We start from the raw sequence: 113,792 nt of genomic DNA, 5'->3' as shown, positions 1-113,792 counted from the left end.
TGTTGCTGGCCCTGCTCTTTATTGGTTCCCTTCTTTCGTGGACCACCGCAGGGGTCTTCATCGGCTCGGTGGTTCCAACCGCGCTTGCAGAAACACCTCAGACTGCCGTCATCGGCATCTGGATGCTCCCCATGGCGGCCTGCACGTTGGTGTCCCTTGTTCCCCTATGGATTTGCGGCGTGTACCAGTCCTATTCGAAGCAAGTGCAAGAAGAGCGACAGGCGCGAATCAACCGGGGCCAAGGACTCGCGGCGCCCGCGCCTCCAGGCACCCAGGGTGCGGACGGCACTGAATTCAGTGAAACCATGAAGGCCCCTTGGTGGCTGTGGGTGCTCGGGATTGTCGTTGCAGGAGCAGGAGTTTTCATGCTCCTCGAAATCTCGATGCGTCCAGGGGCGAAGGAATGGACCGCAGCCATGATCGGCCTGGCAACTTGCCTGGTGATTACCCCGCTGACCTTTGGACTGTGCTTGATCCGGGTGACCATCACTGAACAGCGCATTCGGGTGGCTTCGGCCATCTTTGGCTTTCCTTTGCGCACCATCAGGCCCGGGGAAATCCAATCGGTGACCAGCACCGAAATCGACCCCATGGCGTGGGGCGGATGGGGCTGGCGCTTCTTTCCTGGCGGATCGGCCGTGGTGCTGCGGCGTCATGAGGGCTTGGCCTTCGAGCTGAAGAATTCATCGAGATTTGCCGTGACCGTTCCGAATTCCCAGCGTGGCGCAGAGCAGCTGAACGCGCTCATGCAGAAGAACGGATCCTGCTAGTTCCTTTGCCGGCGGCCTCAGAGGCGTTTACTTCTGGAAGGTTCGCATCGGCCCGATCACCACGGAGCGCAAGGCCAGCGACGAGATCAGCGAGGCCGCAATGACGTGGAAGATTCCAAGGCACGCGTAAACCAGTTGCAAATCATCGGGAATCTTCTGGATATGCGGGTGCGGCAGGAAAAATGACAGGCCAATGATGATGGCCCAGACGATGATGCTGGCTGCTCCGACGCTCCTGGACCAGCTGGTCTTGCGCACCTCGTGGCTCAGCGGCTGGATGCGTTGCAAGACCGCGCTGGCCAGCACCATCCAGAAGGCCGACACCAGGAAGCCGGCAGCGATGTCGCTGGGCCGATGCCAACCGCACACCAAAGTGGCCACACCGGTGATCGTGGCAAAGAGCCACGCGATTGGCTGGACCACAGGTCGCAGCCTGGGCGGAGAAATGACATACATCAAGCCCATCGCCGCTGCCGCCGCGGTGGTGTGCCCGGAGGGAAATGAATTGCCCGTCGTGCCAAAATTGAAATCCGGCCTGACCAGGACCTCATGCTTGAGCAACTGTGTAGTGGCCAATGCCGCGGCGCAGGCCAGAATCGCCACCGTCGCACGAAGGAACCGGCGATCCCTGATCACCCGGTAGAGCAGGAAAATCGCGGCAATCGCGCCGCAAATTACCGGAAGCAGATCAAGGAATTCACGGACCGGATCCAATAATTCGGTCCGCGGCCACCATTGGGACCAAGCCATGAACCCAGCCTGATCGGCCCACTGTCCTGCGCGAAGGTGGACAAAGAAAAAATACTCGATGCAGAAGAAGGAGACCAGCAGCAGCAAGGCCAGCCACCACCGAATGTGGTGTGGGCGCGTGGCTGCTGAATGTCGAGGCATATCTCTAGCCTTGCACAATTTCTGCGTCAAACGTCAGCCTATGACACTGTAACCATGGCCACGCTCGCTAGGCTTGGAACATGAGCTTTGAACTTCCACCGCTGGCTGACTTGCTGGCACATAGCTACGTGGTCCGCCTCCCGATGCGCGTTAAATTCAGGGGAATCACCCAGCGGGAAGCACTGCTCATCGAAGGCCCCGAAGGGTGGGGCGAATTCTCGGCCTTTGTCGAATACGCCCCAGCCGAGGCGTCGCGCTGGCTGTCCGCTGGCATTGAAGCTGCGTACCAGCCTTTCCCCGAACCGCTGCGCACCACCATTCCGGTCAACGCAACCTTGCCCGCGGTAGCGGCGAGCGAGGTAGGGGCCGTGCTGGAAAAGTACGATGCTCCGCACACCATCAAGATCAAGGTCGCCGAACAAGGCCAGGGCCTCGAGCAGGACTTGGCCCGGGTCGCAGAAGCCCGTCGCCTCTATCCGCAGGCGGCGCTGCGGGTGGACGCCAATATGGGCTGGGATATCGGCCAGGCGGTCCATGCGCTCAAGGCCCTGAGCGAATTCGATCTGCAATACGCTGAACAGCCGGTGCCCGGCATCACCGGTTTGGCCGAGGTGCGAGAGCAATTGCGCACGGCAGGCATCGACCTGAAAATTGCTGCCGACGAAGCGGTGCGCAAGCATACCGACCCGCTGGAAGTCTCCCGGCTGGGTGCCGCAGACCTCATGGTGATCAAAGCCCAGCCACTGGGCGGAATCCGAGCCGTCCTGGACATTGCCCAACAGGCGGAGCTCGACGTCGTAGTGTCCAGCGCCTTGGACACCTCCGTGGGCCTATCCCAGGCCGCTGCGCTGGCTAGCGCACTGCCCGAGCTGCCTTATGCCTGCGGGCTCTCCACCGGAACCCTTTTTGCCGATGATGTCTGCGCCGAACCGCTGCTGGCCACCGCAGGTTATCTTCCGGTGCGGCGCATCGACGCCGATCCCCGAAAACTGAAGCAGCTGCGCCCCGAGCAGCAGCGGGTTGACTGGTGGTTACGAAGAGTCGAGCAGTGCTACGAACAACTAGTCAAAGCCTAGTTTCCAACAACCATCTATTTCCCCGCAGTTAACTTGAGCGTTGCATTTTGCACACTTCAGGGTGAAAACCTCATATCGCGTCGTTCCCCTGACAGCGAGCCCCAACCGAGGAAGTGATGGATCATGAATCCAACCCGTACCCTTTTGCCAATGCTAGGCCATACCCGCGGCGGACGGTCCGCAGCAACCTGCCACTTCAAATGTGGAGATGCCTGCGTAAAGCCGGATTGCAATACCTCGACCAACAGCTACTTCAAAGACATCGCCGACAAGTCGCTCTCCCGCCGCAGCATGCTGGGCCTTGGCGCAATCGGTGCGTCGGCCTTGGTTGTCGGGCCACAGCTCTTTGGCGCGCAAGAAGCCAGCGCGGCGCCTTTGGTGCCGCTGAAGAACGGCAACAACGCCGGCGGCCACTTGTCCTTCGACGCCATTGAGCCGGTGTCCCGATCGGTAGACAACGTCAGCGTTCCTGAAGGATATGACTGGAATGCCATCATCCGCTGGGGCGATCCGCTATTCAAAAACACCGCGCAATTCGACGCCACCAAGCAGAGCGCCCGCAAGCAGGCCGAACAATTCGGCTACAACTGCGATTACCTCGACATCATCGTTGACAAGTACTCGGGCCGCACCGGCGTGCTGGTAGCCAACCACGAATACACCAACGAAGACATGATGTTTGACGCTGCCTGGTTCGAAGCGAACAAGGATGAAGCCCGCCGCATCGCCATGAACGCACACGGCTTCAGCGTCGTCGAGGTCAAGCGCAAGAAGAAGGACAAGAAGTGGAGCTACGTCCAGGGCGGCGAGCGCAACCGCCGCATTACCGCGCAGACTGAATTCACGCTGGACGGTCCGGCATCCGGAAGCGACCTGCTCAAGACCGTTGCCGACCCGACCGGAACCAAGGTCCTGGGCACCTTGAACAATTGCTCCGGCGGCACCACCCCATGGGGCACCATTCTCTCCGGCGAAGAAAACGTTGACCAGTACTTCAGCGGCAAGGGCACCGCCGAGGAAGCGCGCTACGGCATCGGCACCGGCGCCACCGAGCGCGGCTGGGAAGACACCGATCCGCGCTTTGGCCTGGGCAACGAAGGCTACGAAAACGAGGCAAACCGCTTCGGCTGGGTCATCGAGATCGATCCGCAGGATCCCAAGTCCACCCCGGTCAAGCACACCAGCCTGGGACGCTTCAAGCACGAGGGCGCCAATGTGCGCATCGCCAAGAACGGCAAGGCCGTGGCCTACTCGGGTGATGACTCGCGCTTCGAGTACCTGTACAAGTTTGTCTCCAAGGGCACCTATTCCAAGCACGACCGCCAGCAGAACATGAAGCTGCTCTCCGAGGGCGACCTGTACGTCGCGCAGTTCAACGGCAACTCGCCAGCAAGCGAAATCGACGGCAGCGGCCAAGTTCCATCCGACGGCGCTTTCGACGGCGCCGGCACCTGGCTGCCGCTGGTCAAGGGCGGTGCCTCCATGGTCGACGGCATGAGCGTGGAAGAGGTTCTGGTCTACACCCGACTGGCCGCTGACAAGGTGGGCGCAACCAAGATGGACCGCCCGGAAGACGTCGAGCCAAGCCCGATCTCCGGCAAGCTCTACGTGGCCCTGACCAACAACTCGGACCGCGGCAAGGCTGGCAAGGAAGGCGCCACCGAGCCGAACCCGCGCATCTCCAACCGCGATGGCCACATCGTTGAACTGACCGAAGCCGGCAACGACGCAACCAGTACCAAGTTCACCTGGAACATCCTGCTGGTCGCCGGTGATCCCAAGGTCAACGGTTCCACCTACTTCTCCGGTTACCCCACCGACAAGGTCTCGCCAATTTCCTGCCCGGATAACCTGGCGTTCGACTCGAAGGGCAACCTGTGGATCTCCACTGACGGCGCTCCAAGCACCATCGGATATTCGGATGCCCTGCACAAGGTCACCCTGACCGGCAAGGACCGTGGCCGAGTCGAGCAGTTCCTCGCCGTGCCAACCGGCGCGGAGACCTGTGGCCCGCTGATCCACGACAGGGACAACTCGGTATTCGTCTCGGTCCAGCACCCGGGTGAAGGCGGAACCTACGCTGCACCAACGTCGCTGTTCCCGGACTACCTCGCCAACTCGGCTGCTGCTTCGGCGGGCCAGTTCTATGGTCCGCGTCCAAGCGTGGTGCAGGTCTTCAAGGAAGACTCGCACCCGGGCAAGGGGCATGGCAAGGGCAAGGGCAAGAACAAGTAGCCTGCAGCTTCTTTGGCCCTGAGGCGCCAGGACGATCGGAACACCGATCGCCCTGGCGCCTTTGCGCATCGTCGTACCACGTGAACCGGTGCCAAGGCATAGACTGGGAGAACTGCCGCAGCATAGGAATCGAAGGAGCCACACCGCGTGGGATTGCAGCAACCAGATCAGCAATTGGCCATCACCACGGCTCGTGCGGTGCTCGGCACTCTGATTCAAGCGGGTATCCGGGACCTGGTCATTTCTCCCGGCTCGCGCAGTGCGCCACTGGCCTATGCCGCGGCGGAAGCTGAATTTGCTGGGCTGCTCAGGGTCCATGTGCGAATCGATGAACGTTCGGCGGCTTTTATGGCCCTGGGCCTGGCGCAAAGCACCGCAACGCCGGTAGCCCTTGCAGCCACCAGCGGCACGGCCATCGGCCAGATGCTTCCGGCGGTGATGGAAGCCAACCACACTTCCACGCCACTGCTCGTTCTTTCGGCAGACCGCCCGGATGAATTGCATGGGACCGGGGCCAGCCAGAGCACAAAGCAAAAGGCGCTTTTCGGCGACCACGTGCGCGTCGCGCTCAACGTGCCTGCCGGTCACCAGGCCGGCACCTGCGTTGAACAAGCGCTGGAAGCATTGCAGGGCACCGGGCTGTTCCCCGCTGGCCCGGTCCAACTGAATCTGCAATTCCGGGATCCGCTCATTCCGGCAGAAAATGAGAGCATTGGGCACCAGTACTGGGCCCGGATCCAGCCAGGCCTCTGGCCTGCCGCCGGCGATGCGCTATCCGCGGCTGCGCCAGCGCTGGCCGCAGGCCTGCCCCTCCGGCGAACCGTCGTGGTGGCTGGACACGGGGCGGGGGCGCAGGCGCAGGCGTTCGCCCAGGAATTGGGCCTGCCGCTGTTCGCCGAGCCGTCCTCCAATGCCCGGTTCTCGGCTCATGCCATCACCCACTACCGCCCGCTGATCGCTGTCGGCGCGCAACGCATTGAACGGGTTGTGCTCTTCGGCCGCCCAACCCTCAGCCGCCCTGTTGCAAAGCTCTTGGCCGATCCGAAAATCCAATCCGCCATCTGGCAGCCTGCGCCTGTGGCGTGGTACGAGGCTGGCCGCCGCCGCGAAACCCCGATCAGCCAGTGGAATGAGCTTCAGGAATTCGCAGGAACCGCACCAAGCGGCTGGCTGGCGGCTTGGCAAGAACTTGATGCCCGGGCCCAGGGCCTTCGCGGCGATTTGAAGCGAGACGGCGCTATCAACGGACTTGACGTTGCCGAAGCGATCTGGGAGCGCCAACCCGACGTGCTCCTGCTGGGCTCCTCAAATATCGTTCGCGATTTCGACCTGGCTGCCCGCCCGGGTGCCGCTGATCAGGCCACAGTGTACGCCAATCGCGGTTTGGCCGGCATCGACGGAACAATCTCCACCGCGCTGGGACTGGCCGTTGGAAGCGGGCGGCGGACCGTGGCAGTGATGGGCGACATTACCTTCGCCCATGACGCCAGCGCGCTGTCGTGGACTCCGGGAGAGCCGCAGCCGCAACTGGACGTGGTGGTGTACAACGACGCCGGCGGCGCCATCTTCTCCACATTGGAGCACGGAGCAGTTGATGGTTCCGGGCGTTATGCCGACGCCGTGGAGCGCCTATTCGCCACACCGCAGCAATTTGATATTCAGTGCCTGGCCAAGGCCTATGGGTGGCAGTATGAACGCGCCACGACAAAAGCTGAGCTGAAAAACCTGCTGGAGCAAACCGGGGGAGCCAGGCTGCGCTTGATCGAGGTACCCGCGTCGAGGGATCACCTGCGGGCAGATGGCCAGGAGCTCAATCACAGGATCGGGCAGCTGTCCTGGCCCGGATTGTGACTCTTTGATTGACTGCAGAAACAATTCATCCCTTGCAGCGAGGACCTGGCGGAACCCGGTGCAAGGGATGAATTGTATTAACTTTGCCTAGATATCGACGTGGGTCGGATCCAAGACGCGGCGCAGGAAGTCCTGGGTCCTTGGCTGCTGCGGATTGCCAATGACATCCGCTGCCTTGCCTTCTTCCACCACGACGCCGCCGTCCATGAAGAACACCCTGTCCGCCACTTCCTTGGCGAATGCCATCTCGTGCGTCACCACCAGCATGGTCATACCGGCCTTGGCCAGATTCTTCATGATGGCCAGTACCTCGCCGACGGTTTCAGGATCCAACGCGCTGGTGGGCTCGTCGAAGAGCATCAGGGTTGGTTCCATCGACAGGGCGCGGGCGATGGCCACGCGCTGCTGCTGGCCGCCGGAAAGCTGATCAGGGTAGCGATCTCCGAAATCGCCTAGTCCGACTCGCGCCAGGTGTCCCAGCGCGACTTTCTCCGCGTCGGCCTTCTTGCGCTTGAGCACCTTGATCGGGGAAACCGTGCAGTTCTCCAGCACCGTCAGGTGCGGGAAGAGGTTGAACTGCTGGAAGACCATGCCCACTTGCTGGCGCATCTTATCCAGATTCACCTCCGGGTCGGTGACCGCAAAGCCGCCGACCGTGATGGTTCCGCCATTGGGCTTTTCCAGCAGATTTACGCAGCGCAGCAGGGTGGACTTGCCTGAGCCCGAGGGGCCGATGAGGCAAACTACCTCGCCGGGCTTGACGTTCAGGTCGATGCCCTTGAGCACCTCGTTATCGCCGTAGGATTTGCGCAGTCCGGTGATTTCCACGCCAGCGGCATGAACCGAAAGTTGATTAGTGTCAGTCGACATTCTCAAGTCCTAACTATCGCTTGGTCTTCGCCGCGCGGGATTCGAATTTGCGGGCTACCAGGCTCAGCGGGATGGTGATCACCAGGTAGAACAGGCCAGCCACGACCAGCGGGGTGATGCCTGCATCCAGCTGGGAAATGCCATCGCGGCCGAATTTGGTCATCTCGTACTGGGCGGCGGCCGCGCCGAGGATGAAGGCCAAGGAAGTGTCCTTGGTCAGCAAGATGATTTCATTGGTCATCGGAGGCAGGACGATCTTGAAAGCCTGCGGGATGACAATGGTGACCATGGCGCGCCATGCTGGCATGCCCAGGGAGCGAGCCGCTTCCGTTTGGCCCTTGGGAACGGCCTGCAAACCGGCGCGCAGGGTTTCAGCGATGTAGGCCGCGGAAACCAGTCCCAAGGCGAACATCACGTTCACCGGCTGAGGCCACGTTGTTCCGAAAGCTTGAGGCAAGCCAAATCCGAATGCCAACAGCACCAGGATTGCGGGGATGCCTCGGAAGAATTCGATGAATGCGGTGGCAAACCACCGGTACGGCGCGAATGACGCCATTTTCATCAGGGCCAGGAGAAGACCCAGCACCAAACCGAAAGCAAAGGAAATGACGGTGTAGAAGATCGTATTCTTCAGGCCGACCAGAATCATGCCGGGAAACATCGGGCCGAGCTTGTCGAAGGAGAAGAAAGCGTAGGACGCTTTTTCCCAGTCAACGATTGCCACCAGGGCGATGATGATGGCAAAGAAGAGCACAATCTGAATGATTTTGCTTGTGCGGGCGCGCTGACTAGTAGTCATTGCCATTGGTTTTGTACCTCTCGTAAAGGTAGCGGGGGTTCGGGCGGCAACTATGCCCAGCGGCATTCATTGCGCCGCGAACCCCCGCCCGGTAGATCAATCCGTGTTCAGCGGAGACTTACTTCTCGCCGAACCACTTCACGGTCAGTTCTTCCATGGTGCCTGCATCGGTCAAGCGCTTGAGCGTTCCATTGACCAATTCCAGGGTGTCTGCCTTGTCCTTCGGAACGGCAACACCGAGCTGCTCGCCGGTCTTGAAGTTGGCGACAGCCTTGTAATCAGGCTTGTCCTTTACCGCGTAGCCAAGAACCGACTGGTTGCCCAATACGGCATCAACCTGGTTTGCCAGCAGCGCCTGGGTCTGCAATCCGGCATCCTCGTAGCCGACGATGTTATTCAGCCCTTGTTCCTTGCCGTACTTTTCACCGGTGGTAGCCTGCTGGACGCCAACCTTCTTGTCCTTGGCGGTTTCCAGGTCGGTGATGCCCGAGCCGTTCTTGGCGATCAGGACCAGGTCGTCATCCATGTAAGGGGTGGAGAAGTCCATCTTCTCCTTGCGAGCGTCGGTGATGGAGATCGAGGAAATGGCGATGTCGCACTGGGTGCTGAACAGGCCGGATTCGATGGAGTCGAAGCTGGCGTCGATGACATTGAGTTCCAGCTTGGCGTCCTTGGCAATTTCCGCCGCGACATCCATGTCGAAGCCGACGTTTTTGCCGTCCTTGACGAATTCAAATGGCTCGTAGGGGATATCCGAGCAAATGGTCAGCTTGCCCTCGTTGATCGGGAAGGATGCGCCTTCGGATTCCGAGCTGGAGCCGCTATCGGAACCGCAGGCGGTCATGGCTAGAAGTGCTACGGAGCTGAGCGCGACGGCGGCTGCGAATTTTTTCTTGGGGCTACGCATAGGATCAAAACCTACTTTCGGGTCATTGCGAGTGGATCACTGCGATGCCCCAATCATAACCGCGACAGCACCAGCACGAGACGCACTTCACACAACTGCTATCGAGAGTAAGGAGAACTTACGCTTTGGAAAATCAGGCAGATCATCCACTCTGGCCACGTTGGCAGGTGGGCTATTCGGCGCCCAGAGCCTGGCGCATAGGGCGCATTTTTGCCCACGACTCGGCCAACTCATCTTCCGGAACCGAGCCGGGAACGATGCCGCAGCCGGCGTACAAGCGCATGAGCTTCTCGTCCTCCAGGATTCCACCGCGCAAGGCGATGCCGAATTCCCCATCGCCACGGCTGTCAACCCAGCCCACGGGACCGGCGTAGGGTCCGCGGTCCATGCCTTCCAATTCACGCAGGAGCACCCCGGCCTTTTTCGTCGGGGTTCCGCACACCGCCGCAGTTGGATGGAAGATTTCGGCAACATCCAGGGCCGACGGCAACGCGCCGGTCGTATCCGCGCGCAATTGCGCCCGCACATCACTGGCCAAATGCCACACATTGGGCAACTGCAAAATGAATGGCTCTTCCGGTGCGCTCATGCCGTGCGAAATAGGATTCAGCGAATGGGTCAACGAGTCAATAGCCAGCTGGTGCTCATTGCGCTGCTTCGGGTCCTCGAAAAGGCGGTGCTGTGCAAAGCCCGGATCATCGGCCCCGGCCGCTGCGCGGTCCAGGGTTCCGGCCAATACGCGCGCCTCGGCCAAGCCATCGGTGACCCGCACCAGCATCTCTGGAGTTGCGCCGACCAAGCCGTCAACGCTGTAGGTCCAGCAATTGCCGTAGCGCTCGGTCAAGGCATGGACGACCTTGGACAGATCGATTGGCGTGCTGCTGTGGGCCAACACGTCCCGGGCCAGCACCAGCTTCGAAATGCCGCGCTCGTCAAAATGCCGCAGGGCCTTTTTAACGGCCTCGACATAGGAGCCGGCGGTCAACTGCCCGCTGGTCAGCTTGATGCTGCCGGCAGCTGCCTCGGGAATGGCGGCATCGGCCATCAAGGCCGACGCGCGAGCCAAGGCCTGTTCGTAGGTGACGCCATCGAGTTCCTCGGCGGTGCCGGTGAGCGTGATCCATGCGGTCTGCTCATCGCGGCCAATGACCAGCTGGGGAATGATCATGCGGGATTCGAAAACGCTGGTGAAGGAGAACGCGAAGGAGCCGAAGCTGACCAGGCCGGTGCCCGGGCGATTCAGCGGGTCGATGATCCGGGCGTTCTCGATGATCTGCGCAAACCATGCCCGGGCCCGTGCGAAGCGTTCCTCGCCATGGGTGTGCAAGCGGGCAGCGGTGCCAAAACCGACCAGGCCATGCCCATTTCGGGTCCAAACCAGGCTTCGGTGACGCAATGAGTCGCCAAGCAGCGTTTGCGGAGCATCGACATATTCAAAGGTGATGCTGGTGAGACTAGGGGCCGACAGCTGATGGGCGCTGGCGCTGAGAACGGGCGAATCTGCAGACATGATAAGGCTAAGCCTACCGCGCGATGCCGGGGAAAATGCCGAGCAGGTGTCCCCAGTCACGACTGTGAGTTATGGCGGGTCTGGTGATAACTGCTGGCCTGAGCCGGTAAACTCTAGAACGAACTGCTAGGTCGCTGGCCAGCCTGCACGTGCGCGTTGCACCGTGCCAGCATCTAGTGGTGGACAGCATCGGCTAGAGTGAAGAGATGTTTGTCTGCATATTGCAGGCGCCAAAGTCTTCGCATACCGCGATGGCCACCCCGATGAAAGATAAGTAAGCCGTAGAACAGTGACTGATTCGAAGAGCAACTGGACCGCAGCCGGACATGAAGTGTCGGACTCGATTGAGCTGAATCCTGAAACCGCTGCATTAGCTGCGGCTATTAATCTTCCCTCGGGCTTTGCGATGCTTGCCGAGGACCCGGACTTCGGGCCGGCGATTTCCATCGGCATGGCCAAGGTCGAGAAGCTGCTGCGCGATGCGCTGGCCAATTCCGACCCGTTGATCGATGCCTCTAGCCGGCACCTGGTCGAAGCCGGCGGCAAGCGGGTGCGCCCGCTCTTGGTGCTGCTCACCTCCCTGCTCGGCCACGGCGTGACCGATGAAGTGATCAAGGCCGCAGCCGTCGTGGAACTGACCCACCTGGCAACCCTGTACCACGACGACGTGATGGACTCCGCTCCGCTGCGCCGCGGTGCTCCCACTGCCCACGAGGTCTGGGGCAACTCCGTTGCCATTCTGGCAGGGGACCTCATCTTCGCCCGGGCCTCGGTCTTCGGCGCCGACCTTGGCCCTGAAGCGGTGATGTGGCAGTCGCGCACCTTCGAGCGCCTGTGCCTGGGCCAGCTGCACGAATCAATCGGGCCGCGTGAAGGCGACGATGAAATCGAGCACCACCTGCAGGTCATCAGCGACAAGACCGCCTCCCTGCTTTCCACCTCCGGAGCCTTTGGCGCGCGCTTTGGCGGAGCGCCGGAGTTCATCGAGATACTGCGCGAGTACGGTGAAAAGGTGGGCGTTGCCTTCCAGGTAGCTGACGACGTCATTGACCTGGCCTCCGCGAAGGCCGACTCGGGCAAGACGCCGGGCACTGATTTGCGTGAAGGCGTCCCGACCTTGCCGATCCTGCTGCTGCGCCAGGCCGCGGCAGCCGGTGATGAGCAAGCCGCGCAGGCCGTGGCCCTGGTGGATGCCGACCTTTCCACGGATGAGGCACTGGCCAAGGCCGTTGAAGCCGTTCGCGCGCACTCGGTACTGCACGATGCGTGGAAGGCCGCACGACAGTGGGCCGATGACGCGATCCAATCGCTGGCGCCGTTGCCGGAAGGCACCGTGAAGCAGGCGTTGATCTCCTTCGCCGACGCCGTGGTGACCCGCGACGCCTGAGCAGGATTCGAAAGACTGAAAAAACCGCAGCGCATGAAGATCACGGTCTTCATGCGCTGCGGTGTTTAACCAGCCGAATCATCTCGTCAACGGATTACTTCCGAAGCTTGCAGCGGTTCAGGGTGCTCCGGGGAAAAGAGCGCCCGGCGCAGCTGCTGCGCCTTCAATGCCCGTTCCTCTATCGAGACCCGATGGCGCAGCTGCTGATACAGCTGGTCATCGTGATAGCGGGGAAATACGTGCTGGTGGTAATGCCAGACATGCTGGTTTCCCGCGGGCTCATTGTGCTGCCGGGTGCTGGTGCCTTCCGGATCCCACGCCAGCTTCATAGCCAATGCCACGCGCTTGGTTTCCTTCATGATGGCCGCGCCGGTGGCATCATCCAGGTCGTAGAGCGCTTCCAGATGCCGGGTGGGAATGATCATGGCATGCCCGCCATAGTTTCCGAACCCATCACAGGCCATGATCGCCGCCACCAAGCCGGTCTGATAGATCAGATCGGTAGGCGCGCAAAGATTGTCCTGGCTGAACGGCAGATCCTGCACCAGTTCGCAGAAAGGGCACTGGTACTCGGCCGGCTGATGGGAACGGTGGAGCACTAGTCCTCCAGTTCGGCTGCCAATTCGTCAAAGACCCATGCGAACATGTCCAGCGTGAATTCGCTGAACGTGCCTTCTTCGCTGGTCCATGTGCCCTTGGCGTTGTTGCGGCGGTAAACGATGGGATCGGGAACATCCAGCTGCGAGGCCTTGAAGGCCCAGACGAACTTTTCTTCTTCGTCCTCCAGGAACAACAGGTGGCCGTCTTCGATTTCCAATTCCTCGGGGTCGAAGAAGTAGTGGTAGGCCTCCATGAAATCTTCATTGTTGCCCAGCGCCAGGTAGAACTCCTCGAGCACAAAGGGAATGGAAACCTTGGACTGGGCTAGGGCATCACGCAGTTCTTCGCCGTTGAGCCCGTCGGCTTCATTCCACTGGTCATCCAAATATTTGGGGACCAAGGAACGGAACTTCTCTAGAAACATGTCAGCCATGTGTTAATCCTATTCGAGATTAGCCAAGCTCAAGTGCGCTCAACGCGATCCACAGCTGGACTCGGTCGCTTGTCACATTCGGGTCGTAGCCCGAGAGCTCCGATATCTGCTGCATGCGGTAGCGCACGGTATTGCGGTGCAGGCCCAGCGCTTCGGCTACGGCGCCTACCGAGCCATCGCGGTTCAGGTACTCGCGCAGCGTCAGCAGGAGATCTGAATCATGGGTGGAATCAAAGTCCTGCAGCGGACCGAGTGCTTCTGCGGCAAGGTCCTGCAGCGGCACATCCCTGGCGGCCAAGAGCAGGGAAGTGAGCGAGAGCTTGGTGGGGACGTTGATGCGCTCGCCGTGGCGCAGGGATTCGAGCGCCTCGAAATAGCTCCAGCGGATACCGGTGGTATTCGAGTAGCGGCCGCCATATCCAACCCGGGCCGAGATCCCGGCGGCCTGAAGATACTCATCGAGATGCTTGATGGACAGCTGGACCTTGCTGTGCGCAACGATCACCGCCAAGCGGCCTTCCATCATCGCTGAAACCTGGGAGGAAAGATCCGCGGGAAGGGGCAAGGTCTGCAAGCGCTCGGCCTGGGTGGAGGCCTGCACCAGGATGACCGAGTGCTCGCGCTGCGGATTCAGGCCCAAGGCGCCAAGGCGCCCTGCGGCGTCGGCCCCGACCAAGGTGCCGGCAGCCAAGTCGGCGAGCACCTGGCCATTGGCCTGGCGCTGCGAGGCGCGCAACCGCGATTTGTTGGCCATCTCCAGGCCGATCAGGGACTGGGCATAATCCACGACAGGATCATGCACATAGGGTTCTGCCAGGTGCAGGATGCATTTATCACGCAAGCCTGTGGCCACCGGCAGTTCGTGCCAGCTGCGTTCGGGGTCATGGTCCCCGCTGATCACCTCGCCGTGAAGACTTAACGCCACGTCCGTCCCGAGCATGCGGGCCAGTTCATCGAGCATGCTATCGAGGTCGGAGGAGAGCAGGGAACGAGCCAGCTTCTGGTGCGATTTGAGCAAGTTCTCCACGCGCTTGAGATGCTCGGCATTCATGGCTTCAGCGATGAGCCGGGTAATGGCGGCGAAGGGAACCTGGTAGGGGACTTCGAAGACAGGCAGCCCGACTTCGCGGGCCGCGACGATGGTGGCTTCAGGCACGGAGGCATGTTCCAGGCCGGTGCCGAATCCCAGGGCCACCGCATCATTGGCGGCAAGCACGCGCACAAATTCCCGTTGCGCGGCCTTGGTTTTCTGGCGCACCCCGGTGGTCAAGACGATTTCGCGGCCGGTGAGGAACTTGGACGGGTCCAGCAGCTCGGTGATGGCTGACCAGGTGATGACCATGTCGTCGCGATGGGTATGTTCGGTCATCGGGCGGAGATCGAGCTCGTCATGCTCCAGCAGTCCGCGTAAACTAATTGCCATGGAGCCATTCTAGTTGGCCTGCGGATGGTTCCAATTTCAGCAAATTGCTCAAATAATGGACACGCGTTACCGAAAATTGACCAGAATGTGAACTTTTTGCAGTAGCTTAGACACATGAGCTCTCCATCTTCAAAACAGGGCGCTCCACTCGCATCCGAAAAGCGTGAGACTTTCAGTTCACGAAAGCTCTTCATTCTTTCTGCGGTTGGTTCGGCCGTTGGACTGGGAAATATTTGGCGTTTCCCGTACGTCGCCTACGAGAACGGCGGCGGTGCATTCCTGATCCCATACCTCGTAGCTATCCTCTGCGCAGGTATTCCACTGCTGTTCCTCGACTACTCGATCGGCCACCGCTACCGCGGCTCGGCTCCGCTGGCCTACCGGCGGGCCAACCGGAAAACCGAAATGCTCGGCTGGTGGCAGGTGCTGATCTGCTTCATTATCGCCATCTACTACGCAGCCATCATCGCCTGGGCCGCCATGTATTGCTGGTTCTCCATCACCAAGGCCTGGGAGAAAAATGCAGAGGGAGCTTCCGGCTTCTTCATGCAGGACTTCCTGAAAGTCTCGGACGACGTCAATGTCTCCTTTGACTTCGTCGGCAATATTTTCACCCCAATGCTGATCGTGTGGCTCGTAGCCATCGTGATCATGGTGGCCGGCGTGAATAAGGGCATTTCCCGGGCCAACGCAATCTTCATGCCACTGCTCATCGTCATGTTCGCAATCCTCGTAGTGCAGTCCGTGTTCCTGCCTGGCGCAATTGACGGCCTGAACGCCTTCTTCACCCCTGACTTCGAAGCGCTGCAGAATCCGGCAGTCTGGGCTGCGGCCTTTGGCCATATCTTCTTCTCGCTGTCCGTGGCCTTCGGCATCATGGTGACCTATTCGTCCTACATGAAGCGCAAGAGCGATTTGACCGGTTCGGGCTACGTCGTAGCGTTCGCCAACTCCAGTTTTGAACTGCTAGCCGGTATCGGCGTCTTCGCTGCCCTGGGCTTCATGGCGCACAACGCCGGCTCGAGCGTTGACGAGGTGGCCACCAGCGGCATCGGCCTGGCCTTCATTGCCTTCCCGACCATCGTCTCGCAGGCGCCGCTGGGCGGGCTGATTGGCGTGCTGTTCTTTGGCTCGCTGGTCTTCGCTGGCCTGACCTCCCTGATCTCGATTCTCGAAGTGATCGTGGCGGCCTTCCAGGACAAGCTGGGTTGGAAGCGCACTCCGGCCACCTTAGTCGTTGTTGTCCCGGTGGCGATCATTTCGCTGATCTTGTTCCCAACCACCACGGGCCTGTACCTGCTGGATACCATGGACGCCTTCGTGAACCAGTTCGGCATCCTGGCCTGCGCACTGGTGCTGGTCATCGTCTTCGGGGCAGGCCTTGGCATGCTGCCAAAGCTGGCCAAGCACATGAACCGCCACAGCTCCATCAAGCTGGGCACCGGTTGGAAGGTCCTGGTTGGCGGCATCGGCCCAGCGGCCCTGGGGTACATGCTGATCAATGAAGTGCAATCCAAGATCAATGAGTCGTATTCCGGATACCCGCTATGGTTCAACGGAATCTTCGGCTGGGGCATGGCCGGGCTGCTGATTGTTGGCGCCGTAGTGCTCTCCTTGATTCCATGGAGCAAGAACTCGAAGGCCAACGACCCGGAGTTCAAGGAGCATCAGCAGAACGTTGAAGCAGAAGAACTTCCCGAACCAGCCGGAAAGGAATACTAGCCATGACCGGCATAGCCATTGTCTTCATGATCATTTCCATGCTGACCATCTGGGGCGGCCTCGCCGTCGCATTGATCAACCTCTCGCGTCATCCTGAAAAGGACAACGACGACGTCATTGAAACTGCTGGAACTGCGGGCAATAACAGCCTGTAGGGACATCAAGCAGCAACCGATACCTCCTTGCGCCGAGCCCCGCTTGGCGCAAGGAGGTATTTTTCTGTGCAGATGCACTACTGATCCCAGAGGCATTTGTGCCAAGTCTGGTAGTGGCAACGGGCCGCGAAGAATATTCTTCTTGTAAGAACACGTCGAGCCACGCGCTCGTAAAACCATAGTGAAAGGACAAGCAGGTGGACGTTAGCTACCGCATTGAACAGAAGCGCAAGATCAACTGGCCATTCCCCGGCCCCAAGTCGGAAGAACTCGCCGCACGCCGCGCCAAGGCAGTTGCTGCCGGTGTAGCTTCCAGCCTGCCAGTCTACGCAGCAGATGTTGACGGCGGCATCATCGTCGATGTCGACGGCAACCAGCTGATCGACCTTGGCTCGGGCATTGCTGTGACCACCGTGGGCGCTTCCAACCCAGCCGTGGCCAAGGCTGTCGCCGAGCAGGCGCAGCACTTCACCCACACCTGCTTCATGGTTGCCCCGTACGAGAACTACGTCGCCCTGGCTGAGAAGCTGGCCGCGATCACCCCCGGTGATTTCGAGAAGCGCGCGGTCTTCTTCAACTCCGGCTCCGAAGCGGTGGAGAACGCCATCAAGGTAGCTCGCATCGCCACCGGCCGCCAGGCGGTTGTCGCCTTCGACCACGCTTACCACGGCCGCACCAACCTCACCATGGGCCTGACTGCCAAGGCAGCACCATACAAGCGCGGCTTCGGCCCACTGGCACCGGAGATCTACCGCATGCCAATGAGCTACCCATTCCGCGAGGAGAACCCGAACATCTCCGGCAAGGAAGCTGCTGAGCGCGCCATCCTGGCCATGGAGAAGCAGATCGGCGGCGACCAGATCGCTGCGATCATCATCGAGCCAATCCAGGGCGAGGGCGGCTTCATTGTCCCTGCCACCGGCTTCCTGCCACGCGTTGCCGAGTGGGCCAAGGAAAACGGCATCGTCTTCATCGCCGATGAAGTCCAGGCCGGCTTCGCCCGTTCGGGTGCATGGTTCGCTTCGGACATCGAGCAGATCGAACCGGATATCATCACCGTTGCCAAGGGCATTGCCGGCGGCATGCCGCTGTCGGGCATCGTTGGCCGTGCCGACCTGCTGGACTCGGTCCACGGCGGAGGACTGGGCGGCACCTACGGTGGCAACCCGGTTGCCGTAGCCGCAGCTCTTGAGACCATCAAGTTCATGGAAGAGCAGGACCTGCCAGCTCGTGCCCGCGAAATCGAAGAGAAGTTCTTCGCCCGCTTCACCGCGTTGCAGTCCGCGTTCCCAGCCATCGGTGAAGTTCGTGGCCGCGGTGCCATGATCGCCCTTGAATTCGTCAAGGCTGGCGGCAAGGAGCCAGACGCCGATCTGACCAAGGCAATTGCTGCCGAGTGCCTGGCACAGGGTGTTGTCATCCTGACCTGCGGCACCTACGGCAACGTCGTTCGCCTGCTGCCACCGCTGGTCATCGGCGATGAGCTGCTCAACGATGCCCTTGACGTGCTGGAGTCGGCAATCCGCAAGCTGGCTTCCTAGTCCCTAGGTTCAGGGCACAATAAATAATGCTCCGGTTTCTCCCGCACCTGCAGGAGAAACCGGAGCATTATTTGTTAACCGCCCCAGTGCTTGCGGCAGCTAGCCGATCTTCTTGGGTTCTGGCAGGCGCCCTGCCTTGGGGGCACGAAGCATATCGACCAGGACGAAGATCACCGCAATCCACACCAGGACGAAGCCCATCCAGCGTTCGAAGGGCATGTGTTCTCCGAAGACCAGGACACCAAGAATGAACTGGAGCAGGGGAGCGATGAACTGCAGGGAACCCACCGTGCTCAACGGCAGGCGGCGGGCAGCACCGCCAAACAGCAAGAGCGGGACAGCAGTGATGATTCCGCTCGAGGCCAGCAGCAGGATTCCGGCCCAGTTGCTGTTCAGCAGGGTCGAGCCGGAAGTCTGGGACAGCCAGATCACGAAGATGATGGCCAACGGGGTCAGCCACAGGGTTTCGATGGTCAGCGCGCCAAGGGCGCTGCCCTTGGATCCCACCTTGTTTTTGACCAGTCCATAGAAGCCGAAGGAGAACGCCAGACCCAGGGAAATCCATGGTACCCGTCCCAAGCCCACGGTCAGGACAATCACGGCGACGGTGGCCAGGGCAACCGCGGCCCACTGCAGCGGGCGCAGCTTCTCCTTGAGCACCAGCACGCCAAGCAGGATCGCGACAATCGGGTTGATGAAGTAGCCCAGTGATGCTTCTAGGACGTGTCCTGTCAATACCGCGAACGCGTAGAGCACCCAGTTGGCGGCGATCAAGATGCTGGCCAAGGCCAGCTGGCCCATGGTTTTGGTATCGCGGAACATCGCTGCAAACTGGCGGATCTGCGACGTGGCCGCGAGCAGTATGATGCAGAAGATCAATGAAAAGAGAACTCGTACTGCGACGAACTCAACGGCAGAGATTTGCGGAAGCAACAGGAAGTAGACCGGCAGCAAGCCCCAAATGAGATAGGCAGATGTGCCTTGGATCAGACCATAGCTGTGTTCAGAGCGGACGGGAGCGGTGGTGCTTGATGACATTCAGGATGTACGCTTTCGAGCTAATGTGATTCAGGAGCAGTCGGAGTGCGGCGACAAAAAATTGCACCTTGCAACTAATAATCTACAACGCCGCAGGCACAGCAATATTCCCCGCTGAGCGAAACCCGGGTTTCGAAGCTGGTGCGGTGCCTCACACTCCTGGGCGGAAGCTGCAATTGCTGGAACTGACCGTGCCATCCATCCGTTGACTAGACTAGGAAGTACCATCTTGGTCTTTGTCATTTAGGGGAGTGCGTCAAGTTGCATGGACATAACAACGGACTGAAAACAGCATTGCTGCTTGGCGGAATGTTCGCCCTGCTCTTGGCTATCGGTTCGCTCATTTCTGCCGGAACCGGCCGGTCGATGTTCATTTGGGTTTTCGCGCTGATCGGCCTGGGAACCACGGCTTATGGCTACTGGAATAGCGACAAGCTCGCTTTGCGCTCCATGCACGCCTATCCGGTGAGCGAAGCCGAGAACCCGATGATGTACCGCATTGTGCGGGAGCTGTCGATGAATGCCCAGCAACCAATGCCGCGCTTGTACATTTCGCCGACTTCCTCGCCCAACGCCTTTGCCACCGGTCGCAATCCGCAAAACGCCGCGGTGTGCTGCACCGAGGGAATTTTGCAATTGCTCAACGAACGCGAATTGCGCGGGGTGCTGGGCCATGAGCTGATGCACGTGTATAACCGCGATATCCTCACCTCCTCGGTAGCTGCCGCCGTCGCGGGTGTCATCACCTCCATCGCCCAGTTCCTGATGTTCTTCGGCGGTGGCGGAAGCAACGAGAACCGCAACGTCAATCCGATTGCGCTGATCGCCTTGTCCCTGTTGGCTCCATTGGCCGCTTCCATCATCCAGATGGCCGTGAGCCGCACCCGTGAGTACGACGCAGACGAGGATGGCGCCAAGCTGACCAATGATCCGCTGGCCCTGGCCAGCGCGTTGCGCAAGCTCGAATCGGGCATTTCCCAGGCGCCATTGGCTGCCGGCGACCAGAAGCTGGTTAACAGCTCCCACCTGATGATCGCCAATCCCTTCGGTTCGCGCCTGAAGCAGATGTTCTCCACGCACCCGCCAATGGATCAGCGCATTGCCCGTCTCGAGGCCATGGCTGGTGGACGCGGGTACTAGGAGCCCTTAAAACAACATTGGAGGCGGCTTCCCACTGGGGTGGGAAGCCGCCTCCAATGTTGTTGGCACACAGGGTGCCGGTGCTGTTCCTAGCGGAAGTTCACGAACTGCAAGTCTGCTTCTTCGAAGTCGCGCAGCAGGGCCATGGTGGCCTGCAGGTCATCGCGGGACTTGGAGGAGACGCGCAGCTCATCGCCCTGGATGGTGGACTTGACGCCCTTGGGAGCTTCATCGCGGATCAACTTGTTGATCTTCTTGGCGACATCCTGTGCGATGCCTTCCTTGATGCTGGCCTCGATGCGGTATTCCTTGCCGGAAGCGTAAGGCTCTCCAGCGTCCAAGGACTTCAGCGAGATGCCGCGCTTGACCAGCTTGGTCTGGAAAACGTCGAGGACCGCATTGACGCGCTCTTCCGAGTTGGCCTTCATCAAGATCTTCTCGCCGCTGAAATCAACCTCGGCGCCGACGCCCTTGAAGTCGTAGCGCTGGGCAATTTCCTTCTGGGCCTGGTTCATCGCGTTAGCGACTTCCTGGCTGTCTACCTTGCTGACGACGTCGAATGTGGAATCACTAGCCATGTGAATGCTCCTAGCTGTAACGGGTCTTATTCGCTACATAGCCTACCGGTTTTATGCCCTGAAATCGGGCTGTGATCAGGCTTACAGGGAAAATAGCCCCCTCGATTTCACTTCGCCGAAAATCTCCTGTAGAGTTATTTCTCGTTCCGACAAGAACAAATGTTCTTGAAAGAGCAATCTCGGCAGATTACCCGAGTGGCCAAAGGGGGCTGACTGTAAATCAGCTGGCAACGCCTTCACTGGTTCGAATCCAGTATCTGCCACAAATAACTCCCGGATCCTTGATCCGGGAGTTTTTTGCTTCCCCGATAAAGTTTCATTGTGATCCGGATCTATTCCCGCTCTCAATGAAGATCACCTTTCTACGTATTTCATCTGAAATTCGGCTACCGTATAGGCATGGCAACTAGAAATGTAAGCGAAGATGACTTCGCGAAGTTGATTGAAGACAACGACATCGTCCTCGTGGACTTCTGGGCTGATTGGTGTGGACCGTGCAAGCAGTTCGCCCCGGTTTATGATCAGACCTCGGAAAAGTTCACCGATGTTGTTTTTGCCAAGGTGGATACCGAAGCCGAGCAGGGACTGGCACGTGCAGCCAACGTGACCTCGATTCCTACCATCATGGCGTTCCGCGAGCAGGTTCTCGTTTTCTCGCAGGCCGGTGCGTTGAACCAGCCGCAGCTTGAAGATTTGGTGACCGCGGTCAAGGGCATTGATATGAGTGAAGTACACAAGCAGATCGCTGAGGAAGCCGCCCAGGCCAACTCTTAAGACTGTTTGTCGGCTTCGGGCCCTACCTCTGCCGGTGATCCAGCGGAGCGTAGCGGGGCCCGAAGCTTTGTTTTCTCTCGCCGGAAAGCCCCAAAAGCCGGACGACCCGCTGCCGGTGCGGGGCAAAGGGAGCCATGAGCTCCAGCATCTGCTGATCATTGATTCGACGTCCGGTCAGGACTTGTCCCACGAAATCGGCCAAATGGAAATCTCCCACGGATATGTGGTCGGTTGAGCCATGGGAACGCTGCAGCGTTTCGGCAATCGTCCACGGCCCAATTCCAGACACTGATCCTAGAGCCGATTCAAGTGTTCCCGGCGCCTTCGCCGTCGGCTTTGGCTGATCCAAGGGCTTGTCGGCCCACCAATTCAGGGCACCGGATGCCTGAACAAAATTCCGGATGGCCTCAGCACGCTTGCCTTCAACACGGGCAACCTGCCAATCCCAGCGGCGAAGCGGAGCAAGCTCCTGCGCCGAGGGAAAAATTCTCAAGCCGACCGGGACCGGGCCAGGCGCTGGTTGCCCATGATGCCTGATAAGCCAACGCCAAGCGTAGTTCGCTTCAATTCCGGTGACTCGCTGTTCCAGAATGGCCCCGATGGCATGCTCGAAGATCCTGCCGGTCGCGGGCAGCACAAGATCCGGGTGCTCGGATCGCGAGCGGACGACAATTTCTGGAAAAAGTCCCCTGTGGAGCAGGTCGTCAAACTCGCTCCAGTCGTCCCCGGCGCCGAGCAGGTTTGGTGCACTATGAACTGCCCATTCGCCACCGGGCCCCCAAGCACGGAACTCGGCCGGCCCCAGGCGCAGTGGCTTGGAAATGTGCAGGGTCGCTGGGCCTTCGGGCGTGGAAAATGCCAGCCAGGCTTCGGTTTCAGAAATCCGGATCGTTGGGTCGCCTTGGCCGCGACGCAGTATTCCCAGGGACTTGACCAGGGACACTGGCCGTCCGGGGGAGAAGCTGGCGCTCCAAGATTTCTGCATATTTCGCATCATATAGCGTGACCCAGACAGGAAAACAACCATGGGCCGATAGCACTGATGAAAAGATCGCGTCCACTGCATGACGTTTCGCTACGTTTCGGAACGACATGTATGACAGGCGCCGGTAAAGTTCTTGACATGAAGTATGCGTCCACAGTTTTAGATCTGATCGGCAATACCCCGCTGGTGAAGCTCAACCGCGTTACCGATGGCGTCAAAGCCACGGTATTGGTCAAACTTGAATACTTGAACCCAGGCGGCTCCATCAAAGACCGCATTGCGTTGAAGATGGTTGAACGCGCTGAAGAGCGCGGCCAGCTCAAGCCAGGTGGAACCATTGTGGAACCAACCAGTGGCAACACCGGTGTTGGCTTGGCCATGGTGGGCCAGCTCAAGGGCTACAAGACAATCTTTGTCACCCCCGACAAAGTTGGTGAAGAAAAGCGCGACGTGCTGCGCGCCTACGGAGCCCAAGTTGTGGTCACCCCGACCGCCGTCGCACCAGATTCACCAGAGTCCTACTACGGTGTCTCTGACCGGCTGGTGACCGAAATCGAGGGCGCATACAAGCCAGACCAGTTCTCCAACCCAGGTGCACCAGACAGCCACTTTGAAACCACTGGTCCAGAAATTTGGAATGACACCGATGGAAAAGTCACCCACGCGGTGATCAGCGCCGGAACCGGCGGCACCATTACCGGCACCGGGCGCTACCTGAAGCAGATTTCGGCCGACCGCGCTTCAGGCCCAGTCAAGATCATCGCAGCCGACCCGGACGGCTCGGTCTATTCAGGCGGAACCGGACGCCCCTACTTTGTCGAGGGCGTTGGCGAAGACATGTGGCCGGGGAACTACGACCCATCGGTGCCCGACGAAGTCGAGGCAGTCACCGATGCTGAAGCTTTCGAGATGACTCGTCGATTGGCGAAAGAAGAAGGGCTGCTGCTTGGCGGGTCTTCGGGCATGGCAGTCGTCGCCGCCCTGCGCGCAGCCCGTCATCTGGGCGAAGATGATGTTGTTGTCGTGATCGCACCGGATGGTGGACGCGGCTACCTCGCCAAGATCTTCAACGACAGCTGGATGCTGCAGCAGGGCTTCACCACCGATGACTACTCCGCCTTGGACTTCATCGGCTCGGCACTATCCAAGCAGGGCCCAGAGACTATTAGCGAAGATGCCACGCTGCTTGAAGCTGCCATGGCCTTGCGCGCACAGGGCGCCGACGCGCTGGTCGTCTCGGCCGCTGCCTTGCCTGCCCGTATCGGCGAGGTACGCGGGGTCATTGGTGCTGGCACCCTGACCGAAGCATTGCTTTCGGGGGCCGAGGGCACGAGCACCATCAAGGAACTGGGCAGCCTGCCCATGCCGCTGATCGGTGTGGCCGACACCCTCGACAATGCCCAGGAACTGCTCAAGGCCCACCCGGCCGTACTGGTGACCAAGGCCGGCGAAGTTATTGCCGCCGCCACCGCAGCGGACCTGCTGGCCTACTCGACCCGCTAAAGAATTCACTAAAGGACTGATATCGATGACCGAAAACATTCAGGGCTCCAACACTCGCTTTGTCCACGCCGGACAGGAATTCGAGCCGCGCACCGGTGCCGTCGTGCCGCCACTGCATTTCTCTTCGACCTACGCACAGGACGGCATTGGCAACCTGCGCAGCGGCTACGAATATGGCCGTGGCGGCAACCCGACCCGTGACGCCTTGCAGGCACAGCTGGCTGGCGCCGAGTTTGGCACGCATGCCTTCTCCTTCAGCTCGGGACTGGCCGCGGAAGACTCGCTGATCCGCGCCATCTTGCGCCCGGGTGACCACATCGTTCTTGGCAACGACGCCTACGGCGGAACCTTCCGGCTCATCGACCGCGTGCTCGGTGACTGGGGCATCGGCAATACGCCGGTGAATATGGCCGATGAAGCGGCTTTGGCTGCCGCCATTGAAAAGAACAAGGCCAAGATGGTGTGGGTAGAGACCCCATCGAATCCGATGATGACCATCACCGACATCGCCAAGGTCGCCGAAGTGGCCCATGCTGCCGGTGCCTTGCTGGTAGTTGACAACACCTTCGCCAGCCCCTTCCTGCAGCAGCCGCTGACCTTGGGTGCGGACATCGTGGTGCATTCAACCACCAAGTACATCGGCGGGCACTCCGATGTTGTCGGCGGTGCAGTCATCGTCAAGGACGCCGCACTGGCAGAAAAGATCGGATTCATCCAGTTCGCCGTCGGCGCCGTCTCCGGACCCATGGATGCCTTCCTGACCACACGCGGCCTGAAGACCCTGGGTGTGCGCATGCGCGCCCACTCGGAGAACGCCGCACAGGTTGCCCAGTGGCTGCGCGAGCGCAGCGAAGTTGAGCGCGTCCTGTACCCGGGCTTCGAGGACCACCCGGGCCACGAGATTGCCAAGAAGCAGATGAGCGGCTTTGGCGGCATGGTGTCGGTTCAGTTCAAGGGCGGCGAAGCAGCGGCCCGCAAGATTGCCGAAAGCACCAGGTTGTTCACCCTGGCTGAGTCCTTGGGCGGCATCGAGTCGCTGATGAACTACCCATCGGAAATGACGCACGCTTCGGTCAAGGGCACCGAGCTGGCAGTACCAGTGAACCTGCTGCGCCTGTCGGTGGGCATCGAGGATCCAGCGGATCTCATCGAAGACCTGGATAAGGCCTTCACCAACCTCTAGGCTGCACAAATCAAGGACGCGGGGTTCAGTTCAGAACTGATCCCCGCGTCCTTGATCGTTTCCGCGGTGAGGTGGCTGGCGCTACCGTCGGGTTTTTGCCGGCTTGGGCGAGACAATCTTGAAGTAGCGATTGCTGCTGGGCGTCCACATCAAGGCCACGCTGAACATGATGATGGCAGCGAGCAGGGAATAGCGTCCGAAACGCAGAAGCAGCGGCAGGGCCGTGATCACGCCGAGCCAGGTCAAATTGGCGCGGGCAGAGCGCTCGCCGATGAATAGCCGGTATCCGAGCACTGCGCAGGCACAGCCTGCCACGGCAAAAAACAAGGCCAAGGCAACGGCGCCAAAGTTCAGCGATGCCGTGTCGCTGTGCTCATAAATCAGGAAGCCTCCAAAGCCAAGGAACAGCACTCCGGCAAGGAACCAGAGCACCTGGGCGATGAGCAGGCCACCGGGGACGGGCTCGTCCGGGCGTCGCGCCAATAGAGGATTTTTCACACCTATAACACTACGTGCTTTGTCGCGGTGCCCGATCTCACACGGGCTGAGCACTGACAATTACAGGGGTTACACGTTAGTGTTAAGTGTTCGCGAACATCAGGGTATCCCTCTCGCATCCAGCCCAATTTTTGAGGCCGGAGCCTTCTCGTGTTGTATTTTCCGCAAAGTGTGTGCGGGTCTTTATGTCATAGGGGAGCGCTTGGTGAGCGTGACTTGTATCTGACTGTGCAGCCTATACGTCGTTTCTTTGGGGACGGCCAAGGCCCATCCCCAACGAATGAGGTAATTCTTCGTGTCTTCTGACATGCCCGTAAACACTGACGACAACCAGACCCCAGAAGAGCCAACCGTGCTCTTCTCCGAACTTGGTCTGGATGCCCGCGTGCTTGCCTCGCTTGCCGACCTTGGCTACGAAAAGCCATCGCCAATTCAGGCAGCAACCATTCCACTGCTTCTCGAAGGCCGCGACGTTGTCGGCCTGGCTCAGACCGGTACCGGTAAGACCGCTGCTTTCGCACTTCCTGCCCTGTCCCGCATGGCAGAACTGGCTGACACCAATGGTCCAGCCAAGACCCCGCAGATCCTGGTTCTGGCTCCAACCCGCGAGCTGGCCCTCCAGGTCGCCGAAGCCTTCACTTCCTACGCCAAGTACCTGCCGAACTTCACCGTTCTGCCAGTGTACGGTGGCTCGCCATACGGCCCGCAGCTCAACGGCCTGCGCCGTGGAGCACAGGTAGTCGTCGGTACCCCGGGTCGCGTTATCGACCACATCAACAAGGGTTCCCTGGACCTGTCGAACCTGCAGTACGTCGTACTGGATGAGGCCGACGAAATGCTGCGCATGGGCTTCGCCGAAGAGGTCGACAAGATCTTGGAAGCCACCCCTGAGGACAAGCAGGTTGCCCTGTTCTCGGCAACCATGCCACGCACCATCCGCCGTATCGCTTCGGAATACCTGCGCAACCCGCAGGAAGTTGCCGTGAAGTCCAAGCAGTCCACCGGCACCAACATCACCCAGCGTTACCTGCAGGTCATGGGTGCCCACAAGCTGGACGCCATGACCCGCATCCTCGAATCCGAGGAATTCGACGGTGTCATCACCTTCGTTCGCACCAAGATGGCTACCGAGGACTTGGCTGACAAGCTGAAGGCCCGCGGCTTCACCGCTGCAGCCATCAACGGCGACATCCCTCAGCAGCAGCGTGAGCGCACCGTTGAGAACCTGCGCTCGGGCAAGATCGATATCCTGGTTGCTACCGACGTTGCAGCTCGTGGTTTGGACGTGGAGCGCATCTCCCACGTCATCAACTTCGACATCCCGCATGACACCGAGTCCTACGTGCACCGCATTGGCCGTACCGGCCGTGCCGGCCGCTCAGGCGACGCGATCCTGTTCATGACCCCGCGCGAGAAGTACTTGCTGCGTGCCATCGAAAAGGCTACCCGCCAGCCGGTGACCCAGATGCAGCTGCCTTCCCTGGACTCGGTCAACGACCGCCGCATCCAGAAGTTCACCGATCGCATCGACAAGACCATCAGCGGCCAGGATCTGACCACCTTCCGCGAAATCGTCGAGAAGTTCGCTGCTGATCACGAAGATCTCGATCAGCTGGAAATCGCTGCCGCTCTGGCCTTAATGGCCCAGGGTGGACGCCCGCTGTTGATGACCGAACCGGTGATTCCTGCTTCGAAGAAGGCCCGCATGGATCGCGATCGCCCAGAGCGTGGCGACCGTGGCGATCGCGGAGAGCGCGGCCCACGTGCCCGCAAGACCGCTGCCGAAGGCAACGCCATGTACCGTTTGGCCATCGGCCGCCGCAACCGCGTGCAGCCAGGCTCGATCGTTGGCGCTTTGGCTAACGAAGGCGGCTTCAACTCCTCCGAAATCGGTGGCATTGAGATCCGTTCGGACCACACCTTGGTTGAGTTGCCAGCAGAGCTGAGCAAGGACCAGTGGCGTGCACTGTCCAAGACCCGCATTGGCGGCGAGCTGATCAGCATGGAGCTGGATTCCGGCCGCAAGCCACGTGGCGATGACGAAGGCGACCGCGGTGGATTCCGTGGTGGACGCGGCGGTGGCGACCGTGGTGGATTCCGTGGTGGACGCGGCGGCGGCTTCAATGACCGTCGTGGTGGCGGCGAAAAGCGCTTCGGTGGCCGTGGCGGCAAGGATCGCTTCAGCGATTCGGGTCGCAGCGGTGGACGTCGCGACTACTAAGCCAGCACTCGCTGCAGCTTATTAGCTAGCACAGCATAATGCCCCTGGATCAAGCCGAAAGGCTTGATCCAGGGGCATCATCGTTTCCAGAACAACAGGGGCCGCAGCACCAGCTCTACGGGGCGGTACTGCCTACCGGAATCTCATCGCCGAGATAGACTTTTCCGCCGCTTTCTACGAACTCCCGGCTCTTCTGCGCCATGCCGGCCAACGCAGCTTGCGCTTCCGCTGAGCCGTACTCGTCGCGAATGTCCTGGGAGATGCGCATGGAGCAGAACTTCGGGCCGCACATCGAGCAGAAGTGGGCTGTCTTGGCAGGTTCCGCAGGCAACGTCTCATCATGGAATTCCTGCGCTGTGACCGGGTCCAAGCTCAGGGAGAACTGGTCGTTCCAGCGGAACTCGAAGCGCGCCTTGCTCAGTGCATCATCGCGGGCGGTGGCCCCAGGATGCCCCTTGGCCAGATCTGCGGCATGCGCTGCAATCTTGTAGGTAATCACACCGGTTTTCACGTCATCGCGATTAGGCAATCCCAGATGTTCCTTGGGTGTGACATAGCAGAGCATGGCGGTGCCATAGCGGGCGATTTCGGTGGCGCCAATGGCGCTGGTGATGTGATCGTAGCCGGGTGCGACATCGGTGACCAACGGGCCTAGCGTATAGAAGGGCGCGCCGTCGCACAGTTCCTGTTGGCGTTCCACGTTCTCGCGGACCATGTGGAACGGGATGTGCCCCGGTCCTTCCACCATTACCTGAACATCGTACTTCCACGCGCGCTTGGTCAATTCGGCAAGGGTATCAAGTTCAGCGAATTGGGCCGCATCATTGGCGTCGGCAATGGATCCCGGGCGCAGCCCGTCGCCCAATGAGAAGGCCACGTCGTACTGCGCAAAGATTTCACACAACTCGTCAAAGTGCGTGTAGAGGAAATTCTCCTGGTGATGAGCCAGACACCATCCGGCCATGATGGATCCGCCGCGCGAAACGATCCCGGTGACGCGGTTGGCTGTCAGCGGGACATAGCGCAAGAGCACGCCGGCATGGATGGTCATATAGTCCACGCCCTGCTCGCATTGCTCAATAACGGTGTCCCGGAAAATTTCCCAGGTCAGTGCGTTCGCTTCGCCATTGACCTTTTCCAGGGCCTGGTAGATCGGCACGGTGCCGATGGGGACCGGCGAATTTCGAATGATCCATTCGCGGGTGGTGTGGATGTCATCGCCGGTCGAAAGGTCCATGACAGTGTCTGCACCCCATTTGGTGGCCCACTGCAATTTGGAGACTTCTTCGGCGATGGAGCTGGTCACTGCTGAATTGCCGATATTCGCATTGATCTTTACGAGAAACGCCTTGCCGATGATCATCGGTTCGGATTCAGGATGGTTGATATTCGAGGGGATGATCGCTCGTCCGGCGGCAAGCTCGCTGCGCACCAGCTCTACATCGCATTCTTCGCGCAATGCTACATAGCGCATTTCCGGGGTGATGACTCCCGCACGAGCGTAGTGCATTTGAGTCACTGCTGCCCCGTCTACGGCCTTGAGCGGCGGAGCGGAACGTCCAGCCCACTCATCGCTGGCAGTACCGCGGCGGACCGCTGAACGCCCATCGTCATGCAGGTTCCGCTCGCGTCCCGCATAGCGCTGCACGTCTCCACGCTCAAGAATCCAGGATTCCCGAAACGGCTTCAGTCCCTGCGTTGGTTCACTTCCCGGACCGCTGGTGCGATACACAACCACCGGCTCGTTGGGCTGGCCATTAGGGGAGTCCGCAAGCTGGATCTGCGTAACCGGAACTGAAATCCCATCGGCTTCGCGGAACGCGAGAGAGTGGGCGGAATGCTGTTCAAATTGTTCCATTGAGAAACTCACTTCCTTCGCCGGCATTACCCGGACAGGTTCAACGGTCGCGGACAGCTGCAGTCCGATCTCAGCCCTTGCCATGGGGCTCCCGTGTGGTCGCAGATGACACTAGCACGAAAATTTCTATCGGAGGCAAATGGGCCACACGGTGACGATCGGCCAGCGAAATGTTTTGTGCGAAGCGAGGATGAAATCCTGGCCATATTCGGTCCAGAATAAAAGTTCTGGGTAAACGAAAAGAGAGACAATCTGCAATCAGATTGTCTCTCTTATTTCGAGCCCCCTGCCGGAATCGATCCGGCGACCTCGTTCTTACCAAGAACGCGCTCTACCACTGAGCTAAGGGGGCAACGAGTAAATACTCTACACAGGTTTCTGACGTTTGCAAAATCCTGAATGAATTTGTAGCTGAGGTCACAAGCGTACTACTCAAGTCCGGAATGCGGACGGCGGGTCACTGCCTGCAGAAGTTTTCCGGGCGCCAGTATCCGATCAGGGAAAAAGTCTATTGGCGCCACATGGAGCATCGATGAAATCTGGTTCTTCTGGCCGCATTTGGGGAGTTCTTGGGACTCGCCTATTCGTATCCGGAGCCCTTGCAACATTCCTGCTGCGTTCGACGGGTACTGGGCTTGCTTGCCATGAAAATTAGAAGTGTTGCAAAGGTGCGCATAATTGCAGGCTGATCACCAAATTCCCCTCAGTGAGCATCGTCACCAAAGCACTTTTGTGCCACTGGTTGTGCCGCGCAAGTGCCAAAATTGCCAATAATCAATTCTGACTAGTAGTTATTCGCCTGAGCGGTATCGAATTAGAGGGTTGAGCGCCGATTTTTGTTTGTGCGGGAATCCGTGTAGAGTATTTACTCGTTGCCCCCTTAGCTCAGTGGTAGAGCGCGTTCTTGGTAAGAACGAGGTCGCCGGATCGATTCCGGCAGGGGGCTCTGAGTGAGAAGCTTTCTTGGCTTCTACTGGATTGCTTCTCACTTGTGGCGGCGTAGCTCAGCTGGTTAGAGCGCACGACTCATAATCGTGAGGTCCCGGGATCGAGTCCCGGCGCCGCTACAGATTTTGCCCCGAAATCCCCGGATTTCGGGGCTTTTTCGTTTCTGAAAATATCGGTAGCGAACAAGGCCTCCGAGCGCAACAATCTTTCGCTCGGAGGCCTTGCTCTGTTTTTTTGGACTAGCGCTACTGGGTAGCGCCCTTGTCGCGGTGGTCCTTGCCCGTTGAAGCTTCCTTGGCAAGCATGAGCAGTCCTTGTATTACCTCCGCGTCTACTTCTTGCCCGTTAGCGTTTTCGTCGTTGGCATCGTGGCCATGAACCTCGGTATGCAGTCGCTGCATCTGCATATCAAGCTTGGTGGCTACGGCTGCGGCTTCGGCAAGTTCTGAAGCCAAATAGGCAGGGACTTCGCCTTCGTACTTGTAAAAGATCTTGTGTTCCAGGCTGGCCCAGAAGTCTTGGGCGATAGTGCGGATCTGCAGCTCAACAATGACATTCACCGGTCCGTCCGAGAGGAAGACCGGGATTTCAACGATGGCATGCACGCTCTTGTAACCGCTTGGCTTTGGATTCTTGATGTAATCCTTGATCTGGATGACTCGAATGTCATTTTGCGCGGTCAAGGTATTGAGCACCTTGTAGATGTCCTTCACAAAGCTGCAGGTGATTCGGACACCGGCGATGTCGCTGATGTTCTCCCTGATGGCTGAGAGGGAAGGATGGATATTCCTCTGGCTCACCTTGCGCATGATGCTTTCCGGAGTTTTTACCCGGGAGGTAATGTGCTCGATGGGATTGTACTTGTGCAGGTAGAGGAACTCTTCACGAAGAATCGAGACTTTGGTCAGAACTTCGTCGACGGCAAACTGGTATTCCATCATGAATCGCTGGAACTGTAGCCGGAATGCCTGGGTCATTTCTTGTAGTTCGCCTGAACTCAGGTTTGCCGTAGAAGGCAGCGGGATAACGCCGCCGTTGTCTTCTGGGTTTGGAGTGGAAATCCTAAATCACCTCTGCAGGTTGGGGCGATGTCAACAGACACGAACGCTCTATAGTTTTAGCGTAGGTCATCCATCTAAGAATTGGGCCAGAAGAAGTCGTGAATCTATCGGGTGGACGTGGAGCGTTAGGCAACTGAGGTGCGGTCATGATTGAAGAACGGAAGCTTCCGGCCTACGCTGCAGGCGCTATCGACGTTCCGTTCGTTATCGGGTTTTTTCAAGAGCGCGTTGACGTCGACACTTGCTGGCCGTCGCATTCCCACCCAACACACGAGCTGCTATGGAATCAGCGTGGCGCTTCCACAGTGAGCGTCGGCCCGCGAATGTGGACCATTACGCCAGTGCTAGGTGTCTGGCTGCCAGCCGGGGCCTTGCATGAAGGCCGGGCTTGCGCCGGCAGCGTGTGCAATATGAGCCATTTCGGGATCGACAGTGTTGAGCCAATTGCCCTGGAGCCTGTTCCGGTCGTCATAACACCTCTGTTGAGGCTGCTCTTGGAGCGTCTGGCGGATCCGGGCTTGAATCCAACATCGCGTGCCATCACAGAAGCTGCCGCGATGGATAATTTGGAACCCGCACCAGGACATCTGTCCATTCATATGCCACAGGCGGATCTGCTGCAGCCAATAGTCAGTGGCATGGTCGATGAGCCCCAGCCCGCGCTAGGCCTTCAGCAATGGTCTGATCGGTTGGGGGTCAGCGGGCGAACGATCTCCAGGGCGTTTCAAGCTGAAACGGGCAGCGGCTATTCACGGTGGGTCGCCTCATTGCATGCGCAGCAAGCCATGGAAATGGTGGCTCGGGGTGATGACCTCCAGGATATTGCCCAACTGCTTGGCTTCAGCTCCCAGAGCTCACTGGGTGCAGCATTTCGCCGGAATACGGGATTTACGCTTTCAACTTTCCGCGATTCAAAATAGCCGTGTCCGTTTTGGGCGAATATTGTCAATTTCGCGTGATTGCGAACATTCCATGCGATCAATACGATAGAGAGGAAAGGCTCACCTAAGTGGATTGCTAAACGAGACTTGCACCTATTACGGGCAATGGTTCTCTGACTAATAAGCACCCTCCCTGCTGGGCACACTCGCTGACACCTCGTGGAGAATCACCCATGCTCGCATCACGCCGCAACTTCTGGAAACCTGCCGCCCTCATCGCCGCAGGTGCATTAGCGCTGACAGGATGTTCATCAGCCGCAACGGGTTCTGACGAACAGGCCACCGCTGCATCCGGAGAAAATCAAGGCTTCCCAAAGAGCATCAAACATGCCCTGGGCACGGCAGAGATCTCCAAGAAGCCCGAACGCATTGCCACCGTGAACTGGTCCAACCAAGAAGTTCCACTCGCGCTAGGCGTCGTCCCAGTGGGAATGGCCGCAGCGAATTTTGGTGATGATGACGGCGACGGAATCCTGCCATGGGTCGAGGAAAAGCTCACCGAGCTCGGTGGAGACACCCCGGTGCTTTTCGACGAAACCGATGGCGTGGACTTTGAAGCCGTGGCAGATTCCAACCCGGACCTGATCTTGGCTGGATACTCGGGACTCACCGAGGAAGACTACGACACCCTGAGCCAAATCGCTCCTGTGGTGGCCTACCCTCAAGCAGCATGGTCCACCAGCTGGCGCGAGAATATTGAACTCAGCTCCGAAGCCATGGGCCAAGAAGCCGAAGGCAAGGAAATGATCGCGGGCATTGAACAGGACATTGCTGAAGGTCTCGAAAAGCACCCCAATATCACCGGAAAATCGGTGATGTTCGTGACTCACGTAGACCCAGCGGACCTGTCCACGGTCAACTACTACACTACGCACGACACCCGTACCGCATTCTTTGACGACCTGGGGATGACCACTCCCAAGGCAGTGGCAGAAGCCTCCAGCGGCGAAGTGAAATTCTCCGGTGAAATCTCAGCCGAAAACGTTGACGAGCTCTCAGACGTCGATGTGATTGTCACCTACGGCGACGACACCCTCATTGACACGCTCGAAGCAGATCCGCTGCTGTCGCAGATGCCGGCAGTCAAGAACGAAGCAATCGTGGCCCTTGATGGAAGCGGACCGCTGGGCACCGCGGCAAACCCCACCCCGCTGGCAATTTCATGGGTGCTCGATGACTACCTTGACCTGCTAGATGAAGCAGCATCCAAAGCAGGCAAGTAGCCGCCAATTGGCTTCGATGCATGCACCGAAAGTTGAAGGTCGGGGAATTACCTCACTATGAATGCAGTTGCTACCCGTCGCGGCGTGGCTGGCGCACCCCTTCGCCAGCCACGCCGTCGGCGTCTGTTCTGGCTGGTTATGGCCATCCTGATAGTGCTCGTACTGGCCGTTGGATCAGTTTCCATCGGCGCCAGGCACGTGGCTCCATCAGACATTTGGGCAGGATTTCTAGGACACAGCGGCAACGTGCCGCAAGCGGCCGTCGTCAAACGTGTGCCGCGAACAGTGCTGGCACTGGTCATCGGCGCAGCGCTGGGACTCTCCGGGGCGATCATGCAAGCAGTCACCAGAAATCCCCTGGCTGATCCGAGCATCCTCGGCGTGAACATGGGGGCCTCGCTCGCAGTGGTTATGGGCATCACCTGGTTTGGCATCAGCACCGCGCACGGGTATATCTGGGCCGCCATCCTGGGAGCCGCCATTGCCGCGGTATTCGTCTACGTGGTCGGCTCCATGGGACGTGGGGGAGCCACGCCTTTGAAATTGGCGCTGGCAGGGGCGGCAACATCTGCCGCGCTGGCATCATTTGTCACCGCGATCTCGCTGCCGCGCGCAGACCTGGCCGACATCATCCGCTCGTGGCAAATAGGAGGCGTTGGAGGAGCCACCTTCGCCAACGTTGCGCCCATGCTGCCCTTCCTGGCCGTGGGGCTGGCAATTGCCATTGGCAGCGCCAATGCGCTGAATTCGCTGGCCCTGGGCGACGAACTGGCTGCCGGCCTCGGCGAGAAGGTCATGGCCGTTCGAGCCGTTTCAGCCTTGGCGGCCGTGATCTTATGCGGCGCTGCCACCGCCATGGCGGGTCCCATCGGTTTTGTCGGGCTGGTTGTCCCGCACATGTGCCGCCTGCTGGTCGGCGTTGACCAGCGCTGGCTCCTGCCTTTTTCGGCCCTGGCCGGAGCCGGGCTGCTGGTGCTCTCGGATATCATCGGGCGGGTTGTCGCCCGGCCCGGAGAACTGGATGTCGGCATCCTGACCGCACTGATTGGCGCCCCGGTATTCATCATCATCGTGCGCCGTTCTAAGGTGCGAGAACTGTGAACACTTCCATTTCTGGCACCGCAACCCAGCCCGGTGTCCAAGCAGCGACCATCGTGCGCCAGGAGCGCGCAGCCCTGATCCAGCGGTTGCGCGGGGCGCGCAACCAGCGCTCAAAGCAGCGGCGAATCATCATTGCAGTGCTCAGCCTGCTGGTGCTGGCCATGATCGTGCTGAGCCTGTGCCTGGGGCAAACCAACTATTCGCCAGCCCAGGTGTGGCAAGTGATCCAAGGGCACAAGGTGCCCGGTGCCAGCTTCACCGTGGGTACGCTGCGCCTGCCGCGAACCGCCATCGCCCTGATCGCCGGCCTGAATTTCGGACTAGCCGGGGCCAGCTTCCAAACCCTCTTGCGCAATCCATTGGCCAGCCCCGACGTCATTGGCATCAGCACCGGTGCCTCCGCAGCCGCAGCCTTCGCGATTGTCATCCTGTCGCTGTCAGGGACCGTGGTCTCGGTCTTCGCCATCGTGGCAGGACTGCTGATCGCGACGCTGATCTATTTGCTCGCCTACAAGGGCGGTGCGGCAGGGACACGGTTGATTCTGGTTGGCATCGGCGTGGCAGCCATGCTGGAATCGCTGATCAGCTGGGTGCTGACCCAGGCTGGGCAGTGGGACCTGCAGGAAGCCACCCGCTGGCTGACCGGAAGCCTGAACGGCAGCAGCTGGGGCGAAACCATGCCAGCGTTGATCGCGCTCTGCGTGCTCGGCCCCGTGCTATTGAGCCAGACAAGGCACCTGGACAGCCTGCAGATGGGCGATGACACCGCTGCTGCGCTGGGCACGCGGGTAGAGCGCACTCGAATCCTCGTGATCATGGCGGCCGTCGGCTTGATTTCCTTCGCCACCGCCGCCACCGGCCCCATCGCCTTTGTCGCGTTCTTGTCGGGTCCCATTGCCAGCCGCATCATCGGGGCCCGCGGCTCCAAGCTCATCCCGGCAGCCCTCATCGGCGCGCTGCTGGTGCTTGTTGCAGACTTTGCTGGCCAATACCTGCTGGGCACCAGATTCCCGGTGGGAGTTATCACCGGGGTGCTCGGAGCACCGTATCTGGTCTACCTCATCATTCGAACCAATCGGGCTGGAGGCTCGCTCTAATGCCACCTCGTGAACTGACCGTTGCCGGCCTGCGGGTCGGATACGGCGAACGCACCATCATCGACGGCCTGGAACTTCGCATTCCGCCGGGCGCGATCACCTGCATCGTCGGCCCCAACGCCTGCGGAAAATCCACCCTGTTGCGCTCCATGTCCCGGCTGCTGCACCCCAAGGCAGGCCAGGTGCTGCTCGATGGCAAGGACATCCACCGAATGCAGCCCAAGGCCCTGGCCAAGATCCTTGGCTTGCTGCCGCAAAACCCGATCGCTCCAGAAGGCATCACGGTCGCGGACCTCGTGGGCCGGGGACGCCAACCACATCAGGGCCTGTTTGCCCGCTGGAGCAAAGACGACGATGCCGCGGTGGCCGAGGCCCTGGAAGTCACCAACACCGTGGAATTAGCCGACCGCCCGGTAGATGAGCTCTCCGGCGGGCAGCGGCAGCGTGTTTGGATTGCGATGGCGCTTGCCCAGGGCACCGAGACGCTCCTGCTTGATGAACCCACCACCTTTCTGGACGTCAGCCACCAGCTGGATGTGCTCGATCTGCTCACCGACTTGAACCGGCAACGCGGGACCACCGTGGTGATGGTGCTCCATGACCTCAATCTGGCCGCCCGCTACTCGGACCACCTCATTGCCCTGCGCGATGGTTCCATCCGCGCGCAGGGCAAGCCGGAAGACATCCTCACCGCACAGGTGGTCCACGAGGTCTTCGGGCTTCAGTGCCAGGTGATTGCCGACCCGAGCACCCTCAAGCCATTGATCCTGCCGGCAGGACGGCACCACATGCTGGAGCATGCCGGAGCGTAGCCGGCAATGCGGCGTGCCCTAAGGTTGTAGGGATAGCTTCAGGAAGGTATTGATGGAACTCGCTAGCGTTTCCCGGCAACTTTGCCACGGCATCGGATTCTCCCAGCATGAGCAGGCGCCCATGCTCCGGCTGCGCACCGGGGAGAACTGGAAAACCGAATACCTGGAGCTGAACCGCTCGCTGAGCCTGGTCGTCGGGGACCTGAAATTCTGCCTCGGCTACATCACTATGAATCGCGACGGCTCACGCAATGTCCTGCCATGCCCCAAAACCAAGGCCTTGCGCACCGGCACCCAGTGCGAGAGCTGCCGCAGGCTGGACCATTCCAAATTTATGCACCACTTCCACAAGACGGGGGAAGCCCCCGAAGGCATGCGCAAATACCTGGAGCAGCCGCATTTCCTGTATATCGCCAGCTTCGCCCACGGTGCCACCAAGGTGGGAACCACCTCGACCCAGAGCCAATGGACCCGCCTGGCGCAGCAGGGAGCAGTGATTGCCCGCTACATTGCCCGCGCCAACGATGGCACAGCAATCCGGGTACTTGAAGACCTGGTCACTGAGCACGTGGGATTGAGCCAGCAGGTGCGGCAAAAATCCAAGATCAAGGGGCTGGTCGGCTGGGAGGTTGACTACGAGCAGCTGGATGCCATCAATGGCCAGGCAGCCAACCAGGCCCGCGACTTCTTGGCTGCCCAACGGGGACTGGAAACCTACGGGGTCCAGCTGCGTGATGAGCTCTGGGAGCAACCGGGCTTCGCCCGCCCGGTCATCGATGCGTGGAGCACCCGCGCCCTGCACGCCTGGTCCTCCCCGGTGCCCGGTGCGCGGCACAAGCTGCGCATCCGAGGGGTGCTGGGCCAAAGCATCATGGCCGATAGCGGGGATGGCACCACCTTGCGCCTGCTTGATGCGGCCGAGCTGAAAACCCGCCAGGTGGATCTGGCTGAGGAACGCGGGGAATTCAGGGAAGAGCAGTCGGCGTTGTTCTAGATTCATCGTCCAGACCCTGTCGGTGGAGTCACGAGGAAATGCCGTTGCGCCAATGAGCCCTGACGCCAGAGCTGAACTAGACTTGATCCATGACCAACACTCCTTGGGAAGCTGCCTCACCACGCTATAAGAAGCTCGTCTTCACGGCCATGGCCATCATGGGAATCGGCATCATCCTGGCGATCATCGGCGCCAACATTCCATCCTTGCCCACGGTGTACACCGCCATCGGCATCATGCTCGTCGGCATGCTCTGCCACATCGCCGGCATGATGGTCCGGGCCAAGGACGCCCGCCAGTGGCGCATCGAGAACGGCCTGGCCGCCCCACGGGCTTCCAAGCGCTCAGCCGACGACGCACAGTAAGTTTTAGATCGAACCACACCGCAGATGTCGGGCCAGAGCAGGAACACTTTTTGCTCCAGCACGTCATTTTCAGCTACATCAACGTTCAGGAGAATCCATGGGCATCAATCCCGAACTAGTGGGGCGCGTATTCCCCGCTGGAGAGTCCTACCAGGTAGGACGCGAAAAAATCCGCGAATTCGCTCAGGCAACCAAGGCCACTTCGCCAGCCCACTTCGACGTGCAGGCAGCCCAGGAGCTGGGCTACGCCGACGTGGTCGCGCCCCCAACTTTCGCCATCATCGTGGCACAGCGCGCCGACGCGCAGCTGATTGCCGACCCGGCCTCGGGCATCGACTTCTCCCGGGTGGTCCACGCAGACCAGCGCTTCACCCACCACCGTCCAATTGTCGCCGGCGACGAACTGGTTGCAGAACTGCACGTTGACCAGGTCCGCGAAATGGGCGCCGGCGCGATGATCACCACGCGCGCGGAAATCACCACCGTGGCCGGCGAATCGGTCGCCATCACCATCTCATCGCTACTGGTACGAGCTGAGGACTAAGCATGATCGACTTCGAAAGCCTTGAAAAGGGAACGGTCATCGGTTCCCGCACCGTGCAGGTCAACCGCGCGGACCTCGTACGCTACGCAGGCGCCTCGGGGGACTTCAACCCGATCCACTGGAATGAGCGCTTCGCCAAGGAAGTAGAGCTTCCCTCGGTCATCGCCCACGGCATGTTCACCATGGGCTCGGTCATCGACCTGGTATCGCAGTGGGTGGGAAACCCCGGAGCCATCATCGACTACCAGACCCGCTTCACCAAGCCGGTGGTGGTCGAAGATCCCGAGGGCAGCAACCCGGGAGACTTTGAAGGCACCAGCATCCAGGTGGAAGGCAAGGTCGGCGCGCTCGATAGCGAGCAGCGCACCGCCCGCATCGATCTGGCCGTCACCGCCAGCGACAGCAAGGTGCTGCTCAAGTGCCAAGCAGTGGTGCAGCTCTAGAGATGCACCCAAACGGCAATGCGCACCAGCTGGCAACCCGCTGGCGCAACGCGTTGATGGCAGCCTACCTGGCCAGCGGACTATTGATCTCCGCCCTGGTCTCGCGGCTGCCAGCAGTGCGCGACGCACTTGACCTCGACCACGCCAACGTGGGCCTGCTCCTGTTGTGCATGAGCGCAGGCTCCTTCCTGTCCGTCTCGGTCTCAGGCCAATTGGTGCTGCGCCTGGGCGCAGCCAACGTCATGCGCATTGCCGCAACCATCGGCGGCGGCTCCCTGCTCCTGGTCGGATTCAGCACCGGAGTCCTGGGCAGCACCCTGGCCTGCGGCATTTTCCTGTTCACCCAGGGGCTGGGGACCGCTTCGTGGAATGTGGCCTCGAACGTCCAGGGCGCTGCCATGGAACGGGCCCTGGGCAAGAGCATCATGCCGGCCCTGCACGGATTCTTTTCCATCGGAACCGTCATCGGCGCCGGGATCGGCGCACTGGCCGCCGCCATCGGCCTGCCGCTTCAATACCACTATGGGCTGATCGGCCTGCTCATCATCGGCACGGTGCTCTACAGCTCGCAGTTCTTCGGTGAAGACTTCAGCCGCACCCCGCGCACATCCAATGGCCCATCGCTGCGGCGCGCGTGGAGCGAACCGCAGACCGTGCTGCTCGGCGTGCTGGTTTTGGGCATGGCGCTCGCCGAAGGCGCTGCGGGGGACTGGGTGGCATTGGCCCTGGCCGACGGGTATCAGACCACGGAAGCAACCGGAGCGATCGGCTATGGCATTTTTGTCACGGCCATGACCTTGACCAGATTGCTGTCCGGCGACCTGATCTTGCGGCTAGGCCGGGTCACCATGATCCGTGCCAGCGCCATCAGCGCATTGATCGGCGTATTGCTCTTCGCCTTTGGCAATAGCCTGCCGCTGGCCTTTGCCGCCCTGGCCATTTGGGGCATGGGCGTGGCCTTGACCTTCCCGCTGGCAATGAGCGCCGCCTCCGATGATCCGCTGCATGCCGCCACGCGTGTCGCAGTGGTCTCCACCATCGGCTATGGCGCATTCCTCGGCGGCCCGCCACTGCTGGGCCTGCTGGCCCAGGCCATTGGCCTGCTGCCAGCACTGGGCTCGATCTCCCTGCTGATCGTTGTCGCATTCATCCTCTCTTCGAATGCCGCAGGATATCCGCAACACGACGAAGCAACCGAAAACTAGATTGTTGACCTGGCTGCACGCTATGGCCTCGACACTGAAAGCACATGGAATCAATGCTGAAAAACCTGACGACAACCCGCGTTGGCGGGCCCGCGCATCAGCTGGTCACCGCCACGAGCGAGGCCGAACTTGCCCAAGCTGTCGCAGCTGCGGATAGCGCGGGCCAGAAAGTCCTGCTGATCGGGGGTGGGTCGAACCTGGTCATCAGCGACGAAGGATTCCCGGGCGTGGCCATCCAGATCGCCACCCGCGGCCTGCACCTCGACGAACAGCCATCGGGCAAAGTCCTGCTCCGAGCTGCCGCCGGTGAAAGCTGGGACGCCACTGTTGAATACAGCCTCGTCCAGGGGCTCAGCGGCCTTGAAGCGCTCTCCGGAATTCCTGGATGCACCGGAGCCACGCCAGTGCAGAACGTCGGCGCCTACGGGGCAGACGTCTCCCAGGCGCTGGCTTGGGCCAGGGTCTACGACCGCCAAACCAGCCAGGTGCTCAAGCTGGATAACTCCCAGCTGGAATTTGCCTATCGCGATTCGGTCATCAAGCGAACCAGCAATGACGGATCGCCACGCTACGTGGTCCTGGAAGTTGCCTTCCTGCTTGAGCGCGAGAGCCTGTCGGCGCCGATCCGCTACGCCGAGCTGGCCCGGCGCTTGGATGTGGAGGCCGGCGATCGTGCCGACGCGCTCCTGGTGCGCCAGACGGTTCTTGAACTGCGCCGTTCCAAGGGAATGGTTTTCGACCCGAAGGATCCCGACTCGCACTCCACCGGCTCCTTCTTCACCAACCCGATCGTCGATGCCGGGGTCCTTGAGCGGCTTCCGGAAAATGCCCCGAACTACCCGGTGCCGCAAGAAGGCATGGTGAAACTGTCCGCGGCCTGGCTGATTGACCAGGCGGGCTTCGGCAAGGGCTACGGGCTTGAAGGCACCGGCGGCTTCAGCGTGGCAGATGGCCGTGCCTCGCTGTCCACCAAGCACACCCTGGCCATCACCAACCGAGGCGGGGCAAAGGCCGCGGACATTGTGGCCATAGCCCGCGCTGTGCGTGCCGGGGTGCAAGAACGCTTTGGGATTATGCTGGTCAACGAGCCATTGCTCATCGGCCTGGAGCTTTAATAGCCTGGGGCCAAGGGCTGTACCTATCCAGAAAGTGCCACGCTGATGCCAGAACTGACCTTGCGCAAGCTCTCCAGCGGCGATATCGATTTAATCGAGGAAAACTTCCAGTCGCTCGAAGGAGCCGGCGAATCCCAATGGTTTGGATTCTGGGATACCCAGAAGCTGCGCACCCGGCTGAGCCACGACCAATTTATCGGCGGCAATGATGGAGCCCTGGCTATCTGCCTGGGGGAGCAGACCATCGGCAAAGTTGATTGGTTCACCGTCACCAGTTGGGGACGGGCCAATACCTCGGCCTGCTGGGAGATCGCGATCGGGATCTTCGCTGAGCACCGGGGCCAGGGCCATGGAACCCAAGCCCAGCGGCTGCTGGCCGACTACCTTTTTGCCCATTACCCGCGCCATCGCATCCAAGCGACCACGGCAGCTGGGAATATTGCCGAGCAGCGCAGTCTGGAAAAAGCGGGATTCAGCCGTGAAGGGGTTATCCGGCAGTCCCAGTGGCGTCATGGCCGCTGGCATGACCAGCACATTTATTCATTGCTTCGCCACGAATTTTCGCGGTCGATGTAAGTTGCCGACCGGCAAGGCAAACGGCTCGGGCCGGAACAGATTCCTGTTCCGGCCCGAGCCGTAATTATTGGATGACCCAGGGAGCTTAGAGGCGGCCCTGTGCGATGGCCAGCATGCGGCGCAGCGGCTCAGCGGCGCCCCAGAGCAGCTGGTCGCCCACGGTGAAGGCCGAGATGTATTCGGGGCCCATTTCCAGCTTGCGGATTCGGCCCACAGGGATGTCCAAGGTGCCGGAGGCAGCCACCGGGGTCAGCTGGTTCATGGTCGCTTCCTTTTCGTTGGGAATGACCTTGGCCCACTCGTTGTCGGCCGCCAGAATGGACTCGATCTCGGAAACCGGCAGGTCTTCCTTCAGCTTCAAGGTCAGCGCCTGAGAGTGGGAGCGCATGGCGCCGATGCGCACGCACAGGCCGTCCATGATGATGTGGTCCTCGCCCGAGGTCTGCAGGATCTTGTTGGTCTCCATGCCGGCCTTCCACTCTTCGCGGGACTGGCCATTACCCAGATCGGCGTCGATCCACGGGATCAGCGAGCCGCCGAGCGGGACGCCGAATTGCGCAGCATCCAAAGCGCCGCGCTGGGTTTCGAGCACCTTGCGGTCAATGTCCAGGATCGCGCTGGCCGGGTCGGCCAATTCGGCACCTACCGAGGCGTTGATGTCGCCGAACTGGGTGAGCAGCTCGCGCATATGGCGGGCGCCGCCACCGGAAGCGGCCTGGTAGGTCATCGCGGTGCCCCACTCGACCAGGTTGTTCTTGAACAGCCCGCCCAAGCCCATCAGCATGCACGAGACGGTGCAGTTGCCGCCGACAAAGTCCTTCACGCCAGATTCAAGGGACTGGTCGATGACGCTGCGGTTCACGGGATCCAGGACGATGACCGAGTCGTCATTCATGCGCAGCGTGGACGCGGCATCGATCCACAGGCCATCCCAGCCCGTTTTGCGCAGTTCTGCATGGACCTTGGTTGTGTAGTCTCCGCCCTGCGCGGTGACGATAATCGGCAGCTTGGACAGCGTCTGGATGTCATACGCATCCTCTAGCGCACCGGCGCCTTCGGCGAAGGAAGGTGCCTGGCCGCCGGCATTCGACGTGGAGAAAAATACCGGATCGATCTGCGCAAAGTCGCCCTCGTCGAGCATGCGCTGCATCAGCACGGAGCCAACCATGCCACGGTAACCTACAAAACCAACAGATGAAGTCATGTCTCCATGGTAGGGGCGATCAGGCTATGGAGCCCGGTTCGTTACAGCAGTTAAAGCAGAATCACACCCAAGCCCCAGCAGGGTTCAGGTGTGATTCGGTACAGCAAAAGTTTTACTTTTCCTCAAGCAGGCGCTTGCGGTTATTAATGGCCCAGACGGCCGAGAAGATGAAGATCTGCGCTGGGACCAGCAAGAGGACCAAGCCGAAGATCTTGTGCCCGCCCAGCACCATGAAGAAGCCGAGGGCCGCGACAACCAGTGCCAGCAGCGGGAAAAGCATGTAGCCGAGAACGAATAGTGCTTCCGGGTGCTGCTTGAGCTCTCCGAGGTATTTTTTCATGGTTGTCCTAGTCCTTTTGGCGCAGCCAGGTTTCAAAGCGGTAGCGGATACCGGTGGAGGAGGCATGCCAGTTGGCTTCATCCGGATCTTGTGCAGGTTCGGTGGCTCCGATAGCGAAGTCGCCGGAAAGCTGCGGGGCAGAAGTATCACCAGCTGGCTCCAGATCCAGCTTGGTAATCACCGCCACGTCCAAGAGCGGTAGCGCCTGGGCATAAACTTTTCCGCCACCAATGATCCACACCTCTTCGCCGCCTTCAGCCTTGCGGGCCAAAGCCAAGGCCTCATCCAAGGTCGATGCCGGAACGGCCCCGTCCTTGCGCAGCTGCTCATGCAGCTCGGCTTGGCCGGTCAGCACAATGTTGGTGCGTCCGGGAAGCGGGCGGAACTTTGCGGGGAATGAATTCCACGTCGTGCGCCCCATGACCACCGGGTGTCCAGCAGTGATGCGCTTGAAGTGCGCCAGATCTTCTGGCACATGCCACGGCATGGTGCCCTGAGCGCCAATAATCCCGTTGTTGGCCTGGGCCCAAATAGCTCCGAGCAGTGGTTCTAATCTCTCAGCGTGGCGTGGTGCTTCGGTCATACTGCGACAGTTCCCTTGATCGTCGGGTGGTGCTGGTAATCGTTGATCGTGAAGTCTTCCAGCGTGTATTCAAAAATTGAGGAAGGCTTGGAAGTGAAGCTCAAGGTCGGGTACGGGTAGGGATCCCGGCGCAGCTGTTCCTTGACCTGTTCCAGGTGGTTTGTGTAGATGTGCACGTCGCCACCGGTCCAAATGAATTCCCCGGGCTCAAGATCCAGCTGCTGTGCCAGCATCATGGTCAGCAAGGCGTAGGAAGCGATGTTGAATGGCACGCCGAGGAACATGTCTGCACTGCGCTGGTAGAGCTGGCAGGAGAGCTTGCCGTCGGCAACGTAGAACTGGAAGAAGACGTGGCATGGCGGCAACGCCATGTTCTGGATCTCGGAGACGTTCCATGCCGAGACGATATGGCGACGAGAGTCGGGATTGTTGCGCAATGAGTCGACCAGCTGGGAAATCTGGTCGATGTGGCCGCCATCGGGCGTTGGCCAGCTGCGCCACTGGACTCCGTACACCGGTCCGAGCTCGCCGTCTTCGTCGGCCCATTCGTTCCAGATGCGCACACCTTGGTCCTGCAGCCACTTCACGTTGGATTCGCCGCGCAAGAACCACAACAGTTCAGCCGCGACCGACTTGAAGTGCACTCTTTTCGTGGTGATCAGCGGAAATGAGTCTTGAAGATCAAAGCGGATTTGGCGGCCAAAGACGGAAATGGTTCCGGTCCCGGTGCGGTCTTCTTTAGAGGTGCCGTTCGCCAGCACATCTTCGAGCAGGTCTTCATAGGGTGTCGCGATGTTCACCCACCCAAGTTTAGTTCACGGCAACCGCACCGTGAACTACTGGGCTTGATGACACATCTCGCAGTGGCGGAAACTAGCTCTTCTTGACAACCATGCTGTTGTATTCCGGATAGCGGCGCAGGTAATCCTGGACGTAGCTGCACTCGGGGATGATCTTCAAGCCTTCATTCTTGAAGCGATCCAGCACCAGCGTCACCAAGGCGCGGGCATATCCGCGACGGCCGAATTCTTCATTGACGATGGTGTGCTGGAGGGTAACGACGTCACCTTCCCGGTAATAGCCAAGGAAGCCCACGAAGGTGGAACCATGCCACAGCGAAAAGCGTCCGCGGCTTCCGTCGTGGTCAAGGCGCAGTCCATGGTGAACAACTTTTTCCACTGGTTGCCGCGGCTGTTGAGCAGTCATGACCGTACCTCGATTTCGGGTTAAAAACGTTTGCTGATTACAGTCTTATCCCTAATCGGAGCCGAATGCAACGGCTTTGAACAGTTATGGAGAATATGGCAAGGCCCCGCCGAGAGGCAGGGCCGAGCAGGAAATCAGTCGTGGAACGGGTTGTGGATCTCGAAGGAGACGATCCGCTGCTTTGCTCCTTGCACCTGCTGGGCGACAATCAGCGATCCGGGCTCAAGATAGGGGTCATCCTTTGGCAGGGACTTCACCAATTCAGCCGACGAGTTATCAGCCAGGACTTCCAAAACGAACGGCAGGACCGGCCGGTGCGTGCAGATGGCCTGGGAGCGATATTTATCGAAAAGCTTCTGGACGGCGCGGCGCGCGCGTTCCGGGTGCCGTGTTGCGGCATGTTCGGTGAGCGACCGAAGGTTCTTCATCTTCATCGCGTGCAAGGTGGCGTAGGGGGCGAAGGTCTGGACACAGCGCAGCCACGGGGAAGACGCGATATTGGCTGGTTGCCACGCTTCGAGCATGCGGGAAACCGCTTGTGCCTGGCGCCGGCCGGTGGCTGCCAAAGGGCGTTCGTCCTCGGCCCGGGTCCAGTTTCCACGGGGCTTGGCCTTGGCATGCCGGACTATCAAGACGGGAAGGGCGTCAAGCGTCCCTTCCTTGTGGGCCTTGACCAGATCCACCAGCGGTTGCGCGTCGGTGGGATTGGTCAGCAGCTGCGCAGCCTTTTTGGCGCTGACCCACCGAGTGTCGTCGCATTCGGCGCCATCGGGATCAATGGATGTTTGCGGATCGGTCTTGGCCGCCCAGTAGTACACCACCTTGGACTTCTGCTTCACCGAGTAAGCCGTAGCCGAGAGCGGGAGGCCGAGTGTAATCCGCAGTCCGATTTCTTCACGCACTTCGCGCACGGCGCATTCGGCGATGGACTCGCCCGGATCCAATTTGCCCTTGGGCCACGACCAGTCGTCATACTTTGGCCGATGAATCAGCAGCACTTGCAATTTGCCATCGACGATCCGCCAGGGGATCGCGCCGGCGGCGACGATGTCAAAGTCTCCGAGAGTGATTTCCTCGGCATCCACCGAGCGGATGATCTCACGAACCCGCGAAGCGGCTTCGTGCAGTTGAGGCTCGATCACTAGCTGTTACGTCCACTATTGCGTCGGCGGGCATGGTCTTCGATAAGCCAGAACTGGATATCGGTCAACGGGTTGCCTTCTTCATCCTGGGAATGGCGGATCCATTCCCCGTCGGAATTCAGGTGCCACGAGGCCGTGGAGTCGGCCATGTAGAGCTCCAGCTGATTGGTCAGGTCCTCAACGTCTTCTGGGTTGCGCAGGGAGACCAAAGCCTCGACCCGGCGGTCCAAGTTGCGGTGCATCATGTCGGCGGAGCCGATGTAGACCAGCGGGTCTCCGGCGTTGGCAAACATGAAGACGCGGCTGTGCTCCAAGAAGCGGCCCAGGATGGAACGCACTTCGATGTTTTCGCTCAAACCCGGGACTCCTGGGCGCAGGGCGCAGATGCCGCGAACAATCACTTCAACTTTGACACCTGCCTGGCTGGCCCGGTACAGCGAATCGATAATCGCTTCGTCAACGATGGAGTTCACCTTGATGACCACCTTGGCCTCAAGGCCCGACTTTGCGTTGGCGATTTCCTTTTCGATGTGTGCCAGCAAGCCGGTGCGCACCGAACGCGGGGCCACGAGCAAACGGCTGTAGGTGGAGCGCGGAGCGTACCCGGAAAGCTGGTTGAAGAGCTTGGACACGTCTTCGCCGACCGCGTCGTCACAAGTGAGCAGTCCGAAGTCTTCGTAGTAGCGAGCGGTGCGCGGGTGGTAGTTGCCGGTGCCGATGTGGCAGTAGCGCCGCAGCTTGTCGCCTTCGCGGCGCACCACCAGCGACAACTTGGAGTGGGTCTTGAGACCCACGATGCCGTATACGACGTGGACGCCGGCCTGTTCCAGCTTCCTCGCCCAGGAAATATTCGCCTGCTCGTCAAAGCGGGCCTTGATTTCCACCAGCGCCAAAACCTGCTTGCCAGCTTCGGCAGCATCAATCAAAGCATCGACGATGGGTGAATCGCCACTGGTGCGGTACAAGGTCTGCTTGATCGCCATGACCTTCGGGTCGGCAGCAGCCTGCTCCAAGAACGCCTGAACGCTGGTGGAGAAGGAATCATACGGGTGGTGCAACAAGATGTCTCGCCGGCGGACGGCAGCAAATACGTTGGCTGCCTTGGCCGTTTCCGACTCGTTCAAGTGCCGCGAAGTGTGGCCCATGTGCTTCGTGTAATGCAATTCGGCACGGTCCAGCGAAGCGATGACGCCGAGTCCACGCAGATCCAGCGGGGCTGGCAGCTTGAAGACTTCGTCTTCTTCGACCGCCAATTCCCGGGTTAGCAACTCCATGATTTCCGGGTTGATGTCATCGGCAACCTCAAGGCGCACCGGTGGGCCGAAGCGGCGGCGCAACAGCTCCTTCTCCAGAGCCTGGAGCAGGTTTTCCGCGTCGTCTTCTTCGACTTCAAGATCCTCGTTGCGGGTGACGCGGAAGAAATGGTGTTCAACGATTTCCATGCCCGGGAAGAGCAGCTCAAGGTGCACTGCGATGAGCGCCTCAAGGGGAATGAAACGCGCGGTGCGATGCGATGAATGGGCGGCACGGGTGCCGTCAATGCTGATCAGGCGCGCGATGGTGTCCGGAACCTTCAGGCGGGCAAAGAGCTGCTTGCCGGTCAGCGGGTTGCGGACGACCACGGCAAGATTCAGCGACAAGCCTGAGATATAGGGGAAAGGGTGTGCCGGGTCAACGGCCAGCGGGGTGAGCACCGGGAAGACCTGGGAGACGAACCACTTGGAGAGCACGTCTCGTTCGCTTGCCGAGAGATCTTCCCAGGTAGTGATGCGGATTCCCTGCTCAGCCAAATCCGGAGTGACCGAATCGGAGAATACTTTTGCGTGCCGCGTTTGCAGCGCGTGGGCGGAGGACAGCAGCAGCTCAAGCTGGTCAACCGGATTCATGCCATTGGCTGCGGGCACTGCGAGCCCTGCGGCAATGCGGCGCTTGAGGCCGGCGACGCGAACCATGAAGAATTCATCGAGGTTCGAGGCAAAGATGGACAAGAAGTTCACGCGCTCCAGGAGCGGCAGTGTCGTGTCCTCGGCCAGTTCCAGCACGCGGGCATTAAAGTGCAGCCAGCTCAGTTCGCGATCGAGAAAACGCTCGTTGTGGAATTCGCCCGCGGGGTGCAGGTCCGGAAGTGATTCAGCTGGCTCAATTCTGTCTTCGTTGACTTTCGAAGAGGGAACGTCGCGTAAGTGAGAAGTAGTTTCCTGGGGGGAGCTAGTCATCTGCTGAACTCATTTCTTCCTGCGAGTAGATGTCAAAACACCTCGTGAGAGCGGTCCTGCTGGTACACGAAACCGCTGGTACTACTAGTCTATCGGTTGCGGACCGTACATAATGTCGGCGTCCCAAAGTGTGAAGCCCAGCGACCGGTACAGCTTGACGGCGGGTTCGTTGTCGGCATCAACGTAGAGGATGACAGCATCGACTCCGAGCTCCAGCAGGTAGTTGATGCCGGCAATGGTCAAAGACCGGCCCAATCCCATGCCCTGCGCCTCGGGGACAACGCCGACGACATAAACTTCGCCGGTAGGGCGAATGGCATCGCCGGAGGCAGGGTGGAGCTTGGTCCAGTGGTAGGCCAAGAGGTTCTGCTCAGCATCGAAGGCAAGGAAGAAGCCGGAAGGATCAAACCAATCCTCGGCCATGCGGGCGTCAAGATCTAAAAGGGTCAGCGAACCCTGCTCGGGATGATGGGCGAAGGCCTTTGAGTTTGCCTCGAGCCAGGCGGGCTCGTCTTCACCGACCCGGAAGGTGCGAACGGTAAAGCGGCGATCAGCCGGTGGCTCTTCAACAAAATCGGTGCCTTCGCGACGCATGCGGTAGAGCTCGCGCACTCGGCTCAGGCCAATCTTTGCTGCCAGCTTTTTGGCTGCTTCATGGTCTCCGTGAGCCCACGCCTGAACCGTGGTCAGGTCCACCAGCTCGTTGAGCTTGGTCAGCAAGGCGCGGCCAATACCTGACTGGCGGTGTTCGGGATGCACCACAAGTTCCATCACCCATGGCTGATCTTGTGCTTCACGCACCAGAACGGCAACGCCTGCGAGAACTGCCTCCGCGCCCTCTCCGACTTCGGCGAGCAACGTGGTGATGTTGTCGCCGGATTCATCCGCTGCCAGGGCAACCAGCGTCTGGTCGCTCAGCGGGGGATTGCCATCGACGTCCTGGGCGTCTGAAGCCAGTTGGCGCACATCGCTCAGGGTGCGTTCGTCTAGCTCAGCGGTCACGTGTTGAACGGATACTGTGGTCTGCGGCAGTTCACTCATGCCATTCACGATAGTGGGTGAAGGTTTGAACTCGCCACAAAATGGCTGAAAGTTATGTTTCGGTGTGGAAACGGTAGCCTACGTTACGCACAGTTCCAATGAGTTGTTCGTGATCAGTGCCCAGTTTTGCGCGCAGGCGACGGACGTGAACATCCACAGTTCGAGTGCCACCGTAGTAGTCGTAACCCCAAACTTCATGCAGCAATTGTTCGCGAGTGAACACCCGTCCCGGGAACTGAGCGAGGTACTTCAGGAGCTCGAATTCCTTGTACGTCAGATCCAGCATGCGGTTATCGATGCGAGCGGTATAGCTCAGCTCATCGATGCGCAGGCCCGAGGTGTTCTCGGCTGGTTCCGGAGCTGGGGCAGTGTTGGGATTGGTTGCGAGCATCAAGCGGATGCGGGCATCCAATTCAGCCGGGATGGCCGACGGCAGCAGGAAGTCGGCTGCATGCCATTCAGAATTCAAGATGCCCAAGGCGCCCTCGCTGACCACCAGCAGGAGCGGCAAATTCAGATTCGCGTGAAGGATCTGTGCCAGCGATCGCGCTGGAATCAGATCCGTGCGTGCATCCAAGATGACGGCATCACATTCTGGAACTTGGCTCAGTGATTCGGTGCTTGCAGGGAGAAAAGAAATTTCATGCAGTAGTAATTCGAGTGCCGGAAGAACTTCGGCCGCATTTTCGGCATGATTGCTAAGTAGCAGTAGGTGGGCCAATAGGTCGTCCTCCTGCCAATTGGTTGCGAATAAATCATCTTTACGTGTCACAGTATAAGGAATGAATCCGTTGAATCATGCATGTGAACACGCAGATGCAGACACATTACCGTCAGGAAACATAGATTGAGAATCAAAGTTTTATTGTGTGGGCTCATCGCTGTTGCCCTATTGACCTTGGCATCCAGCCTGTCTTCCCTGACGTGGCCCATGGGCGCGGTCACCGCAATATTACAGCTGGTTTTTGCCTACACCTGGCCGCGCATGGTCCGCTCCGATGCGCCGTGGCCCATCACCATAATTCTTGCGTTGTGCTCGCTTGCTGCCACCGCCGCAACAATTTTCATGCCCGGTGCCTCGGTGATGTCACATAGCGTGGAAGCCATCGCGGTTGGCGTGCTGTTGGTGTTCATCAGCCAGGTGTTGCGTGGAGCAGAAGCCGAAGGCCGCCTCGCAGGCGTCGTGTCTGGTGTCACTGGCATGGTGCTGGCCGTCCTGGGCTCAGCGTGGGCTGCCAGCGCGCTGGTTGGCTATGGATTTGGGCTCACCGTCGTCACCGTCATTTCGCTGCTTGGGGCTGGCGCAGTCGTCGTCACCCGCTTGCCGAATCGGATCACGATGCTGCTGGCGCCATTGGTAGCGGTGGCTCTGGGTGCTGCCGCCAGTGCGCTTCCCATAGATATCCTGTGGTTCCAAGGTGCCGTGATGGGCCTTCTGGCAGGCCTGCTCGTCGGTTCATTGCGAGCACTCGCCTTGGCGAGCAAAAGCGTGCGCAATGTCAGCGGGATCCTTGGCCTGTCGTGCGGAATCATCCTGCTCAGTGGTGCTGCCAGCTGGTACGCCATGGAGGTCCTGGCGTTCATATAGCGCAACATCGTGCGGGGTATGTCACGCGTGTCGAAGTTATGGTTCTTGTCGCGCTAAGATGAAGCCATGAATGAAAATTATCTTGCACTCGAAATTTTCTTCCAGGCACTTGTCGTGATCGCCGGTCTAGGCATGGCGGGCTTCGCAGGCTTGGTAGTAAAGCGCCTCTTCCAAGGTCAGAAGTAAAAGCAGCGCACACAATAACGTGTGCGCTGCTTTTCATTTCACCACTGACGAATAGGAGCGAGTAGTCCATGGCATTTGATCTCCCTACGGACCTCACCCCGGAACTAGTACCTTTCGCATGGCTCATTGGCACTTGGGAAGGTGCTGGACGGCTTGGCGAAGGCGAAGCCGAGGATGGGTACTTTTGGCAGCAAGTCACTTTCCGTGACGTTGGCGGCCCATATCTTGAATATCGCAGCGAATCGTGGCTCACTGAAGCCGACGGAACCAAGCTGCGGATTCTTGCCGTTGAAAACGGCTTCTGGTCCCTGGATCGCCAGCAGCAAGATGCCGACGCTGGCCCAGGAATGACCCCAGGCGACATCTTCCCGGTACTGCGTTCAGCCGATGACGTGCAGAAGCTGCACACCGACGAAGGCTTCAAGATCCAGGCGCACATCGTGCATCCTGGAGGTCTTTCCGAGCTCTACTACGGGCTGATTGATGGCCCGCGCATCCAGCTGGCCACCGAAGGCCTTCTGCGCAGCAAGAACGCCAAGCCCTATGCATCATCTACCCGCATCTACGGGCTGGTGAACGGCGAGCTGTTCTGGCGTTGGGATGTATCCCAGGGCAACCTGGATCTGCAGGCCCACGCTTCTGCGGCCCTCAAGCGCGTAGCCGCCGAAGATTCGGTGAACTAGCCATGGGCACTGGATACCAGTCCGTTCTCCTGCAGCGCGACGGCGCCGTAGAAGCAGGTGGCGTCGATGCCGGAGTGGCAGCACATTATGGCGCTCCCACGCGTGAAGCTCGCAAGCTGGCCGAAGGCAAGGCTATCGCTGATCTGAGCCATTTTGATGTGCTTGAGATCCGAGGCGAAGACCGTCGAAGCTGGCTCGATACCCTGAGCAGCCAGCGTATTAATAACCTGGAGCCGGGGCAGAGCACCCAGACGCTGCTGCTCTCGATCCAGGGCCGGGTTGAGCACGAGATGAAGGTGCTGGCGGACCAGGACCGGTTGATTCTCATAGCTGAACCTGGCGCGGGTGCCGCGCTGGAGCAGTTCTTGAATTCCATGCGTTTCATGCTGCGTGTTGAGGTCAATAACCTTTCCCTAACCCATGGCGTCCTGGCGGCTACCCGGCCGATTCCGGGCACCGAGGCGCCGGTGTGGACTGACCCGTGGCCGGGTGTGGCTCCGGGAGGGTGGGCCTACTCTCGCGAGGACCATCCGGGCAAGGAACGGCCTTGGCTGTTGCATGTGGTGGCTATCGATGAGCTGGCGTCAGCAGCTGCTGACGAGGATCTGGCCGGCATGATGGCGGTTGAGGCTCTGCGCATTGCCGCTTGGGAGCCGCGCTTCGGCGCGGAAATCGACGACAAGACCATCCCGCATGAGCTGGACTGGCTGCGCACCGCTGTGCATCTGGAAAAGGGCTGCTACAAGGGCCAGGAAACGATTGCCCGGGTGCACAACATCGGGCATCCGCCGCGCCGTGTCGTGTTCTTGGACCTTGACGGTTCGATGCACACCCTGCCGTCCACCGGGGCAGAGGTTAAGGTGGGGGAGCGCACCGTCGGACGGGTCACCTCGGCCGCGTTGCACTACGAGGCAGGGCCGATTGCCCTGGCCGTGATCAAGCGCAACGTGGATCCAGAAACGGTTCTGTCTGTTGTCGACGGCGAGACCAGCTACCCGGCATCGCAGGATGTCATCGTGACTCCTGACGCTGGACAGGTGGCAGGACGCTTTACCGGATTCCTCCGCACCCCGCCACAGGGCTAGGAATCGCATTAAACTGCAGAAGACTGGAATAAGCTGCACATACTAAGATGGCCGGGAATGCTAAGCATTCCCGGCCATCTTCATTTGCCTGCCAGACCCCGGTATTAACCGAAGAGGACTGCGGCTTCCTCGTAGCGGTCCATTGGAACGCGCTTGAGGTTATTCAAAGCGGCCCGCAACGGCACGCGCAGGACCTTGGTGCCGTGCAGGGCAACCATGGTGCCCCAAGCGGTTTCGTTCACGGAGTCCACGGCGGCCATGCCCAACCGCGTAGCCAATACACGGTCGAATGCGGTTGGCACGCCGCCGCGCTGGATATGTCCAAGAACCGTGGCGCGAGTTTCGATGCCGGTGCGCTCTTCGATGACCGGGGCGAGCATTTCGCCAATGCCGCCCAAGCGTGCACGGCCAAAGGTATCCACGCCGCGGACCGAGAAGGCTTCTTCCATGCCCTCGGGAACAAAACCTTCGGCAACCACTACCAACGGTGCACGACCGCGCTCATGCGCTGCGGTAACCCACTGGCAGATCTGTTCCATCGGCGTGGACACTTCAGGAATCAGCACTGCGTGAGCGCCCGAAGCCATGCCAGCGTGCAAGGCAATCCAGCCAACGTGGCGGCCCATCACTTCGGCAACCATGCAGCGGTGGTGCGAGTCGCCGGTGGTGCGCAGGCGGTCTATTGCTTCAACCGCAATCTGGTTGGCCGTGTCGAAACCGAAGGTGTAGTCGGTAGCGTCTAGGTCATTGTCGATGGTCTTGGGGACACCGACAATAGGCAGTCCTTCGGCGCACAGGCGCTGTGCCCCGGCCAAAGTGCCTTCGCCGCCAATGGCGATCAGCGCGTCAATGTTGTTGTCCTTGAGCACGCGGGCGATATTCTCTGCGCCGCCTAGCTCGCCTTCAAAGGCGTTGGTGCGCGAGGTTCCCAAGATGGTGCCACCCTGCTTGGCGATGCCTCGGACAGCGGTGCGAGGCAGGTCAAAGAAGTCGCCTTCTTTGACACCGCGCCAGCCGTCGCGGAAGCCAACGAACTCATAGTCGTAGCTTTTGATGCCGTTCAGAACGGCTCCTCGGATGACGGCATTCAAGCCCGGGCAGTCTCCGCCCGAGGTCATGATTCCAACGCGCATTGGGCCTCGCTTCGTAAACTTGGAAATCCTTGTGCAGCTGGTTGGACGCTATTGCGAGGCAACGGCGCTAGAGCAACAAGGAATTCCGTTCGGATGTCAATTAATATCCGCGCGTCATTGAGCATCAATTCTGCATGACAGTCTACGTGCTTAAAGCCACAAGGGCGAGTTGCAAGTCACCGAAGTGACCGCATCTCGCCCTGCGGCTCAAGCTGCCGTCATGAATTCCGCGAAACACTGCGGAAATCTAGAGGTCCTAAAACTTTCGCAGCCAGTTCTGCAAAATGATGCTGTTGTCCTGAGCCGGGATCAGGAGCCAGGCGACGATGTAGGCACCGATGCCGAAGACCGGCAGCAAGAAGGAAAGCAGCAGTGCGATGCGCACGATGGTGACATCCCAACCGAACTTGTCGGCGATGCCGCCGGCGACACCGCCAGCAAGGCGTGAAGGCCCGCGGCGAAGCGGCATTGAACGAAGGGAATTGAAGAATTTGTCCATGGTGAATCTCCTTTGAATTGGATGAGTTTGAAAAGCTAGAGGCTAGGGTCGCTTGGTGCGGGAATTTCCGTTTCGCGTTGACGGCGTTTGCCGGCCGCGGACAGTCCCGAAATGACCATTGCCACGCCAGCAAAGGCGACAACGATGATCAGGAACAATGGCATGTCAAAGCTCCAGTGGAAGAATGTCCGGCTCAGTGTTGCCACCGAGACCACAATCAGGATCAGTCCGAAGACCAAGGTTCCGGTGGGAAACTTTTTAGGTTGCAGGGAATCGTTGCCCATGGTTGCTCAGTCCTTAGAATTCCGGGTTGATGACGGTGGGTGTAGCCGTGGTGGCCACCTCGGTACTGACGGACGAGAACAACCCGTCGACTTCGATGGTCAGCAGCGGTGCGTCCTCATCCAATTGGCGTTGATCCTGTGGCAGTTCAAGACCCATCTGGGAGTTGAAGACGCCATCCGAAGTCACTTTCACCGGTACGTTCGGCGGGAGCTTCAAATCCAATCGGGAGAACACCGAATCAACTTCCACGGTAGTTGGCGTGCTGATCGAGTCAAGGTAGGTCAGATCAATGGTGGAGCGGCTGAAAACTGCGCTGTAATCATTGCCGCCGGGTTCCGAGCGAACCGCCTGGCGGTCCTCGGTGCCGAACGCGGAACCGGAAAAGACCAGAGTCAGCACCAGCAAGGGAATGCCCAAGCCCAGAAGCCCGCCGCTGGTGCGCCGCACCAGGGCTGCGAAGACGACGAAGAGTCCGGTGATCAGCAAACCGGCGGCTAGGGCTACGCCCCAACCGGCACCGGGTAAATCGATGATGTGAAGGTAGTCAGCGCAGAGCACCGCGGCGATCGCCAGAATGCTCAAGCCTGCTGCAGTCGTGGACAGCCATCCTGGGATCGGTTCAGCAGCTTGCGCTTTGCGAGCTGCCTTGCCCTTGAATGAATCCTGGTTGTAAGGCCGGGTGTATTTGGGATCAGGAGTATACGCATAGTCGTAACCACTGGTCTGTTGCTGTGGATCCGGGTTGCCGCTAGCCACGGTTTCCTCCTGATCGATATGGTTCGCGCTGGTCGGCTGCGTGCTGGACGGGGCGCTGCTGCTAAAGGTGAATGCATCCTTGCGCCAAGGCTTTTCCATCGCGGTGGTGTGAGGCGAGGCAGCAGGTGGAGCTTGCTCCTTGGCCGGCTTAGCCGGCCGTTGCCTCTCGAACTTTGTATTCTTCCGGCTGAAAATGATGAAAAGAACGGCGGCAACGATTGCCACCGGCCACAAGACAGGAGCTACTGAATCCAGAATCCACTGTGCAGGAAAGATTCCCAAGGCCACCAGAACCACAGCACCGGTCATGCCGCTGGTCCAGTCCTTGTCGATCGCTCGTTCCAAGTGGATGCGGCCTTGCTGGTCAGGCAACAGAGCCCAGGCCAAGCCGTAGAGAATGAGCCCTAGGCCACCGAGGAAGCTGAGCACGACGACGATGCCGCGCGCCAGAATCACATCGATCTTGAAATAATCTGCTATTCCTGTGGCGACACCACCGAGCCACCGCGACTCTTTGCGGATAATTGGTGATTTGCCCAGCTGGCTGAAAAAGCCCCGACGCCCAGACCCCGAATTGTTCATAGCTCCATGATCTCGTGTTCCTGCCGGGCACCGCTATGAGGGGATACCCTGAACTTCCCCTAGGGGTGCCCCTAGATGTGGTGATCAAACACCAAAAATCGGCCATAACGTGCTTGACTTAGAACTATGGAAAGCCCTGAACGAAGCCTCTTGGTGCGCAGCGAGCATCGCATGATCGCTGGCGTCAGTGGCGGACTGGCAGCCCATCTGGGAATTCCACTGAATTACGTCCGGCTGGGGTTTATCGCCTTGACCGCCTGTGGCGGTATCGGAATCCTGCTCTACGCGTGGCTTTGGGTCTTTGTCCCAAGCGCGGAAGAAGCACAGGCCGATGAAATCAGGTCCTGGGGAACCAGAAGGCGAAGCCTTGCCGAGGAGATGAACAGGGTCCAGCAGGGCTTGTTCCGTTCCAGGGAAGGATGGGAGAAGAATTCCTCCTGGCGTGAACTTCTGATCGGCTGCGGACTGCTGGTGCTGGCCGTGCTGGCTTTGGCCCAGTGGTCAGGATGGAATATCCGCTGGGATCTGATCTGGCCTTCGCTGGGAATCATTGCCGGAATACTCTTGGCATGGCTGCAGCTGGATGAACAGGTCACCGGGCCGGGCAGGAAGAAATCGGCGCCGCTTCTGATTCGGCTTGGCCTGGGGTTGTTGCTGGTCATCGGTGGCTTGCTTACCATCCTCAGCGGTTCCGTCGGCGTGGCGGATCTGCTGGGCGGGATGTGGGCCGCGATAGCCATTATCGTCGGTGCAGTGGTCGTCTTGCTGCCATGGGGGACTAGGCTTTGGCGCGATTTCCTGGCCGAAAGAAGTTCCAGGCAGGCATCCGCACAACGCGCGGAGTTCGCAGCCCACTTGCACGATTCGGTCTTGCAGACCTTGGCCGTCATCCAAAAGCGCAGTGATGACCCTGCCGCGGTGCGGACCTTGGCCCGCATCCAGGAACGCGAGTTGCGCCAGTGGCTCTACGGCAACCAGGACCTGGACGATGAAGACGTTGTGGTCGAGGTGCAACACGAAGCCAGCGACATCGAACAATTGCTGCTGCGCGATGTTGAAGTCATCGCCGTGGGAAACGCCCAAGGCTTCGAAGGGCAGCAGGCGCTGGTCGCGGCTACCAGGGAAGCCATGATGAATGCGGCCAAGCACGCGCCGGGCAAGATCTCCGTCTACATCGAGTGCTCGGAGACTGCTGTTGAAGTCTTTGTCCGCGACCGCGGGGAGGGTTTTGACTTTGGCGGGATTCCCGAGGACCGACATGGAGTGCGGGAGTCGATTATTGGACGCATGCAGCGTGCTGGTGGCAAGGCCACGATACGCAGCAGCGAAACCGGAACCGAGATCCGGCTGAGCATGCCTAGGAACACTACGCAGGAAGAACCACATTCATGAGTATCGAAAACAGCACCCAAAGCTATCGTGTAGTCCTTGTCGACGATCACGCGATTTTTCGCTCCGGCTTGAAAGCGGACCTCGCCAATGACATGCAAATTGTTGGGGAGGCAGGAAGCGTTGAGGAAGCCATCGCGGTGATTACCGAGCAAAAGCCTGATGTGGTGTTGCTTGATGTCCACCTGCCTGGCGGACGGGCTGGGGGAGGCGCCGAAGTCCTGAAGAATTGCACCCAGCTGCTGGGGACAACGAAGTTCCTGGCGCTGAGTGTTTCTGATGCAGCGCAAGATGTGGTCACGGTGATCCGCGCCGGTGCGCGCGGCTATGTCACCAAGAGCATTTCGGGTGAGGAAATCTCTGATGCGGTGCGTCGTGTGGCCGCTGGCGACGCGGTCTTTTCGCCGCGCCTGGCCGGTTTTGTGCTTGATGCATTTGGCAGCAGCACCGCAGTATCGGCCGTCGATGAGGAACTGGATCTGCTCTCGGACCGCGAATTGCAGGTCATGCGCTTGATCGCCCGCGGCTACAGCTACAAGGAAGTGGCTACGGAATTGTTCATCTCGGTGAAAACCGTGGAGTCCCACGTATCGAATGTCCTGCGCAAGCTTCAGCTGTCCAATCGGCATGAACTCACCCGCTGGGCCGTGGACCGGAAGATCCTTTAATCGCAGCGGGGCAAAAAACTGCCGGTGGCCCAAGGAGTTCCTTGGCCCACCGGCAGTCTGCGTTGAGGCTGTGCCTACTTGGCTTCGCCGAGCAATTTGGCGATGCGTGCTACGCCTTCAGCGAGATCGGCATCCCCCAGCGCGTAGGACATGCGGATGTAGCCCGATGGACCAAAGGCTTCGCCTGGGACAACGGCGACCTCGGCCTGCTCCAGGATGAAGGCGGCCAATTCGGCGCTGGTGTTGTTGACGACGCCGCGGATTTCACGGCCGAGCAGTCCTCGAACGTCCGAGTATGCGTAGAACGCGCCTTCCGGAGTTGGGCAGTGCAGGCCGTCAATGGCGTTCAGGCCCTCGACGATGGCCAGGCGGCGGCGGTTGAAAGCGGTCTTCATTTCATTGACAGCATCCAATGGGCCGGAGACGGCAGCCAGCGCGGCACGCTGGGAAACGTTGGCAACGTTCGAGGTGGCGTGCGACTGCAGGTTGGTGGCGGCCTTGATGACGTCGGCTGGGCCGGCCATCCATCCAACGCGCCAACCGGTCATGGCGTAGGTCTTGGCGACGCCGTTGAGGATGACGACGCGGTCTTCCAGCTCCGGAGCCAGGGTGGCGATGGAGCTGAAGCTGGCATCTCCGTAGGTCAGGTGCTCGTAGATTTCGTCGGTGACAACCCACAGGCCCTTGGAAGCTGCCCACTGGCCGATCTTGCGAACCTGCTCTGGCGAGTACACCGCGCCCGTAGGGTTCGACGGCGAAACGAATAGCAGCACCTTGGTGCGATCGGTCAGCACGGACTCGAGCTGCTCCACAGTGACCTTGTAGCCCTGTTCCGGGCCTGCGAAGATCGAGACCGCCTTGCCGCCGGCCAGCTGAATAGCTTCAGGGTAGGTGGTCCAGTATGGAGCTGGAACGATGACCTCGTCGCCTGGATCGAGCAAGGTGGCGAAGGTGTTGTACACGGCCTGCTTGCCGCCGTTGGTGACCAGGACCTGGGATGCGGAGATCTCATAGCCGGAGTCGCGCAGGGTCTTTTCCGCAATGGCTTCGCGCAGCTCTGGAAGGCCAGCAGCAGGGGAGTAGCGGTGGTTCTTCGGATCTGTTGCAGCTTTGAGCGCAGCTTCAACAATGTAGCCGGGCGTTGGGAAGTCAGGTTCACCGGCACCGAACCCGATGACTGGGCGTCCAGCGGCTTTCAGGGCCTTGGCCTTGGCGTCGACGGCGAGGGTCGCGGATTCGGAGATTGCGCCGATGCGGCGAGAAATTCGAGACATGTGAGAATTCGTCCTGAAGTCTATGGGGACAGCTGTTGTTTCCCAGTTTAGTTCCCTGCACCCCAGATCAATCGACCATGAGTGAAAATGACATCAACGCGGATCAATGGGCGCTGATCTATGCGTTCTGCGCCACACCATGGGTTGTCAGTTCGACATTTGCGATTTCGTTGCGTAAAGTTATTTCTCGTTGCCGAGACATCGCAACGGAACAAGCTTGATGCTTTTATCCGCTAAGATGATCTAGGTGGGAGCGGGAAAAGCTCCGAAGGGTAGTGGCGCAATTGGTAGCGCAGCGGTCTCCAAAACCGCAGGTTGCAGGTTCGAGTCCTGTCTGCCCTGCGCAGTAGCGATTTTGTCGCTCAGCGAATTACTCACGTCACGGTGTGTTGTGGTCGGTCAGGCTACGACGCACCGTGATTGTTTCAACTGGCCAAAAAAATTGAAACGAGGAAGAACGTGACCGAATCTGCTCTCAACTCTGGAAAGAGTAAGCAGAAGAAGGGCTTTTTTGCCCAAATCATGCTGTTTTTCCGTCAGGTAATCGCGGAACTTAAAAAGGTAGTCACCCCGACCCGTAGCGAATTGCTCAATTACTTCTTGGTAGTTGTCGGATTTGTTGTCGTGGTGATGCTGATCGTGACAGCCCTGGATTTCGTCTTTGGGCAAGGTTCGATCCTCCTGTTCACTAAACAGGTAGAACAGTAAGTTTAGTTGCCTCGGAGGTATAATCGCCCCCGAGGCAATTTCAGTGTCATTCAGTCAAAGAAAGCAGGAGCTGCAGTGTCCGACAAGGAACTCGAACCGCAGATTAATGACGAGGTCGAAAACGAGTTCGTTGAAGCCGACAGCGATCAGGTAGATGCAGCCGCTGAGGTTGATATCGACTCGACCGAAGCCCCAGCCGCAGATGCTGAAGATGCCCAGGTTGCTGAAGTTGAATCTGACGAAGATGCTCAGGTTGCTGAAGTTGAATCTGACGAAGATGCTCAGGTTGCTGAATCTGACGTAGAGGTTGAAGAAGCCGACGCCGAGGAATCCGGCGAAGACAAGGTTGCTCGCCTCAAGGAAGAATTCCGTTCGAAGCTGCGCCGCCTGCCTGGTGACTGGTTTGTCATCCACACCTACGCCGGCTACGAAAACCGCGTCAAGGTGAACCTGGAAACCCGTATCCAGACCCAGGACATGGAAGAGTTCATCTACGACATCCAGGTGCCGATGGAAGAAGTCGTTGAGGTCAAGAACACCCAGCGCAAGATCGTCCGCCGCGTGCGCATCCCGGGCTACGTCCTGGTTCGCATGGAGCTCACCGACGCTTCGTGGGGTGTTGTTCGACACACTCCAGGCGTCACCGGTTTCGTTGGAAACGCCCACGATCCCAACCCGCTGAACCTCGACGAAGTGTTCTCCATGCTTGAGCACACCGTGGTCGACCCAGTAGAGCAGCCATCGGCTTCCAAGCCTGGTCGTGCTCCAATCACTGAGGTCACTGTGGACTTCGAGGTTGGCGAATCGGTTATCGTCAACGATGGTCCATTCGAAACGATGCCGGCCACGATCTCGGAAATCAAGCTGGATGCAGCTCAGCTGGTGGTACTGGTTTCGATCTTCGAACGCGAAACCCCAGTGACCCTGAACTTCAACCAGGTCACCAAGATCCAGTAGTATTAAGTCTTCGTGCCCCATATCGGTCGCTTATCGATGTGAGGGCGCGTTTGGCTGTCGCGCCACGATAGCCAGATCCCCGTGCCACGCTCCTGTGCCGCGGGAAACGCAAGAGTAAGAAGGACCCGACATGGCCCCAAAGAAAAAGGTCACCGGACTCATCAAGCTGCAGATCCAGGCAGGTGCTGCTAACCCAGCTCCGCCAATTGGTCCAGCCCTTGGTCAGCACGGCGTCAACATCATGGAATTCTGCAAGGCTTACAACGCAGCGACCGAGTCGCAGCGCGGTAACGTGATTCCAGTTGAAATCACCGTCTACGAAGACCGTTCGTTCACTTTCATCACCAAGACTCCTCCTGCAGCAGAGCTGATCAAGAAGGCTGCTGGCATTGCAAAGGGTTCGGGCACTCCTCAGTCCCTGAAGGTTGCAAACCTGACCCAGGCACAGGTTGAGGAAATCGCCACCTCCAAGATGGCTGACCTGAACGCAAACGATCTGGCTGCCGCAGCCAAGATCATCGCCGGTACCGCTCGCTCCATGGGTGTGACCGTAGAAGGCTAATTCCGCCTTCCGCTGTTCACCTGGTGAAGAGCAACAAAGAATTTAATCTAAGGCGAAACGATCAGCTGATCGATTCGCCCGTGGCAGGACCGCGCGCGGTCCATATGACCACGACTGCATAAGGAGAAAACGCAGATGGCAAAGCGCAGCAAAGCATACGTAGCCGCCGCGGCTAAGATCGATGCCGACAACAACGTCTACGCTCCGGCCCAGGCAATTGCCCTGGCCAAGGAGACCGCAGGCGAGAAGACCAACTCGACCGTTGAGGTTGCTTTCCGCTTGGGTGTTGACCCACGCAAGGCTGACCAGATGGTCCGCGGTACCGTCAACCTTCCACACGGCACCGGCAAGACCGCCCGCGTGGTTGTTTTCGCTAACGGCGACAAGGCAGAAGCAGCTCGCGAAGCTGGCGCCGACTTCGTTGGCTCGGACGACCTGATCGAAAAGATCCAGGGCGGCTGGGTTGACTTCGACGCAGCAGTTGCTACCCCTGACCTGATGGGCAAGGTTGGCCGCTTGGGTAAGGTACTGGGTCCTCGTAACCTGATGCCAAACCCTAAGACCGGTACCGTAACCATGGATGTTGCCAAGGCAGTTACCGACATCAAGGGCGGCAAGATCGACTTCCGCGTCGACAAGCACTCGAACCTGCACTTCATCATTGGCAAGGTTTCGTTCGACCAGAAGCAGCTGACCGAGAACTACGCAGCAGCTCTTGAAGAGGTATTGCGCCTGAAGCCTTCGGCTTCGAAGGGCCGCTACATCTCGAAGGCCACCCTCGCAACCACCTTCGGTCCAGGCATCCCTGTTGACCCGAACGTGACCCGCGTCGAGGCCTAAGCCTAGTAGCTTAATCAATTGAGGGAGCATGCCGATTGCCGGCATGCTCCCTCAGTGTTTAACCGGCGATTCCAGCCTGTTCCGCGAAGCCCGTGTGCAGATAGGAAACCATAATTGCCGGTGATAGGCTTGGACTGCCGAGTAATTCGGACATCTGTGTATGGATCCCCCAAGGCTATACACCGATGAGGCTTAGAAGTTCCCCAAGCTTCTAGGCCCGACGGGACTTATTGCCCGTGTTCCCCAAGCGCAGGTAAATAAGTCCCGTCACCCCAAACCACTTCTAAGTGATCAGTATCATGATCCTGGGTCCAGCTTCGATTTGCTGTGCCCCGATGATCTGGCTTAGACTGGAACTACCGAAGACCGTCGGTTGAACAATTGGATTCCCAATGTTCCTAAAGGTCCGCAAGGACAACCAACGCAGGTTACATAGATTTGCTTTAACTTGAATGAGTTGAACTGCCCTGTGCTCCTGCGCGGGGCTATTTTTATGGCCTCGCCGGTTTTGAAACGGTACCGAACAAATCCCCGGAAGGAGTGTTATGGCAACCCCGAGCAAGACTGCAGCGATTGAAGAAATCACTGCGGACTTTAACGAAGCAACCGCGGCTGTCTTGACCGAATACCGTGGGCTTACCGTTGCACAGCTCAAGGATCTGCGCCGCTCGCTTGGTCAGGAGACCAAGTACGCAGTTGTGAAGAACACCTTGACCGCAATCGCAGCTAAGAACGCTGGCATCGATGCATTCGATGAGCAGCTTTCCGGCCCAACTGCTATCGCCTTCGTAAAGGGCGACGCTGTTGCTGCTGCTAAGAGCCTCACGGAATTCGCCAAGACCAACGACAAGCTGGTTATCAAGACCGGCTGGTTCGAAGGCAAGGCGCTGGACCAGAGCGGCATCGCTGCACTGGCCGCACTGGAATCCCGCGAAACCCAGCTCGCTCGCGTTGCTGCAGTACTGCAGGCTCCGGCCTCCGCTGCTGCTCGCGTCGTCGATGCACTGCGTGCAAAGCTCGAAGAGGACAACGGCGGCGCTGCTGCCGAGGAAGCTCCGGCAGAAGCCTAAGCTTTCGCGATCTCTCGCAACGTAATCCCAAATTCATTAGGCCCCCGGGCCAAAACCGAAAGGACGCCGACCATGGCGAAGCTCAGCAACGAAGAGCTGCTTTCCGCATTCAAGGAAATGACCATCATCGAGCTTTCCGAGTTCGTTAAGGAATTCGAAGAGACCTTCGACGTAACCGCTGCTGCTGTTGCAGTTGCCGGTCCTGCTGCTGGCGGCGAAGCTGCTGCAGAAGAGAAGACCGAATTCGACGTTGTTCTGGAATCGGCTGGCGACAAGAAGATCGCAGTGATCAAGGAAGTTCGCGCAATCACTTCCCTGGGCCTGAAGGAAGCCAAGGAGCTCGTTGACAGCGCTCCAAAGGCTCTGCTTGAGGGTGTTGCAAAGGACGCTGCCGAGAAGGCTAAGGAAGCTCTGGAAGCTGCCGGCGCTACCGTCACCGTTAAGTAAGTTCTGCGGTCACTCGCAACTTATTGCCAAGGGGTTCACAGGCGAAAGCCTGTGGGCCCCTTGGCCGTTAACTGGTACTTTCATCTGAATTGTTTTATAACGTTTCTATTAACAGCGTTTATTCAAGTTCAATGTATATGCTAAATAGGTGTCGAATTCTCTAGCTCCCCGGACCCATGCAACTGCGCCGAGACTTGGTCTATTGGACGCACTGCGTATCACCGCTGCTCTGATAGTGGTGTTCTACCACTACACGGCTTGGGGACATGACCACTGGGGGACCAAGGCTCCAGAATTCTGGCCGGTGCTCTCGGAATTCACCCGGTATGGCCAATTGGGAGTGCAGCTTTTCTTCTTGATTTCAGGCTTCGTGATCCTGATGTCCTTGCAGGGCAAAAACGTCATCGGATTCATCGGATCACGTGTCGGAAGGCTCTATCCAGCCTATTGGCTGGCCGTCATTGCCGCAGCAGTGCTGTCATTGAAAATCTGGCCAGCGGGCAACGACGGGCGAACCGCCAGCGATATCCTGCCAAACCTGACGATGATGCAGTCGGCCTTCAACATCCAGGACCTCGATGGCGTCTATTGGACGCTGTGGGTTGAGCTGCGCTTTTATATCCTGCTCGGCCTGCTGCTGGCCCTCGGGCTGGTCAAGAACAAGCACATTATGTGGTTGTGCGCGTTGTGGCCGGCCATTGGCCTCTATCTTCACTTCACCCAGCTGGATAAGGTTCAGGACTGGTTCGCCGGCCAATATGCCGCCCTCTTCGCCGCCGGCATGATGATGTACTTGATCTACCAAAACGGCCACACGCTCCTGCGCTGGCTGCTGCTGATTCTTGATACCGCAATCGCCGCATTCTTCACCGGAATCAAGGGCCGCTTCGATGCTGGCTATCTTTCCGGACTCGACGTTCCAGCGTGGCACTTCCAAGTGCTCGCGGTGGTTTGCGTAGCCATTTTGGCGGTATGCACGCTGACGCCGCTCAAGCACATTCAGGCACGATGGATGGCCGTTGCTGGTTCGCTGACTTTCCCGCTATACCTTTTCCACCAGCTGTGGGGCTGGTGGATCATCGAAGAACTTCATGGCGTCATGAACAAGTACGTGCTGCTCTTCGGATTGGTTGTGTTCATGCTGGGTTGGGCGTACCTGGTAGCCCGATTTGTCGAGCGGCCAGTTGGCTTGCCATTGCGCAACGCCACGATCACGACGCTGAACGTCACCTCCGAATGGGTCAAGAAGGCGATGAGCCGTCCGCCGCTATCTATTCCGGAGCCGAAATATCAGCAATCGTGGCATCAAACCCGGTAACCAGATCCTGCGGGTGAACCAGCAGCCCGTGGCCACGATCGCCGCTGCCGAGCCCGATATGCTCAGGTACCGGCTCCTCGAAAACGCTGGCATCGATGTACACCGGAAGTACCGAATGCGAGCCGAAGGGGGTAATGGTTCCGCTTTCGTAGCGCGTGACATCCCAGGCAACGCCGGAATCCGGCAGCGAGAGCTTGTTGACGCCCAGCTGGCTGCGCAATTTTGCCCAGTCCAGCTTGCGGCCTCCGGGAATCAACGCGAAAACGAAGGTGTCATCAGATTTCTTGATCACCAGGGTCTTCAACAGGTTGGCGGGCTGGATTCCCAAGGCCTCGGCCGCCTCCTCCAAGGACTTCACCTTGTCGCGCGGTACCAGCTCAATGGGGATGTTTCGGCGCGAAGCGTCGAGCGTTACTCGGGTCAATGCTTCGTCGGACTGCAACTTGTTCATTGGTTCTCCTGAGCGTCGATGTTTGCCCCAGCATAGTCATAAGGGAGTGAAGATTCCATGAGGCACGGGTGCATGTCCCGACGGGGTTCAGCCATCTGCCCACCGGACAGGGCGCGGGAACGGAACTGCTGCAAGGACTGGTCCGAAGGGGAATGAAAAATTTCGATTGCGGATGATCCGCGGGGCGCCGAAGGGTTGTCAGATGCGGCAAATTCGGTGATGTGACAAAACGCATATGGCTTCGGGCAAACAGTCATTTCGCGTGGCTGATGTGCGCGTCAAGCGTTCCACGGCAGTAGCGTATCTGCCAAGAATCTGCGGGATCAGTAGGCTAAACGCGATCAGGGGAGTAGGGCGGCGAAGCCGGGGGAGCCAGCGGTTTCTCGGGGAATTGGCATCGCTGGGGCCGGGCATAATCCAGGGGCGAAAACTATAGCACGGATTTGTGCACCGAGTATCGACAACCGGAAATTACTCCGGTAGAGTAGAAATTTGCGCCTTACTGTTTGCGCGCGCGACCTTCATATAGCGGTGGGTTCGTGCGGTCCCAAAAGAGGAACTGTCCTATGGCAGGTACCTTAGCACGGTAAGCGTTCGGAAACCTGACGGTCTTTGGAAGGATCCATCTTGGTCGCCTCGAGCAACCCTAACAACCAAACCGCTAGTTCGGCTCGCGATGCTGCATACGCTGGCCGACTTTCTTTTGCAAAGATTCACGAACCACTTGAAGTGCCTAACCTGCTGGCATTGCAGACCGAGAGCTTTGACCGCCTCGTCGGCAACCAGAACTGGGTAGAGCGTCTGGCCAAGGCAGAAGCCGCTGGCGACTTCAGCGTGCCCAACACCTCGGGCCTGGCTGAAATCTTCGAGGAAATCTCCCCGATCGAGGACTTCCAGGACACCATGTCCTTGAGCTTCTCGGAGCCGGAGTTCGCTGATCCCAAGTACTCGATTGCCGAGTGCAAGGACCGCGACGCCACTTACTCGGCACCGCTGTATGTCAAGGCCGAATTCATGAACAATGAAACCGGCGAAATCAAGCAGCAGACCGTGTTCATGGGCGATTTCCCGCTGATGAGCGAAAAGGGCACCTTCATTATCAACGGCACCGAGCGTGTCGTTGTGTCCCAGCTGGTTCGCTCCCCAGGTGCTTACTTCGAGTCCGCACCGGACAAGACCAGTGACAAGACGATTTACTCGGCACGTATCATCCCATCGCGTGGTGCATGGTTCGAGCTGGAAATCGATAAGCGCGACCAGATCGGCGTGCGCCTCGACCGCAAGCGCAAGCAGTCGGTCACCGTGCTGCTCAAGGCCCTGGGCTGGAGCGAAGAGCAGATCCTGTCCGAGTTCGGCCAGTACGATTCGATGCGCGCCACCTTGGAAAAGGACAGCATCAAGGACCAGGACGAAGCGCTGCTTGATATCTACCGCAAGCTGCGTCCAGGCGAGCCCCCAACGGTCGAGGCCGCTCAGGCACTGTTGAAGAACATGTACTTCGAGCCTAAGCGCTACGACCTGGCCAAGGTTGGCCGCTACAAGATCAACCGCAAGCTAGGTGTCGAGACCCCGGTTAACGCCGAGAATGCATCGGTGCTGGCACTTGACGATCTCGTTGCCATGATCCGCTACCTCGTTGCGCTGCACGCCGGCGAGAAGACCGTTCAGGGCACCCGCAAGGGCGAGATCGTTGACATCCCGGTCAACGTGGATGACATCGACCACTTCGGCAACCGTCGCATCCGCGCCGTGGGCGAACTGATCGAGAACCAGGTCCGCACCGGCCTGTCCCGCATGGAGCGTGTTGTGCGCGAGCGCATGACCACCCAGGACGTCGAGGCGATCACCCCGCAGACCCTGATCAACATCCGCCCTGTTGTGGCTGCCATCAAGGAGTTCTTCGGAACCTCGCAGCTCTCGCAGTTCATGGACCAGAACAACCCGCTGGCCGGCCTGACCCACAAGCGCCGCTTGTCGGCTCTGGGCCCAGGCGGCCTGTCCCGTGACCGCGCAGGCATGGAAGTTCGAGACGTTCACCCGTCGCACTACGGCCGCATGTGCCCTATTGAAACTCCCGAAGGCCCGAACATCGGTCTGATCGGTTCGTTGGCAACCTACGGCCGCATCAACGCCTTCGGTTTCATCGAAACCCCATACCGCCGCGTGTCCAACGGTGTCGTCTCCAATGAGGTCGACTACCTGACCGCAGACGACGAACTGCAGCACTACATCGCACAGGCCAACGCGCCTCTGGATGAGAACGGCCGCTTCTTGGAAGAGACCGTTCTGGTTCGTGAAAAGGGCGGTGGCGGCGAGCCTGTTATAGTCGACGCGGCTGAAGTGACCTTCATGGACGTTTCGCCTCGCCAGATGGTGTCGGTAGCTACCGCGCTGATTCCATTCCTCGAGCACGACGATGCCAACCGAGCACTGATGGGCGCCAACATGCAGCGCCAGGCTGTGCCGCTGCTGAAGTCGGAGCGCCCGCTGGTTGGTACCGGCATGGAGAAGTTCGCGGCAGTTGACGCCGGCGACTCCGTGGTGGCTTCCAAGCCAGGTGTGGTCACCGAGGTCTCGGCTGACCTTGTGGTTGTCATGAACGATGACGGCACCGAGTCGATGTACCCGATCATGAAGTTCGCACGCTCGAACCAGGGCAACGCCTACAACCAGCGCGTCCGCGTGTCCGAAGGCGATCGCCTGGAGTTCCAGTCGATCATCGCCGACGGCCCGTCCACCGACTCCGGTGAGCTGTCCCTGGGCAAGAACCTGCTCGTGGCATTCATGTCCTGGGAAGGCTACAACTACGAGGATGCGATCATCCTCTCCCAGCGCATGATCTTCGACGACGTGCTCACCTCGATCCACATCGAAGAACACGAAGTTGACGCCCGCGACACCAAGCTCGGTGCCGAGGAAATCACCCGCGACATCCCGAATGTCTCGGAAGACATCCTCTCCCAGCTTGATGACCGCGGCATCGTCTACATCGGTGCCGAGGTTGAAGCCGGCGACGTGCTGGTTGGCCGTGTCACCCCTAAGGGCGAGACCGAGCTGACCCCGGAAGAGCGCCTGCTGCGTGCCATCTTCGGCGAGAAGTCCCGCGAAGTCCGCGATACTTCGCTGAAGGTTCCGCACGGCGAGTCCGGCACCGTCATTGGTGTCCGCATCTTCGACCGCGACAACGACGATGACCTTTCCCCTGGTGTCAACCAGCTGGTCCGCGTCTACGTTGCACAGAAGCGCAAGATCTCCATCGGTGACAAGCTCGCTGGCCGCCACGGTAACAAGGGTGTTATTTCCCGCATCCTGCCACTGGAGGATATGCCATTCCTCGAGGACGGCACTCCGCTGGATATCATCCTGAACCCGCTGGGTGTGCCAGGCCGTATGAACGTCGGCCAGGTTATGGAAATCCACCTGGGCTGGGCTGCCAAGCAGGGCTGGAAGATCGAGGGCGAGCCTGAGTGGGTTCGCGATCTGCCGAACCTGCCACGCGAGTCCGGGTCCACCACCGTGGCAACTCCAGTGTTCGACGGCGCTTCGGAAGAAGAAATCCGCGGCATCCTGGATTCGACCAACAAGACCCGCGACGGGGTGCGCCTGATTGGCAACTCCGGCAAGGCGAAGCTGTTTGACGGCCGCTCCGGCGATCCGTTGCCAGATCCGATTTCCGTTGGCTACATGTACATCTTGAAGCTCCACCACCTGGTGGACGACAAGATCCACGCCCGTTCCACCGGTCCATACTCCATGATCACCCAGCAGCCATTGGGTGGTAAGGCCCAGTTCGGTGGCCAGCGCTTCGGTGAAATGGAAGTTTGGGCACTGGAGGCTTACGGCGCCGCTTACACGCTGCAGGAAATCCTGACCATCAAGTCGGATGATATCCACGGTCGCGTTAAGGTCTACGAAGCTATCGTCAAGGGCGAGAACGTTCCAGAGCCTGGTGTTCCAGAATCGTTCAAGGTGCTCATCAAGGAAATGCAGTCGCTGTGCTTGAACGTCGAGGTACTTGGTACCGACGGCAACACTATCGAAATGCGTGAGTCGGACGAGGAATCGTTCCGCGCCGCTGAAGAGCTGGGCATCGACCTTTCACGGTCGGAGCCGAACTCCGTAGAGGAAGTTTAATTTGACGCCCTGCCTGCAGTGAAGCTGCAGGCAGCGGCCGAGAATTCAACCCTCATTCGTATCGACTTCAGACACCACAGAAGAGAGAAAAGGACCATATGTCCAGCGATTCCTCATTCGGCCTCATGCGAATCAACCTTGCCACCGCGGAAGAAATCCGTGGATGGAGCTACGGCGAGGTCAAGAAGCCGGAAACCATTAACTACCGCACCCTGAAGCCGGAGAAGGACGGTCTTTTCTGCGAAAAGATCTTCGGCCCTTCCCGCGACTGGGAATGCTACTGCGGCAAGTACAAGCGCGTGCGCTTCAAGGGCATCATCTGCGAGCGTTGTGGCGTTGAGGTGACCCGTGCGAACGTTCGTCGTGAGCGCATGGGCCACATCGAGCTTGCAGCTCCAGTGACCCACATCTGGTACTTCAAGGGCGTTCCATCGCGCTTGGGCTACCTGCTTGATCTGGCTCCGAAGGACCTCGAAAAGGTCATCTACTTCGCTGCCTACATGATCACCGGTGTTGACGAGGCACGTCGCCACGCCGAAATGCCTAACCTGCAGGCCCAGCACGACCTGGAACTGCGCAACCTGGCGAACAACGCAGAAGCTGACAAGAAGGCTGTTGCAGCCGACCTGGAAGCCGAGCTGGAGCGCCTGGAAGCAGATGGCGCCAAGAACGCCGAGCTGAACAAGGCCCGTACCCTGGCCGAGAAGACCGTTCTGCAGATCGACAAGCGCGCCAAGGCCGAGGCCGAGCGCCTGCGTGCGGTCTGGGAGCGCTTCAAGGGCCTGAAGGTCGCCGACCTCGAAGGCGACGAAGGCCTGTACCGCACCATGCGCGAGAAGTACGGACTGTACTTCGAGGGCTCCATGGGTGCAGAAGCGATCCAGAAGCGCCTTGAGAACTTCGATCTGGCCGGCGAAGCTGAAGAGCTGAAGACCATCATCGAGAACGGCAAGGGCCAGAAGAAGGCCCGCGCCCTCAAGCGACTGAAGGTCGTCAACGCCTTCCTGGTCAATGGCAACTCGCCTAAGGGCATGGTGCTTGACGCCGTTCCAGTGATCCCGCCAGAACTGCGCCCAATGGTCCAGCTCGACGGTGGCCGTTTCGCCACCTCGGACCTGAACGACCTGTACCGCCGCGTGATCAACCGCAACAACCGCCTCAAGCGCCTGCTTGATCTCGGTGCGCCAGAGATCATCGTGAACAACGAAAAGCGCATGATGCAGGAGGCTGTTGACTCGCTGTTCGACAACGGCCGCCGTGGCCGTCCGGTCACCGGTCCAGGTAACCGCCCGCTGAAGTCCCTGAGCGACATGCTCAAGGGCAAGCAGGGTCGTTTCCGCCAGAACCTGCTCGGCAAGCGCGTTGACTACTCGGGCCGTTCGGTCATCGTGGTTGGCCCGCAGCTGAAGCTGCACCAGTGCGGCCTGCCTAAGCAGATGGCCCTGGAGCTCTTCAAGCCGTTCGTGATGAAGCGCCTGGTTGACCTCAACCACGCACAGAACATCAAGTCGGCCAAGCGCATGGTCGAGCGCTACCGCCCGCAGGTCTGGGACGTTCTCGAAGAGATCATCACCGAGCACCCGGTATTGCTCAACCGTGCACCAACCCTGCACCGCTTGGGCATCCAGGCCTTCGAGCCACAGCTGGTTGAAGGCAAGGCCCTTCAGCTGCACCCATTGGTTTGTGGCGCCTTCAACGCCGACTTCGACGGTGACCAGATGGCAGTCCACCTGCCGCTGAGCCCAGAAGCCCAGGCTGAAGCCCGCATCTTGATGCTGTCCTCGCACAACATCTTGAAGCCTTCCGATGGCCGCCCAGTGGCATTGCCTTCGCAGGATATGATCATCGGCTTGCACCACTTGACCACCAAGCGTGCTCATGAGATCGGCGCCGGCCGCGTGTTCTCCACGATCTCCGAGGCCATCATGGCCAAGGACCGTGGCGAGCTGCACCTGAACGCACCGATCAAGGTCCGCGTGCCGAACTTCGTTCCTTCCGAGGAGCAGCCTGCTCCTGAAGGCTGGGAGCCAGGCACCGACGCATTGCTGGAGACCTCGCTGGGTCAGGTGCTGTTCAACGACACCCTGCCAGCGGACTACCCATGGGTTGCCCGCGTCGCCGGCAAGGATGCACTCTCGGAGATCGTCAACGATCTGGCAGAGCGCTACCCGAAGATCGTCGCCGCAGCTACCCTGGACAACCTGAAGGATGCCGGTTTCTACTGGGCCACCCGCTCGGGCGTCACCGTGGCAATCTCGGACATCACCTCGAACATGGACAAGGCAGCCATCCTTGCGCCATACGAGGAACGCGCCGCCAAGGTGCAGGCTTCCTACGACAAGGGCCTGATTGCGGATACCGAACGCCGCCAGGACCTGATCGACATCTGGACCAAGGCTACCGACGAGGTTGCCGAGGCCATGAAGAACGGCATGGAAGAGTTGAACACCATTAACCGAATGGTGACTTCCAAGGCTCGTGGCAACTACCTGCAATTGCGCCAGATTGCCGGTATTCGTGGTCTGGTGTCCAACCCTAAGGGTGAAATTATTCCTCGCCCGATCAAGTCTTCCTACCGTGAAGGCCTGTCGGTTCTGGAGTACTTCATCGCGACCCACGGTGCGCGTAAGGGCCTGGCCGATACCGCACTGAAGACCGCAAACTCGGGTTACCTGACCCGTCGCCTGGTCGACGTGTCGCAGGATGTCATCGTTCGCGAAGAGGACTGCGGCACCAAGCGCGGCTTGACCGTTGCCATTGCGGATAACTCCGCGGGCATTCGCGTCAAGCACGAAACCGTTGAGAACTCGGCTTACACCCGTACGCTGGCCGCCGACGTCAAGGACGCCGAAGGCACCGTACTGGCAACCGCCGGTTCCGATGTGGGCGACGTGCTGATCGAGTCGCTGTACAACGCAGGCGTGGATGAAATCCGCGTTCGCTCCGTGCTGACCTGCGACTCGGCTGTTGGAACCTGTGCACTGTGCTACGGCCGTTCGCTGGCCAGCGGCAAGACCGTGGACATCGGCGAGGCTGTTGGCATTATCGCCGCACAGTCCATCGGCGAACCTGGTACCCAGCTGACCATGCGTACCTTCCACACCGGTGGTGTGGCATCGGCTGACGATATCACCCAGGGTCTGCCTCGTATCCAGGAACTGTTCGAAGCCCGTACCCCTAAGGGTGTGGCTCCGATGTCCGAGGTCACCGGTCGCGTGTCGATCGAGGACGACGAGAAGCAGCTGCGTGTTGTGGTCACCCCGGACAACGGCGACGAGAAGCAGGCCTACCCGGTTCTGCGTCGTGCTCGCCTGTTGGTCGAGGAAGGCCAGAACATTGTTGCCGGTACCCAGCTCACCAGCGGTACCTTGGATCCGAAGCAGGTTCTTCGAGTCCTCGGCCCACGTGAAGCACAGAAGTTCCTGGTCCGCGAAGTCCAGGATGTGTACCAGTCCCAGGGTGTAGGCATCCACGATAAGCACGTGGAAGTCATCGTCCGCCAGATGCTGCGTCGCGTCACCGTGATCGAGTCCGGCGAGACCGAGTTGCTGCCAGGCGAGTTGGCCGACCGTTCGCGCTTCACCGCTGCGAACCGCAAGGCTGTCACCGAAGGCAAGCGTCCAGCTGCCGGTCGTGACGAGATGATGGGTATTACCAAGGCATCGCTGGCTACGGACTCGTGGCTGTCGGCTGCTTCCTTCCAGGAAACCACTCGCGTCCTGACCCAGGCCGCGATGGAAGGCAAGGAAGATCCGCTGCGCGGCCTGAAGGAGAACGTGATCATCGGTAAGCTGATCCCGGCCGGTACCGGCCTGGATCGCTACACCCAGGTCAACGTCGAGCCAACCGATGAGGCAAAGGCAACTTTGTTCACCGGCACCTCGGCCTTCTCCTCGGGTCTGTACGACGATGCGCTGGAAGGCGGGCTGTCGCCTGAATTCCGTGCCATCTCGATGGACGACTACGACCACGGTTCGGACTTCCGCTAAATTCGGAAAGAACACCGCTAGGTAGTTGACCCAGCGCCTGCCCGCACGAAAGTGCGGGCAGGCGCTGGGCGTTTAACCGCTGCCCGCCAGGCTCGGGCAGGGAAACTCGCAATGCGGCCGGCAGCAATGCGCGATCATCCCTCGAAATAGTCGAAAAAACATCTGGGGGATAAGACAACTAGAGATTAAGTCGCAGGCACGGCGCCGGGGAAGGGGTGCTGCCCAACGGGTTCATCTGCCCTTCGCCTGGGCGTCGGCAACTGTTCGGCAGGGCGCGATAGCCTGAAGATGCGGGATTGCCGAGCCGGCGCAGGGCGGGGTAGCCCGGGGCAACCACGGTGATCTCGGTTACTGGAGATGGTTGGCCAGCGGATTAATGCTAGACTGAAATCAATTGTTTTATGTGTGGCAAAATGGACTCAGTCCGGGTTGCGGGTAGGTTGCGCAACGAATGCCACACTTTCGCACGCCTAGGGACTTTTAGATCCTGGTTGAGCGGTAAAGCAAGCAGCTAGCTCCACGAAGGAAGCACCGAAACTCTACTAGGCAACAGTGCTTATGACGTGGTGCCGACAAACTTAGACAATGGAAGGACACGAAAGTGCCTACTATTCAGCAGCTGGTCCGCAAGGGCCGCTCGCCTAAGGTCGTCAAGACCAAGGCCCCTGCCCTGAAGGGCAACCCAATGCGCCGTGGCGTATGCACCCGTGTGTACACCACCACCCCGAAGAAGCCAAACTCGGCTCTGCGTAAGGTCGCACGTGTGCGCCTTGCCGGTGGCGTCGAAGTGACCGCTTACATTCCAGGTGTCGGACACAACCTGCAGGAACACTCCATCGTGCTCGTTCGCGGTGGTCGTGTAAAGGACCTTCCAGGTGTTCGCTACAAGATTGTACGTGGTGCTCTGGATACCCAGGGTGTGAAGGATCGTAAGCAGGCTCGTTCCCGCTACGGTGCAAAGAAGGATGGTAAGTAATGCCTCGTAAGGGTCCGGCGCCAAAGCGCCCACTAGTTTCTGATCCAGTCTTCGAATCCCCATTGGTCACCCAGCTGATCAACAAGGTTCTCGTAGACGGCAAGAAGTCCACTGCAGAGCGCATTGTTTACGGTGCACTCGAAGGTGCCGCTGCAAAGTCCGGTACCGACGCTGTTTCGACCCTCAAGAAGGCCATGGACAACATCCGTCCAGCCCTTGAGGTTCGTTCCCGCCGTGTCGGTGGCGCGACCTACCAGGTTCCTGTTGAGGTCAAGCCAGGCCGTGCAACCGCACTGGCATTGCGCTGGTTGGTTGGCTACTCGAAGGCTCGCCGCGAGAAGACCATGATCGAACGTTTGATGAACGAGATCCTGGATGCATCGAACGGTCTGGGTGCCGCTGTGAAGCGTCGCGAAGACACTCACAAGATGGCCGAGTCCAACAAGGCCTTCGCACACTACCGCTGGTAAGAAATGCTTGAACATGCTGGGCATCAACCGATGCCCAGCAGTTCCGGCCTCACCTTTTAGGGAGACAACGTGGCACAGGACGTGCTTACTGACCTGAACAAGGTCCGCAATATCGGCATCATGGCCCACATCGATGCCGGTAAGACCACTACTACTGAGCGCATCCTTTTCTACACGGGTGTGAACCACAAGCTCGGTGAGACCCACGACGGTGCGTCGACCACCGACTGGATGGAGCAGGAAAAGGAACGCGGTATCACCATTACCTCCGCGGCCGTGACTTGCTTCTGGAACAAGAACCAGATCAACATCATCGATACCCCTGGCCACGTTGACTTCACCGTTGAGGTGGAGCGTTCGCTTCGCGTGCTCGATGGCGCCGTTGCCGTATTCGATGGCAAGGAAGGCGTTGAGCCTCAGTCTGAGACCGTTTGGCGCCAGGCTGACAAGTACGACGTTCCTCGTATCTGCTTCGTCAACAAGATGGACAAGCTGGGTGCCGACTTCTACTTCACCGTAGATACCATCATCCAGCGCCTTGGCGCCAAGCCGCTGGTCATGCAGCTGCCAATCGGCTCCGAGTCCGAGTTCACCGGTGTCGTTGACCTGCTGTCCATGAAGGCATTCGTTTGGGAAGGCGACGCCAAGGGCGACGTCACCATGGGTGCTGCTTACGAAACCCGCGAAATCCCTGCCGACTTGGTTGAGCGTGCTGAAGAGTACCGCGCCAAGCTGGTTGAAGATGTCGCTGAGGCTTCCGAAGAGCTCATGGAGAAGTACCTCGAAGGTGAAGAAATCTCCGTTGAGGAACTGAAGGCTGGCATCCGCAAGCTGACCGTGAACTCGGAAGCCTACCCAGTATTCTGTGGTTCGGCCTTCAAGAACCGCGGCGTTCAGCCAATGCTGGATGCAGTTATCGACTTCCTGCCAAACCCACTGGACGTTGGCGCCACCATCGGTCACGATCCGAAGGATGAAGAAGTTGAGCTGACCCGCGAGCCTTCGGAGGACGCACCGTTCTCGGCACTTGCGTTCAAGATCGCCGCTCACCCGTTCTTCGGCCAGTTGAACTTCATCCGCGTTTACTCCGGCAAGGCAGAGTCCGGCGCACAGCTGCTGAACTCCACCAAGGGCAAGAAGGAACGCGTAGGCAAGCTCTTCCAGATGCACTCCAACAAGGAGAATCCGGTAGAGGAGATCCACGCAGGTCACATCTACGCAGTGATCGGCCTAAAGGCTACCACCACCGGTGACACCCTGTGTGATCCAGCCCACCCAATCGTTCTCGAATCGATGACCTTCCCGGATCCAGTGATCTCCGTGGCCATCGAACCAAAGACCAAGGGTGACCAGGAAAAGCTGTCGACCGCTATCCAGAAGCTGTCGGCAGAAGATCCAACCTTCACCGTGTCCCTGAACGAAGACACCGGCCAGACCGTCATCGGCGGCATGGGCGAGCTTCACTTGGACATCCTGGTTGACCGCATGAAGCGCGAATTCCGCGTGGAAGCAAACGTTGGTAAGCCACAGGTTGCATACCGCGAAACCATCAAGAAGGCTGTGGAGAAGGTTGACTTCACCCACAAGAAGCAGACCGGTGGTTCGGGTCAGTTTGCAAAGGTCCAGGTCTCGTTCGAGCCTCTGGAAGTTGTTGACGGCGTAACCTACGAGTTCAAGAACGCCGTGACCGGTGGTCGTGTTCCTCGTGAGTACATCCCATCCGTGGACGCTGGTATCCAGGACGCAATGCAGTACGGTATCCTCGCAGGCTACCCACTGGTTGGTGTCAAGGCTACCCTCATCGATGGTGCTTACCACGACGTTGACTCCTCGGAAATGGCCTTCAAGATCGCTGGTTCGCAGGTATTCAAGGAAGGCGCACGCCGCGCTAACCCTGTTCTGCTTGAACCACTGATGGCTGTTGAAGTTCGTACCCCGGAAGAGTACATGGGCGACGTTATCGGCGACCTGAACTCCCGTCGTGGTTCGATCACCGAGATGTCCGACGCTGCGGGTGTCAAGGTCATTCGTGCAGGCGTGCCGCTGTCTGAGATGTTCGGTTACATTGGTGACCTGCGTTCGAAGACCCAGGGCCGTGCTGTTTACTCGATGACTTTCGACAGCTACTCCGAGGTCCCGAAGGCAGTTGCCGACGAGATCATCCAGAAGTCCCGCGGCGAATAATCGCTTCGGAACCAAAACTTGGCCGTGACCCCCATTGTGGGGAAGTGGCCGATCGCGGAGCCGGCTTCAACGCCATTGAGGCCGGCCCCGCAAACGGCCAACGAGGGATTTGCATCACATGCAGGGCCCGCAGAGGACCGAAATTTCCAAAATTATCCACGCCCCCAGTAGACTAATTGAAGTTCGTTTGCGAACCGCGCAGACGAAAAAAGTCTTCTGTAAATGTTTCTAGGAGGAACTTGTGGCAAAGGCAAAGTTCGAGCGCAACAAGCCGCACGTCAACATTGGTACCATCGGTCACGTTGACCACGGTAAGACCACTCTGACCGCAGCTATCTCCAAGGTTCTGGCTGAAAAGTACCCAGACCTGAACGAAAAGCGCGACTTCGCTAACATCGACTCGGCTCCAGAAGAGCGCCAGCGCGGTATTACCATCAATATCTCGCACATCGAGTACCAGACCGAGAAGCGTCACTACGCACACGTTGACGCTCCAGGTCACGCTGACTATGTCAAGAACATGATCACCGGTGCTGCTCAGATGGACGGCGCAATCCTCGTGGTTGCTGCTACCGATGGTCCAATGGCTCAGACCCGCGAGCACGTTCTGCTGGCCCGCCAGGTTGGTGTTCCAACCCTGATGGTCGCACTGAACAAGTCCGACATGGTCGACGACGAAGAGCTGCTCGAGCTCGTGGAGATGGAAGTTCGCGAACTTCTGTCCTCCCAGGGCTTCGATGGCGACGACGCACCAGTTGTTCGCGTTTCCGGCCTGAAGGCTCTGGAAGGCGACGAGAAGTGGGTTGCAGCTGTTGAGGAACTGATGGAAGCTGTTGACACCTTCATTCCGGACCCAGTACGTGACCGTGACAAGCCATTCCTGATGCCTATCGAGGATGTCTTCACCATCACCGGTCGCGGTACCGTTGTAACCGGTCGCGCCGAGCGTGGCACCCTTGCCATCAACTCGGAAGTTGAGATTGTTGGCATCCGCCCAATCCAGAAGACCACCGTTACCGGTATCGAGATGTTCCACAAGCAGCTCGACGAAGCATGGGCAGGCGAGAACTGTGGTCTGCTGCTTCGCGGTCTGAAGCGCGACGATGTTGAGCGTGGCCAGGTTGTCGTAGCCCCAGGCTCGATCACCCCACACACCAACTTCGATGCAAACGTCTACATCCTGTCGAAGGACGAAGGCGGACGTCACAACCCGTTCTACTCGAACTACCGTCCGCAGTTCTACTTCCGCACCACCGACGTAACCGGCGTTATCACCCTCCCAGAGGGCACCGAAATGGTTATGCCTGGCGACAACACCGAAATGTCGGTTGAGCTGATCCAGCCAATCGCTATGGAAGAGGGCCTCGGCTTCGCAATTCGCGAAGGCGGCCGCACCGTTGGTTCGGGCAAGGTCACCGCAATCACCAAGTAGTCATTACTTGATGATCTAGATCCATAGAGATCTGAGAATTCCCCCGGCGCTATTACAGTGTTGGGGGAATTTTTGCGTTAACAAGCAATTCGAACTAGTGAATATTTCTATAAGGTGGTCCAATTGGAGGGCGCACTGAAAATTCACTAGGGAGTGGCATCGATGACCGGTTGGATCCTGCTTACTATCGTGCTGGCCGTTGCCGCGTTCTTCTTCGGACAGGCCAGGGGGCGCAAGCAATCCCAAAAACAGCTTCCCGGCACGTCAGCGGAGCAGCTGCGCGAGGCATGGCAACAAGGGTATGAAGCGGCCAGCGAGTTTCTGCGACGCTCCGGGACCCAGCCTCAAGCTCCACCGTCCGAGCAGGCGCCGGCCAGGAAGCAAGCCCCAACCGCGGGACAGCCCTATAGCCCGCAGCCTTGGCCAGGCCAAACGGTGGCGGCTGGATCAACAAGCCCCAGCCACCCGGCCACGAACCAGCCCTCCGGGCAGCAGGAACCGGTCAATATCCCGCAGCCAAGCCACGTGGTCTCCAGGCCGGCCGCGCCACCCAAGCCGGTCAAGGTGCTGACCAAGCGCGAGCGGGAATTGCGCAATATCAACATCACCTTGTATGTGGCCGCCTTGATGATTGTCGCGGCCGGCGCACTGTTCCTCAGCTTCGCGCTCCCGCCGGTAGCCAAGCTCGTGGCATTTTTCTTCCTGGCCGCCGCGTTCTACGCCGGGGGCTTGACCACCTACGCGCTGAAGCCTTCGCTGCGTCCTGCCGGCGCAGCCTTCGCCGGAACTGGCCTGGCGCTGCTTCCATTGTGCGCCATCGCCACCTACAACACCCTTGATATCACCGGGGCTGCCACCTGGCTGACCTTCTCGGCCATCGGTACGCTGGCCGTTGGCTATGCCACGCTCAAGCTGAAGTCGCGCGTGCTCTCTTGGGTAGCCGTGCTGATCTTGGTCAGCACCGGCATGGCCGGGGCCGCAACACTGCAGCGCGGAATCCTGAACTACATGCTGGTACTGCTACTGCTTTCCCTCGCGCTGCTGTTCTTGGCCGTGCGCAGCCAGCGGGTGCGCCGTTCGATTTTCTTCCAAGCTGTTATGGGCACCGCGCAGTTGCTGCCTGCCTTCGTCATCGTCCTGTCAGCGATTCTCTTTGAGTCCCTCCAGAGCCGCGACTTCTTCTGGATTTTCGCGTTGCTCACCGCTCAACTGCTGCTCAGCATGCGGCTGCTGGACAATTTGCGAATGGCGCGATTCTACGCAGCCCGCGTTACCTTTATGCTAATGCTAGTTGCCGGCAGCAATTATGTTGGATTCTCCGCGACGACCACGGCAATGATCCTCGCGTTCAGCCTTGCCCTGCAAGCCCTCGCGGTGCTGATGTATTCCTCGGCGTACCAGCAACGCATGGGCCTGGAACCCCGGCATCTGCACTTCGAGCGAAGCGCGCTTTGGGGCCTGAGCGTGATCTCGGTTATCGGCGCCTACGCCTCCTCGAACGACGAGACCTCGCTGGTGCTCAGCGTCCTGGTCGTTCCACTGCTTGCACTGCTCGCCCTGCCCGGCTTGCTACGCGGAACCAAGGCCGAAGTTGCAGTGGTCTCGGCGCTTCCGCTGGTGGTACTGCTGGATATGCAGCACCATAGCTGGCGACCGCTCCTGCTGTTTGCAGTGGCCATTATCGGACTGAGCATCGCGCGGCATCGATCAGCTGGCCTCCTCCAGCAGGTTTGCCAGCACGCTCGTTGGGCACTGCTGCTGGTCGGCGCAGGGGTGCTGGGAGCGGCCATCCATGAATCCCTGGACGGTTCCGCCGGAAGATCCGAGGAAGTAGCAAAGCTCGTCACCGTTCTGGCGATGGCGCTGATCCTCTGGGCTATCGACCTGGCAAGCCGGCATCTTGACGAGAAGGGCATGCCGCAGAACCACCTTTTGGGCCGGATCGCGGCTTCTGCGGCGATTGCCATAGCCTCCTTGTGCTACCTTCGAGTGCTGGCCGCCGAAGGGATGTACCCAGATGAGCTTGTGGAGTTCATCGGCCTCGGCGGATTCACATGGTTCATGATCACCACGGTGGCGGCCACCGGCTTGGTGATGGCCAGCGGGTGGCGTTTGCGTGCCGTTGCTGCGCAGCGCACGGAGCTGGAGCAGCCCATCAAGTCAGCGGCGGCGGCTCTGCTCCTGGTGCTGTATGCGCTGAGCTTTGCTGAAGGCACGTGGGGATTTGCGCTGCTCATCGGTGCAGCTGCGCTGGCCGACTACCTGGTGAACCTGCGCAGCAGCACCAGCACGCAATGGAAGATCATCTATGCGAGCCTTGCCCAGCTGCTCTTCAGCTCGATGGTTTGGTGGTTCGCCCGCGCAATGGACTTTGATCTCCATGGCCGATTCGCATTGCTGCTCGTATCGCTGAGCATTCCGCAGGCGGCCCGATTGCTGCTCAGCATTCGCCGGGGTGCACCGCTTCGCCAGGAATTGCGCTGGGTGGCCATCGGACTGCTCATTGGCATGCCAGCGGCAACGCTGGGGTACGGATGGCTCGCGGGCGCCTTTGATCGCGGAGTGATCCTCCTGGCTGCCCTGTGCATCGGGATCCATGGGGCCATGGCTTTCAAGGCCGACGAAGCTGTCCCTGAAATCCCGCGGCAGTTCTACCTGTTTGCCCCCATTGTGTCGCTGATCGTTGTGATCGGGGTCCAGGCAAGCACGATGCCAGATCACACCGGCTGGATTCGATGGCCATGGTGGAGCGCCGACGTTGCCAGCGCCATGCTGCTGTTCATGTCGCTGTTGGCCGTGCTGGCCGAATGGCTCTGGCGGGGCAACAAGAAGTACTCCGTCGCCATCGCACTGGCCATCTTCCTGCCGGCGGCGCTCGCTGCATGGTGGCAGGCTGGAACCTGGTGGGCCGTTGGCGCCCATGCGCTGATGGCTGTTGCGCTGATGCTGCTGGTGCACTCGCGCAGGAGCGCCTGGTATGCGATCGGCGGCGCGCTGATGCTCACGGTGGCGATCCTGCGGGCCGTGATGGAAATGCGGCATATCGGGGGTACCCGATGGCTGTCATCGATGGATGTCTCATGGTCCTTGATCGGCACGGGAGTCGTGCTCTATCTCCTGGCCATGGCCCATGGGCGGATGAAAGATCCGGCGCCTGGCTATCCGGAATCCGGCTACCGCCATGCAGGCCCGGTTGGCGCGGCGTCACGGATCTACTTCGCGTCCATGCTGCTCGCCCTGTTGGCGGCCGGCTGCCTTGCCCACGTTGACAGTTCGCAGACCTGGAGCATTATCGGGGCCGCGGCGCTCATCTTCGGCGTGGCCGTGGTGGTTCGATTCTTCGAGCTGCCGGCCAGTGCTGTTCCCTACGCGGTGGATGGGTTGATCGTGCTGGGCGCGGTTCTTGTCCTGACCTCCTATTCGCGAATTATCGCGGTTCCGCAATTCAGCAGCATCATGGCCTACTTCTGCGTGATCGCGGTCGTGCTGGTGGTCTGGCGCAATATCAAGGCCCACCGGCTTCTTGAACAGGCCTATCTCATCGCTGCCTCCGTGGCTGGCAGCATGGCGCTGTTTGCCTCCTTGGCCGAATCCAATACGCTCGCCCAAGTCATGGGCTTGGTGTTCTTTGGCTGTCTGATCGCCTGGGGCTTGAAGCTGGGGGAGCGGTTGTTCATCTGGTGGGGTGCCATTGCGATCACCCTGTCCGTCATCTGGTTCCTGCGTGAACTCGTCTTCTTGTGGCTGGTCATTATCGGGCTGGGGCTGATCGCCGCCGCGGTTTACAAGCTGGTGAAGGTGGACAAGGTCGACAAGGCTGGCCAGCCATCAGCCGAGCCGCCGGCCTATCAAGCGCCGGTAGTTCAGCAGGGACCGCCGCGGCTGCCGTGGCAGCAGCCCACGCAACCGCCAGCGCTGCAGCAGGAGCAGCGGCCGCCAGCTTCGCCGCAGGAGCCAGGCGAACGGGAGTAGTGCTAGCGGCAGGTCGGTGAGGTCAAGATCACGGGGCTCGAAGCCCATAAAAGATTTGCGCGATCGTTGCCGACCTGTCAGACTAGATAAGTTGCTTGAGTGCAACTCGATCCCCGTTATTGGGGTAATCGAATCTGATTTGAACAACCGGGATCGGCTCTCACGCAGGATAATGCCTGTGGCTCGGGATCGATACAACAGTTTCAAATTATAAGGCCTTCGATAAAGTGAAAACTTTGCGGTCTTGTCGCGACTGAAAATTTCGCGACACGCCCGAGTTCGGGGGTCGGAGCCTCCTGCGGGTGAGGAACCCGGATCTGATCCGGATTCAGCCGCAGCGCAAGGCGTGCCGGTTCGCAAGAACCCGTATATAGGCACAGCAATCTTAGATAGTGCTAACAGAAAGAGGCATGACGCCATGGCGGGACAGAAAATCCGCATCCGGCTGAAGTCGTATGACCACGAGGTCATTGACGTTTCGGCCCGGAAGATCGTTGAGACGGTCACGCGCGCAGGCGCAACCGTAGTCGGCCCAGTGCCGCTGCCAACGGAGAAGAACGTGTACTGCGTTATCCGTTCGCCACACAAGTACAAGGACAGCCGTGAGCACTTCGAAATGCGCACGCACAAGCGTCTGATCGACATCGTTGATCCGACCCCGAAGGCTGTTGATTCGCTGATGCGTCTCGACCTGCCAGCGGATGTCAACATCGAAATCAAGCTTTAAGGGGAGGTGGCGAGAAAACTATGACCGCAACCCGTAATTTCAAGGGCCTGCTGGGCACGAAGCTCGGCATGACCCAGGTTTGGGATTCGAACAACAACCTGATCCCTGTCACCGTCGTGCAGGCTGACAGCAACGTTGTCACCAAGCTCATCAACGCTGAGCGCGATGGCTACACCGCAGTTCAGATCGGCTACGGCCAGATCGATCCTCGCAAGGTCACCAAGCCACTGGCTGGTCACTTCGAGGCTGCAGGCGTCACCCCACGTCGCCACTTGGTAGAACTGCGCACCGCAGACGCTGCCGAGTACACCCCGGGCCAGGAACTTTCCGTGGAGCTCTTCGAAGCCGGCCAGAAGGTCGACGTCGTTGGCACCTCCAAGGGTAAGGGCTTCGCCGGTGTGATGAAGCGCCACAACTTCCATGGTGTTGGCGCATCGCACGGTGCTCACAAGAACCACCGCAAGCCAGGTTCCATCGGCGGCGCATCGACCCCAGGTCGCGTTTTCCGTGGACAGAAGATGGCCGGTCGCATGGGTGCTGAGCGTGTTACCACTCAGAACCTGACCATTCACGCTATCGACGCTGAGAAGAACCTCCTGCTGATCAAGGGTGCCGTTCCAGGTGCCCGCGGCCGCGTCGTTCTCGTACGCAACGCCGTGAAGGGAGCATAAGTAAATGACTAAGGCACTTAACGTCGAACTGCCTGCAGAGATCTTCGACGTACAGACCAACGTCCCGCTGCTGCACCAGGTTGTCGTTGCACAGCTTGCTGCTGCCCGCCAGGGTACCCACAAGACCAAGGACCGCTCCGAGGTATCGGGCGCAGGTCGCAAGCCGTTCAAGCAGAAGGGTACCGGCCGCGCCCGTCAGGGTTCGATCCGTGCACCTCACATGACCGGCGGTGGCATTGTCCACGGTCCAACCCCACGTGACTACTCGCAGCGTACCCCGAAGAAGATGAAGGCTGCTGCACTGCGCGGCGCTTTGTCTGATCGCGCACGCTTCGGCCGCGTCCACGTGGTTGAGAACTTGGTTGCAGGGGAAACCCCATCGACCAAGGAAGCTCTGGCTACCTTGCGTTCGCTCACCGAGCGCAAGAACCTGCTTGTCGTCATCGATCGCGCCAACGATGTTGCAGCCCTTTCGGTTCGCAACCTCGACCTTGTGCACGTTCTGTACGTCGACCAGCTGAACACCTACGATGTTCTGGTTTCGGATGACGTAGTCTTCACCAAGGCTGCCTTCGACGCCCTGGTCCAGAAGGAGGAAGCCAAGTGAGCATCAACTCCAAGGCTCCACACGACGTGGTCATCGCACCAGTCGTATCGGAAAAGAGCTACGGTCTGATCGATCAAGGTCAGTACACCTTCGAGGTGGCACCAAGCTCCAACAAGACGGAAATCAAGTACGCCGTTGAAGCCATCTTCAACGTCAAGGTTGACTCCGTAAACACCATCAACCGAGCCGGTAAGCGCAAGCGCACCCGCTTCGGGTGGGGATCGCGCAAGAGCACCAAGCGCGCCATCATCACCCTGAAGGAAGGCTCGATTGACATCTTCGGCGGTCCGCTTTCCTAAGCGGAGACCACTTTAACGAGGAATAATATAAATGGGAATTCGTAAGTACAAGCCGACTACCCCGGGCCTTCGCGGCTCGTCGGTAGCCGACTTCGCAGAAATCACCCGATCGACTCCGGAAAAGTCGCTGGTTCGTCCACTCACCAAGACTGGCGGCCGTAACAACTCCGGTAAGATCACCACCCGACACAAGGGTGGCGGACACAAGCGCGCTTACCGTGTTATCGACTTCCGTCGTCACGATAAGGACGGCGTTCCGGCAAAGGTCGCTCACATTGAGTACGACCCGAACCGTACCGCTCGTATCGCACTGCTCCACTACGTGGACGGCACCAAGCGCTACATCATCGCACCGAACAACCTCAAGCAGGGTGACCAGATTGAGGCCGGCGTCAACGCCGACATCAAGCCAGGTAACAACCTGCCACTGCGTAACATCCCGGTTGGTACCGTGATCCACGCTGTGGAGCTTCGCCCAGGTGGCGGCGCCAAGATGGCTCGTTCCGCAGGTGCCTCGATCCAGCTGGTAGCCCGTGAGGGCCGCTTCGCTCAGCTGCGTTTGCCTTCGGGCGAAATCCGCAACGTTGATGTGCGCTGCCGCGCAACCATCGGCGAGGTCGGCAACGCTGAGCAGATCAACATCAACTGGGGTAAGGCTGGCCGTATGCGCTGGAAGGGCGTACGCCCAACCGTTCGTGGTGTAGTCATGAACCCTGTTGATCACCCACACGGTGGTGGTGAAGGTAAGACCTCCGGTGGTCGTCACCCGGTCAACCCTAACGGTAAGCGTGAAGGACGCACCCGTCGTCCGAACAAGGAAAGCGACAAGCTCATTGTGCGTCGTCGCAAGACCGGCAAGAACAAGCGATAGGAGCCTGGAAACATGCCACGCAGCCTGAAGAAAGGCCCCTTCGTCGATCAGCACCTGTTCCTGAAGGTCGTTGCTGAAAACGAAAAGGGCACCAAGAACGTCATCAAGACGTGGTCCCGCCGTTCGATGATCATCCCGGACATGCTGGGACACACCATCGCCGTACACGACGGTCGCAAGCACATTCCTGTGTTCGTCACCGAATCGATGGTTGGACACAAGCTCGGAGAGTTTGCCCCAACCCGTACGTTCCGTGGCCACGTAAAGGACGACAAGAAGGGCAAGCGCCGCTAGGCCCCGCAAGGGAACTAGTATCGCTTAGCACTTCTTCGATAGACGAGAGAAGGATAGCAATGGAAGCCAAGGCAATTGCGCGTCACATCCGCGTAACGCCTATGAAGGCCCGGCGCGTCGTCAACCTTGTTCGTGGTCTGCAGACCAACGAAGCACTGGCCATCTTGAAGTTTGCCCCACAGGCAGCTTCGGAGCCGGTATACAAGGTTGTCGCATCGGCAGTGGCTAACGCCCGTGCCGCCGCGGACCGCGCAGGTGAAGCATTCAATGAGGACGAGCTGATTATCAGCGAAGCGTTTGTTGACGAAGGTCCGACCATGAAGCGGTTCCAGCCGCGTGCACAGGGTCGCGCATTCCAGATCAAGAAGCGCACCAGCCACGTGACTGTGGTTGTTTCAACCCAGAAGGGTGGGGAGAACTAAATGGGACAGAAGGTAAATCCGAACGGTTTCCGTCTCGGCATCACCACTGACCACATCTCGCACTGGTTTGCTGATTCCAGCAAGCCAGGCCAGCGTTACGCGGACTACGTAAAAGAAGACGTACAGATCCGTGCACTGCTGTCCAAGGGAATGGATCGCGCAGGCATCGCCCGCGTAGAGATCGAGCGTACCCGTGACCGCGTACGTGTGGATATCCACACTGCACGTCCAGGTATCGTTATCGGCCGCCGTGGTGCAGAAGCCGACCGTATTCGCGGCGAGCTGGAAAAGCTCACCAAGAAGCAGGTTCAGCTGAACATCCTCGAGGTCAAGAACCCTGACATGGAGGCCCAGCTGGTCGCCCAGGGCATCGCCGAGCAGCTTGCTTCCCGCGTGGCTTTCCGCCGTGCGATGAAGAAGGCAATGCAGTCGGCAATGCGCGCTGGTGCCAAGGGCATCCGCGTTCAGTGCTCCGGTCGTCTTGGCGGTGCAGAAATGTCCCGCAAGGAGTTCTACCGCGAAGGCCGTGTGCCGCTGCACACCCTGCGTGCGAACATCGACTTCGGCAAGTTCGAAGCCAAGACCACCTTCGGCCGCATCGGCGTGAAGGTTTGGATCTACAAGGGTGACGTAACCGCCAAGGAACTGGCTGCACAGCAGGCTGCTGCTGCTCCAGCTCGCGGTGGTCGCGGTGGCAACGATCGTCCACGTGGCGGCGAACGCCGTCGTCGTAACGACCGTAAGGGCGCTGCAGCTCCTGCTGCGGAAGGAGGAGAGGCTTAAATGCTTATCCCACGTCGAGTCAAGTTCCGTAAGCAGCACCACCCAAAGCGTTCGGGTGCTGCCAAGGGCGGAACCACCGTTGCTTTCGGTGAGTTCGGTATCCAGGCGTTGACCCCGGCTTACGTGACTAACCGTCAGATCGAAGCCGCTCGTATCGCTATGACCCGCTACATCAAGCGTGGCGGTAAGGTGTGGATTAACATCTACCCAGACCGTCCGCTGACCAAGAAGCCTGCTGAAACCCGTATGGGTTCCGGTAAGGGTTCCCCAGAGTGGTGGGTCGCCAACGTCAAGCCAGGACGAGTCATGTTTGAACTCGGTGGCGTCAGTGAAGAGGTAGCTAAAGAGGCATTGCGTCTTGCAATCCACAAGCTGCCAATGAAGGCACGCATCGTGCGTCGTGAAGGTGGTGAATAGGGATGTCTATCGGTTCTAAGGACCTTAGCATTGAGTCCCTGGACGGCTTCGATACCGCTCGTTTGAACGAGGAATTGAAGAAGGCCAAGGCAGAACTGTTCAACCTGCGCTTCCAGTCGGCTACCGGCCAGCTGGAGAGCAACGCGAACCTGAAGGCTATCAAGCGCGATATCGCCCGCATTTACACTGTGCTGCGCGAGCGCGAGCTGGGCATTCGTCAGGATGTCGTCGTTCCGGTTGAAGAAACCAAGAAGGAATCCAAGTAATGAGCGAGAAGGAGAACGGTGTGGATAACGCTACCGAGCGTAACGACCGCAAGACCCTCCGTGGTTACGTGGTTTCCGACAAGATGCAGAAGACCATCGTCGTTGACGTTGAGGACCGTGTGAAGCACGCCCTTTACGGCAAGGTTATGCGTCGCAACAAGAACGTCAAGGCTCACGATGAGAACAACGAAGCCGGCATCGGCGACTTGGTTGTCATCGCTGAGACCCGCCCGCTGTCTGCTGACAAGCGCTGGCGTCTCGTTGAGATCGTAGAGAAGGCTAAGTAAGCTTTCGCTTCGATTTCACGGATCTCGTGATTGAAGAATGCCCCGAACACTTCGCAAGAAGAGTTCGGGGCATTCTGCATTGACCCTGTAGTTCGCGCAGACGACACTGGATTATGCAATCAATCCAGAAACTGCGCCCAGAAGGCCTCGTCCGGTCGCCAGCCTTCAGCCACGTAGCCATCGTTCCGCCGGGAGCCAGCACCGTCTACCTTGGCGGACAGAACGCGGTTGACGAGCATGGCACACTGATCGGCGAAGGCGATGCCGCGGAACAAGCAAGACATGCGTTGCACAATGCAAAGACAGCGTTGGCAGCAACCGGAGCAACGTTTGACGATGTAGTCCAATGGAACGTCCTTTTGGTGGACGGCGTAGATATCAATAGCGTCTATGCGGCTATTGGCCCCGAACTGGCTTCTGATGAACCACCGCTGGTGTGCGCTGCCATTGTCTCCCAGCTAGGCATCCCTGGCGGTCTGATTGAAATCAGCGCAGTTGCGGCGTTGGCCATTGATTAGGACACGGATTGCCAAAACACGAGCCTGCGTTTCCTGCTAGCTGCTTCGATAGTCGCTAGGGGAGTAGCCGAGTACCTTTCGGAAGTCTGTCGACAGGTGGGCCTGGTCGGCATAGCCGAGGTCCACGGCCAGTGAAGCAAGTGAAGTTTGCGGATGCTCACGCAAATGCAGGGCAGCTTCTTGCAAGCGATAGCGCCGAATGACTGCCAACGGTGAAAGTCCCAAGTATTTCAGGGACAAGCGCTGCAGGCTGCGTACGGTGAGATTCAAATCTTTTGCGACGTGGTCAACACGCAAGGCTGCGCTGTTAGTCGATACATGATCCAAAAAATTATTGGCCAGTTCGCCTGACTCGGTGATTGGCGGCAGACGCTGTTCCAGCCATAAAGATAATTGATGAGCACAGCCTGCATTCGAGTTTGCGTCGTCACACAGCTGATGTTCGTCCAGCAGGGCCTGGTGAAGCGCACCTGCATCAATAGTTGCTTCTTGGTCCAGCAGCTGCTGCGGCGTGCACTCGACCAAGGACGCCAGGTAGGGAGCTGCAGCGGGGCGGAGCAAGGCGGCTACCGCCCAGCTGGTCCCGCGCAGATCCCTATGAGATGCACCGCGGCTTGGACCAGCGACTGTCACACCCTCAGGCTGCACTACAAGATTCATCAGCGGGAACGGCAGGATCTGCTGGCGGGAAATTCGGCCGGCAGCAATATCCCAGCGCGAGATCCAATACCAGCTGACGTACTGCCGCAAATGTTCGGGAGGCAAGATGCGCTGGAATTCCGGCAGCCGGGCCGGATACAAAACCCCTCGACCATCATGAATATCGACCATGCAGCAGCACCTCAAATTTGTCGCAAATTTACAAGCCCCAGCATTCCATAACTTCATAGTCTTGAGACATGCAAAATCACAACGAAATGGTGCATGGTGTCACCGGAACTCACACCACCGCTTGTGTTCCACACGGAGTAACGTCACTAACTCCATTCCTCGCCGTGCCAAATGCGGCGAAGGCATTGGAGTTCTACAAGGACGTGTTTGGAGCACGGATCATTGATGTCACCAACATGGGCGGGGTCGTTGTCCATGCCGAGATTGATTTTGGCCAAGGACACCTGCAAATTGGCGAGCCCAGTCCCGCGTACGGCTTGGTGCCGCCACCGGCTGCCCCGAATGCTTGCTATTCGCTCGGGTTGTATTGCGAAGACGTGGATTCAGTGCTGGCAAGAGCTACAGAAGCAGGCGCTACGGTGAGGGAACCGGTGACCAATTTTGTTTCGGGTGACAGATTCGCCTCGATAATTGATCCTTACGGAGTGAGGTGGTCCATCATGAGCAGAGTTGAAGATCTGAGCGAAGAGGAAAGCGCTCGACGGGTGGCAGCCTGGGCTGCGCAGCAGTCGGAAGCGGCCTCGAATTGAGCAATCCTTGCCAGGCGCTGAACTAAGCTGAAGCCATGACATTGAATCGCCCGCGACCACGTTCACCGTGGCTGTGGGCGATTCTCATGCTCCCTTGCCTGGGCATTGGAATCCTGCCCTATATAACGTGGACAGCTGCCGGCTGGGTTCCGCGGCTCCAAGCATTCCAACCATGGATGCTGCTGGGCATTGCCGTGGCCGTATTGCTGGCCTCATTCAAGCGCCGGTGGCTGGTTTCGGCAGTCGTGTTGGTCTTGCTGGCCATCGGTGCGGTCCCGAACTTGGCTATGACAACCGGGGAATCGTTGCCATCGGATGCAACCCCGGAGTTAACAGTTTTTTCCTTCAATGCGCTCAAGGCTGGCGCTGATGCTGGGCAATTATCGCAGAGCATCAAAATCGCCGACCCTGATGTCCTGGTGCTCGTGGAGACAAGCGAACCTCTTCAGCAGAGATTGGCTGCCCAAGGAGCATTGGATACCTTGCCATACCGAAGCGCACCGGTGCCTGCCGGGGGAGAAGCCGATACGGTGATCTATTCGCGCTATCCGGCGAGAGAACGATCAGGTTCGCTTGGCCCGGATGCGACCAATTGGTACGGATTGCCCATCGTCGACATTGCGTCTCCACGCGGGCCAATCACGGTCGTTGGGGTTCACATTTATCCCCCGCTGCAGAATGCGCGGCGGTGGCAGGGTGGGCTGCTGGCTCTGCAGCAGTGGGTTGCCGAGCAGGAAGACGAATCAGTGATCCTGGCAGGGGACTTCAACTCCACCCGAGCCCATCCACAGTTTCGTGAACTTGTCTCCAGCATGGGACCTGAACGATCGCTGTTTCCCATATCGACATGGCCAACTGGGGGAAGGGTGCCGCCGATGATTGGGATTGACCACGTTCTATCCCGCGGTTTTGTTCCGCTCAAGCAAGAGACAGCGAAGATCGATGGGTCCGATCACCTGGCACTCATCGTGAAACTCGGTGTGCCACATTAGCAGGCCCCGCGCAGAGGCATTGCCCCGCAGGCATGGCCCATCGAGCGGTGAATATCTGCACGAAATATGGAAACACAAAATTGCTAGCCGGCGTAAATGATTTCCACTCGACGATTAGCGGCATAGGTCGACAGGTCTTTCGGGTCTTCGCGAACCGCTGGTTGGGTATCGGCGAACCCCTTGACCTTTGCATTCAGGTCGGGACGTGCTTTCTTGATCACGGCGGCGACAGCCTTGGCCCTGTCCGTGGAGAGAGTCTTGTTATCCTTCGCGCCATGAACGGAGTCAGTATGGCCATTAACTTGGACGTCTGCGCCCTTGGGTATCTTGGAAACCAATGACTCCACCTTGGCAGAAGCTGTGGCTGGAAGCTTCGAACTATCTGGAGTGAAAAGGATGTCGGTTGCCAGGGTAATGGTAGTTTCCCCGTCCTTCTCCTGAACCTGTTCTACAGCCTTCACGGATCCGGTGAGATTCCAGGCGAGAACACTTGTACCCGGGTCCCAAACGCGCACGGACTTCGCAATAAGCTCGCTTGAAGGTTCGGGCAATTCCTGCGCATTCGTTGCGGTTGCCTGCGCAGCTGGCAACTGGCATCCGAGGGCGGCCAGCAAAACCCCGGCTCCTATGAGCCGAACTGGTAGTGCTTTCATCGCGTCACCGGTACGTCAGTGAACTCCGCCATCGAATCGATTACACGGATATCAAAGCTTTCATTGCCGTCTTCGGGAGCGGCATAAACTCCCCACCAAATGACGGGCTCATGATTTGCGGTTGAAGTTCGGACGGAATCTGCCGCCCAAGTACGTCCCACATCCGAAATGACACTATATTCCTTGAGGTTTTCGCGATCAACGAGAGTCGTGCGTGGCGAGGAATTCCCGAACATGTCGTAGATCGAGATGGCTGCGGAGTCACTGGCAGAGGCAAAATCAGGGGTGAGCACGTACTGGAGGGTCATGGTCTTCCCCTCAACTTTCAGAGACTGGATGCCCACCGTGACTTTGTCGTCTTTATGTCCAGGGACGGTGAATTCCTTGGTGGCAATGACGTTCGAGGTATCAACAGCAGCAGTAGGCGTTTTCGATTCCGCGGACGGCGCCTGCGTCGTTGCAGAGGCTGAGGTTCCTTCGGTGGAAGGAGCGTTGGATGGGGCCTCATCGGTGGACGAGGTGCAACCGGTTATAGCGGAGAGCGCAAGAATGCCTGCAGCGCAAAGGGCCAATGATCGTTTCATCGTGAACTCCGATAGTCGTGGATTTGATGTCCAGCGATCAAGGGGCTGAGGCATCGGGGGTGGATGAGTGCTTATCTTTCCCTAAAATCCAACAAATTACGATATTGAGACCGGCACTTGACTCGGTGGAATTGCATAGCCCGGTCTTGCTTGCCGATTGCCGATTGCCGATTGCCGATTGCCGATTAGCGACGCTGTGTATTCGAGGGCAGCGAGTGCCAGCAAATACATGCCGGCTGCCCACGGCATTGACGGAAGAAAAAACATCCAGGAACTTCGAGTCCGCGGTGACCCCGTGGCCCAAAGCCAGCCCGGTCAATTTGGCGCTACGCGAATCCTCGTGATCCGTGGTGCCGGAGCCCCGTAAAGCCGGGGAAGTGCGCGTTGGTTCATGTGACGAACGACGCCTTCTTTCCGCATACCACACCATTTCGGTTTTATGCCACTCTGCGCTAGACTTAAGAATCTGTGCGCATTGTGTTCGGGGACTATCCACCTCCGAAACGATGCGGTGCGGTCTAAGTCAGTTTAGACGCACAAGTGCAGCCTCGATATTTTACGCCTCGGCCCTGCCGCCAATTGGGATCAGCATTCGGTGCGCCCGCGTCGGTGGGGGTAAGCGATACGTATCGTGGAGACCATATCCGTTCCGCAAGGCTCGTTCAGAGAACCAGCGAGACGACAGGAGTAAGAAGTGATTCAGCAGGAGTCGCGACTTAAGGTTGCCGATAACACCGGTGCTAAGGAAATCCTTACCATTCGTGTTCTTGGTGGCTCGAAGCGTCGCTACGCAAGCATTGGCGACACCATTGTCGCTACCGTCAAGGATGCAATTCCTGGCGGCAACGTGAAGAAGGGTGACGTCGTCAAGGCAGTCATCGTTCGCACTAAGAAGGAAATCCGTCGCGCAGACGGTTCCTACATCAAGTTCGACGAGAACGCTGCAGTTATCCTCAAGGGTGACGCTGCAGATCCTCGTGGTACTCGTATTTTCGGCCCAGTGGGCCGCGAGCTTCGTGACAAGAAGTTCATGAAGATCGTTTCCCTGGCTCCGGAGGTGCTGTAACCATGGGCGCAAAGATCAAGAAGGGTGACCTGGTTCAGGTCATCTCAGGCAAGGAACGTGGCAAGCAGGGCAAGGTCCTGAAGGTCATCACCGAGTCCTCCCGCGTGCTGGTTGAAGGCGTAAACCGCGTCACCAAGCACACCAAGGCTGGTCAGACCGAATCCGGTTCGACCACTGGCGGCATCGAGGTTGTCGAGGCTCCACTGCACGTATCGAACGTTGCTGTGGTTGACCCAGAAACCAAGAAGCCAACCCGCGTCGGCTTCCGCGAGGAAACCGTAGAAAAGAACGGCGTGTCCAAGACTGTACGCGTTCGTTTCGCCAAGGCTTCCGGAAAGGATCTGTAATGACTGAAGCAGCCACCAAGATCCAGCCACGTCTGAAGGCAAAGTACAACGCAGAGATCCGCCCTGCTATGCAGGAGCAGTTCAACTACGCAAACCCAATGCAGGTACCATCCCTGACCAAGGTTGTAGTTAACATGGGTGTCGGCGAAGCTGCCAAGGACTCGAAGCTTATCGAAGGCGCAGTTCGCGACCTGACCGCTATTACCGGTCAGAAGCCAGTGATCACCCGTGCCCGCAAGTCCATCGCACAGTTCAAGCTGCGCGAAGGCATGCCAATCGGTACTCACACCACCCTGCGTAACGACCGCATGTGGGAATTCGTTGATCGCTTGATCACCCTGGCACTGCCTCGTATCCGCGACTTCCGCGGCCTGAGCGACCGCCAGTTCGATGGCAATGGCAACTACACTTTCGGTCTGACCGAACAGTCGATGTTCCATGAAATCGATCAGGACAAGATCGATCGCGTGCGCGGTATGGACATCACTGTGGTGACCACCGCCAAGACTGATGACGAAGGCCGTGCCTTGCTTAAGGCTCTGGGCTTCCCATTCAAGACCAACAACTAATCTCACTACGTTACAGGTCCGCTAAGGAAACCGTAACGAGGAAGGGCTGAAGCCCACATGTCTATGACAGATCCAGTCGCAGATATGCTGACTCGTCTGCGTAACGCTAACTCGGCATACCACGACACTGTGTCGATGCCGTCGAGCAAGCTCAAGGTACGCATTGCAAACATCCTGAAGGAACAGGGCTACATTGCCTCGTTCGAGGAAGTTGCAGCAGAAGTCGGCAAGACTCTGACTATCACTTTGAAGTACGGCCCATCGCGCGAGCGTTCAATCGCTGGCGTGCGCCGTATCTCCAAGCCAGGTCTTCGCGTTTACGCAAAGTCCACCAACCTGCCTCACGTGCTCGGTGGTCTTGGCATCGCGATCCTGTCCACCTCCTCCGGTCTGCTTACTGACCGTCAGGCTGCAAAGAAGGGCGTGGGTGGGGAAGTCCTCGCCTACGTCTGGTAACAGGAAGGGAGAAACATACAATGTCACGTATTGGACGTCTTCCGATTACCGTTCCTGCCAACGTTGAATTGAACATCGACGGCCAGCAGGTCGCCGTTAAGGGCCCGAAGGGTGAACTTTCGATCACCGTTTCGGCTCCAATCACCGTTTCCAAGGACGAGAACACTGTTACCGTTGTTCGCCCGAACGATTCCCGCGAGTCTCGTTCGCTGCACGGTCTGACCCGCACCCTGATCAACAACATGATCATCGGTGTGACCGAGGGTTACGAGAAGAAGCTCGAAATCCACGGAACCGGTTACCGCGTACAGGCCAAGGGCGCTGACCTGGAGCTTGCTCTGGGTTACTCGCACCCAGTGAAGGTTGCTGCCGTTGACGGCATCACCTTCTCGGTCGAGGGCAACAACAAGATCATCGTTGCTGGTATTGATAAGCAGCACGTCGGTGAAGTTGCCGCCAACATCCGCAAGCTGCGTAAGACCGAGCCTTACAAGGGCAAGGGTATCCGTTACGCTGGCGAGATCATCCGCCGCAAGGTCGGAAAGGCTGGTAAGTAATCATGGCTATCGGAATCAAGGGCAAGAGCAAGTCCGCTCAGCGCGGTCGTCGTCACCAGCGTTTGCGCAAGCACATCGTTGGTACCACCGTTCGTCCACGCCTGGTTGTCAACCGCTCGGCTCGTCACATCTTCGTACAGATCGTAGACGACTCGCAGGGCATCACCCTGGCCAGCGCTTCGACCATGGAAGCCGAGCTTCGTGCAAGCGAGGCCGACAAGACCGCCAAGGCTAAGCAGATTGGCGAGCTCGTTGCAGAGCGCGCCAAGGCAGCTGGCATCGAAGCAGTAGTCTTCGACCGCGGTGGCAACAAGTACCACGGTCGCGTGGCTGCTGTTGCTGACGGCGCACGTGAAGGTGGGCTGGCACTGTGAGCGAAGCTACTAACAAGAAGGAAACTCAGGTGTCTGAAGCTACTGAAGCAGTCGAGACTGCATCGGCTCCCGCTACCGAGAACGCTGGATCCCGTCGCGGCGAAGGCCGCGGTCGTGGTGAAGGTCGTGGACGTGGCGAAGGCCGCAGCCGTGGCCGTGACCAGAAGGATAACCGCAACGAAGACAAGGACAAGTTCCTTGAGCGCGTTGTAGCTATCAACCGCGTCTCCAAGGTCGTCAAGGGTGGTCGTCGCTTCAGCTTCACCGCACTTGTCGTTGTTGGTGACGGCAACGGTCTGGTAGGCGTTGGCTACGGTAAGGCCAAGGAAGTTCCTGCAGCTATCGCCAAGGGCGTTGAAGAGGCCAAGAAGTCCTTCTTCCGCGTTCCACGCGTTGGCACCACCATTCCACACCTGGTCAAGGGTGAGGCCGCCGCTGGCGTCGTCATGCTTCGTCCAGCTGCTCCTGGTACCGGTGTTATCGCCGGTGGTCCAGTGCGCGCCGTGTTGGAGTGCGCAGGCATCCACGACATCCTGTCGAAGTCGATGGGTTCTAGCAACCAGATCAACATCGTTCAGGGCACCATTGCTGCACTGAAGGCTCTTGAAGAGCCAGCAGCTGTTGCAGCTCGCCGCGGTCTTCCGCTGGACGAGGTTGCACCAGCAGCAATGCTGCGTCACATCCAGAGCCAGAAGGCAGGTGCTTAATCAATGGCTAAGAACATTGTTCCAAGCGACGCCAAGCTGGAAATCACCCAGATCAAGTCCATCATCGGTGGTAACCAGTCCCAGCGCGACGTTGTTCGCTCGTTGGGCCTGAAGCGCATCGGACAGACCGTTGTCCGCTCCGCTGACCCTGTGACTGTTGGTATGGTCAACAAGGTCCCACACCTGTTGAAGGTTGAGGAGGCGAAGTAGAGATGGCTGAAGAAAAAGCACTGAAGATTCACCACCTGCGCCCAGCTGAGGGTGCAAAGACCGCCAAGACCCGCGTTGGTCGCGGTGAAGGTTCCAAGGGTAAGACCGCAGGTCGCGGTACCAAGGGTACCAAGGCTCGTTACCAGGTGAAGGCAGGCTTCGCAGGTGGTCAGCTTCCGCTGCACATGCGTCTGCCAAAGCTGCGCGGCTTCAAGAACCCATTCCGTGTCGAGTTCCAGGTTGTAAACCTGGACAAGATCTCGGAATTGTTCCCAGAAGGCGGCGAAGTCACCGTTGAGGCACTGGTTGCCAAGGGCGCTGTTCGCAAGAACCAGCCTGTCAAGGTACTGGGCACCGGCGAGATCACGGTCAAGGTTGACGTGAAGGTTGACGCCTTCTCGACTTCCGCATCCGAGAAGATCGCTGCTGCTGGCGGCTCGGCAAACACCCTCTAAACCAGGGTTTAGCCTTTGAATGGTCCCGGTTCGCGTCGAGTAATCGACGTGAACCGGGACCATTCTGCTATCGGCGAGAAATTTTCCAAGAACACCATCAATGCTTGGTTGATCAGGCCATAAACATTTCTGTCCATAAACATTTGCGTCTAATTCGTGTGGCGTATTTGGCAGGATAGCACTGTGGACGGCTAGAATCGTTAGGTCATGGGAAGTATCTCTTCCTGGGCTCAAGCACATACTTCAGGAGGACGCTTGTTCAGCGCCATAGCCCGAGTTTTTCGGACGCCTGATCTGCGCAACAAGTTGCTGTTCACGCTTGGGATCATTGCGATCTATCGTGTCGGTGTATTCATCCCCGCTCCGGGCATTGACTACAGCAACGTTCAGCAGTGTCTGGCAATGGGTGAAACCACCGGTGGACTTTATTCGTTCGTGAACCTCTTCAGCGGCGGCGCCCTGTTGCAGGTCTCCATCTTTGCAATGGGAATCATGCCGTACATTACGGCGTCCATCATTACCCAGCTGCTGCGTGTGGTGATCCCGCACTTCGAGACCTTGCACAAGGAAGGCCAAGCCGGGCAAGCCAAGCTGACGCAGTACACGCGTTACCTCACTATCGCCCTCGCGCTGCTGCAGGGCACCACGCTGGTGACCCTGGCCCGCACCGGGAGCCTCTTCCCGAGCTGCTCCCTCCCGCTGGTCCCGGATGACTCGCTGATCGTGATCCTGCTGATGGTCATCACGCTCACCGCAGGCACCGGCCTGATCATGTGGATGGGCGAGCTGATCACCGAACGCGGTATCGGCAACGGCATGTCCATTCTGATCTTCATCTCCATTGCTTCGGGCTTCCCGTCGGCAATGGGCTCGATCCTGCAGGCCCAGGGCGTCATGACCTTCATCGGCGTGCTGCTGATCGGCCTGCTGATCGTTGGGCTTGTGGTCTTCGTGGAACAGTCCCAGCGGCGCATCCCGGTCCAGTACGCAAAGCGCACCGTGGGCCGCCGCACGGTGGGCGGCACCTCCACCTACATCCCGCTGAAGCTGAATATGGCCAACGTGATCCCGGTGATCTTCGCCAGCTCCATCTTGGCCCTGCCGCAGATGCTGGTGCAGTTCAACCAGAATGACGATGGCACCTTGCCGGCGTGGGCCATGTGGTTGCAGGAGCACTCCTCGACCTCTTCGCCTTGGTACATGCTGGCCTACACGCTGATGATCATCGGCTTTGCCTACTTCTATGTTGCGATCACCTTCAACCCGGTTGAGGTTGCCGACAACATGAAGAAGTACGGCGGATTCATCCCAGGCATTCGCGCTGGACGTCCAACCGCCGAATACCTCCAGTACGTGATTTCTCGAATCACTTTCCCGGGCGCGCTGTACCTCGCGTTCGTTGCGTTGATCCCACTGATTGCCTTCGTGCTGTTCAACGCCGATCAGAGCTTCCCATTTGGCGGAACATCGATCCTCATCATGGTTGGTGTGGGATTGGAAACCGTCAAGCAAATCAATGCTCAAATGCAGCAACGAAACTACGAAGGGCTACTGCGATGAGTCGACTGCTAATTATCGGACCTCCAGGTGCCGGCAAGGGCACCCAGGCCGTAAAGATCTCCGAGCGCTTGGACATTGTCGCCATCTCCACCGGCGACATCTTCCGTGCCAACGTCAAGGGCGGCACCCCGCTGGGAATCGAAGCCAGCAAGTACATTGACAATGGCGACTTTGTCCCCGATTCGGTCACCAACAACATGGTCGAGGATCGCCTGAACCAGGACGACGTGGCCCAGGGCTTCCTGCTCGATGGCTACCCGCGCACCAGCGCACAGGTCGACGCGCTGGACGCCATGCTGGCCGGCAAGGGCATCGCCCTGGACGCCGTGCTGCAGCTGACCGCCGACGACGACGAGCTGGTTGCCCGGTTGCTCAAGCGTGCAGAGATCGAAGGCCGCGCAGATGACACCGAAGAGGTCATCCGCCACCGCCTGGGCCTGTACAACGAAGAGACCCGGGTCGTCGTGGAACGCTATGAGGAACGCGGCATCGTGCGCAAGGTCGACGGCCTTGGCGCGATCGACGAAGTAACCGAGCGCGTGCTGGCAGCGTTGAACGTCAACGCCTAGGCACCTCGAAGAACATCGCGCAGGGATCGTGCAGCAACAATGAAAGTTGCAGCGCGGTCCCTGCGCACTTTTGCACGGATCACTGCTTGCACCGATCCACCACTGAGCTAGGGGAATCACATTGGCTTTTGGACAGCCGAAAATCGAGTACAAATCCAACTCCGAAATCCTGAAGATGCGCCAGGCCGGCCTGGTGCTGGCTGAAGCATTGGATGAAGCCGTTGCGATGGCTCGCCCCGGCGTGACCACCGAAGCGATCAACAAGGTCTTCGGGAAGGTGCTCGAACGCCACAACGCGACCAGCAACTTCCTGGGCTACCACGGTTTCCCGGCGAATATCTGCGCCTCGGTCAACCACGAAGTGGTCCACGGCTTCCCATCGGGCTACGAGCTGAAGGACGGCGACGTGCTGAAGATCGATGGCGGCGCCATCATCGACGGCTGGCACTCCGACTCGGCACGCACCGTGCTGGTGGGCAAGAACATCGACCCGGCCGACCAGCGCCTGAGCGAGATCACCGAGCAGGCCATGTGGGCCGGCATCGCTGCGGCCGCCAACGCGCGTTTCATCGGCCAGATCGGCGAAGCCATCGACGACTATGTCACCAGCCAGCCAGGCGCTGAGCTGGGCATCCTGGAAGACTACTGCGGCCACGGCATCGGCTCGGCCATGCACATGGCGCCGGATGTCCTGAATTACAACTCCGGGCACCGCGGTCCGCGCATCAAGCCGGGCATGGCGCTGGCCATCGAGCCGATGCTGGTGCGCGGCGGCATCGAGACCTCCGTGCTGGAAGATGACTGGACCGTGGTCACCAACGACAAGTCCAATGCCTCGCAGTGGGAGCACACCGTGGCCTTCCACATGGGTGGCATCTGGGTGCTCTCCGCCCACGATGGAGGAGAGGCCGGGCTGGCTCCATTCGGAGTAGCCCCATCGCCGATCAAGGCGTGAGAATTAGCTGTATTTTCTAGATCCAGCACGCCACAAGCTTGTGGCGTGCTGGATCTAACATTTTTAGATCAGTGAACGATTGGCACTGAACGCTTCAATGGCGTATCGTTGACTGTTGGTTCGTGAATTAAGCGTGCCCAAAATTCTATGTTTGGACATTACCGGTTCATGAGCCAGAACCAATTACTTGTTGGCGAAAATTGCCAACAAAAAAAGTTAGCGGGGAAAATGGGCAAGAAGGAAGGCGTCATCCAGGTAGAGGGCACCGTCTCAGAGGCACTGCCGAACGCGATGTTCCGCGTGGAGCTGCCGAATGGACACGTAGTGCTCGCCACTATCTCGGGTAAGATGCGTCAGCACTACATTCGAATCCTCCCAGAGGACCGAGTGCAGGTTGAAATGAGCCCATACGATCTCAACCGAGGTCGTATCGTTTACCGCTACAAGTAAATCTGCAGACTGAAAACTTTCTCAGCGACCGCGGTCACCGCAAGGTGATCTCGATCGCTGAATGATTGTTCTTGGACAAGCTTTTTACTGCTCCACATTTAACTGCAACCGCAAGAGGAGTAAACCCTTGAAGGTTAACCCTAGCGTGAAGCCGATCTGCGACAAGTGCAAGGTAATCCGCCGCAATGGTCGCGTCATGGTGATCTGCGAAAACCCACGCCACAAGCAGCGTCAGGGCTAATTCCGTTTTTACGGGATTCCCACGCGTAGTCAATTAGGCAGTATCAGCCAGGACTCTTGTCCTGGTGTACCCCCGGATTCGGAGGCCGGGGCCGTGAGAGATCACGGATGGTACTGCTCCAGACCTCCGTTCGTTGAAAGGTAGCCACTTGGCTCGTTTAGCAGGCGTGGATATTCCACGCGAGAAGCGCGTAATCATCGCGCTGACTTACATCTACGGCGTGGGCAAGACCCGTGCAGAAGAGACCATCGCAGCGACCGGTATCAACCCGGACACTCGCGTCAAGGATCTCACCGATGACCAGCTCGTGCAGCTGCGCGACTTCGTCGAAGGCACTTACAAGGTAGAAGGTGACCTGCGCCGTGAGGTTCAGGCTGACATCCGCCGTAAGGTAGAAATCGGATCCTACGAAGGTATTCGTCACCGTAAGGGCCTGCCGGTCCGCGGTCAGCGCACCAAGACCAACGCACGTACCCGCAAGGGCCCGAAGCGTACCGTCGCAGGTAAGAAGAAGACTCGCTAAATCTTAGCGATCTAACTCAAATACTTTTTTCGTAGGAGAAGAAATGCCCCCAAAGACTCGTGGAGCGGTACGTAAGCCGCGTCGCAAGGACAAAAAGAATATTGCGCAGGGACAGGCGCATATCAAGAGCACCTTCAACAACACCATCGTATCGATCACCGATCCGACTGGCGCTGTGATCTCGTGGGCTTCGGCCGGCGAGGTAGGCATGAAGGGCTCGCGCAAGTCGACCCCATACGCTGCCCAGATGGCTGCTGAAGCTGCTGCAAAGCGCGCTCAGGAGCACGGCATGCGCAAGGTTGACGTTTTCGTCAAGGGCCCGGGCTCGGGACGCGAAACCGCGATCCGTTCGCTGCAGGCTGCTGGCCTTGAGGTTGGATCCATCCAGGATGTTTCCCCAAGCGCTCACAACGGTTGCCGCCCATCAAAGCGTCGCCGCGTCTAATTGATTCGCTAGGCTAGGCCTAAGAAGTCACCGAAGCATTCAGCAGAATGCTCCGGTGGCTATCTTGGACTCATTCGCCTGCAAAAGACGAACGGCCACCTAAGGCTACCGTCGTTTCCACCCCCGTGAAGCGTCATATAGCGGACGCTCGCTGAAAGGAAATGTAAGTGCTCATTACGCAGCGCCCAACCCTGACCGAAGAAGTAGTTGCCGAAAACCGCTCCCGGTTCGTCATTGAACCACTGGAGCCAGGCTTTGGTTACACCCTGGGTAACTCGCTTCGCCGTACCCTGCTCTCCTCGATCCCTGGTGCCTCTGTCACCAGTGTTCGAATTGACGGAGTACTGCACGAGTTCACCACCGTAGCCGGTGTCAAGGAAGATGTCACCGAACTGGTCTTGAACATCAAGAACCTGTCGGTTTCTTCCGAGCACGACGAGCCAGTCGTTGCCTACCTGCGCAAGCAGGGCCCGGGCATCGTTACTGCAGCGGACATCACCCCGCCAGCCGGTGTGGAGTTCCACAACCCTGATCTGCACATTGCAACCCTGAACGCCAACGGCAAGTTCGATATGGAACTGACCATTGAGCGTGGCCGTGGCTATGTGTCTGCCGCTCAGAACAAGAACATCGATGGCGAGATCGGCCGCATCCCTGTGGATTCGATCTACTCCCCAGTTCTGAAGGTGACTTTCCGCGTGGAAGCCACCCGTGTTGAGCAGCGCACCGACTTCGATCGCCTGATCGTTGACGTGGAGACCAAGGAATCGATCGCCCCGCGCGATGCCGTGGCATCCGCAGGTACCACCCTGGTTGAGCTGTTCGGCTTGTTCCGCGAACTGAACACCGCAGCTGAAGGTATCGAAATCGGTCCATCGCCAACGGACGCAGCCATGGCTGCCGACATGGCACTGCCGATCGAGGATCTGGAACTGACCGTTCGTTCGTACAACTGCTTGAAGCGTGAGGGCATCCACTCCGTGGGTGAACTCGTTACCCGCTCCGAGGCCGACTTGATGGACATCCGCAACTTCGGTGCAAAGTCCATTGACGAAGTCAAGGCCAAGCTGGTTGAACTGGGTCTGGCCCTGAAGGATTCCCCTCCAGGCTTTGATCTGGCCGCTCGTAGCGCCCTCGAAGATGGCGACGAATACGACGAAGGTCTGTAAAGACCCGCGTCTAGCGACACACTACTTCATCCGCCGGCACGAGAAGATCGTGCCGGACGGGTTATTCATCTAGGAGAACCACAATGCCTACCCCTACCAAGGGTCCGCGTCTCGGCGGCAGTGCAGCACATGAGCGACTGATTTTCGCTAACATGTCGGCACAGCTCTTCGAGAACAAGAAGATCACCACCACCCTGACCCGCGCCAAGCGTCTGCGTCCACACGCAGAGCGCCTGATCACCTTCGCTAAGCGCGGAGACCTGGCTTCGCGTCGTCGCGTTCAGGCTGTCATCGCTTCGCGTTCGCGCACCAACAAGTCGATCGTTCACGAGCTGTTCGAGAACATCGCACCAGCAATGGCAAACCGCGAGGGTGGCTACACCCGCATCACCAAGATCGGCAACCGCAAGGGCGACAACGCTCCTATGGCTGTTATCGAGCTCGTGATGGAGCCAGTTTCGCCAAAGCAGGCCGTCGTCAAGGAAGCCACCAAGGCTGCCGAGAAGGCTGCTGAAGCACCTGAGGCAGAGGCCACCGAAGAGGCATAAGCCCCCTTCGAGCTGAAGCTCGCACCCCTAGGGGTGATAAAAAGATTCCCGTTGGATCCGAAAGGAAACAACGGGAATCTTTTTTGCTTTAATCAGCAGGAACCGGGGGAGCAGAACGCTGGAGGCCTAGCTGAAGCTCTCCATATCCGGGCAGGCCTCATCCAGATAGGCCGTGGCTTCTGCCGCGTCGTCGGTATCCAGCGCCGAGATTTTTTCAGAGATCTCGGTGACGTTCTCGCTGGTGCCCTGTGCCATCAGCTTGGAGATTTCCTGACTCTGCTGCGAGGCAGCGGTCAAGGCATCAACGAGTTTCTTGTCCTTGGTCTTGGACGCCGCGTCCACCAGGATCGCATCGAATTCGTCCATGATCTTCGCGTAGCCCTTGGTCTCACCGGCGATGAGCTGCTCGCTGAGATCGTCCGCCTTGTGCAGCAAGTCTTTTTCAGCAACCTGGTCACTGACGTAAGAACAGGTCTCTTCGGTGTTCAGCTTTCCCGAGGAGCAACCGGTGATAGCCGTGGCGGCCAGCGTCAGCACTGCGGCGCTAGCAGCAACCTTCTTGAGCATGTAATTCCTTGCCTTGGGATGATCGAGTGACAGCGGGCATTGAAAGCCTTGTCAACATTGTTTTAAGCCTACACAAGCGACGTCGCTATGTTGGTCCGGCGACAAGCCAACATTCAAGGTCAAGCATCCGTTGGCGCGAATGAATAGCAACCGATGCGGCCACAACAGAGCTTCATAAGCGAAGCGCTTTTGCCGCCGGCTTGGTGCAGGCCGATCTAGGCGATAAGGCGGTGTCCGGGGGAAAGGCATAGGCAACCAGGATATAGAAGGGGCTCTTCACGAATTGAACCAGTTCAGCGTGAAGCCACTGAATTTTTTTGGGCCGTGCTTTTTCATGCAGCGTAATCGCTATTGGCCCAATTCCGCCAGGCTTGGACACGCCGTATTCACATAGTCCATAGTCTTGGAATCTTCTGCGGTGCGGAGGCCTTGAACTTTTGACGACTTTTCCATCAATGTCAGATCATTGTCGGTCATGAGCTCAATCATCTGGTTGTTCTGATCGATAGAGGCTTGCAGAGCCTCTGCCAATTTCTCATCTTCGGTTTTGTCTGATGCCTCTTGCAAGAAGGCAGTAATCTCAGCCATCTTTGCCTTGAGACTGTTGCCGTCGCCAGTGAGCATATCTTGTACAGCACTATCAGTTGTCTCTGCTAGGCTCAATTCTTTGGCCTTGTCGGTGAGCCAGGTGCAGGTTTCTTCAGTGGAGAGTTTTCCTGACGAGCAACCGGTCAGGGCTGAGAGTCCGAGTGCAATAACCGCTGTCGTCACGCCAATTTTCTTGAGCATGTGTTCCTCATGTAGTGATGAAGGGGCACCAATGGATGCGATCCAAGTTGGCAATTGATCTTTACTCTACATGCGGAAATTATCGTTGTCGTAAGCGTTAAGAGTATGAGGCTCGTTGAACAACCAAGCCAGTCGATCGCAAATCACGCACGTAGAGCATGATCCATGGAGGAGTCCAGAAACGCTGGAAGCCATGTGATGAGCGAGTACCGCTGCAGGATGTTGGGCGCCGCGCGAATCGGTGCCAATTGGATCTAGATGCATGAGAACACGCATAATTGAGGGTATGAGCACGCAGCCTGACAGCCTCGATCCAATGGGAACTTCCGCAGCAGGAAGCACCGAAACCCCCGCATGGATCCGCATGCAGATGGTGCTCAGCTACGACGGTGCCGCCTACAACGGCTGGGCGCGCCAGCCCAATGTCATCGGCGTGCAGCAGCTTGTGGAAGAAGCACTGGAAATGCTGGTGCGCCGCCGGGTGCGAGTTGTTGTCGCTGGCCGCACCGATGCCGGTGTGCACGCGCGCCGACAGGTAGTGCACTTCGATTTGACGCAGGATGAATATGACAGCCTGCCGCGCAAGGCCCCGCTGGAACCTGGCCCAGCTTTGGTGCGCCGAATCAATGGCATCCTTGGCCGCCAGGACGGAGCCGTCTGGGTCCACGATGCTCTGCGCGCTCCCGAAGGCTTTGATGCCCGCTTCTCGGCGTTGGCCCGCCGGTACTCCTACCGCATTGCCGATGGCCAGCACCGCTGGGATCCGCTCACCCGGCATCTAACTACATGGCATCGCGAAGAGCTGGACGTTGAAGCCATGAACCGCGAAGCGCAGAGTGTGCTGGGACGCCACGACTTCTTGACCTACTGCAAGCCACGTCCTCATGCGACAACCATTCGTACATTGCAGGAGTTCAGCTTCACCCGTGGTGCTGATGGGCTGATCCTCGCTCATTTGAAAGCCGATGCTTTCTGCCACAATATGGTCCGCGCTCTCATCGGGGCGGCCATGATGGTGGGGGATGGGCGCGAGAAGCCTGGATTCCTGGCAGCTAGGCTGGAACAGATGGTGCGCGATTCCAAGACCAAGCTCTCGCATCCGCGGGCGCTCGTTCTCGAAGAGGTCTACTATCCAGAAGCCGGCGAGCTTGCCGCCCGGGCTTTGCAGACGCGCGCTCGGCGCAGCCAAGATGAAGCTGGAGAAGCATCGGCCAAGGCCTGAGCGGCCGATAATCCCCGGGATCTTAAGGGTGTTGTTGCTCACGACGCAGATGCTTTTTTGGCCGGAAACACTTTAATCCGCTAAACTTTTATGAGTTGTGTATGTCCACGTTCGACACTACACGCCCAAGCGTGACGGCTTAGTTGCATAGTCGCTGGTCTGCTGGGTGTGCGAACAACATATGGACGGCCGGTTATCATCAGTCCTCACCTGACGTACTGGTCTAAACACAAGAACAACACGACAGTGCCTGTCACTGGGGGATCTCACCGCCTTCAGCCAAGCGACTGTTTGACCAGAAACGAATCAACGTAAGGCAATTACTGTGCGTACGTACACCCCAAAGCCGGCTGACCAGACTCGTCAGTGGTATGTCATTGACGCCACCGATGTAGTACTCGGCCGTCTCGCCGTCCAGGCCGCAACCCTGCTGCGCGGCAAGCACAAGCCAACCTTCGCTGCACACATGGACATGGGCGACCATGTCATCATCATCAACGCAGAAAAGGTTGCACTGACCGGTAAGAAGCTTGAGAACAAGCGCGCTTACCGCCACTCCGGTTTCCCAGGTGGCCTGAAGAGCATCAACTATGCAGACCTGCTGGAGAAGAACCCAGTTCTGGCTGTTGAGAAGGCTATCAAGGGCATGCTGCCAAAGAACAAGCTGTCTGCTGCTCAGCTCTCGAAGCTGAAGGTATACCGCGGCGCCGAGCACCCACACGCTGCTCAGTCGCCAAAGGCACTGGAAATCACCCAGGTCGCTCAGTAGTCCTGGCCCCGAGAAGAAATACTTAATAGGAGATTATCGTGGCTCAGAACGCTGAAGAAACCACTGAATTCGAAGGCGAGACCCCTTCGACTTACACCACCGAGACCTCTGCTTCGGCCGTAGTTGCCGAAACCGAGCGCGCTCCGCTGACCGTTCCAGGTGCAGCAGTTGGCCGTCGCAAGCAGGCTATCGCCCGCGTTCGCCTGGTACCAGGTACCGGCAAGTGGACCGTTAACGGTCGCACCCTGGAGAACTTCTTCCCTAACAAGCTGCACCAGCAGGACGTCAACGAGCCTTTCAAGATCCTTGGTCTTGAGGGTGCTTACGACGTTATCGCTCGTATCAACGGTGGCGGCATTTCCGGCCAGGCCGGTGCACTGCGTTTGGGTATCGCTCGCTCGCTGAACGAGATCGATCGCGATGCAAACCGCGCAACCCTGAAGAAGGCTGGCTACTTGACTCGTGACGCACGCGTCATCGAGCGCAAGAAGGCTGGTCTGAAGAAGGCACGTAAGGCTTCGCAGTTCTCGAAGCGCTAAACCTTACTTCAAGGTATTTTCCGGAGGCCCCAACATCCCGCAAGGGAAGTTGGGGCCTTTGGTCCATTAACGGTGGCATTCTCGGGGTCGATAATAATCTTCTCCCATTCCACACCCGTTGCATCTCTTCAACGAAGATAAATCGAAGTAGAGGGCATATGATTGAAAACGATGGCAAGATTATTTGGGACCGATGGGGTCCGAGGAAAAGCAAACGAACTGTTAACTCCCGAGTTGGCGCTGGAGCTGGCGCAGGCGGCATCCGTGGTGCTGGGCTTGAGCCAACCTGAAGACGGGCACAAGCCTGTTGCGGTGGTGGCAAAGGATCCGCGTATCAGCGGTGACTTCCTCTCCGCAGCAATTGAGGCCGGCCTCGCCGCCTCAGGTGTGGACGTCATGGACGCAGGCACGCTGCCAACACCCGCAGCAGCCTTTCTGGTAGGGGATCTGGACGCTGATTTCGGTGTCATGATCTCCGCGTCGCACAACGCAGCTCCGGATAACGGAATCAAGTTCTTGGCCCGCGGTGGCAAGAAGCTCGATGACGCTTTGGAAGACGCCATTGAAGCGTGCCTGAAAATGCCCAAGCCCCGCCCAACCGGTGGCGAAGTGGGCCGCGTAGCACGTTTCGCCGACGCTGAGGATCGCTACGTCATGCACCTGCTGCAGGCGCTGCCTAACCGCATTGACGGTTTGAAGGTCGTTCTGGATTGCGCCCACGGTGCAGCTTCGGGCTGCTCACCAGAAGTATTCAAGGCTGCAGGCGCCGATGTCATCGTCATTGGCGCAGACCCAGATGGCATCAACATCAATGATGGCTATGGCTCCACCCACTTGGCGAAGCTGCAGGCTGCCGTGCTGGAGCACCATGCTGATCTGGGCATCGCCCACGACGGCGACGCAGACCGTTGCCTCGCGGTAGACCACGAAGGCTCCATTGTCGATGGCGACCAGATCATGGCCATCATGGCGCTGGACATGAAGGACCGCGGTGAGCTGAAGGATGACACGCTTGTCGCCACCGTGATGAGCAACCTCGGCTTGAATCTGGCCATGGAAGCTGCAGGGATCACCTTGAAGCAGACCGGTGTGGGGGATCGCTACGTACTTGAAGGAATGCACGAAGGAAACTACTCGCTTGGCGGCGAGCAGTCAGGCCACGTGATCTTCTCCAAGCACGCAACCACCGGTGACGGCGTTCTGACCGGCCTGATGATCGCAGCCCGGGTGAAGGCCACCGGCAAAACCTTGAAGGAACTCGCCTCGGTGCTGACAGTCCTGCCGCAGGTGCTGATCAACGTCCGTGGCGTGGACAAGGCAGCGGCACCGGATTGCGAGCCGCTGCAGCGGGATATCGCTGCCGCGGAAGCCCGTTTGGGTTCCACCGGCCGCGTGCTCTTGCGTCCATCGGGCACCGAGCCAGTGGTTCGCGTCATGGTTGAAGCGGCTACGCATGACCAGGCCCAGGCTGAAGCCGAGACACTGAGCGCCTCGGTCAAGGAACACCTTTCCCTGTAGTTCAGCGGGCGTTCGGCAACTAGTACGGAAATATCAAGAAAACTCACACCCCCGCAGGGTGTTCTGCATAAGAACAGCCTGCGGGGGTGTGGCATGCTAACAAGTAGAAACAGACATCGGTTCGTGTTCTCGGAGAGAAGGACTTTCGTGACTCTACGCATCAGCGTGATCGGCACCGGCTACCTCGGTGCAACCCATGCCGCCTGCATGGCCGAATTGGGCTATGAAGTCATCGGCGTCGATGTGGATAAGGCCAAGCTCGATGCGCTGGCCGCTGGCGTGCTGCCCTTCCATGAACCGGGCCTGCCGGAACTGCTGCGCAAACATGTTTCCTCCGGGCGCCTGCGATTCACCGACGACTACGCCGATGTAGCGGCCAACGCGGATATCCATTTCATTACCGTGGGTACGCCCCAGCGTGCTGATTCGCAGTCAGCAGACATGTCTTACGTAGACGGGGCTGTCGACTCGCTGCTTGAGCACATCACCTCTGAAGCGTTGATTGTCGGCAAGTCGACCGTGCCGGTGGGCACCGCCCGCCGGTTGAGCGAAAAAATTGCTCAAGATGCCAAGCCCGGAAGCTCCATTGCCCTGGCATGGAATCCTGAATTCCTGCGTGAAGGTTTCGCGGTGAACGATACGCTGCGGCCTGACCGCCTGGTCTATGGCCTTGAAGGCGAGCGCGGCCTTGAGCTGCTGCGCGAAGTGTACGCGCCGGTGCTGGCCCAGGAGATCCCTGAAATCGTCACCGACCTTGAAACCGCGGAGCTGGTCAAGGTGGCCGCCAATGCGTTCCTGGCGACCAAGATTTCCTTCATCAATGCCTTTGCCGAGGTGACCGAGACCGTGGGCGGCGACATCAAGACCCTGGCCGACGCCATTGGCCACGATAAGCGCATTGGCCGTCGTTTCCTGAACGCTGGAGTGGGCTTTGGCGGTGGATGCCTGCCGAAGGACATTCGCGCCCTCCAAGCGCGCGTGAGCGAGCTCGGGCTGACCCAGACCATGAACTTCCTCTCCGAGGTAGACCAGATCAACCTGCGCCGGCGAGACCGCGTTGTTTCGCTGGCAGAAAATATGCTGGGCAATGTGCTGGCTGGCAAGCATATTTGCGTCCTCGGCGTCACGTTCAAGCCCAACAGCGATGACGTGCGCGATTCCCCTGCATTGGACATCGCGGTACGCCTGTACAACGCTGGCGCCGAAGTCTCGGTCTATGACCCTGAGGGCAATGCCAATGCCGCAGGCCGCTTCCCGCGTTTGAACTACGTGGATTCGCATCAGGAAGCTGCCCGCAACGCAGACCTGACCTTGGTGCTGACCGAGTGGCAGGAATTCCGCGACCTGGATCCGCGGCAGCTGGGCGAAGTCGTGGCATCGAAGATGCTCATCGACGGCCGCAACGTGCTGGACCGTCCTGCCTGGCGCGAGCAGGGCTGGGTCATGACCGGTCCAGGCGAGTATTTCGAGCTCAACAGCAACAATGTTGCAACCGGGCCGGTTCCGGTTCAGTCCTAGCGCTACGTGGATAGCAAAAATGCGGTTGTCGAAAGACAACCGCATTTTTTGCCTCTTGGCGTCGACGCCTAGAAGCCGAAGTGCTTCATGACCTTCGGCAGGTAATCGAGCAGGCGCGAAGCGCTGACCGTGCCATCCTGCGCGGTTACTCGTCCAAGGTGGCCGTGGATGATCGCAGCACAGGCAGAGAGTTCCATGATGCGACGGTTAGGCACGGTTCGCATGCCCTGCGTGCCGGTCAGGGATCCGTCGGACAGCAGGTAGCCGAGGATGCCAGTGAGCACGTCGCCGCTGCCGGCTGTGGCCAACTGGGGCGACGAGTGGGTTACCACGAGGCTGCTGCCATTAGGGGCGACAATGTAGCTGGTCGGACCCTTCAGAAGGACAACTGCGTTGTAGGCCAAGGCGGCCCAGCGGGTCCACCGAATCGGATCCTGGGCAATCTCGTCGGGAGTCACCTTCACTCCGGCGCGGCCCAGCAGCATTCGCAGTTCCTTGGCGTGCGGAGTCAGGACGCGTGGCTGTTCGCTAGGGCCAGTTGGAACGACTTCCAAGCCTGAAGCGTCAATGACCGCTGGCTGGCGGCTGGCGAACACTTCGGCAATGGCACCGGTTGGGGGAGTGCGTCCGTCAAGGCCGGGACCGATGGCCCAAGCCGAGATCTTGGCACCCTTGCCATGCAGGTGGCGACGCGAGGAAGAGAGTGCTTCCTTGATCTGCTGATCATCCAGCGGGACAGATTCCGGAACCGAGACGGCAACCAATGGGCGCACGGAGTCCGGAACATGTGTACGCAGCAAGCCGACACCGCAGTTCACGGCCGCCTTGGCTGTTAGCTGGGCAGCCCCGGGATAGAGGTCAGAGCCTGCGATGAGGCCCAAGACTCCGCGCTGGTACTTGTGGCGTCCAGCGTCGCGCCACGAACGGTGCTCGTCCAGGAGTTCTTGCGCAGCAGCCTCATCGACCAGCTGGGTTTCGGGTGCCACTGCAGAAAAATCAAATCCAAGACCAGCAATGGTGATTTCCCCGGTGACTAGTGGTGCATCAACGGTCAGCAGCCCCGACTTCATGGCACCAAAGGTCACGGTGCGCTCGGCGCGCAACACGTTGTCTTCAGCGACCCCGGTATCCGGGTGCAACCCCGAGGGTACGTCGCATGCAAGCACGCGGCTGTGTGCAGGAAGTGTCGGCAGTGGGGAACCGGTGCGGTATCCCAAGCCGTACAGCGCGTCGATGACCAGTGAAGCATTAGCCAGTTCACTTTGACCATCAGAATAATCAGTCAGCGTTCCGCCGGCGCTCTGGTACGCTGTGGCGGCCTCGGCATGTACGTGGTCCCCGAATTGCAAGGCGAGCGTGGAGATTCCTTGCTCCTGGAGCTGAGCCAGTGCATAAAGGCCATCTCCACCGTTATTGCCGGGTCCAATCAGGGCGATAACAAAGGCAGGTTCTGTGCCTGGTTTTTCGGCCAGCATGGTGGCTGCCGTTGAAGCCAATTCGGCGGCGGCTTGCTTCATCAGGCTCGCTTCGCCGCGCTTGGAAATCTCCTGGGCCTCAACCGCACGAATCTGCGCAACACTGTAGACAGGGATCATAATTCAAACAATACTCAAGGCGGTCGTCTGAATCCTTATTTACTGCCAATCGTGTCGTTATTCTTTTGTTTTGGAAGTGTTAGCTTTCGGCAACGACCATGGCGATGGCCATGTCGCCATCGTGTGACATGGTCAGATGCCATGACGTGATTCCCCGCTGTTCACTGGCTTTGGCCACGGAGCCGGTGTTGTGGATTTGTGGATCCCCGGCTTCATCTTTGCGGATGGTGCAGTCTTGCCAGTTCATCCCAGCGGGACCGCCAAGCGCTTTGGCGATGGCTTCCTTGGCTGCAAAGCGGGCGGCCAGCGAGCGCAGAGGCAGGTCGCGTTCTTCTTCCGTGAAGAGGCGTTCTCTCAGGCGCGGGGTCTTTTCGAGTTGTCGGCCAAAACGGGGCACGTCGACAATGTCCACTCCGATACCTGCAATCATGGATTCCATTATATCGGCCGCCATCTGGGCGAAATGCCTGGATGATTCTCGGATACAAAACCGCGGGGTTCCGCGTTGCCGCATGGCCT

The 113,792-nt window shown here is 59.1% G+C and carries 117 protein-coding genes, 5 tRNA genes, 1 pseudogene and 1 riboswitch (1 of these 124 running past the window's edge); of the genes and pseudogenes, 86 read left to right on the top strand and 37 right to left on the bottom strand.

Annotated features, from left to right (window positions below):
• Positions 1-770, top strand: partial view of a DUF3093 family protein gene (locus H6F58_RS15755; RefSeq protein WP_195182126.1) — the 3' portion only. The gene continues 247 nt to the left of window position 1, outside the view; only the last 770 of its 1,017 coding nucleotides appear in the window; its start codon lies off the left edge, out of view; it ends in the stop codon at positions 768-770.
• Between the two features lie 27 nt (positions 771-797).
• Here the strand turns inward: H6F58_RS15755 and H6F58_RS15750 are convergent, their stop codons facing one another.
• On the bottom strand, positions 798-1,661 hold the full coding sequence (locus H6F58_RS15750; protein ID WP_146275798.1) for a phosphatase PAP2 family protein: 864 nt from the start codon (positions 1,659-1,661) through the stop codon (positions 798-800).
• A gap of 80 nt (positions 1,662-1,741) precedes the next feature.
• Here H6F58_RS15750 and H6F58_RS15745 point away from each other — a divergent pair, with 80 nt between their 5' ends.
• The 3 genes from H6F58_RS15745 to menD all read left to right on the top strand — a co-directional run bounded on the left by H6F58_RS15745 (position 1,742) and on the right by menD (position 6,823).
• A complete protein-coding gene (locus H6F58_RS15745) occupies positions 1,742-2,737 on the top strand; it encodes an o-succinylbenzoate synthase (protein ID WP_195182125.1) in 996 nt (331 codons plus the stop codon).
• A 123-nt stretch (positions 2,738-2,860) separates the two neighbouring features.
• Entirely contained in the window at positions 2,861-4,972 is a 2,112-nt protein-coding gene (locus H6F58_RS15740) for a PhoX family phosphatase (RefSeq protein WP_195182124.1), read from the top strand.
• A 147-nt stretch (positions 4,973-5,119) separates the two neighbouring features.
• Complete coding sequence (gene menD, locus H6F58_RS15735; RefSeq protein ID WP_195182123.1) at positions 5,120-6,823, top strand: 2-succinyl-5-enolpyruvyl-6-hydroxy-3-cyclohexene-1-carboxylic-acid synthase; 1,704 nt, start codon at positions 5,120-5,122, stop codon at positions 6,821-6,823.
• An 87-nt stretch (positions 6,824-6,910) separates the two neighbouring features.
• Here the strand turns inward: menD and H6F58_RS15730 are convergent, their stop codons facing one another.
• The 4 genes from H6F58_RS15730 to H6F58_RS15715 form a co-directional block, all read right to left on the bottom strand.
• Positions 6,911-7,693, bottom strand: coding sequence for an amino acid ABC transporter ATP-binding protein (locus H6F58_RS15730; RefSeq protein ID WP_195182122.1), 783 nt, complete (start codon positions 7,691-7,693; stop codon positions 6,911-6,913).
• Positions 7,694-7,706: 13 nt separating this feature from the next.
• Positions 7,707-8,498: an amino acid ABC transporter permease gene (locus tag H6F58_RS15725; RefSeq protein ID WP_195182121.1), complete on the bottom strand. Its 792-nt coding sequence runs from the start codon at positions 8,496-8,498 to the stop codon at positions 7,707-7,709.
• Between the two features lie 112 nt (positions 8,499-8,610).
• Positions 8,611-9,399, bottom strand: coding sequence for an ABC transporter substrate-binding protein (locus H6F58_RS15720; protein WP_195182120.1), 789 nt, complete (start codon positions 9,397-9,399; stop codon positions 8,611-8,613).
• Positions 9,400-9,571: 172 nt separating this feature from the next.
• The gene (locus H6F58_RS15715) at positions 9,572-10,909 is read right to left on the bottom strand and encodes an isochorismate synthase (RefSeq protein WP_195182119.1); all 1,338 of its coding nucleotides are present in this window, start codon (positions 10,907-10,909) and stop codon (positions 9,572-9,574) included.
• 289 nt (positions 10,910-11,198) lie between these two features.
• On the opposite strand from H6F58_RS15715, the gene H6F58_RS15710 reads away from it, so the two are divergent.
• Positions 11,199-12,296 (top strand): polyprenyl synthetase family protein, encoded by a 1,098-nt coding sequence (locus H6F58_RS15710; protein ID WP_146275787.1) that lies wholly within the window; start codon positions 11,199-11,201, stop codon positions 12,294-12,296.
• 86 nt (positions 12,297-12,382) lie between these two features.
• Here the strand turns inward: H6F58_RS15710 and H6F58_RS15705 are convergent, their stop codons facing one another.
• From H6F58_RS15705 to H6F58_RS15695, 3 genes are read right to left on the bottom strand one after another with little or no spacing between them, the layout of a single operon-like run.
• Entirely contained in the window at positions 12,383-12,895 is a 513-nt protein-coding gene (locus H6F58_RS15705) for an HIT family protein (RefSeq protein WP_146275785.1), read from the bottom strand.
• The gene (locus tag H6F58_RS15700) at positions 12,895-13,329 is read right to left on the bottom strand and encodes a hypothetical protein (protein WP_060702291.1); all 435 of its coding nucleotides are present in this window, start codon (positions 13,327-13,329) and stop codon (positions 12,895-12,897) included. The genes H6F58_RS15705 and H6F58_RS15700 overlap by 1 nt, the downstream gene beginning before the upstream one ends.
• A gap of 19 nt (positions 13,330-13,348) precedes the next feature.
• Positions 13,349-14,752, bottom strand: a complete 1,404-nt coding sequence (locus tag H6F58_RS15695; RefSeq protein ID WP_195182118.1) for a PucR family transcriptional regulator — start codon at positions 14,750-14,752, stop codon at positions 13,349-13,351.
• A gap of 114 nt (positions 14,753-14,866) precedes the next feature.
• Between H6F58_RS15695 and H6F58_RS15690 the strand changes: the two genes are divergently transcribed.
• The 3 genes from H6F58_RS15690 to gabT all read left to right on the top strand — a co-directional run bounded on the left by H6F58_RS15690 (position 14,867) and on the right by gabT (position 18,170).
• Entirely contained in the window at positions 14,867-16,474 is a 1,608-nt protein-coding gene (locus H6F58_RS15690; RefSeq protein WP_195182117.1) for a sodium-dependent transporter, read from the top strand.
• 2 nt (positions 16,475-16,476) lie between these two features.
• Positions 16,477-16,629 (top strand): methionine/alanine import family NSS transporter small subunit, encoded by a 153-nt coding sequence (locus H6F58_RS15685; RefSeq protein WP_146275779.1) that lies wholly within the window; start codon positions 16,477-16,479, stop codon positions 16,627-16,629.
• Between the two features lie 197 nt (positions 16,630-16,826).
• Positions 16,827-18,170: a 4-aminobutyrate--2-oxoglutarate transaminase gene (gene gabT / locus H6F58_RS15680; RefSeq protein WP_195182116.1), complete on the top strand. Its 1,344-nt coding sequence runs from the start codon at positions 16,827-16,829 to the stop codon at positions 18,168-18,170.
• Between the two features lie 99 nt (positions 18,171-18,269).
• On the opposite strand, the gene rarD is transcribed toward gabT, so the two are convergent.
• Positions 18,270-19,208 carry an EamA family transporter RarD gene (gene rarD, locus H6F58_RS15675; protein WP_146275775.1) on the bottom strand — a complete coding sequence of 313 codons (939 nt, stop codon included), beginning with the start codon at positions 19,206-19,208 and terminating at the stop codon, positions 18,270-18,272.
• A 261-nt stretch (positions 19,209-19,469) separates the two neighbouring features.
• On the opposite strand from rarD, the gene htpX reads away from it, so the two are divergent.
• Positions 19,470-20,348, top strand: a complete 879-nt coding sequence (htpX, locus tag H6F58_RS15670) for a zinc metalloprotease HtpX (protein ID WP_060702286.1) — start codon at positions 19,470-19,472, stop codon at positions 20,346-20,348.
• Between the two features lie 89 nt (positions 20,349-20,437).
• Here the strand turns inward: htpX and H6F58_RS15665 are convergent, their stop codons facing one another.
• Complete coding sequence (locus tag H6F58_RS15665) at positions 20,438-20,926, bottom strand: YajQ family cyclic di-GMP-binding protein (protein ID WP_060702271.1); 489 nt, start codon at positions 20,924-20,926, stop codon at positions 20,438-20,440.
• A 181-nt stretch (positions 20,927-21,107) separates the two neighbouring features.
• On the opposite strand from H6F58_RS15665, the gene H6F58_RS15660 reads away from it, so the two are divergent.
• A tRNA-Tyr gene (locus H6F58_RS15660) sits at positions 21,108-21,189 on the top strand.
• A 136-nt stretch (positions 21,190-21,325) separates the two neighbouring features.
• The gene (gene trxA, locus H6F58_RS15655; protein ID WP_060702270.1) at positions 21,326-21,700 is read left to right on the top strand and encodes a thioredoxin; all 375 of its coding nucleotides are present in this window, start codon (positions 21,326-21,328) and stop codon (positions 21,698-21,700) included.
• Positions 21,701-21,722: 22 nt separating this feature from the next.
• Here trxA and H6F58_RS15650 read toward each other — a convergent pair whose 3' ends face one another.
• The gene (locus tag H6F58_RS15650; protein WP_146275773.1) at positions 21,723-22,685 is read right to left on the bottom strand and encodes a hypothetical protein; all 963 of its coding nucleotides are present in this window, start codon (positions 22,683-22,685) and stop codon (positions 21,723-21,725) included.
• A 138-nt stretch (positions 22,686-22,823) separates the two neighbouring features.
• Here H6F58_RS15650 and H6F58_RS15645 point away from each other — a divergent pair, with 138 nt between their 5' ends.
• Together H6F58_RS15645 and H6F58_RS15640 are read left to right on the top strand one after the other, a co-directional pair.
• Positions 22,824-24,188, top strand: a complete 1,365-nt coding sequence (locus H6F58_RS15645; RefSeq protein ID WP_146275771.1) for a cystathionine beta-synthase — start codon at positions 22,824-22,826, stop codon at positions 24,186-24,188.
• Positions 24,189-24,213: 25 nt separating this feature from the next.
• A complete protein-coding gene (locus H6F58_RS15640; RefSeq protein WP_195182115.1) occupies positions 24,214-25,371 on the top strand; it encodes a cystathionine gamma-synthase in 1,158 nt (385 codons plus the stop codon).
• Positions 25,372-25,452: 81 nt separating this feature from the next.
• Here the strand turns inward: H6F58_RS15640 and H6F58_RS15635 are convergent, their stop codons facing one another.
• A complete protein-coding gene (locus tag H6F58_RS15635; RefSeq protein WP_146275769.1) occupies positions 25,453-25,869 on the bottom strand; it encodes a hypothetical protein in 417 nt (138 codons plus the stop codon).
• 307 nt (positions 25,870-26,176) lie between these two features.
• Here H6F58_RS15635 and H6F58_RS15630 point away from each other — a divergent pair, with 307 nt between their 5' ends.
• The gene (locus H6F58_RS15630; protein WP_195182139.1) at positions 26,177-28,090 is read left to right on the top strand and encodes a DEAD/DEAH box helicase; all 1,914 of its coding nucleotides are present in this window, start codon (positions 26,177-26,179) and stop codon (positions 28,088-28,090) included.
• Positions 28,091-28,205: 115 nt separating this feature from the next.
• Here the strand turns inward: H6F58_RS15630 and thiC are convergent, their stop codons facing one another.
• Positions 28,206-29,948, bottom strand: a complete 1,743-nt coding sequence (gene thiC, locus H6F58_RS15625; RefSeq protein ID WP_060702265.1) for a phosphomethylpyrimidine synthase ThiC — start codon at positions 29,946-29,948, stop codon at positions 28,206-28,208.
• Positions 29,944-30,053, bottom strand: a riboswitch (TPP riboswitch). (Overlaps the previous gene by 5 nt.)
• Positions 30,054-30,228: 175 nt before the next feature.
• A tRNA-Thr gene (locus tag H6F58_RS15620) sits at positions 30,229-30,300 on the bottom strand.
• A 522-nt stretch (positions 30,301-30,822) separates the two neighbouring features.
• Between H6F58_RS15620 and H6F58_RS15615 the strand changes: the two genes are divergently transcribed.
• Both H6F58_RS15615 and H6F58_RS15610 read left to right on the top strand, forming a co-directional pair.
• A tRNA-Thr gene (locus H6F58_RS15615) sits at positions 30,823-30,894 on the top strand.
• Between the two features lie 47 nt (positions 30,895-30,941).
• Positions 30,942-31,015, top strand: a tRNA-Met gene (locus tag H6F58_RS15610).
• Positions 31,016-31,141: 126 nt separating this feature from the next.
• On the opposite strand, the gene H6F58_RS15605 is transcribed toward H6F58_RS15610, so the two are convergent.
• Positions 31,142-31,873 carry a GTP pyrophosphokinase family protein gene (locus tag H6F58_RS15605; protein WP_195182114.1) on the bottom strand — a complete coding sequence of 244 codons (732 nt, stop codon included), beginning with the start codon at positions 31,871-31,873 and terminating at the stop codon, positions 31,142-31,144.
• A gap of 230 nt (positions 31,874-32,103) precedes the next feature.
• Between H6F58_RS15605 and H6F58_RS15600 the strand changes: the two genes are divergently transcribed.
• From H6F58_RS15600 to H6F58_RS15545, 12 genes are all read left to right on the top strand, one after another.
• Positions 32,104-32,877: an AraC family transcriptional regulator gene (locus H6F58_RS15600; protein WP_171918762.1), complete on the top strand. Its 774-nt coding sequence runs from the start codon at positions 32,104-32,106 to the stop codon at positions 32,875-32,877.
• 194 nt (positions 32,878-33,071) lie between these two features.
• Complete coding sequence (locus tag H6F58_RS15595) at positions 33,072-34,121, top strand: iron-siderophore ABC transporter substrate-binding protein (RefSeq protein WP_195182113.1); 1,050 nt, start codon at positions 33,072-33,074, stop codon at positions 34,119-34,121.
• Positions 34,122-34,178: 57 nt separating this feature from the next.
• Entirely contained in the window at positions 34,179-35,222 is a 1,044-nt protein-coding gene (locus H6F58_RS15590; RefSeq protein WP_195182112.1) for an iron ABC transporter permease, read from the top strand.
• Positions 35,219-36,319, top strand: coding sequence for an iron chelate uptake ABC transporter family permease subunit (locus tag H6F58_RS15585; RefSeq protein WP_348536405.1), 1,101 nt, complete (start codon positions 35,219-35,221; stop codon positions 36,317-36,319). The genes H6F58_RS15590 and H6F58_RS15585 overlap by 4 nt, the downstream gene beginning before the upstream one ends.
• The gene (locus tag H6F58_RS15580; RefSeq protein ID WP_060702260.1) at positions 36,319-37,131 is read left to right on the top strand and encodes an ABC transporter ATP-binding protein; all 813 of its coding nucleotides are present in this window, start codon (positions 36,319-36,321) and stop codon (positions 37,129-37,131) included. Before H6F58_RS15585 ends, H6F58_RS15580 begins: the two co-directional genes overlap by 1 nt.
• Before the next feature lie 52 nt (positions 37,132-37,183).
• Positions 37,184-38,125 (top strand): DUF2797 domain-containing protein, encoded by a 942-nt coding sequence (locus H6F58_RS15575; RefSeq protein WP_146275758.1) that lies wholly within the window; start codon positions 37,184-37,186, stop codon positions 38,123-38,125.
• Positions 38,126-38,214: 89 nt separating this feature from the next.
• Complete coding sequence (locus H6F58_RS15570; RefSeq protein WP_060702258.1) at positions 38,215-38,490, top strand: hypothetical protein; 276 nt, start codon at positions 38,215-38,217, stop codon at positions 38,488-38,490.
• Between the two features lie 97 nt (positions 38,491-38,587).
• Positions 38,588-39,034 (top strand): MaoC family dehydratase N-terminal domain-containing protein, encoded by a 447-nt coding sequence (locus H6F58_RS15565; RefSeq protein WP_195182111.1) that lies wholly within the window; start codon positions 38,588-38,590, stop codon positions 39,032-39,034.
• 2 nt (positions 39,035-39,036) lie between these two features.
• Entirely contained in the window at positions 39,037-39,477 is a 441-nt protein-coding gene (locus H6F58_RS15560; protein ID WP_146275756.1) for a MaoC family dehydratase, read from the top strand.
• Positions 39,453-40,682: an MFS transporter gene (locus tag H6F58_RS15555; protein WP_348536404.1), complete on the top strand. Its 1,230-nt coding sequence runs from the start codon at positions 39,453-39,455 to the stop codon at positions 40,680-40,682. Before H6F58_RS15560 ends, H6F58_RS15555 begins: the two co-directional genes overlap by 25 nt.
• 53 nt (positions 40,683-40,735) lie before the next feature.
• Positions 40,736-41,797: a UDP-N-acetylmuramate dehydrogenase gene (locus H6F58_RS15550; RefSeq protein ID WP_146275751.1), complete on the top strand. Its 1,062-nt coding sequence runs from the start codon at positions 40,736-40,738 to the stop codon at positions 41,795-41,797.
• A 45-nt stretch (positions 41,798-41,842) separates the two neighbouring features.
• Positions 41,843-42,373 carry a GNAT family protein gene (locus H6F58_RS15545; RefSeq protein ID WP_195182110.1) on the top strand — a complete coding sequence of 177 codons (531 nt, stop codon included), beginning with the start codon at positions 41,843-41,845 and terminating at the stop codon, positions 42,371-42,373.
• 85 nt (positions 42,374-42,458) lie between these two features.
• Here H6F58_RS15545 and asd read toward each other — a convergent pair whose 3' ends face one another.
• From asd to H6F58_RS15500, 9 genes are all read right to left on the bottom strand, one after another.
• Complete coding sequence (gene asd, locus H6F58_RS15540; RefSeq protein WP_195182109.1) at positions 42,459-43,577, bottom strand: aspartate-semialdehyde dehydrogenase; 1,119 nt, start codon at positions 43,575-43,577, stop codon at positions 42,459-42,461.
• Positions 43,578-43,689: 112 nt separating this feature from the next.
• Entirely contained in the window at positions 43,690-43,917 is a 228-nt protein-coding gene (locus H6F58_RS15535) for an NF038396 family protein (protein WP_060702251.1), read from the bottom strand.
• Between the two features lie 7 nt (positions 43,918-43,924).
• Positions 43,925-44,500: a dihydrofolate reductase gene (locus H6F58_RS15530; protein WP_146275749.1), complete on the bottom strand. Its 576-nt coding sequence runs from the start codon at positions 44,498-44,500 to the stop codon at positions 43,925-43,927.
• A complete protein-coding gene (locus tag H6F58_RS15525) occupies positions 44,497-45,300 on the bottom strand; it encodes a thymidylate synthase (protein WP_195182108.1) in 804 nt (267 codons plus the stop codon). Before H6F58_RS15525 ends, H6F58_RS15530 begins: the two co-directional genes overlap by 4 nt.
• Positions 45,301-45,373: 73 nt before the next feature.
• Entirely contained in the window at positions 45,374-45,706 is a 333-nt protein-coding gene (locus H6F58_RS15520) for a GNAT family N-acetyltransferase (RefSeq protein WP_195182107.1), read from the bottom strand.
• 134 nt (positions 45,707-45,840) lie between these two features.
• Entirely contained in the window at positions 45,841-46,848 is a 1,008-nt protein-coding gene (locus H6F58_RS15515; protein WP_171918765.1) for an NUDIX hydrolase, read from the bottom strand.
• Positions 46,848-49,064, bottom strand: a complete 2,217-nt coding sequence (locus H6F58_RS15510) for an RNA degradosome polyphosphate kinase (protein WP_060702247.1) — start codon at positions 49,062-49,064, stop codon at positions 46,848-46,850. The genes H6F58_RS15515 and H6F58_RS15510 overlap by 1 nt, the downstream gene beginning before the upstream one ends.
• 84 nt (positions 49,065-49,148) lie before the next feature.
• A complete protein-coding gene (gene mshD / locus H6F58_RS15505; protein WP_195182106.1) occupies positions 49,149-50,105 on the bottom strand; it encodes a mycothiol synthase in 957 nt (318 codons plus the stop codon).
• 52 nt (positions 50,106-50,157) lie between these two features.
• Positions 50,158-50,877 carry a response regulator transcription factor gene (locus H6F58_RS15500; protein WP_335334219.1) on the bottom strand — a complete coding sequence of 240 codons (720 nt, stop codon included), beginning with the start codon at positions 50,875-50,877 and terminating at the stop codon, positions 50,158-50,160.
• A 75-nt stretch (positions 50,878-50,952) separates the two neighbouring features.
• Between H6F58_RS15500 and H6F58_RS15495 the strand changes: the two genes are divergently transcribed.
• The 3 genes from H6F58_RS15495 to H6F58_RS15485 all read left to right on the top strand — a co-directional run bounded on the left by H6F58_RS15495 (position 50,953) and on the right by H6F58_RS15485 (position 53,647).
• A complete protein-coding gene (locus H6F58_RS15495) occupies positions 50,953-51,693 on the top strand; it encodes a hypothetical protein (protein WP_146275742.1) in 741 nt (246 codons plus the stop codon).
• Positions 51,694-51,947: 254 nt separating this feature from the next.
• Entirely contained in the window at positions 51,948-52,562 is a 615-nt protein-coding gene (locus tag H6F58_RS15490) for an FABP family protein (RefSeq protein ID WP_060702243.1), read from the top strand.
• 2 nt (positions 52,563-52,564) lie between these two features.
• Positions 52,565-53,647, top strand: coding sequence for a folate-binding protein YgfZ (locus tag H6F58_RS15485; RefSeq protein ID WP_171918769.1), 1,083 nt, complete (start codon positions 52,565-52,567; stop codon positions 53,645-53,647).
• Positions 53,648-53,751: 104 nt separating this feature from the next.
• Here the strand turns inward: H6F58_RS15485 and H6F58_RS15480 are convergent, their stop codons facing one another.
• The 4 genes from H6F58_RS15480 to H6F58_RS15465 form a co-directional block, all read right to left on the bottom strand.
• Positions 53,752-54,780 (bottom strand): 6-phosphofructokinase, encoded by a 1,029-nt coding sequence (locus H6F58_RS15480; RefSeq protein WP_195182105.1) that lies wholly within the window; start codon positions 54,778-54,780, stop codon positions 53,752-53,754.
• Positions 54,781-55,036: 256 nt separating this feature from the next.
• A complete protein-coding gene (locus H6F58_RS15475; RefSeq protein ID WP_060702241.1) occupies positions 55,037-55,279 on the bottom strand; it encodes a PspC domain-containing protein in 243 nt (80 codons plus the stop codon).
• A gap of 35 nt (positions 55,280-55,314) precedes the next feature.
• Positions 55,315-55,563: a LapA family protein gene (locus H6F58_RS15470; protein ID WP_060702240.1), complete on the bottom strand. Its 249-nt coding sequence runs from the start codon at positions 55,561-55,563 to the stop codon at positions 55,315-55,317.
• Between the two features lie 13 nt (positions 55,564-55,576).
• Positions 55,577-56,902: a PspC domain-containing protein gene (locus H6F58_RS15465; RefSeq protein ID WP_195182104.1), complete on the bottom strand. Its 1,326-nt coding sequence runs from the start codon at positions 56,900-56,902 to the stop codon at positions 55,577-55,579.
• Positions 56,903-57,028: 126 nt separating this feature from the next.
• Here H6F58_RS15465 and H6F58_RS15460 point away from each other — a divergent pair, with 126 nt between their 5' ends.
• Positions 57,029-58,294 carry an ATP-binding protein gene (locus H6F58_RS15460; RefSeq protein WP_195182103.1) on the top strand — a complete coding sequence of 422 codons (1,266 nt, stop codon included), beginning with the start codon at positions 57,029-57,031 and terminating at the stop codon, positions 58,292-58,294.
• Entirely contained in the window at positions 58,291-58,959 is a 669-nt protein-coding gene (locus H6F58_RS15455; RefSeq protein ID WP_060702237.1) for a response regulator transcription factor, read from the top strand. Before H6F58_RS15460 ends, H6F58_RS15455 begins: the two co-directional genes overlap by 4 nt.
• Before the next feature lie 74 nt (positions 58,960-59,033).
• Here H6F58_RS15455 and H6F58_RS15450 read toward each other — a convergent pair whose 3' ends face one another.
• Positions 59,034-60,233: a pyridoxal phosphate-dependent aminotransferase gene (locus H6F58_RS15450; RefSeq protein ID WP_195182102.1), complete on the bottom strand. Its 1,200-nt coding sequence runs from the start codon at positions 60,231-60,233 to the stop codon at positions 59,034-59,036.
• A 77-nt stretch (positions 60,234-60,310) separates the two neighbouring features.
• Between H6F58_RS15450 and H6F58_RS18005 the strand changes: the two genes are divergently transcribed.
• The 9 genes from H6F58_RS18005 to H6F58_RS15410 all read left to right on the top strand — a co-directional run bounded on the left by H6F58_RS18005 (position 60,311) and on the right by H6F58_RS15410 (position 66,135).
• Positions 60,311-60,454 carry a hypothetical protein gene (locus H6F58_RS18005; protein WP_171918772.1) on the top strand — a complete coding sequence of 48 codons (144 nt, stop codon included), beginning with the start codon at positions 60,311-60,313 and terminating at the stop codon, positions 60,452-60,454.
• Between the two features lie 48 nt (positions 60,455-60,502).
• Positions 60,503-60,575: transfer RNA gene (locus H6F58_RS15445), tRNA-Trp, on the top strand.
• Between the two features lie 117 nt (positions 60,576-60,692).
• A complete protein-coding gene (gene secE, locus H6F58_RS15440) occupies positions 60,693-60,941 on the top strand; it encodes a preprotein translocase subunit SecE (protein WP_060702235.1) in 249 nt (82 codons plus the stop codon).
• A gap of 75 nt (positions 60,942-61,016) precedes the next feature.
• The gene (gene nusG / locus H6F58_RS15435) at positions 61,017-61,898 is read left to right on the top strand and encodes a transcription termination/antitermination protein NusG (RefSeq protein ID WP_195182101.1); all 882 of its coding nucleotides are present in this window, start codon (positions 61,017-61,019) and stop codon (positions 61,896-61,898) included.
• A gap of 130 nt (positions 61,899-62,028) precedes the next feature.
• Complete coding sequence (gene rplK, locus H6F58_RS15430; protein ID WP_060702233.1) at positions 62,029-62,460, top strand: 50S ribosomal protein L11; 432 nt, start codon at positions 62,029-62,031, stop codon at positions 62,458-62,460.
• A 135-nt stretch (positions 62,461-62,595) separates the two neighbouring features.
• Positions 62,596-63,300 (top strand): 50S ribosomal protein L1, encoded by a 705-nt coding sequence (gene rplA, locus H6F58_RS15425; protein ID WP_060702232.1) that lies wholly within the window; start codon positions 62,596-62,598, stop codon positions 63,298-63,300.
• A gap of 545 nt (positions 63,301-63,845) precedes the next feature.
• Complete coding sequence (gene rplJ, locus H6F58_RS15420; RefSeq protein WP_060702231.1) at positions 63,846-64,370, top strand: 50S ribosomal protein L10; 525 nt, start codon at positions 63,846-63,848, stop codon at positions 64,368-64,370.
• Between the two features lie 72 nt (positions 64,371-64,442).
• Positions 64,443-64,817, top strand: coding sequence for a 50S ribosomal protein L7/L12 (rplL, locus tag H6F58_RS15415; protein ID WP_060702230.1), 375 nt, complete (start codon positions 64,443-64,445; stop codon positions 64,815-64,817).
• Between the two features lie 202 nt (positions 64,818-65,019).
• Entirely contained in the window at positions 65,020-66,135 is a 1,116-nt protein-coding gene (locus tag H6F58_RS15410; RefSeq protein ID WP_206693744.1) for an acyltransferase, read from the top strand.
• On the opposite strand, the gene H6F58_RS15405 is transcribed toward H6F58_RS15410, so the two are convergent.
• Positions 66,089-66,586, bottom strand: a complete 498-nt coding sequence (locus tag H6F58_RS15405; protein WP_060702228.1) for a YbaK/EbsC family protein — start codon at positions 66,584-66,586, stop codon at positions 66,089-66,091. The two genes, H6F58_RS15410 and H6F58_RS15405, sit on opposite strands and share 47 nt — an antisense overlap.
• Before the next feature lie 627 nt (positions 66,587-67,213).
• On the opposite strand from H6F58_RS15405, the gene H6F58_RS15400 reads away from it, so the two are divergent.
• From H6F58_RS15400 to H6F58_RS15310, 19 genes are all read left to right on the top strand, one after another.
• Positions 67,214-70,720 (top strand): DNA-directed RNA polymerase subunit beta, encoded by a 3,507-nt coding sequence (locus tag H6F58_RS15400; RefSeq protein ID WP_146275732.1) that lies wholly within the window; start codon positions 67,214-67,216, stop codon positions 70,718-70,720.
• A gap of 98 nt (positions 70,721-70,818) precedes the next feature.
• The gene (locus H6F58_RS15395) at positions 70,819-74,709 is read left to right on the top strand and encodes a DNA-directed RNA polymerase subunit beta' (protein WP_060702227.1); all 3,891 of its coding nucleotides are present in this window, start codon (positions 70,819-70,821) and stop codon (positions 74,707-74,709) included.
• Positions 74,710-75,310: 601 nt separating this feature from the next.
• The gene (rpsL, locus tag H6F58_RS15390; protein WP_013349694.1) at positions 75,311-75,685 is read left to right on the top strand and encodes a 30S ribosomal protein S12; all 375 of its coding nucleotides are present in this window, start codon (positions 75,311-75,313) and stop codon (positions 75,683-75,685) included.
• Positions 75,685-76,155: a 30S ribosomal protein S7 gene (rpsG, locus tag H6F58_RS15385; RefSeq protein ID WP_022874142.1), complete on the top strand. Its 471-nt coding sequence runs from the start codon at positions 75,685-75,687 to the stop codon at positions 76,153-76,155. Before rpsL ends, rpsG begins: the two co-directional genes overlap by 1 nt.
• A gap of 69 nt (positions 76,156-76,224) precedes the next feature.
• Positions 76,225-78,339, top strand: a complete 2,115-nt coding sequence (fusA, locus tag H6F58_RS15380; RefSeq protein WP_146275731.1) for an elongation factor G — start codon at positions 76,225-76,227, stop codon at positions 78,337-78,339.
• Between the two features lie 241 nt (positions 78,340-78,580).
• Positions 78,581-79,771, top strand: coding sequence for an elongation factor Tu (gene tuf, locus H6F58_RS15375; protein ID WP_060702225.1), 1,191 nt, complete (start codon positions 78,581-78,583; stop codon positions 79,769-79,771).
• Positions 79,772-79,933: 162 nt separating this feature from the next.
• Positions 79,934-83,743 (top strand): proline-rich domain-containing protein, encoded by a 3,810-nt coding sequence (locus tag H6F58_RS15370; protein ID WP_195182100.1) that lies wholly within the window; start codon positions 79,934-79,936, stop codon positions 83,741-83,743.
• Positions 83,744-84,161: 418 nt separating this feature from the next.
• Complete coding sequence (rpsJ, locus tag H6F58_RS15365) at positions 84,162-84,470, top strand: 30S ribosomal protein S10 (RefSeq protein ID WP_013349689.1); 309 nt, start codon at positions 84,162-84,164, stop codon at positions 84,468-84,470.
• 20 nt (positions 84,471-84,490) lie between these two features.
• Positions 84,491-85,141: a 50S ribosomal protein L3 gene (gene rplC, locus H6F58_RS15360; RefSeq protein ID WP_060702223.1), complete on the top strand. Its 651-nt coding sequence runs from the start codon at positions 84,491-84,493 to the stop codon at positions 85,139-85,141.
• A 4-nt stretch (positions 85,142-85,145) separates the two neighbouring features.
• Positions 85,146-85,748 (top strand): 50S ribosomal protein L4, encoded by a 603-nt coding sequence (rplD, locus tag H6F58_RS15355; RefSeq protein ID WP_060702222.1) that lies wholly within the window; start codon positions 85,146-85,148, stop codon positions 85,746-85,748.
• Positions 85,745-86,047 carry a 50S ribosomal protein L23 gene (gene rplW / locus H6F58_RS15350; protein WP_060702221.1) on the top strand — a complete coding sequence of 101 codons (303 nt, stop codon included), beginning with the start codon at positions 85,745-85,747 and terminating at the stop codon, positions 86,045-86,047. The genes rplD and rplW overlap by 4 nt, the downstream gene beginning before the upstream one ends.
• Before the next feature lie 31 nt (positions 86,048-86,078).
• Positions 86,079-86,918, top strand: a complete 840-nt coding sequence (gene rplB / locus H6F58_RS15345; RefSeq protein ID WP_060702220.1) for a 50S ribosomal protein L2 — start codon at positions 86,079-86,081, stop codon at positions 86,916-86,918.
• 12 nt (positions 86,919-86,930) lie between these two features.
• On the top strand, positions 86,931-87,212 hold the full coding sequence (gene rpsS / locus H6F58_RS15340; RefSeq protein ID WP_022874134.1) for a 30S ribosomal protein S19: 282 nt from the start codon (positions 86,931-86,933) through the stop codon (positions 87,210-87,212).
• 59 nt (positions 87,213-87,271) lie between these two features.
• On the top strand, positions 87,272-87,634 hold the full coding sequence (gene rplV / locus H6F58_RS15335; RefSeq protein ID WP_022874133.1) for a 50S ribosomal protein L22: 363 nt from the start codon (positions 87,272-87,274) through the stop codon (positions 87,632-87,634).
• Complete coding sequence (gene rpsC, locus H6F58_RS15330; RefSeq protein WP_060702219.1) at positions 87,635-88,417, top strand: 30S ribosomal protein S3; 783 nt, start codon at positions 87,635-87,637, stop codon at positions 88,415-88,417.
• Complete coding sequence (gene rplP, locus H6F58_RS15325) at positions 88,418-88,834, top strand: 50S ribosomal protein L16 (protein WP_022874131.1); 417 nt, start codon at positions 88,418-88,420, stop codon at positions 88,832-88,834.
• 2 nt (positions 88,835-88,836) lie between these two features.
• Positions 88,837-89,100 (top strand): 50S ribosomal protein L29, encoded by a 264-nt coding sequence (gene rpmC, locus H6F58_RS15320; protein ID WP_022874130.1) that lies wholly within the window; start codon positions 88,837-88,839, stop codon positions 89,098-89,100.
• Entirely contained in the window at positions 89,100-89,387 is a 288-nt protein-coding gene (gene rpsQ, locus H6F58_RS15315; protein WP_013349679.1) for a 30S ribosomal protein S17, read from the top strand. Before rpmC ends, rpsQ begins: the two co-directional genes overlap by 1 nt.
• A gap of 113 nt (positions 89,388-89,500) precedes the next feature.
• Positions 89,501-89,905, top strand: coding sequence for a RidA family protein (locus H6F58_RS15310; protein WP_195182099.1), 405 nt, complete (start codon positions 89,501-89,503; stop codon positions 89,903-89,905).
• 36 nt (positions 89,906-89,941) lie between these two features.
• Here H6F58_RS15310 and H6F58_RS15305 read toward each other — a convergent pair whose 3' ends face one another.
• Complete coding sequence (locus H6F58_RS15305) at positions 89,942-90,736, bottom strand: helix-turn-helix domain-containing protein (protein WP_195182136.1); 795 nt, start codon at positions 90,734-90,736, stop codon at positions 89,942-89,944.
• Between the two features lie 68 nt (positions 90,737-90,804).
• Here H6F58_RS15305 and H6F58_RS15300 point away from each other — a divergent pair, with 68 nt between their 5' ends.
• Complete coding sequence (locus H6F58_RS15300; RefSeq protein ID WP_195182098.1) at positions 90,805-91,326, top strand: VOC family protein; 522 nt, start codon at positions 90,805-90,807, stop codon at positions 91,324-91,326.
• Positions 91,327-91,361: 35 nt separating this feature from the next.
• Positions 91,362-92,318 carry an endonuclease/exonuclease/phosphatase family protein gene (locus H6F58_RS15295; protein WP_195182097.1) on the top strand — a complete coding sequence of 319 codons (957 nt, stop codon included), beginning with the start codon at positions 91,362-91,364 and terminating at the stop codon, positions 92,316-92,318.
• An 83-nt stretch (positions 92,319-92,401) separates the two neighbouring features.
• On the opposite strand, the gene H6F58_RS15290 is transcribed toward H6F58_RS15295, so the two are convergent.
• Together H6F58_RS15290 and H6F58_RS15285 are read right to left on the bottom strand one after the other, a co-directional pair.
• Positions 92,402-92,971, bottom strand: coding sequence for an OmpA family protein (locus H6F58_RS15290; RefSeq protein ID WP_146275721.1), 570 nt, complete (start codon positions 92,969-92,971; stop codon positions 92,402-92,404).
• Positions 92,968-93,555, bottom strand: coding sequence for a hypothetical protein (locus tag H6F58_RS15285; protein WP_195182096.1), 588 nt, complete (start codon positions 93,553-93,555; stop codon positions 92,968-92,970). Before H6F58_RS15285 ends, H6F58_RS15290 begins: the two co-directional genes overlap by 4 nt.
• A 694-nt stretch (positions 93,556-94,249) precedes the next feature.
• Between H6F58_RS15285 and rplN the strand changes: the two genes are divergently transcribed.
• The 18 genes and pseudogenes from rplN to rplQ all read left to right on the top strand — a co-directional run.
• Positions 94,250-94,621, top strand: a complete 372-nt coding sequence (gene rplN / locus H6F58_RS15280; RefSeq protein ID WP_022874126.1) for a 50S ribosomal protein L14 — start codon at positions 94,250-94,252, stop codon at positions 94,619-94,621.
• Between the two features lie 2 nt (positions 94,622-94,623).
• The gene (gene rplX / locus H6F58_RS15275) at positions 94,624-94,968 is read left to right on the top strand and encodes a 50S ribosomal protein L24 (protein WP_060702212.1); all 345 of its coding nucleotides are present in this window, start codon (positions 94,624-94,626) and stop codon (positions 94,966-94,968) included.
• Positions 94,968-95,537: a 50S ribosomal protein L5 gene (rplE, locus tag H6F58_RS15270; RefSeq protein WP_060702211.1), complete on the top strand. Its 570-nt coding sequence runs from the start codon at positions 94,968-94,970 to the stop codon at positions 95,535-95,537. Before rplX ends, rplE begins: the two co-directional genes overlap by 1 nt.
• Positions 95,538-95,594: 57 nt before the next feature.
• On the top strand, positions 95,595-95,993 hold the full coding sequence (gene rpsH, locus H6F58_RS15265) for a 30S ribosomal protein S8 (RefSeq protein WP_013349671.1): 399 nt from the start codon (positions 95,595-95,597) through the stop codon (positions 95,991-95,993).
• A gap of 20 nt (positions 95,994-96,013) precedes the next feature.
• Complete coding sequence (gene rplF / locus H6F58_RS15260) at positions 96,014-96,550, top strand: 50S ribosomal protein L6 (RefSeq protein WP_060702210.1); 537 nt, start codon at positions 96,014-96,016, stop codon at positions 96,548-96,550.
• Between the two features lie 2 nt (positions 96,551-96,552).
• On the top strand, positions 96,553-96,924 hold the full coding sequence (gene rplR, locus H6F58_RS15255; RefSeq protein ID WP_060702209.1) for a 50S ribosomal protein L18: 372 nt from the start codon (positions 96,553-96,555) through the stop codon (positions 96,922-96,924).
• Positions 96,925-96,953: 29 nt separating this feature from the next.
• A complete protein-coding gene (rpsE, locus tag H6F58_RS15250) occupies positions 96,954-97,631 on the top strand; it encodes a 30S ribosomal protein S5 (protein WP_195182095.1) in 678 nt (225 codons plus the stop codon).
• Between the two features lie 3 nt (positions 97,632-97,634).
• On the top strand, positions 97,635-97,841 hold the full coding sequence (gene rpmD / locus H6F58_RS15245; protein WP_022874120.1) for a 50S ribosomal protein L30: 207 nt from the start codon (positions 97,635-97,637) through the stop codon (positions 97,839-97,841).
• 2 nt (positions 97,842-97,843) lie between these two features.
• Entirely contained in the window at positions 97,844-98,296 is a 453-nt protein-coding gene (gene rplO / locus H6F58_RS15240; protein ID WP_058254881.1) for a 50S ribosomal protein L15, read from the top strand.
• A 255-nt stretch (positions 98,297-98,551) separates the two neighbouring features.
• Complete coding sequence (gene secY / locus H6F58_RS15235) at positions 98,552-99,856, top strand: preprotein translocase subunit SecY (RefSeq protein WP_060702207.1); 1,305 nt, start codon at positions 98,552-98,554, stop codon at positions 99,854-99,856.
• Complete coding sequence (locus H6F58_RS15230) at positions 99,853-100,425, top strand: adenylate kinase (RefSeq protein WP_060702206.1); 573 nt, start codon at positions 99,853-99,855, stop codon at positions 100,423-100,425. The genes secY and H6F58_RS15230 overlap by 4 nt, the downstream gene beginning before the upstream one ends.
• 121 nt (positions 100,426-100,546) lie before the next feature.
• Positions 100,547-101,380, top strand: coding sequence for a type I methionyl aminopeptidase (gene map, locus H6F58_RS15225; protein WP_060702205.1), 834 nt, complete (start codon positions 100,547-100,549; stop codon positions 101,378-101,380).
• Between the two features lie 228 nt (positions 101,381-101,608).
• Complete coding sequence (gene infA, locus H6F58_RS15220) at positions 101,609-101,830, top strand: translation initiation factor IF-1 (protein ID WP_013349662.1); 222 nt, start codon at positions 101,609-101,611, stop codon at positions 101,828-101,830.
• A 127-nt stretch (positions 101,831-101,957) separates the two neighbouring features.
• Positions 101,958-102,071, top strand: a complete 114-nt coding sequence (rpmJ, locus tag H6F58_RS15215) for a 50S ribosomal protein L36 (protein WP_071894985.1) — start codon at positions 101,958-101,960, stop codon at positions 102,069-102,071.
• Between the two features lie 148 nt (positions 102,072-102,219).
• Positions 102,220-102,594: a 30S ribosomal protein S13 gene (gene rpsM, locus H6F58_RS15210; RefSeq protein ID WP_022874115.1), complete on the top strand. Its 375-nt coding sequence runs from the start codon at positions 102,220-102,222 to the stop codon at positions 102,592-102,594.
• A gap of 43 nt (positions 102,595-102,637) precedes the next feature.
• Positions 102,638-103,039 carry a 30S ribosomal protein S11 gene (rpsK, locus tag H6F58_RS15205; RefSeq protein ID WP_022874114.1) on the top strand — a complete coding sequence of 134 codons (402 nt, stop codon included), beginning with the start codon at positions 102,638-102,640 and terminating at the stop codon, positions 103,037-103,039.
• A gap of 167 nt (positions 103,040-103,206) precedes the next feature.
• The gene (locus tag H6F58_RS15200) at positions 103,207-104,208 is read left to right on the top strand and encodes a DNA-directed RNA polymerase subunit alpha (protein ID WP_060702204.1); all 1,002 of its coding nucleotides are present in this window, start codon (positions 103,207-103,209) and stop codon (positions 104,206-104,208) included.
• An 83-nt stretch (positions 104,209-104,291) separates the two neighbouring features.
• A pseudogene (rplQ, locus tag H6F58_RS15195) lies at positions 104,292-104,720 on the top strand (50S ribosomal protein L17); the annotation flags it as partial.
• Positions 104,721-104,882: 162 nt separating this feature from the next.
• Here rplQ and H6F58_RS15190 read toward each other — a convergent pair.
• Positions 104,883-105,323: a hypothetical protein gene (locus H6F58_RS15190; protein WP_171918423.1), complete on the bottom strand. Its 441-nt coding sequence runs from the start codon at positions 105,321-105,323 to the stop codon at positions 104,883-104,885.
• Positions 105,324-105,671: 348 nt separating this feature from the next.
• Complete coding sequence (locus tag H6F58_RS15185; RefSeq protein WP_171918422.1) at positions 105,672-106,112, bottom strand: hypothetical protein; 441 nt, start codon at positions 106,110-106,112, stop codon at positions 105,672-105,674.
• A 286-nt stretch (positions 106,113-106,398) separates the two neighbouring features.
• Between H6F58_RS15185 and truA the strand changes: the two genes are divergently transcribed.
• The 5 genes from truA to H6F58_RS15160 all read left to right on the top strand — a co-directional run bounded on the left by truA (position 106,399) and on the right by H6F58_RS15160 (position 111,678).
• The gene (gene truA / locus H6F58_RS15180) at positions 106,399-107,334 is read left to right on the top strand and encodes a tRNA pseudouridine(38-40) synthase TruA (RefSeq protein WP_171918421.1); all 936 of its coding nucleotides are present in this window, start codon (positions 106,399-106,401) and stop codon (positions 107,332-107,334) included.
• Between the two features lie 325 nt (positions 107,335-107,659).
• A complete protein-coding gene (rplM, locus tag H6F58_RS15175; RefSeq protein ID WP_022874108.1) occupies positions 107,660-108,103 on the top strand; it encodes a 50S ribosomal protein L13 in 444 nt (147 codons plus the stop codon).
• Between the two features lie 38 nt (positions 108,104-108,141).
• Positions 108,142-108,642 (top strand): 30S ribosomal protein S9, encoded by a 501-nt coding sequence (gene rpsI, locus H6F58_RS15170; protein ID WP_060702200.1) that lies wholly within the window; start codon positions 108,142-108,144, stop codon positions 108,640-108,642.
• 171 nt (positions 108,643-108,813) lie between these two features.
• Positions 108,814-110,160 (top strand): phosphoglucosamine mutase, encoded by a 1,347-nt coding sequence (glmM, locus tag H6F58_RS15165; RefSeq protein WP_146275713.1) that lies wholly within the window; start codon positions 108,814-108,816, stop codon positions 110,158-110,160.
• 147 nt (positions 110,161-110,307) lie between these two features.
• Positions 110,308-111,678, top strand: coding sequence for a UDP-glucose/GDP-mannose dehydrogenase family protein (locus tag H6F58_RS15160; protein ID WP_186468087.1), 1,371 nt, complete (start codon positions 110,308-110,310; stop codon positions 111,676-111,678).
• A gap of 68 nt (positions 111,679-111,746) precedes the next feature.
• On the opposite strand, the gene H6F58_RS15155 is transcribed toward H6F58_RS15160, so the two are convergent.
• On the bottom strand, positions 111,747-113,273 hold the full coding sequence (locus H6F58_RS15155; RefSeq protein WP_195182094.1) for an NAD(P)H-hydrate dehydratase: 1,527 nt from the start codon (positions 113,271-113,273) through the stop codon (positions 111,747-111,749).
• Between the two features lie 79 nt (positions 113,274-113,352).
• Positions 113,353-113,703: a holo-ACP synthase gene (locus H6F58_RS15150; RefSeq protein ID WP_146278172.1), complete on the bottom strand. Its 351-nt coding sequence runs from the start codon at positions 113,701-113,703 to the stop codon at positions 113,353-113,355.
• Between the last annotated feature and the right edge of the window lie 89 nt (positions 113,704-113,792).

The organism is Glutamicibacter sp. FBE19, from assembly GCF_015524875.1.
GTDB classification, from domain to species: Bacteria; Actinomycetota; Actinomycetes; order Actinomycetales; family Micrococcaceae; genus Glutamicibacter; species Glutamicibacter halophytocola.
Note: the sequence above shows the minus strand (reverse complement) of the source record. Positions and strands in the feature narration are given on the sequence as shown.

Bases quoted from the DNA above. Each gene is read 5' to 3' on its own strand.
- H6F58_RS15750 (WP_146275798.1), bottom strand. From the start codon at position 1,661: ATGCCTCGACATTCAGCAGCCACGCGCCCACACCACATTCGGTGGTGG.
- H6F58_RS15745 (WP_195182125.1), top strand. From the start codon at position 1,742: ATGAGCTTTGAACTTCCACCGCTGGCTGACTTGCTGGCACATAGCTAC.
- H6F58_RS15740 (WP_195182124.1), top strand. From the start codon at position 2,861: ATGAATCCAACCCGTACCCTTTTGCCAATGCTAGGCCATACCCGCGGC.
- H6F58_RS15730 (WP_195182122.1), bottom strand. From the start codon at position 7,693: ATGTCGACTGACACTAATCAACTTTCGGTTCATGCCGCTGGCGTGGAA.
- H6F58_RS15725 (WP_195182121.1), bottom strand. From the start codon at position 8,498: ATGGCAATGACTACTAGTCAGCGCGCCCGCACAAGCAAAATCATTCAG.
- H6F58_RS15720 (WP_195182120.1), bottom strand. From the start codon at position 9,399: ATGCGTAGCCCCAAGAAAAAATTCGCAGCCGCCGTCGCGCTCAGCTCC.
- H6F58_RS15715 (WP_195182119.1), bottom strand. From the start codon at position 10,909: ATGTCTGCAGATTCGCCCGTTCTCAGCGCCAGCGCCCATCAGCTGTCG.
- H6F58_RS15700 (WP_060702291.1), bottom strand. From the start codon at position 13,329: ATGGCTGACATGTTTCTAGAGAAGTTCCGTTCCTTGGTCCCCAAATAT.
- H6F58_RS15695 (WP_195182118.1), bottom strand. From the start codon at position 14,752: ATGGCAATTAGTTTACGCGGACTGCTGGAGCATGACGAGCTCGATCTC.
- H6F58_RS15690 (WP_195182117.1), top strand. From the start codon at position 14,867: ATGAGCTCTCCATCTTCAAAACAGGGCGCTCCACTCGCATCCGAAAAG.
- H6F58_RS15685 (WP_146275779.1), top strand. From the start codon at position 16,477: ATGACCGGCATAGCCATTGTCTTCATGATCATTTCCATGCTGACCATC.
- rarD (WP_146275775.1), bottom strand. From the start codon at position 19,208: ATGTCATCAAGCACCACCGCTCCCGTCCGCTCTGAACACAGCTATGGT.
- H6F58_RS15665 (WP_060702271.1), bottom strand. From the start codon at position 20,926: ATGGCTAGTGATTCCACATTCGACGTCGTCAGCAAGGTAGACAGCCAG.
- trxA (WP_060702270.1), top strand. From the start codon at position 21,326: ATGGCAACTAGAAATGTAAGCGAAGATGACTTCGCGAAGTTGATTGAA.
- H6F58_RS15650 (WP_146275773.1), bottom strand. From the start codon at position 22,685: ATGCAGAAATCTTGGAGCGCCAGCTTCTCCCCCGGACGGCCAGTGTCC.
- H6F58_RS15645 (WP_146275771.1), top strand. From the start codon at position 22,824: ATGAAGTATGCGTCCACAGTTTTAGATCTGATCGGCAATACCCCGCTG.
- H6F58_RS15640 (WP_195182115.1), top strand. From the start codon at position 24,214: ATGACCGAAAACATTCAGGGCTCCAACACTCGCTTTGTCCACGCCGGA.
- H6F58_RS15630 (WP_195182139.1), top strand. From the start codon at position 26,177: ATGCCCGTAAACACTGACGACAACCAGACCCCAGAAGAGCCAACCGTG.
- thiC (WP_060702265.1), bottom strand. From the start codon at position 29,948: ATGGAACAATTTGAACAGCATTCCGCCCACTCTCTCGCGTTCCGCGAA.
- H6F58_RS15605 (WP_195182114.1), bottom strand. From the start codon at position 31,873: ATGACCCAGGCATTCCGGCTACAGTTCCAGCGATTCATGATGGAATAC.
- H6F58_RS15600 (WP_171918762.1), top strand. From the start codon at position 32,104: ATGATTGAAGAACGGAAGCTTCCGGCCTACGCTGCAGGCGCTATCGAC.
- H6F58_RS15595 (WP_195182113.1), top strand. From the start codon at position 33,072: ATGCTCGCATCACGCCGCAACTTCTGGAAACCTGCCGCCCTCATCGCC.
- H6F58_RS15590 (WP_195182112.1), top strand. From the start codon at position 34,179: ATGAATGCAGTTGCTACCCGTCGCGGCGTGGCTGGCGCACCCCTTCGC.
- H6F58_RS15580 (WP_060702260.1), top strand. From the start codon at position 36,319: ATGCCACCTCGTGAACTGACCGTTGCCGGCCTGCGGGTCGGATACGGC.
- H6F58_RS15575 (WP_146275758.1), top strand. From the start codon at position 37,184: ATGGAACTCGCTAGCGTTTCCCGGCAACTTTGCCACGGCATCGGATTC.
- H6F58_RS15570 (WP_060702258.1), top strand. From the start codon at position 38,215: ATGACCAACACTCCTTGGGAAGCTGCCTCACCACGCTATAAGAAGCTC.
- H6F58_RS15565 (WP_195182111.1), top strand. From the start codon at position 38,588: ATGGGCATCAATCCCGAACTAGTGGGGCGCGTATTCCCCGCTGGAGAG.
- H6F58_RS15560 (WP_146275756.1), top strand. From the start codon at position 39,037: ATGATCGACTTCGAAAGCCTTGAAAAGGGAACGGTCATCGGTTCCCGC.
- H6F58_RS15550 (WP_146275751.1), top strand. From the start codon at position 40,736: ATGCTGAAAAACCTGACGACAACCCGCGTTGGCGGGCCCGCGCATCAG.
- H6F58_RS15545 (WP_195182110.1), top strand. From the start codon at position 41,843: ATGCCAGAACTGACCTTGCGCAAGCTCTCCAGCGGCGATATCGATTTA.
- asd (WP_195182109.1), bottom strand. From the start codon at position 43,577: ATGACTTCATCTGTTGGTTTTGTAGGTTACCGTGGCATGGTTGGCTCC.
- H6F58_RS15535 (WP_060702251.1), bottom strand. From the start codon at position 43,917: ATGAAAAAATACCTCGGAGAGCTCAAGCAGCACCCGGAAGCACTATTC.
- H6F58_RS15530 (WP_146275749.1), bottom strand. From the start codon at position 44,500: ATGACCGAAGCACCACGCCACGCTGAGAGATTAGAACCACTGCTCGGA.
- H6F58_RS15520 (WP_195182107.1), bottom strand. From the start codon at position 45,706: ATGACTGCTCAACAGCCGCGGCAACCAGTGGAAAAAGTTGTTCACCAT.
- H6F58_RS15510 (WP_060702247.1), bottom strand. From the start codon at position 49,064: ATGACTAGCTCCCCCCAGGAAACTACTTCTCACTTACGCGACGTTCCC.
- mshD (WP_195182106.1), bottom strand. From the start codon at position 50,105: ATGAGTGAACTGCCGCAGACCACAGTATCCGTTCAACACGTGACCGCT.
- H6F58_RS15490 (WP_060702243.1), top strand. From the start codon at position 51,948: ATGGCATTTGATCTCCCTACGGACCTCACCCCGGAACTAGTACCTTTC.
- H6F58_RS15485 (WP_171918769.1), top strand. From the start codon at position 52,565: ATGGGCACTGGATACCAGTCCGTTCTCCTGCAGCGCGACGGCGCCGTA.
- H6F58_RS15480 (WP_195182105.1), bottom strand. From the start codon at position 54,780: ATGCGCGTTGGAATCATGACCTCGGGCGGAGACTGCCCGGGCTTGAAT.
- H6F58_RS15475 (WP_060702241.1), bottom strand. From the start codon at position 55,279: ATGGACAAATTCTTCAATTCCCTTCGTTCAATGCCGCTTCGCCGCGGG.
- H6F58_RS15470 (WP_060702240.1), bottom strand. From the start codon at position 55,563: ATGGGCAACGATTCCCTGCAACCTAAAAAGTTTCCCACCGGAACCTTG.
- H6F58_RS15465 (WP_195182104.1), bottom strand. From the start codon at position 56,902: ATGAACAATTCGGGGTCTGGGCGTCGGGGCTTTTTCAGCCAGCTGGGC.
- H6F58_RS15460 (WP_195182103.1), top strand. From the start codon at position 57,029: ATGGAAAGCCCTGAACGAAGCCTCTTGGTGCGCAGCGAGCATCGCATG.
- H6F58_RS15455 (WP_060702237.1), top strand. From the start codon at position 58,291: ATGAGTATCGAAAACAGCACCCAAAGCTATCGTGTAGTCCTTGTCGAC.
- H6F58_RS15450 (WP_195182102.1), bottom strand. From the start codon at position 60,233: ATGTCTCGAATTTCTCGCCGCATCGGCGCAATCTCCGAATCCGCGACC.
- H6F58_RS18005 (WP_171918772.1), top strand. From the start codon at position 60,311: ATGAGTGAAAATGACATCAACGCGGATCAATGGGCGCTGATCTATGCG.
- rplK (WP_060702233.1), top strand. From the start codon at position 62,029: ATGGCCCCAAAGAAAAAGGTCACCGGACTCATCAAGCTGCAGATCCAG.
- rplA (WP_060702232.1), top strand. From the start codon at position 62,596: ATGGCAAAGCGCAGCAAAGCATACGTAGCCGCCGCGGCTAAGATCGAT.
- rplJ (WP_060702231.1), top strand. From the start codon at position 63,846: ATGGCAACCCCGAGCAAGACTGCAGCGATTGAAGAAATCACTGCGGAC.
- rplL (WP_060702230.1), top strand. From the start codon at position 64,443: ATGGCGAAGCTCAGCAACGAAGAGCTGCTTTCCGCATTCAAGGAAATG.
- H6F58_RS15405 (WP_060702228.1), bottom strand. From the start codon at position 66,586: ATGAACAAGTTGCAGTCCGACGAAGCATTGACCCGAGTAACGCTCGAC.
- H6F58_RS15395 (WP_060702227.1), top strand. From the start codon at position 70,819: ATGTCCAGCGATTCCTCATTCGGCCTCATGCGAATCAACCTTGCCACC.
- rpsG (WP_022874142.1), top strand. From the start codon at position 75,685: ATGCCTCGTAAGGGTCCGGCGCCAAAGCGCCCACTAGTTTCTGATCCA.
- H6F58_RS15370 (WP_195182100.1), top strand. From the start codon at position 79,934: ATGACCGGTTGGATCCTGCTTACTATCGTGCTGGCCGTTGCCGCGTTC.
- rpsJ (WP_013349689.1), top strand. From the start codon at position 84,162: ATGGCGGGACAGAAAATCCGCATCCGGCTGAAGTCGTATGACCACGAG.
- rplC (WP_060702223.1), top strand. From the start codon at position 84,491: ATGACCGCAACCCGTAATTTCAAGGGCCTGCTGGGCACGAAGCTCGGC.
- rplD (WP_060702222.1), top strand. From the start codon at position 85,146: ATGACTAAGGCACTTAACGTCGAACTGCCTGCAGAGATCTTCGACGTA.
- rplB (WP_060702220.1), top strand. From the start codon at position 86,079: ATGGGAATTCGTAAGTACAAGCCGACTACCCCGGGCCTTCGCGGCTCG.
- rpsS (WP_022874134.1), top strand. From the start codon at position 86,931: ATGCCACGCAGCCTGAAGAAAGGCCCCTTCGTCGATCAGCACCTGTTC.
- rplV (WP_022874133.1), top strand. From the start codon at position 87,272: ATGGAAGCCAAGGCAATTGCGCGTCACATCCGCGTAACGCCTATGAAG.
- rpsC (WP_060702219.1), top strand. From the start codon at position 87,635: ATGGGACAGAAGGTAAATCCGAACGGTTTCCGTCTCGGCATCACCACT.
- rplP (WP_022874131.1), top strand. From the start codon at position 88,418: ATGCTTATCCCACGTCGAGTCAAGTTCCGTAAGCAGCACCACCCAAAG.
- rpmC (WP_022874130.1), top strand. From the start codon at position 88,837: ATGTCTATCGGTTCTAAGGACCTTAGCATTGAGTCCCTGGACGGCTTC.
- rpsQ (WP_013349679.1), top strand. From the start codon at position 89,100: ATGAGCGAGAAGGAGAACGGTGTGGATAACGCTACCGAGCGTAACGAC.
- H6F58_RS15310 (WP_195182099.1), top strand. From the start codon at position 89,501: ATGCAATCAATCCAGAAACTGCGCCCAGAAGGCCTCGTCCGGTCGCCA.
- H6F58_RS15305 (WP_195182136.1), bottom strand. From the start codon at position 90,736: ATGGTCGATATTCATGATGGTCGAGGGGTTTTGTATCCGGCCCGGCTG.
- H6F58_RS15300 (WP_195182098.1), top strand. From the start codon at position 90,805: ATGCAAAATCACAACGAAATGGTGCATGGTGTCACCGGAACTCACACC.
- H6F58_RS15295 (WP_195182097.1), top strand. From the start codon at position 91,362: ATGACATTGAATCGCCCGCGACCACGTTCACCGTGGCTGTGGGCGATT.
- H6F58_RS15290 (WP_146275721.1), bottom strand. From the start codon at position 92,971: ATGAAAGCACTACCAGTTCGGCTCATAGGAGCCGGGGTTTTGCTGGCC.
- H6F58_RS15285 (WP_195182096.1), bottom strand. From the start codon at position 93,555: ATGAAACGATCATTGGCCCTTTGCGCTGCAGGCATTCTTGCGCTCTCC.
- rplX (WP_060702212.1), top strand. From the start codon at position 94,624: ATGGGCGCAAAGATCAAGAAGGGTGACCTGGTTCAGGTCATCTCAGGC.
- rplE (WP_060702211.1), top strand. From the start codon at position 94,968: ATGACTGAAGCAGCCACCAAGATCCAGCCACGTCTGAAGGCAAAGTAC.
- rpsH (WP_013349671.1), top strand. From the start codon at position 95,595: ATGTCTATGACAGATCCAGTCGCAGATATGCTGACTCGTCTGCGTAAC.
- rplF (WP_060702210.1), top strand. From the start codon at position 96,014: ATGTCACGTATTGGACGTCTTCCGATTACCGTTCCTGCCAACGTTGAA.
- rplR (WP_060702209.1), top strand. From the start codon at position 96,553: ATGGCTATCGGAATCAAGGGCAAGAGCAAGTCCGCTCAGCGCGGTCGT.
- rpmD (WP_022874120.1), top strand. From the start codon at position 97,635: ATGGCTAAGAACATTGTTCCAAGCGACGCCAAGCTGGAAATCACCCAG.
- rplO (WP_058254881.1), top strand. From the start codon at position 97,844: ATGGCTGAAGAAAAAGCACTGAAGATTCACCACCTGCGCCCAGCTGAG.
- H6F58_RS15230 (WP_060702206.1), top strand. From the start codon at position 99,853: ATGAGTCGACTGCTAATTATCGGACCTCCAGGTGCCGGCAAGGGCACC.
- infA (WP_013349662.1), top strand. From the start codon at position 101,609: ATGGGCAAGAAGGAAGGCGTCATCCAGGTAGAGGGCACCGTCTCAGAG.
- rpsK (WP_022874114.1), top strand. From the start codon at position 102,638: ATGCCCCCAAAGACTCGTGGAGCGGTACGTAAGCCGCGTCGCAAGGAC.
- H6F58_RS15190 (WP_171918423.1), bottom strand. From the start codon at position 105,323: ATGCTCAAGAAGGTTGCTGCTAGCGCCGCAGTGCTGACGCTGGCCGCC.
- H6F58_RS15185 (WP_171918422.1), bottom strand. From the start codon at position 106,112: ATGCTCAAGAAAATTGGCGTGACGACAGCGGTTATTGCACTCGGACTC.
- truA (WP_171918421.1), top strand. From the start codon at position 106,399: ATGAGCACGCAGCCTGACAGCCTCGATCCAATGGGAACTTCCGCAGCA.
- glmM (WP_146275713.1), top strand. From the start codon at position 108,814: ATGGCAAGATTATTTGGGACCGATGGGGTCCGAGGAAAAGCAAACGAA.
- H6F58_RS15155 (WP_195182094.1), bottom strand. From the start codon at position 113,273: ATGATCCCTGTCTACAGTGTTGCGCAGATTCGTGCGGTTGAGGCCCAG.
- H6F58_RS15150 (WP_146278172.1), bottom strand. From the start codon at position 113,703: ATGATTGCAGGTATCGGAGTGGACATTGTCGACGTGCCCCGTTTTGGC.